We start from the raw sequence: 98,110 nt of genomic DNA, 5'->3' as shown, positions 1-98,110 counted from the left end.
GAGGTAGCGGGTCGCAAGCCGCTTTTCGATCGAGCTTTCCTGGACCTCGATCGCGATGCAGTGGGCGCCGGCCATGACCGCCGCAAGCGGCTGCGCACCGCCCATGCCGCCGAGGCCGGCGGTGAGGATCCACTTGCCAGTGAGGTCGCCGCCAAAATGCTGGCGGCCCATTTCCGCGAAGGTTTCGTAGGTGCCCTGAACGATGCCCTGGCTGCCGATGTAAATCCATGATCCGGCCGTCATCTGGCCGTACATCATGAGCCCCTTGCGATCGAGTTCGTTGAACTTGTCCCAAGTCGCCCACTTGGGCACGAGGTTGGAATTGGCGATCAGGACGCGCGGCGCATCCTTGTGCGTGCGAAAAACGCCGACCGGCTTGCCTGACTGGACCAGCAGCGTCTGGTCCTCGTCCAGCCGCTCGAGCGTCTCGACGATCTTGTCGTAGGCCGCCCAGTTGCGAGCCGCCCGGCCAATGCCGCCATAGACGACCAGGCTCTGTGGATCCTCGGCTACCTCGTCGTCGAGGTTGTTCATCAGCATCCGGACGGCCGCCTCGGTCGTCCAATGCTTCGCCTTGATCTCATTGCCCCGGCGGGCGCGAATCGAACTGGAATTGCGTACCTTATCTTCTCTCGCCACGCATAAGCTCCCTACAGCCAAAGAGTGGCTGTATAGACAGCTATGTACGATGCGTTCGAATCAGGCAAGCCGGTCTAAACCGTAAAACTATCCTCAAACTCGTACCGGCTGCTTGGATGGGTCAGGCGCGCGTAGGAAACCAAGCGCGATTGCGACCAGGTTTGCCTGATCAGAAGAAGACAGGGTTCGTCTGCTTTGATCTTCAACAATTCCATCGCGTCCGTGCTTGGCATCACTGCCCTGACGATGTGGTCAACGCGTTCGAGTGGTGCCGCTCTCGTGAGAAATTCATTCGGGGTCGTCCGGGTGAAGTCGACTTCGTCATATCCAGGAGCCGCAGACCCCAGGACGAACCGTTCTTCCAGTTGGATCGGAACGCCTGCTTCGGAGTGTACGATCATCGAGTGAAATATCGGTGTTCCGACAGCAACGCCTAGCAACGGGGCGGTCTTGCGGTTGGCTTTCTCCGCAACGTTCTTCACGACAAGCGAAGCGTGCTGGTGACCGCGAGCGCGGATTTCATCCGCGATGTTGCGGATTTCGATAATGTGACCCTTGGCCGACGGATCTGCGACAAAGGTCCCAACGCCGGGCAACCTTGTCAGCACGCCACTGTTCTGAAGTTCTCGAAGAGCGCGATGCGCAGTCATCCGAGACACGCCGAATTTCTTGATAAGCTCAGCTTCGGATTCGATCCGATCACCCGGCCGTCGGTCGCCACGCGCGATACCGTCCAGGACGTATTTTTTGATTGCAGCATAAAGCGGCTCGGGCGCTGCGTGTCCGTATCGATCGTTCACGCTCGCCATTTATTCCACCCCTATGCCTGACATTACTTGTCTAGGCGGGATGAGCAAAAATGAAAAGCAGCCTCGCAAGACGAATAATCCGGACAGATCTGACTCAGCGGTTTGGCTTGTCGAGCGCGAAGGCATGTCCTCAGCCAAGGGCGGCGCATCGATTGGGGTCTCAGCGCAACACTGATCGCTGGATCGGCCAGCTCGAATGCACCAGCACGTTTATATATTGACATGTATAGACAGTTGGCATCTGCTCTCGAATCATAGGAACTGAGGAGGGCAAAGCTATGTCGAAGTTGTACGTGCACCTGCTGGCGGGAACCGTGCTTGCAGGGGCTTCGGCACCAGCATTTTCCCAAGATGTGACACCACCGGATACTGCTACTTCTACGCCGGCCAAATCTGCCGAAGGCGCCACGGAAGAGGCGGGTGAGGCGATTGTTGTAACGGGTTCCCGCATCCGCCGCACCGACCTTGTCGGCGTTGGTCCCGCGACTGTCGTCACAGCTGAGAGCATCGAAAATACCGGCGTCGTTAACATTGAGACGGCGCTTCAGCGCCTGCCCGCGAACGCGGGCTTCGCAGGTAACCAGACGGCGTCCTATTGGACCAGCAATGGATATGGCACGGCGCAGGTTAACCTTCGCGGTTTGGGCATTAAGCGCACGCTCGTACTCCTAAACAATCGCCGCCTCGTTGCTGGCGGTACTGGCGCCAACTCCTCGCCAGACCTTAACATGATCCCGGTCTCGATCATCTCGCGCATCGATGTCCTGAAGGACGGTGCGTCGGCGATTTACGGTGCCGATGCCGTTGCCGGCGTCGTGAACATCGTGGCGAATACCGATTACGAAGGCCTCGGCATCGGCGCGCGGGCAGGCGTCACCGAAAAAGGCGACGGCGGGGACTACACCGTTGATCTTACTTGGGGGCTGCAGCGCGATCGCGGTGGCTTGGTTGCCGCCGTGACCTATCAAAAGACCAACCCCGTCAACATGGCGTCTCGTGCGCCTTGTGCACTGGCTGAGACTTCTCCTGGTACGCTTGGGTGCGTCAATAGTGCATCAACGGCGGGCGGCCGGGCTGTTCTGCCAAGTGGCGAGCAAATCAACTTCAACAATATTCCTGGTGGCGACGGCGATTTTTATGAGCCGTACAACCCCGCCAAGCACAACTTCAATTCGAACCCGTTCTTGAATGCGGTGAGCCCCATCGAGCGGGTCAGCACCGCAGCATTCGGGCATTACGACATCACCGATAATGTCACCGCCTTCGGTGAATTTCTGTACACGTTCCGCAAGAGCGATCAGATCGCAACGCCCGGCACGATCCGGAATCTTGCTATTTCCGCAAGCAATCCGACCAACCCGACAGGCGAAGACATCGTCCTGATCCAGCGCCGCCTGGGCGAGCCCGGACCGCGTGTCTTCTTCCAGGAAACCAACACCTACCAAGGTACCGTCGGCTTCCGTGGGGAGATTGGCGGCGGTTGGAACTGGGAGGTCGCGGGCGCTTACGGTCGCAATACGGCGATCGATGGGATGACGAACATCGCCAACCTCGCACACGTTCGCAACACCGTGGACACCTCGGTTTGCAGCTTTGCGCCTGGCGCCGCCATCCCCTGTGCTGATTATCTCGGCAATGGGGACCTTACTCCGGAGGTGCTTGATTACATTCTTGCCACTACCAAGGATCATGGCGGTAACGAACTGAAGACCGTCTATGCCGACGTGACGGGCGACTTATTCCGGTTGCCCGCTGGCCCGGTGTCTCTCGCTACAGGCGTAGTTTATCGCAAGGAGAAGGGCTGGCGTGACCCGGATCCTTTGATTGTTGCCGGTGTTGCGAACACCAATCAGCAACAGCCGATCTCAGGTACGGTAACCGCCAAGGAAGCCTATGCCGAGGTTTCCGTACCTGTCTTGAAGGACCGGCCGATTTTCAAGGCGCTGACGCTGAATGGCGCACTGCGTTATTCGGACTATGATCTCTTCGGCAGCACCTGGAACTACAAGGTTTCGGCAGACTGGCAGGTCGTCGATGCGCTTCGTCTGCGGGCGACCTACGGAACGGGTTTCCGTGTTCCGAACGTGCCGGAGCTTTATGGTGGCGTCTCTGAAGGCAACCTGACGACCACCGATCCGTGCAGCAACTACATGGCGAGCGGCAATGCTACGCTGATCGCAAACTGCCAGGCGGACGGCGTTCGACCGACCTATGTGCAGTTGGGGAACACGATCCTGACGACGGTCGGCGGCAATCCCGACCTCGAACCAGAAAAGTCGAAAAGCTGGACAGTTGGCGCGGTCTTGCAGCCTCGGAACATCATTCCGGGTCTATCGCTGACTGCCGATTGGTTCTCGATCGACATCGATCACGCGATCCGGGCAATCCCAGGCTCGACCAAGCTGTCCGTCTGCTACAATACGCCAGACCTCAATCATCCGTTCTGCGATGATTTCACCCGCAGTCCTCTGACTAACGAGATCACCTATCTTTCCGCTCAGCCGATCAACACCGGCCGCGAAAAGATGAGCGGACTTGATCTCGGGTTGGTCTACAATCGGGTTCTCGGTTCAGTGGGTCTGAAGGTCGACCTCAACGCCACTTATCTGAAGGAATATGTCGTGACGCCGTTCCCCGGCGGCGCTGACATTGATTTCGATGGCTATATCGGCGGCGGCAACGGCGGCTATCCGAAATGGCGGGGTTACGGCGTCGTCACCGCCGACTTCGGTGTTCCGGAACTGACTTGGTCGACCCAGTGGATCGGGAAGGCCACCGATTTTAACGCACAGCCCGGCGAATTGGGCTACCGCGCTCCGGGCGTCTTCTACCATAATGTCCAGCTGGCGTTCGACGTGAAGAAGAACTTCCGGTTCGCACTTGGTGTCGACAACCTCTTCGATAAGAAGCCGCCGTTCATCCAGAGCTGGACCGACGCGAACACCGATACCATGACCTATGACCTGCTCGGCCGGCGCTTCTACGCCACCGTACGGCGTCAGTTCTAAAGGCTAGGAAGACAGTGATGACAATCCGCTGGCCGCTTTTGGTTCGTCGTGTCCACAAGTGGCTGGCGCTTGTCCTCGGCTTACAGGTCGTACTGTGGACGGCGACCGGCATGTACATGGTGGCCGTTCACATCGACTACATCCATGGCGACCACCTGGTGAAAAAGCCGCCGGTCGCCAGCCGCAACCTCGCCGGGTTCGTCGAGCCGTCTGCAATCCTGGCATCTCACCCACTGGCCCGGGGCGCGAAATTCCAGTCGTTCCTGGACAAGCCGGTTTGGCGGATTGAGACCCAAGAAGGGCCGAGGCTCTTTGACGCTTCAACGGGTAAGCAACTCCCGCCGCTCAATCTGTCGCAGGTCGAGGCGGCTGCCCGAGGCGTCTACACGGGCGACCCTGCGATTGTATCGGCAAAGCTGCTCACTACGTCACCGTTGGAGATGCAGGCTCGTAAACCGCCCTACTGGCAGGTCGAGTTCAAAGGTTGGAATCGGCCAACGCTCTATATCGAACCGCACACGGGCGAACTGATAAGCCGGCGCCACAGCCTCTGGCGCGTGTTCGACTTCGCGTGGATGCTTCACATCATGGATTACTCTGAGCGGACTAACGTCAATAATCCGCTGCTGCGAGTTGCAACATGGAGCGCGGTCTTAATGGCCCTTTCGGGCGCATGGCTGCTGCTTTGGTCCTTTCCCAAGAAAAAAGCGAAGAAGAAGGTCGCATGAAGATGCAGCGCGTCGCACGGCCCTCGCGGTTCAAGATCCAGCCCATTCTTTGGCGGAAGATCCACAAGTGGGTTGGCCTGATCCTGGGTCTTCAGTTCGTCATCTGGACTATCAGCGGCGCCATCATGGCATTGCTTGATATGGACAAGGTGGGCGGGCACAGCACTGCCGCGCCGGTGGAGGCGGTGTCGCCATGGCCATCAAAAATGGTGCCAGTCGGGTCTCTTGGCCCTGTCGAGCAACTGAGCCTCCGCCGCGTCCTGGACCGTCCCGTCTACGAGCTGGTTCATGACGGAGACTTACGGTTGCTTGATGCGATCACCGGCCAACCCCTTGTCATTACGGGTCCCGTAGCAGGTGCGATCGCAAAACAGGCGTTTCACCATGACTCGCCAATCACGTCCATCGAGCGGCTCGAGAAACCAAACCTCGAGGCTCGTGAGCACGAGGGACCCATGTGGCGAATTAATTTCGCCGACGAGGAGAACAGCAGCAGCTACGTGTCCGCCGTAAGTGGGCAGGCGCTGGTTAATCGCGGTGATACGTGGCGCACTTGGGACTTCGTCTGGATGCTCCACAATATGGATTACGTGAACCGGTCAAGCTTCAACCACCCATTGATCATCTTCGTTGCCTTTGGCGCGTTGTGGTTATCGTTCACGGGCTTCTACTTGCTCTTCAAGAGCTTCCGGCGACGTGAATTCAACTGGGTGCTGGGCCGCGGGGCTCGAGAAGGTAAGGAAGGTGCCAAGCCAGCAAAGGCCAAAAATCAGGAACGCACCGATAGCGATCGTTAGAGCGAGCCGTCTGATTCCTATGCGCCTTAAAGGAGTATCAAACGGGATGAACTCTGAAGCCGCCATGGGGCCCGTCCTTTGCGATGCTTACAACAATGCATCTGGATCACTTATACGCCCATTCGAGGTCGATTTCGACGGCGGACACTTGGAATCGACCTCTCGACAACGAGGATCCGGAATGGGTCGATTGCAGCAATAGACGGTAGTGACCCAATTACGGCATGTTTTCAGACGTTGCTGGGAGCATTACTACAAAAAGCTCGTAGACTGGAACCGAGGCGAGACCCGCACGGTTCCACCCGGTGATGCACGAATTTCTCCTCTCGGCGGCGACGTTCTTCGAGAATGACGTCCTAGTCGGCCTGTTCTTTTTTGCAGGCACCGCGATCGTGATTTCCCTCTGGATTCCCGGCTTCCTCTTGCCCATCGCCGCGTCGTCGGGGGCGGTGCTGGACGCATGGGCGGGTTCGACAGCGGTTGCTTGTGGCGCACTCGTTGGGAGCATGGCGATTTTCGCAACGTCGCGGCGTATCGGTCGGGATCGATTGCCATCGAAGCTCGTCGATTTCATTCACAGATTCGAACACCAGTTTCGATCACACGGGGCCTGGTGCGTATTTTTGCTGCGATTAATCGGCGCGCCGCACTTTCTCGTTTCGGCAGGAAGCGCGCTAATGCTGATCCGCGCGCGCTACTTTGCGCTGGCGACCCTAGCGGGAATGGTTCCCGGCATCCTGCTCGCTGCCACTGCGGGTTCATCCTTGGCAGCCTAACGCTGCGTTGCCTTTTACTGTCGGCACTGGATTTTGAGTCCGCAGACGCAAAATGTGGGCGTCGGCGATTAGTGGGAGCCGACAGTGAGTCCGGGCGTTAGCGCTCCATGCGCCGTCCAAAACCAGCAGTAATCGGGCTCGTGATCGCCGGCCTTTTCATTCTTGTCCTTGGAATTTTGCTGATCCGGGAGCGCGGAAGCGCCTCTGAACAGCGTGCCGAAAAACCGACCGCGTCCGGCGCCGGTGGGGATGTCGAGCAGCGGTGCGCTTCACAGCAGACTTACGACAGGATCAAGCTGGAACTGTTCCGTCGGGCAGTTGAGACGCGGGGAAGCGGTCGAGAGCCATTCGACAGGCTATCGACCTATTCCGTGGCAAGAATGGAGCGGCCGCTACTAACGGACTACGATAAAGAGCTTGGCACGGTTCGTTGCTCTGGACGATTATCGCTCGACCTTCCGCCGGGCGTGGCCGTCGTAGGAGGGCGCCGTGCACTTTCGGCAGACATCGACTATCTGCTTCAGCCGGCCGCGGATGGCAGCGGCGACGTCGTAATGCTGGAAGGCGCAGATCCGATTATCATTCCACTTGCGACGCTGGCACCGACGTCTTCAGGGCCCGCATTGCCATCGTCTTCTGCGCCCGCTGCGATACCCGGCGAAAGTGTGACGCGCAGTTCGGAGGTCCTTGCGCCTCAAAGCAGTCAAACGCCTGCGCAAGAGCCAGCCCCACCGATCCCTGCGACGCGCGAAAATGCTCAGGCTGAGCGACCCGCGATGACGAGTCGGCCGAGCTTCAACTGTCGTTATGCACGGACACGTAGCGAAATTGCAGTTTGCAGCGATGGCAGACTGGCCGCGCTCGACCGAGAAATGGCGGCGCAATACCTTCGCGCAATTGCAAATGCTGATGCGCGCGAACGTCGTTTGCTAACGAGCACTCGAGATCAGTTCTTACGCCATCGTGATCGTTGTACTTCGGAGGCTTGCATCGCGCAGAGCTACCGGGGCCGCATGCGTCAGATTAGCGACATAGAGGCTAGCCGTTTACGTAACTGAGGCCAGCAGCGAAATGGTAACCCATAGGAGGCGCATCGGCCAAGGATTTCGGTTTGACGACCGCACGCGCCGCTGCAGCGACCTAACGAGCGTAGTCCTATACTTTACTAGGCCTCTCCACCGAGACCGGTGGGAGAAGTCGCGTCCATCTCGAGCCCAATTCGGATGACGTCGGGCGTCGTTCGAACACCTAAGCGACGCATAAGATTGGCCCGATGCATCTCCACGGTGCGGATGCTGATATTCAACGCGTGGGCGATCTGCTTATTGGTTTGACCGGTACTAAGGTAGCGCAAAACTTCTCGCTCACGCGGAGAAAGAGAGCGCAGTCGTTCAGCGCGGTTTCGCAGTTTCTCCTGGGCGCTCATCTGCTTTTTTAGCGTGAGCATGGCCTCGCTGATGGCCGCCAGAATTTGATTTTCACTGAAGGGCTTCTCGACAAACTCGATGGCTCCGCCTTGGATGCACCGGACAGCCAGCGGGATGTCTCCGTGCCCGGTCATCATCACAACCGGCCAATCGACATTCAACTCGCCAAGTTCGTCGAGCAGCGCAGGGCCATCCACACCCGGCATTTTTACGTCGAGCAGAATGGTACCAGGTACTAGGCTTCCGAGCTGGTCGAGGAACATCTTGGCCAGTGGGAAAGACCGCACCTCGAAGGCATTCGCTTGAAGGAGACCAACGAGGGAATGAGAGAAGTCGAAGTCGTCATCGATGACGTAGATGTTGCGATAAATAAACTCAGCCATTCGGCTTTAGGTCCTCATTGGCTAACGGGAGAGTGAATGCGAAGACGGCGCCCGTGGACCCGTTTTCAGCCCAAAGCCGACCGGAGTGGGCCTCGATAATTCGCTTGCTAATCGGCAGGCCAATTCCCGATCCTTGCGTCTTCGTCGTAACGAACCACTCAAACAGGTCCGCCATTCGTTCCTGGGGAATACCAGGGCCACGATCTTCGAACCGCACGGTCGCAAAAGCGTCGGTCTTGGTAATGGAAATCTCTACCTCGGGATGGGCGAACTCCGACATTGCCTCCTGCGCGTTCTTCAACAGGTTCACCACGACCTGCTGAATTTGGACGCCGTCGGCCATGACAATCGCGCTATGAAGGGACGTGGTAACGACGGACATGTTCGGATCGGCCATGCGGACCAATGTGATGGCTTCGAGGACCGTCCGCATTAAATCCGTTGGCTGCGGACTGGATGAGCCAGTCGAAGTGAGATTGCGCAGGCGGCGTAAAATGTCCCCAGCCCTCATGGTGGCGTCATAGGCACGACCGATGACTGCACTCAGCTCATCCGGGTCAGCTTTTCCCACCATTTTTCGCGCTAGGGCTAGATAATTCACCGTCGCAGCGAGAGGCTGATTGATCTCGTGGGCTACAGCACTTCCGAACGACTCCATCGCCGTCGAACGCGAAACACGAAGCAATTGCGCTTGCAGCTTGCTGGCAAGCGCCTGCGCCTTGACCTGCTCCGTCACGTCGTGCCCTTCGGCAAACAGGCCCACGATGTTTCCGTCGCCGTCACGGACCGGATGATAAATGGTGTCGATATAGTTTCTTACGGGTGGTTCCCCGGGTTGGTTTTGGAACTCGATGGGAAGGCCTCGCCCCACGAATGGGACGCCCGTCGTGAACACCCGGTCTAAGATATCGACGAATCCCTGCCGGACAATTTCCGGCATAACCTCAGCGACTGTTTTCCCAATTAGGTCCTGTCGACCGACCAACTGACGATATGCCGCATTTGCGAAGGTGAAGCGGTGTTCAGCGCCCTCGGCCATCGCAATGAAGCCGGGAGCATGCTCGTAGACTTCGTGAAGGGCGTCGAGTTCGCGCGCGAGGCGTTTTTTGTACGCCACCTTTGCCGTTCTATCGGTGAGGACGCAGATGGCACCGATGGGACCAGATTGCTGCTCGGGGTGGAAGAGGGGAGTATAGGTGAAGGAATAATAGCCTGTTTCGGTATAGCCGCTGCGCCACGTCGGAAGCTCCGTGTCGTCAACGACCCCCGACTTGCCCGAGAAAGCATCCTCAACGTACTCAGATAGGCGATGCCATACGGGAGCTGCCACCTCGGCAAAGGGCTTCCCGAGGATCTCATGATAGCGTGGGCCGAGGGACCTGGCATATGCGTCGTTGAACAGGAGTGTCCGTTCTGGACCCCACAGCAAGATCGTCGGCGATGCCGAGATCAGGATGAACCGTACCCAACAGCTAAGCGGAGTCGTCCATTCGCAGAAAGGACCGAGGGGAGTCTTTTCCCAAGGATGGAGGCCGAACGCCTCTAGGTCTAGGATCTGATAACGAGTGGTAGTCAACGCGGTACACCTTCGCGGCCTTCTATAGGTCGCAGTTAGATTCTGTCGACTTACCTTGAACAACCCTCGGCTCGACGGCGGGCTTCCATGGAGGCGGTTGGGAATCCACTACGGCATCAGGCAAATTGCGGATCACTCAATGCTTATACCGCTGATGGCCTAGCTCGGACGAAATGGCCGGAGATGTGGGCAGTCGACACCGCCCTCCCGCAGGGGTGCAGTTTTCGAAATGGAAGCTTCGACCGCCGAAAGCCTACTAGTGCGAAACCAGTCGTTTGTCGGTCCGTCGATCATGGGCTTGCTTGCTTTGAAACGTCCGCTACCCATCGTCTACAGACCGGGGGGCGCGTACATGTTGGAAATCCAGAATCTTTCGCACACATACGCCAATGGGACGGTGGCGTTGGAGAACGTGAGCCTGTCCATTCCGCGCGGGATGTTCGGGCTGCTCGGACCCAACGGCGCGGGCAAGTCGACCTTAATGCGTACGGTGGCGACGCTCCAGGAACCGACGGCTGGCAGCATCAAGTTCGGCGACATCGACGTGCTTGCCGATCCGGAGGCGCTGCGTAGGCGCCTTGGCTATCTGCCCCAGGATTTCGGCGTTTATCCGCGCGTGTCTGCATATGCGATGCTGGACCAGTTGGCGGTGCTGAAGGGCATCACCGGCAAGGGCGAGCGCAAGAGCGTCGTCGAGACCTTGCTCAACCAGACCAATTTGTGGGCCGTCCGCGACAAGGCAATCGCCGGATTTTCAGGCGGCATGCGGCAGCGTTTCGGCATTGCGCAGGCGCTGATCGGTAACCCCGAGCTGATCATCGTCGATGAACCGACAGCGGGCCTCGATCCCGAAGAGCGCAACCGCTTCCTCAACCTGCTGGCGGCGATCGGCGACAACGTCGTCGTGATCCTGTCGACGCACATCGTCGACGACGTCGCGGACCTTTGTCCACGCATGGCGGTGCTGGCCAATGGCCGGCTGCAACTCGAGGGCAAACCGGCCGAGCTGATCGCATCAACACGCGGGAAAGTCTGGAAGAAGACCATCGACCATAGCGAGCTGGAAGATCACCAAGCCAAGTATGAAGTGATCTCGACCCGGCTGTTTGCCGGCAACACCATCATTCACGTCCTGTCGGACACTCAGCCTGCCGGATTCGAACCGGTCGAGGGCGGCCTCGAGGACGTCTATTTCTCGACGCTGTCTAACCTCCGCCGCGCAGCCTGAGCGGGAGACACGCCATGCTAGCAGGCATCGTTGGATTCGAAATCCGCTACCAGCTGAAGAACCCGGTTTTCTGGGTTTCGATGGCCATCTTCTTCCTGCTCGGTTTCGGCCTGACGGCAAGCGAGAATGTCAGCATCGGCACCCCGGGAACGGTTCACGAGAATTCGCCCTTCGCAATCGCGGTCGCCACGGCTGCGTTCGTCCAATTCTACCTATTCGTCACGACAGCCTTCGTCGCCAATGCGCTGGTCCGGGACGACAATAGCGGTTTTGCGCCCATCGTCAGGGCAACCAGCGTCACCGACAAGCAGATCGTGCTGGGCCGTTTCCTCGGCGGACTGATCATCGCGACGGTTGGCTACCTCGCAATCCCGCTGGGAATGTTCGTTGGATCGATAATGCCTTGGGTGGATCCGGAGACGGTCGGACCGCAGCGGTTAGCGTTCTATGTCTGGAACTTCGCGATCTTCGGCGTGCCGAACATCTTCCTGACCAGCGCGCTGCTGTTCGCAATGGCGACGCTGACGCGATCGATGATGGCATCCTATGTCGCCGCCGTGGTGCTGGTGATGGGCTATCTGATCACCTCCAGCATCGTCGGCCAGAAAATCGAATATCGCGAGACGTTCGCCCTATGGGAGCCGCTCGGCAACGGCGCCATCGCCGAGGTTACTCGCTACTGGACACAGGCCGAGATGAACAACCGACTCATCGAGCTGGAAGGCGTCGTGTTCTACAACCGGTTGCTCGCCGTCGGTATTGGCGCCCTGTTCCTCGGCGTCACCCTGTGGCGGTTCAAAATGACGGAGCGCGCCCCGTCGAAGCGTAAGCTCCGTAAGCTGGCGAAGAAGCAAGTTCGCGAGGAGCGCGCGGCGGCGGCAATGCCGACGCTGGGCGGGGAATCGTTCAGCGCCCGCGACGCCCAGCCTTCGCGCTGGGTCCAGTTCCTGACCCGCCTGAGAACCGAAGTGAGGCAGGTGCTGACGAGCCCGGGATTGATCATCCTGTCGTTGCTGGCAATCGGCTTCACCGGTGCGTTCTTGTGGCTCGGACAGTCGACCTACGGCACTTCCGACTATCCGACGCTAGCCGCAACGATCGGCACGGTGCGCAATGGCTCAGGAATATTCCTGCTGATGATTGCCACCTTCTATGGCGGTGAGCTGGTGTGGCGCGAACGCGACCGCAAGCTCAACGAAATCCTCGATTCAACGCCCACTCCGAGCTGGGTGATGACGGTGCCGAAGATGATCGCGATTTTCGTCGTGCTGCTGGTCGTAAACCTGGCGACCATCCTGAGCGGATTGTCTTACCAGCTGGCGCAGGGTGCGCGTGAATTTGGCCTCATGGAATATGTCGGCTGGTTCATCATTCCGGCGGCAATCGACGGCCTGTTGATCGCCATACTGGCAGTGGCCGTCCAAGTGCTCAGCCCCAACAAATATATCGGCTGGGGCATCATGTTCGTCTGGTTCGTCGGGACGATCTTCCTCAACAACCTCGGCTACGCCAACCCGCTTTATACCTACGCGCGGACGCCGTCCGTGCCGCTCAGCGATTTCGTCGGCGCGGGCAGTTTCTGGGTCGCGGAGGCAGTATTCCAATTCTACTGGCTGTGCTTTGCGATCGTACTGGCGGTACTGGCCCACCTTATCTGGCCGCGTGGCACTGACTTGGGCGTGGGAGTGCGCCTTAAGCGGATGCGCCGACATGCCACGGCGACGCCGCTAGCAATTGCCGGCATTGCCGCTGTGGCGATGGCTGCGACGGGCGCCTACGCCTATCACAATATCAAGCAGCTCAATCGCTACGAAACTTCGGACGACGCCGAACTCTATTCCGCTCAATTGGAGCGCAAATATCTGAAGTTTGAGAACTTGCCGCGCCCGGTGGTCACCAAAGTGACGATGGACGTGCAGTTATTTCCATCAGAACGAAGGCTCGAAGCGAAGGGAAGCTATGAGCTTCGCAACGATACTGGCGCGCCGATCCGCGAGCTGCATGTGAGGCAGGGCAGCCGTGACGCCGAATATCTGAAAATGGAAATTCCGGGAGCCAAGCTGATCTCGGACGACAAGAAGTTCGGATATCGCATCTACCGGTTCGATCAGGCGCTAGCAGTGGGGGCAATCGCGCGCCTCAACTTCGCATCGCGCATTTGGCATCGCGGTTTTCGCGCCGGCTCGCCGGCGACCGACGTCATCGAGAACGGCACCTTCGTCAACAACTTTGGCTTCGCGCCGATTATCGGCATGAATCGGCAGGGCCTGCTCAGCGACCGTACGCAACGCCGACGCCAGGGGCTCCCGGCGGAGCTGCGTCCGGCTAAGCTCGAGGATCTTGAGGCAACCAAGGGCAACTACGTCAACGTCGACTGGGTGATGTCAGACATCACGCTGACCACCGACGCTGGTCAGACGCCGATTGCACCTGGAAACCTGGTATCCGACGTGACCAATGGCGGGCGCCGCACCGCGCACTTCGTCAGCCCGGCTCCAATCCTCAACTTCTTCTCGATCCAGTCGGCTGACTACAAGGTGGCGAGCCGCGACCACAACGGCGTCAAGCTATCGGTTTTCTATCATCCCGGTCATGACTGGAATGTGCCGAAGATGCTGAAGGCGATGGCATCGTCGCTCGACTATTACCGGGCAAACTTCGGGCCCTATCAATTCAACTATGCCCGGATCATTGAATTTCCAGGCTATGCCAGCTTCGCCCAGGCGTTCGCCGGCACCATGCCCTATTCGGAATCGATCGGCTTCGTCGCCAACACTAACGACCCAGAGAAGATCGACTTCACGACCTATGTCATCGCTCACGAAATCGCCCATCAATATTGGGCGCACCAGGTGATCGGAGCCGACATGCAGGGCGGCACGCTGACCAGCGAAACACTGGCCCAATATTCGGCGCTGATGGTGATGAAGCGGATGTACGGCGAGGACCAGATCCGCCGCTTCCTTAAATATGAGCTCGACAATTATCTGTCGGCCCGGAAGGGCGAGGCAGTCGAAGAGCAGCCGCTCTACCGGGTCGAGAACCAGCAATATGTTCACTATCGCAAGGGATCTGTGGCCATGTACCTGCTGCAGGAGCGGCTGGGCGAGGATGCGGTCAATCGGGCACTGGCCCGGTTCGTGGGGAAGTTCCGCTTCAAGGGCGCGCCCTATCTGCGTTCTGTCGACCTCATCAACGAGTTTCGTAGGGAGGCGAAATCTCCTGAACAGCAGCAGCTGATCACGGACCTGTTTGAGCGGATCACCATCTATGACCTCAAGGTTAAGGACTCCGAGGTCCGGCGCGATGGTGACGGCTGGGTCACGACAATGACCATCTCCGCTGGCAAATTTTATGCCGACGGCAAGGGAACGGAGGCGACGGCAAAACTCGCCGAGCCGATCGAGGTGGGCTTGTTCACCGCGCGCCCAGGACTGGGTGCCTTCTCCGCCAAGGACGTCATTGTGATCAAGCGCGAGCCGATGCGCGATGGCGAACAGAAAATCGTGGTCCGGAGCAATCGGAAGCCGGCCTTCGTTGGGGTCGATCCCTATAATTACTACATAGATCGCAACAGCGACGATAACGTGAAGACCGTTGGGGAAAGTTAGTCTGTGAATGGTCGAGTAGGTCGTTGGCCGTCGCTCGCCTACATCCGGAACGAACGGCTAATGGACCTGAGGAAGCTCGAACACGGTCCGTCCGCTATCAGGCCAAAGGAACGCAGCTGGCAGCGTGTTTAACCGCCATGGCGCTGACAAAGGTGGGAAGGGAAGTAGGCGTTCGCTGATCAGGAATGCTGAGGGAAACGAACGTTGCCGGCGATCTCCGCTACTTTTTCGGTACGTGCGCAACAACTGCAATTTCGACGAGTGCGCCTGGCTGCAGTAAACCCGAGGTGCCAATAGCGCTCCACGCGGGCGGTGGCGACTTCATATAGCGGTTCTTGACCTTGGCGAATGCCTCGATTTGTGCGTTTGGATCGGTGTGATAGGTACGAAGCTCAACGACATCGTCCCAGCTCACGCCCGCCCGCCGTAGAGTGTTGCCAATAGCGTCGAATGCCTTGGCGAACGCCGCCTCCATGTCGGTTTCACCTGGAGCCAGATAAGCAGGTACGCCCGAGACATAGACTATGCCGTTGCTGACAACAGCGTTCGCCCAGCCAATCTGCTCTTGTATCTGCCGCTGCCGCGCATTCTCGGGCATGATTACAACCGCCCGCTGACGAGCTCCTTCCGGCTGCTGCACGGCCACGGCGAGCGCTGCGATGGTCGTCAGTATCATTTTGCAAACTCCTTCTCAGCGTGGTCGAGCGTCGGTGCATCCCCATCACTCGAGGTCTAACGAAGGCGAAAGCTGATTCAAGAAGCCTTTAGCTCCACCGTCTGAAGCTTGGTCGCAGTCGGACGAAGGCAGAAATTAACCATGCCGGGAAACGGATGTCTCATTGGATGCCGGTAAACCAATTCCATGTTGCATCAATCTATAGCCGCCGGGGAAGTTGCCTACACCTCGCTCGCCGAGCTCCTTGGCTCGTTCAGCTACGCGCTGGATATCACGGAAGGGCAGCCTGCCGGGCACAGTTTGCGCAGCGCACTGATTGGAAGCCGGATAGGCCGAGCCATCGGCCTTTCAGCGTCCGAGCGACACAGCCTGTATTACACGATCCTGCTGAAGGATCTCGGTTGTAGCAGCAACGCGGCCCGGATCTGCGAGCTTTACCAAGCCGACGATCGGGCGTTCAAACACGGCTACAAGACCGTCGGGACGAGTTTGGCCGCGACCCTCGTCTTCATCTTCTCCAGGACAGCGGCGCGGGCGCCGTGGAGGGAGAGGGCATCCGCCATCGGCCACATCCTACGCAACGGCGACGACATTGCCCAAGACCTGATTGTGACGCGCTGTACGCGCGGAGCGGATATCGCTCGGACATTGCGCTTCGACGAAAGCGTTTGCGAAGGGATCTTTCACCTCGACGAGCATTGGGACGGATCCGGCCGTCCCTCGCATCTTCGGGGAGACGCCATTCCGCTCTTCTCGCGTATCGCGCTTCTCGCCCAGATCGCGGACGTCTTTCACGAACATGCCGGGGCGCAGGCGGCGATGGACGAACTACGCCGGCGCGCAGGCGTCTGGCTCGACCCCGAGTTGGTGGATGTCGCATGCCGGCTTGGGGCAGAGGAATCTTTCTGGAGTGAGCTGCAAGCTCCTGGCCTCGAGGCTCGCGCGGCCGTGTTCGCGCCGCCAACCGAGGCCGTGTTGGTGGACGATGACTATCTCGACGATATCGCGCGCGCCTTCGGAGAAGTCATCGATGCCAAAAGCCCGTTCACTGCGGGCCATTCGTCTCGGGTTGCAGATCTCTCTTCCAGCCTGTCCCTGTCCCTCGGTTTGGACCAAGGGGCATCACGGTCGGTTCGGCGGGCGGCTTACCTCCACGACGTCGGAAAGCTCGGCGTGTCGAACAACATTCTCGACAAGCCAGCCGGCCTGACGGATCCGGAGTGGCAGGAAATGCGCGCCCATGCCGACCACACGAGGGAGATTCTTGGCCGGATCGGGCCACTCGCGGCGCTGGCTGATACGGCCGCGGCGCATCATGAGCGCCTTGACGGCAGGGGATACCCGCTTGGGCTTTCAGGATCCAACGTCAGCCTTGAAACGCGCATCATTACCACCTGCGATTTTTTCGACGCGATAACTGCCGACAGGCCATACCGATCGGCGATGGGCCTCGACGCTGCACTGGGCGTGATGAAACAGGAAGTGGGGACAGCGCTCGATCCGCTTTGTTTCGACGCGCTCGAGGCGATTGCCAAACAGGGCTGATCCAGCGGACGGAGAGGGTGCGCAAGGCAACGCAGAGTTACGCAATGACATGAGCGTCGTAGTTGCGCGAGCTTGGCGATCCTCCGACTGCTGCACCGCAAACAGGCAAAGCAGGCCATCCGCTTCCGGCGAGGTGGGGAAACCGCCACTCAGTCGACGGGATCAAATCCGGGCGGGGTGTAGGATACTTCGAAACGAATTCCGTCCGGATCCTTCATAAACAGCGCAGTTATGGGGCCGATGGTTTGAACCTCAGGAGTGACGAAGCCTGCGTCCGCCATTGTCCGCTTCACCGAGTGCACAGTTTCTACGTCAGGCGCCGAAAAGCCCAGATGGTTCATGCCAGCACCATATCGCTCGTATCCAGGCAATCCTGGCTGGGATTCCCGGAACTGGAAGAAGAACCCTTGGCCGTCCGTCCAGACGTGATTGCGCTTCTTCGCAAAGCCCAGGAGTGGCAGCAGCGTTTCATAGTAGGGATTGCTGTTGGCAAATGAGCTCACCAGCAAGGTGAGGTGGTCAATTTTCAAGGCTCTCATCCATAATTTGGAGTGGCTTGCGCCAGGTGCGGTTCTCGCGCGGCTGAGCGGATAGAATGGGCCCGGACTCTGGCCAGAACTTTTTAGCTCCCGCCTGTCGTTTTCGACAGGAATAGACGCTTGCCAGGATGGTCGATGACGAACCGACGATCAGCAAGAATGTCAATTCCGAGAATTAGTGCCGGCTGCCCTTCGGCAAAACCCAGCGCGGTGAAAACAGGAAGATCGGCGATACGGAGAGTGACTTGGGGCCTGCTGGCCTGGCCTATGCGCAGCTCCCGGAAAGTGTTGGTCACACTCGCTGTCCCATGAGTTGTGACGCCTTTGACGGTGCTCGCCTTGATGACGCCAGGGCTATCGGGCGTGAGACCCAGTAGCCGGGCTGCCGCCCAGTTCATGATGGTGCCCTTGGCACCGGTATCGAGGATGGCGGGAATTTCCGTGCCATCCAAGTGAACCGTCAGCCTGGGCGTAAGTGCCTCATCGAGCGTGATCGGGACAGGCGGGAGCATTCCCTTCAGCATCGCCTCGGTCGGGGCGTCTGTCATGCGCCATACTCGGCCCGGCATATCCATTTCCACTGCGAAGCGCGCAATAACATCGGCGCCTAGCACACCGTCGACACCCAGCTCGTCCACCGGGCTAGGCGGAAGGGCGAATGCGGTCAGCCCGTCGAAGGTGCGACCATCGACTGTCAGGCGTTTCAGTGTCAGCGTTTCGATCTGCGTCTTGCCTGCGGCCCCATCCAGGTTTTGAGAACCACTAGCGAACATGGAGCTTGGCATCGCCGCGCGCAGGCAAGGCAGGATCGACGTGCTACTGGCGGCGGTATCAATGATGAAGCGCAGTGGTTTGGAGCCATCGAGCGCGACTTCAGCGATTGGGTGCCCCGACGGCAACACCTCCATGGGAGCGGCTGACAGCGGAGCAGCGACCAAAAGCGCACCTGTGGCGAAAATTGTTTTGAACAAAGCATGCCTCGATTTTGCTTGGAAGTGGTCCGGCGCTTCGACAACCAAAACGCGGTTACGAACCTAGATTGTTCGACAATCTGCGCACCTTTTCTTCGACAAATGGCTCGATTGTTTCTGCACATCGAATGACCGCGATCTCCAGAGCACCGCTGAATAAACGGCGGCATTGTCAGTTTGGTCGACTGGAGCGGTCTCTTTGCGGTCCATTCCATCCTGTTGATCGTCCATCGCTATTCCATACCGCCGCGGTGGCTTCCTTAATGGCTGACACTAGTGACCGTTGGTGCCAGGGACTCGACGGTCAGATCGCGAGTGGATAGGCTGAGGCACTGTCGGAGCCGGCGGAAGGGGGCATGAGCGTTTCGGGCAAGGTCGAACTTGCGCACGAGCCGGACTTCGTAATGGGGCGGCTGACCGTTTCACCCTCGCGGCGCGAGCTGGTTCGTGACGATGGTCAACGTGAAGTCCTCGAGCATCGCGTTATGCAGGTGCTTATCGCGCTCAGCAAAGCTGAAGGCAGCATCGTCACTCGACATGAGTTGACCATGCTTTGCTGGAACGGCCAGGTGGTCGGTGAAAATGCGATCCATCGGGTCATCTCCCGCCTGCGCAAAGTCGCGAATGGCATTGGCGCGGGATCCATCGAGATCGAAACCATCACAAAGATTGGCTACCGGCTCACCAAGCTCGACAGCCAATCCGACCGCGATGCAAATCTACCGGGACATGGAACGTTGGCCGGGCCAACAGAGCGGGTTACCCCCCGACTGTCGCGACGTAACCTTGTCCTAGCCGCTGGCTCAGCAGCGATCTTCGGTGGTGGCGCATATCTATACCGTCGGCAATCTGAGGCTTCAGTGCCCTCCAATGTGCAGGCTCTCGTCGCCCAGGCACGGCAGCTAAGAGACCAGAGCACACGCGAGGCGCAATACCAGGCCATCGGCCTGCTGCAACACGTAGTGACGATAGCGCCCGACTACGCCGACGGTTGGGGAATGCTGGGGTGCGCCTATGCCGTCCCGTCTCATTACAGGGAACAGGAGGAAGGTATCGCGTTGCGTGCCCGCGCAGAATCCGCGGCGCAGCGCGCGCTCGCGCTCGATCCAGGCAACGGATATGGCGAGTTGGCTTTGTCGGTGGCGCTTCCGTTCATTGGTCATTGGATGGAGCGGGATCGGCACCTTAATCGCGCCCTGTCTGACCGTCCCGACGAGGACGAAATACTAGCCTTTCGAGCTGCTGCCCTAATCTTCGTCGGTCGGGCCAAGGAGGCGTTGTCCTATTATGCAAAGGTCCGGCACAAGCCGTTCACCCCGGCCGTCTATAACGATTATATTCGTGCACTTTGGAGCGCCGGCATGGTTGAGGAAACCGACCGCGCCATGGACGATGCCGCTGCGCTTTATCCGACCCAGGGGACGATTTGGATAACCCGTTTTCACGTCAAGATGTTCAGCGGAAAGCCCGATGCTGCAATTGCACTGGCGGAGGACCCAAAGGGCCGCCCTTCCGATATCGATGGCCCGACCTTACCGGCGTGGATTGCTCAGGCCCGGGCTATAGGGAGTGGCAATCCTGAACAGCGTGAACTGGTCAGCGTGGCCCAGATGGAACGCGCCCGAGTTTCCAGCTTTGGCGCGGAATCTGCAATTCGTGTTCTAAGTGCGCTTGGACGGGTCGACCAAGCCTTTGAAGTCGCGGGCGCTTATTATTTTGGACGCGGCTTTATCGTGCCGGACTCTCCGGCGCCGGGGAGCAAATTCACCCCCGGCCAACGGCATACGCGCCTGCTATTCGAACCCGTCACGCGTTCGATGCGAGCTGATGCCCGGTTTGAGCCGCTGGTCGAGGAAATCGGTCTTGACCGCTACTGGCGTCAATCCGGGGTCCAACCAGACTATCGCCGACCCTGACCGCCGCTCCACGCTAAATATCAGCGGCGCATCAGCAAAAAATCAGGTCCGCAGTGTCCCATTAATTCCTGCGTTCATTCATTCCAATCGACGCAACGGAGTTCGCTCCGCGCGGAACAGGCACGTGACCAGAGGAGAGGCGGGATGGTCGGGAAGTCCTACTATTGGCCAGCGGGAATCGCGGTCAGTCTTTGCGTTTGTGCACCTACGGCAACCGCAAAGGACTTTGGAAATTGGGGTCCTCCGGTGAATGTGAAGACGTTGCCGGGCTCTAGCCCAGAAATCAGCACCGAATTCACTGAGGGCTGTCCCATCCAGTCACCGTATGACGATGCCCTCTACATCGCATCGAACCGACCTGGCGGTCTTGGTGGCCTTGATATCTGGGTAGCGCGTCGCAACGGTGAAGGTTGGGGAACGCCGGAGAACGCAGGTGCGCCAATCAACAGTAGCGCAGACGATTTCTGCCCGACTCCCGCACGGGGCAACCGGTTGTTTTTTGTCAGTAAGCGCACCGAGCCCAACGGCGATATCTATGTTTCCAAGAACGGCAAGGTCACGAGTGTGGGACCGAACATTAATAGCGCGGCCCAGGAATGGAGCCCATCGTTCTTCGAGACCGATGGCGGCAGCGAGGTCCTATACTTTTCAAGCACCCGCAATGGTGGCCAGGACATTTTCTACAGCGTCAATGGAGGGCCGGCGCAACTTGCCACGGGTGGGGTCAACAGCTCGGCAAATGACGCCAGGCCAAATGTGCGTCGCGATGGACTGGAGATGGTCTGGGATTCCGACAGATACACTACGCTTGGGGGACCCGACATCTTCGTGTCTACCCGCGCTTCGGTTGATGATCCGTGGGGTCCTGCAGTCCACCTCGACGCTCCTATTAACAGCAGCGCTGTCGAATCGCGGGCTTCCTTGTCCTGGGACGGGACCGAGTTGTTATTCGGATCGACTAGGCCGGGTGGAGAAGGCGGCTCGGACGTCTACCTTTCCAGGCGAAGCAAGATCACCGGAAAGTGATCGAATGATCGAATGAGTGGCGACCGCATTCTCCCCTGTCGGCAATCGACAAGAAGCGGGCGCCAGTCGGCTGGGCGCGAGGCACTGCGGGGGCAGCCTCGCGCCCATTTTCTCGTGATGACGCCAAATTTCGAGCTTCAGCCATTTACTCAATGGACCGATCGCGTCCGGGAATTCAGCCTTGCACAGGATCGGCTGCGTGACTTTCCTTACGGGTGTGGTCGAACGAATGTGGATACACCCCTTTCAGTACCCGGCCGAAGTGCCGTTCGACCGCCCGTTGGCAATCACATGCCAGTCCGTTCAGCGCTTCAGGCTTTCGCACTAGTAAGGATCCGCGGCGCGTCTCTACGAACTCGCGCTCTTTCAACGACCGAATGACCCTGCTGACGTACGAGCGGCCCACGCCAAGCATGCCCGCCAGTTGCTCCTGCGTAAGGGGAACGACATGGTCTCCAGTTCGCTGCATCGCTGAGATCACCCACTTCGCGGTTCGCTGTTCGATGGAGTGCGAGGCATTGCAAGCGATGGATTGGAACAGTTGGGCCATCACGCAGTCCGCGTAACGGGCGAACAGATGCGCCAACGTCGCCGACCTGCTTTTAGCAGCGTCCAATTGCTGGACATCCATCCTCAGAAACGGGCCGGAATACTGGACCTGTGCCCTTGCGTAAGCGGGCAGATCGCCTTGGCTGACGATGCCTGCTACCGCACCTTCCCGGCCGATCAGCGCAGTCTCAACCGCGTTGCCGTCTGCCAGGAGAACGCGGTAGGAAATGAGGCTTGGGCCCAACGGGAAATACACCAGACGAACCACGTCGCCCGGCTCATATAAAATCTCTCCCACCTTGGCGTCCCATGGCTTCAGATGCGGCTCGAGGAGCGCGAGGTCATCCGGACGCAACGCTCCTAGCAGATTGTTTTCCTTCAAAACTTTCATGCTAACTCCTTGCGCGTCTGCAAACGAGCAAATCGCCCATATGTTCACTAGTGAGCAGACCGAACCGTTATGTGTGTGTACTAGTTGACACAGCGCGCATCGTTCGCGTCGGTTGATCGTGCCCGCTCACGACAGACCCAGACGTTCCATGGCGGGCTGTTGGAGTTGAGATTGGGCGGACAGGAAATCGATACCGGCTCAGCGCCGCTCAACATGATCTTGGGCGGTGGCTATGAGGCCCAGCGCGCCCATCTGCTTGAAGGGCGTCCGGGGTCAGGCAAGACAACGCTCGCGCTTCAGTGCTTGCTGGCGGCCAAGGCGCGCGGTGAGCGCTCTTTATACATCACTCTATCGGAGGGACGTCTGGAGCTCATCCAGTCGGCGGAAACCCACGGCTGGGACCTCGATGGAATAGACGTCTTCGAACTCACGCCTCCCGAGTTGAGCCTCGACACTTCTCGTGAACAGACGGTTCTTCACACCTCGGATCTCGAACTCGGCGAAACCGTCGAAATAGTGATGGCTGAAGTCCGAAGGGTGAAGCCGCACTGCGTGGTATTTGACTCGCTGTCGGACATTCGGCTCCTCGCTGGGGGACCGCTCCGGTACCGTCGGCAGGTCCTCGCGCTGAAGAATTTCTTTACCGCGCAAGGGTGCACCGCACTCTTCATAGACGACTTAACGGAGGAAATGGACGACGCGAATTTGCACAGTCTCGTTCATGGGGTCATTCGACTGGAACAATGGACGATCGCCTATGGGACCGAGCGGCGACGCATTCGAGTCTATAAGATGCGTGGTCGCGATTTTCGCGGTGGGTTCCATGACTATGTGATCCGGACCGGCAAGGGAGTCTGCGTTTTCCCGCGCCTTGTTGCGGCCGAGCATAACGATGGTTTTGACGAGCAGGGGCCTGCAAACAGCGGAATTACCGCGCTGGATGAGATGCTCGGTGGAGGTCTGGACCGTGGAACCAGCTCATTGATAATCGGTCCGGCCGGGTCCGGAAAGTCGACGATGGCCGCCCAGTTCGTGCTGGAGGCGCTGAAGCGCGGCGAAAAAGCTCTTTTCGTCAGTTTCGACGAGACGCGGCGGAACTTCTTCAAACGCGCGGCCGGGCTATCATTCGATTTTCCTGCTTATGACGGCGAGCAATTCCACTTCAGACAGGTCGATCCTGCTGAGCTGTCGCCGGGCGAGCTAAGTGAAACTCTTCGTCAGTACGTCGAGGAGCTTGGGACGAGTGTCGTCGTGCTGGATAGCCTGTCAGGCTATCAGAATTCGATGCCCGCTGAGAAATTCATGATGCTTCAGATGCATGAATTGCTGACGTACCTGAATCAAAAAGGGGTCATGACGATCCTTATCCTGGCCCAGCACGGCATGGTTGGTCCCATGCATTCTCAGGTGGATCTGACCTATCTTTCCGACACCGTCCTGCTTTGTAGGTTCTTCGAAACCGGTGGTGAATTGAAGCGTGCGGTCTCCGTCATCAAGAAACGGACCGGAGGGCACCAGTCGTCGATCCGAGAATATCGGATCGATCGACAGGGTCTTCGCGTTGGTGAGCAACTCGACGAGTTCGAGGGCATTTTAACGGGGGTGCCAAAATTTAATCCCCGGGCCGGAAAGTTGCTCCAAAGTCGGGAATAGGTGTGCCTCAACGCGTTTCAATTACGGCTCCCTCGGGTCGCGATGCCGATGTGATTGCGAAAATCCTGGCTGGAGCCGGGTTGGCGACGTGCGTTGAAGCAAACATTGACTCGCTAGTCCAAGCTCTCGATCGAGAACGAGCCGGGGCGCTAATCATCGCCGAGGAAGCCTTTCGACACGGAGCGCTTGAGCGACTTGCACACCGATTGGCAAAGCAGGAGCCATGGTCGGATATTCCGATCATATTCCTCGCGCTGCCTAATTCGACCAGCCAGCTGCCGACACTAGTGATCGAAAAACTTGGTAACGTCACCATTCTGGAGCGGCCGCTTCGGCCTTTAGTGCTAGTGTCGGCCGCTCAGGCGGCCCTGCGAGACCGCGCTCGGCAGCATGTTGCTGCAGATTATATCCTGCAGATCGAGGCGCAAAGCGCCACCGTCCTAGCGAAGCAAGCTGAACTCGAGGCACTTAACCTAGAGTTGGAACGGCGCATTGCGGACGCTCTAGCCGAGCGTCGCGTGCTTGCTGACATTGTCGAAGGAACAGATTCTTTCGTCCAGGTAGCGGACCTAGAGTTTAGGTGGCTTGCAGTGAACCGGGCCGCGAGCGACGAGTTCGAGAGGATATTCGGCCATCGTCCGCAAGTGGGCGAGTCCATGCTGGATGTGCTGCGTCACCTTCCTGATGAACGCGAGCGATTGAAGGAAATCTGGAGCCGCGCCCTTGCCGGAGAAGAGTTCCTGGAGCTCGGAGAATATGGCGACGAAGGCCGAGATCGCCGGGTCTACGAGATGAAGTTCAATGCACTGCGCGACAATTCGGGCAGGCAGGTAGGCGCGTACCAGTTCGCTACTGACGTCACGGATCGCGTAGCCAAAGAGCGGCAGCTTGATGAGGCCAACGAGAAGATGAGCCAGATGGCGAAGCTCGAGACGCTGGGCCAATTAACAGGCGGCGTAGCGCACGACTTCAACAATCTTCTCACCCCGATCGTGGGCGGCCTTGACATACTTCGTCGCCTCCACGCCGATGACCCGCGATCGAGCCGTCTCATTGCTGGCGCGGCAGAAGCCGCGGATCGAGCGACAACGCTGGTGCAGCGTCTCCTGGCATTTGCACGTCGGCAAAATCTGCAAAGTCGGGTGGTGGATGTCCGGGCGCTGGTGCTGGGCCTGGAAGATCTTCTAGCAAGAACGTTAGGCCCCGGTGTCGACCTTGAATTTCGCGCGCCGCAGCAACCCGTTTTGGCGAAGGTAGATTCAAGTCAGCTCGAGCTCGCCATTCTCAACCTGGCCGTTAATTCGCGCGATGCGATGAAGGGCGATGGCAAGATCGAAATTGCACTTAGCCGAAGGTCAGTAACCCAGTCCGATGATCCTGACTTACCCTTGGGTTCATATGGCGTAATTTCGGTCACAGACGCGGGCGGCGGAATGGACCCGGACATCTTGGCCAAGGCAATCGAGCCCTTCTTTACGACCAAGGGGGTCGGGCAGGGGACAGGGCTCGGCTTATCGATGGTGCACGGACTCGCCGCACAGTTTGGCGGGGCGCTCAAGCTGCTCAACGCATCGGGATCCGGCCTGACTGCAGAAATCTGGCTCCCGGAAGCGGGCGATTACGGCCTCGAAGTCGATGAAGGCCAGAATGCCACTGGGCTGGGTGAATTGAGCAGCTTGCGCATCTTGTTGATTGACGATGACCTGCTCGCCCGAACAGCCATTGAAACGTTACTCCATGATATGGGCCACGAGGTGATCGCGATCTCATCCGCGACGGACGGTCTCTCGATGCTGGAAACAATGTCCTTCGATGCACTAATTGTTGATGTGTTGATGCCCGCAATGAGGGGCGACGAGCTGGCTGCGGTCGCTGCCGCTAGATGGCCCCATCTCCCGATACTCTTGCTTACAGGACACCCGGGCGAACTCCGCGAGGACGCTCAAGAGTTGGCTTTACTTTCAAAACCGGTGACGCGTGGCCAGCTGACGGAGGCTCTATCCAAATTGGTGGCGGTGGATTCGTCTCGGCGATCGGTTGAGATTGAACCATCGGCCTAGTGCTCGCCGCACAAGGCGGGGGCATCAGAGAAGTCGACGAGGTAACCGACAGCTTTAGCGCTTGCGGACGAACTCGGCGCGCAAGACGAGACCTTTGATCCCTTCGTATTTGCAATCTATCTCCTGTGGGTCGCCCGTTAACCGAATGGACTTGATCAGGGTTCCCCGCTTCAATGTCTGTCCGGCCCCTTTTACCTCTAAATCCTTGATGAGGGTGACCTGGTCTCCATCTGACAGAACATTGCCCACGGCATCGTGCACCTCCACCCGCTCAGTTTTTTCATGACGGGCTGCGAGTTCTGAGGCGGGCAGCCATTCACCACTAAGCTCGTCGTAGACATATTCTTCGTCTTGCATGGGGCTCACATCTTGTCTGAGACGTCGTGGCCATGAGGGTCAGGCTGGCCTTTGTCCAGCGGGGCGCTTCTTCTCAAGGACACTCAACCATTCGTCTATTATCGTTCCGCGCCGCGCGCCGAGCGTGCTGCCTCATGGTTCGCCCGAGAACGGTCCGTCCTGCAGCCCGCTGTCACTCGGCGATTTTCGTCCATGATGATCGCGCTAACCGCTCTGCCAGGAAATCAATCATCACTGAAACTGCCATCGGCCGAAAAATACCGGGCGGCATCACTAGATAAAGGCTGATCGGCCGTGGTCGCCAGCCCGGTAAGACCTCTTCCAGTTTTCCACTGTTGAGTTCGCGCCAGACGGCAAAGCTGGGCTGAATCGCTAGGCCCAATCCAGCAATCAGCGCGGGCATGATGGCGTCAGCGTTGTTCGCCTGGAGGCGTGCAGGAACGTTAACTACCCATTCGCCCTGTTGCTCATGGTGTAACCGCCAAACCGACGGCGTCGGCAAGTTCGAATAGAGAATGGCCTGGTGTAGTTCGAGATCGATGGGATGTTTTGGTCGTCCTACTCGGTCCAGATAGGCGGGTGCCGCCACAATCGGCGTATCGACCGCGCTAATCCTGCGAGCCCGCAAGGAAGAGTCGGCAAGCGCAGCTATTCGGACAGCGAGGTCGTAGCCTTTCGCGATCAGGTCTTCGTGTGCGTCGCTAAGGTTTAGATCAACTCGGACATCAGGGTAGGTCTCCAAAAATTCGGGAAGGAGCGGTGCTATCTCCGCTAAGCCGAATGACATGGGTGCTGTGAGGCGGACAGTGCCCGTGGGCGTCTCGGACTGAGCGGATGCTTCTGCCTCGGCTGCGGAACCTTCCTCCAGTATTCGTCGGGCCCGTTCGAGCACGGCTTTGCCATTGTCTGTCAACGCCAGCGTGCGCGACGTGCGATGCAGAAGCGGGACCTTCAGCCGGCTTTCAAGACGGGTAATTGCCTTGGACACGGTGGGTTTGGAGAGCTTCAGGTCGCCAGCCGCTTTTGCGAATGATCCAAGGTCCGCTACCCGGGCAAAGATTGCGAGTGCTTCGAGATCGGGCAGTCGGGCCATGTAAGTTTCGTCACCGATGCCTTTCCGGCATTTCTATATCTTGAATGAAAGGTCGTGCCTACATTCTTCTCAACGCCAAGACGCATTCGTGGAGAAGAACAAATGATCGAGGTTCGACCTTTCAATCAGCTCGGCGGCGCGAACCATGGATGGCTCGATGCCAAACATCACTTTTCCTTTGCCAGCTACTACGATCCCAGCCGCATGGGATGGGGCGCACTGCGCGTTTGGAACGACGACACCATCCAACCGCACACCGGCTTTCCGCCTCATCCGCATTCGGACATGGAAATCATCACTTACGTCCGCAAAGGTGCGATCAGTCACCGCGATAACCAGGGCAACGCTGGCCGTACCGAGGCGGGTGACGTTCAGGTCATGTCGGCTGGGAGCGGTATTGCCCACTCGGAATATAACAACGAGGACGAAGCCACTCAGATCTTTCAGATCTGGATTCAACCGACCGAGAAGGGCGGGGAGCCGTCCTGGGGCGCTCGCCCCTTCCCTAAGGGAGAGCGATCCGGCAAATTCGTGACGCTGGCTTCGGGACTGGATCGCGACGAGGACGCTCTCAAAATTCGTGCCAATGCCAGGGTGGCTGGAGCGACCCTGAAAGCTGGCGAGACGGTCGAATATCCGCTGGATAGCGGGCGCAATGCGTATCTGGTCCCCGCTCTCGGCGTTGTCGAGATCAATGGGCAACGCGTAAATGCCCGCGACGGCGCCGCGATCCGGGATGTCGCTTCCATCAAGATCACCGCGATTGAGGACAGCGAACTGGTCCTCGTCGACGCTGCCTGACGAACTCCCCCCGGCGCGCTGTCTCCTCCCTGGCGGCGCGCCACCCCATTTCAAGGAGACCTACATGACCCGCAAGTTTGCAATCATTGCCGCTCTTGGCCTCACGGCCCTCTCCGGCGTTGCCATCGCGCAAGCAGATCCGTTTGTTCGTAATCCCGTCCAGGTGAAGTCGGGAAGCTATGTGCTCGATCCGGCGCACGGGAAGATTACCTGGTCGGTCGACCACATGGGCTTTTCGACCTACGTTGGGCAGTTCACCGACGTCACCGCGAACCTTGATCTGGACGTCCGTAATCCGGCCGCCAGCAAGCTTGATGCTTCAGTTAAGACTGACAGCGTTGGAACTTTCCACGAGGGTCTCGACAAGCACCTGAAGACCGCTGACTTCCTAGACACTGCGAAATTCCCGACGGCGCAATTCAGGGCGACGGGTATCAGGCTGGTCGATCGAGACAGTGCGAAGATCTCCGGAAACCTCACTCTTCACGGCATCACAAAGCCGATCGTGATCGATGCCGATTTCAACCAGGCGGGGATCAATCCCGTAGACAAGCGATATTCGCTCGGGTTCGACGGCGAAGCCAAGATCAAGCGTTCCGAGTTCGGCATCAACTATGGCCTGCCGCTGCTTGGCAACGAGATCACGCTACACCTGGAAGCCGAATTCAAGCTGAAGACCCCGAAGGGAGGTGCGTAATGATGTCCACATCACTTCTCGGTCTTTCAGGCAGCCTACGCGCTAACTCTTATTCAACCGGTATCCTAACGTCGCTGCAGGAGAAGCTCTCCGGCGATCTCCACCTTGCGATCCACAGCCTAGCCGATGTGCCGCTGTATAATCAGGATCTGGATGGCCCGGATGCACCGAGGGCGGTTGCCGAATTGCGCGACGCGATCGCGGCAGCAGACGGTCTGGTACTTGTTACGCCTGAATTTAATTACGGCATGCCGGGCGTTCTTAAAAACGCCCTTGACTGGGCATCGCGACCCTACGGTTCATCGTCGCTCATTGGAAAGCCGGTAATTACCCTGAGCGCATCTCCTGCTTTCACAGGTGGCGTCCGCGCACAGGCGCAGCTGCACGAGACATTATTGGCTACTCAGTCAGTAATCGTACCAAGGCCGCAAACTGTCATTGGAGAAGTGCACACGAAGTTTCAGAATGGTCGGTTGGTCGACCAGCCTTCGCTCGACTTTGCTGTGGCGGCCGTTCGGGATTTGCAGAACTTTGCCCGTGGCCGAACGAGCAGACTTGCGGCGTAAGGTTACACCCCGAGGTCTCAGCAAAGATTGTCGTTTACCTGTTCGGCGAACTGGATCGTTCCAATTTCGAAAGTCCGTCTTCCACCGTCTTGAGCCGTTCCCCGAGATTGACGTGCTCAGGCCGAAGAGGCGCAAGAATGGTGGAAGACGCCAGCTAAAAACTCGCTCTTAAAGCCACGGCATCAAAGGGGGATGGCGCGAACTGCCCGAAGCTTCCAAGCGAGTCCTTCCCGAACGGCAATGGTAACGCTGCGAAACGTCCGAACGAGGACCCATGTGCCGTCAGGTTCCTCTCGCTCGACCCGGACCGCGGCATCGGCGAAGGCCATATCAGGCGAAATCAGCTCAATGTGATCGAGGTTCGTAATGTGCCGGTGAGTGCCCCTTCGCCGCGAAAATGCCTCGTTGAAGAAGCCTGTCACTGGTTGACGCCCCACGATCACCGGTGACTGCGGCGATACGCGAACACTGCCAGCGTCAGCATATTGGGAGGCAATCGTCGCAACGTCCTTTGCATTCCATGCAGCATCATTGTCGGCTGCAAGTTGTTCAAGTGCTCGGCGATCCGTCTCGCTGGGCGGGGCGGCCAAGACTGGTGTGTTGAGGCCTGACGCAAGCCAAAATGCACCAACGGCCAAGTAATATCGGAACATATCAAACTCCCTGGTCATGCGTCGCCAATTGCGTCGCGAACACATTTCGGTTTCCTTGCGGACGGTCTTCGAGCAAGCGACGTTTCGTGAAAGGCGGCAGAAATTCGTGAGTGACGCTGGCGAGCGAATGGAGGGCTGGACTGTGCGCCTTGCCGTCGTCATCGCGGCGGGCCTGCTTCTGGGGCGGTTGGGACCGTTCGGTACCTTTGCCGAGTTAGCCAGTTTCGAGCGCTATGCGTATTGGGTCGGCTTGACGCTGCTGATGTGGTTGCAGGGCGTCGCGATATTGTCGCTGCTCGTCACATCCATGGAAGAACGTCGCTGGCCCCGCTGGCCGATCGTGATCGCGGCGGCATTGCTCGCGTCAATTCCGACTTCGTTTGAGGTGGCTTGGGCCGAGATGCTCCTGAGGGTTGAACGGGATCTTGGAGCGAGAGACCTGTTGGCGATCGCAGGCGATGTTTCCTTGCTTTCGGTTCCGCTACTGCTGCTCACCCATGGGTGGACGGTGCGGCGGGAGGATGGGCTGCTCCGTGCGGAAGGTCATCCGCCGCGCGACAGACTGGTCAAGTTTGCCGAGGTCGGTGGCATCGGTGCATTGCTCGCCGTGAACTCCGAGGATCATTACGTAAGGCTCTACACAGATCGGACCGACCAGTTGGTAGCGATGCGGTTCGCCGATGCTTTGAGCGCGTTGACCTTGGAAGATGGTCTGCAGGTCCATCGGCGGTGGTGGGTTGCGACCCGAGCGGTCGAGACTATCTCCAAGGAAGGTGACGGGCTTCAGATCCGCCTGCGTAATGGACTAACAGTTCCGGTTAGCCGCAGCTTCGCGCAGCAGGTTCGCAAGGTATGGGTCGGCCGGATAGCCTGATTGCCTCGTTGGATCGGGACCTGAGCTGGGAGAGCCGACAGGGGTCATCGACGGCTCTTAACGAACGCGACAACCTGATCATCGCCCGGCAATCTTGCGGCTCACGAGTTTTCTGTAGATGAGCGCCGTCATGCATGAAACTGAGGTAATGTTGCTGGCTTTGTCCGAGATCGCTCGGGAGTGCTGGGCGGCCCACTCTTGCGCCCCATCGTTTGATGACAAGGGCAAGGACCTTTTCGATCCTGTGACCGATCTTGATCGGTCGATCGAGCGGGCGATGCGCTCCAAGATACTCAAGGTCTTTCCTGCTGATGGGGTATCGGGAGAAGAGGAAGGCTGGTCCAATGAAGGAGCGGCCCGCTACTGGAGCCTTGATCCCGTCGACGGTACCCGCGCGCTGATTTGCGGCCTGCCGAGCTGGAGTGTGCTCGTTGGGCTGATCGAAGGCGACGAACACGTCGCTGGCATGATCGATTGCCCAGCATTGGACGAGCGGCTGACGGCGGTGAACGGTGTGACACGGCGCAATGGCTCAAGTGTACGATCGAGCGGTTGCGTTAACGTCGCCAAGGCAAGGCTGTCGACGACCGACCCTTATTTGTTTTCAGGACCGGAGGCGGAAGCTTTTGAGCGGGTGAGGGTGAACTCGCTGGTGGTCCGATATGGCTTGGACGCGCTGGCCTATGCTCGCGTTGCAACTGGGGGCATCGATCTCGTGATTGAGAACAGTCTGCAGCGGCATGACATCGACGCGTTGGTACCGGTCGTGCGCGGCGCAGGCGGATATATCGGTGATTGGCACGGCGGACAGGATTGGAACGAGGGCCGGATTGTCGCTGCTGCTACGCGTGAACTTTACGACGAGGCAGTAGCGCTGCTTGCTTTGTGACGCTGTTCCAGAACTGAGGCTACGTCCGACCAGCTCTGGCCGGAGGCATGGAGCAAAACGGTAAGGTGATAAGCTAAGTCCGCGACCTCGGAGATTAACTCGTCACGCTCTCCGCCAATGGCCGCGATCGCTACCTCAACTCCTTCTTCGCCGACCTTCTGCGCAATGCGCTTCACGCCCTCGGCAACGAGGCCGGCCGTGTAACTGGAGGCGGGATCTGCGTCCGCGCGGTCCGAAATGGCCTGCTCCAATACTGAGGGAAAAAACGGAGAGCCTGCATCACCAAAACAACTGGCGCTGCCGGTGTGACAAGTAGGGCCTTCTGGATCGACGGTCGCCAGCAGTGCGTCGCAGTCGCAATCGAGCTGAGCCGTTAGCAGGCGAAGCCGGTTACCGCTCGTTTCGCCCTTGACCCAGAGCCGCCCTTTTGAGCGGCTGAAGAAGGTGACGTAGCCGGTATCGAGCGTCGCGGTCAGCGCGGCCTGATCCATATAACCAAGCATCCTGACCATTCCGTCGCGATCCTGGATGATCGCCGGAATTAACCCGCCGACCTTGTCCCATGCGATGCTGAGCATATCGATCATCTGCGTACCTCAAGTCCCTCACGCGCCAGGAAAGCCTTGAGCTCGGGGACAGCGATGCGCTGCTCATGGAATACCGACGCGGCCAACGCTCCGCTGGCTCCGGCACGAAATGCTGCGGCGAAATCAGCAGGTGCGCCAGCGCCGCCTGAGACCACGACCGGAACGTCGACGGCTGCAACCAGCGCCTTCAACTGTTCCAGATCATAGCCCTGCCTGACGCCATCACGGTCCATGCAGTTGAGCACAATTTCTCCTGCCCCAAGCGCCACGGCCTCACGTGCCCATTCCAGCGTGCCGCGGCCGCTGTCACGCGTCGCCTCGGGGCGTCCTGTGAGTTGTTTAACGGCCAAGCGCCCATCGCTTTCGCGAAGGCTGTCGATGCCGACCACTACGCATTGCCGGCCAAAGGCTGCAGCCAACTCAGCAATCAGCGGGGGCCGGGCGAGGGCCGGCGAATTGACGCTGATCTTGTCCGCCCCCGCCGACAGGGCACCGCGCGCGGTTGCGACGTTAGCGATGCCGCCCGCAACACTGAATGGAATGTCGATGACCTCTGCGACCCTCTCGACCCAGCGCGGATCGAGGCTGCGGCCGTCAGCGCTGGCTTCGATATCGTAGAAAACGAGTTCATCGGCGCCCTCATCGCGGTAGCGCAGCGCGTGGTCCACGATATCGCCCATGTCGCGGTGGTCGCGGAAGCGAACGCCTTTCACAACGCGTCCATTAGCGACGTCGAGGCAGGGAATGATCCTAGCCGCGGGCATGGGCTAGCCCTTCCGCAACCGTGAAGCGCCGCTCCCAGATTGCTTTTCCAACGATCGCGCGCGCCGCGCCAATCGCGCTAAGCGCTGCAAGGTCGCCAAGCACGGCAACTCCGCCCGATGCCTGCAGCTCAATTTCGGGATAAGAAGCAGCAACCGTCCGCATCAACGCCAGATTTGGCCCCTCCATCATGCCGTCGCGTGAGATGTCCGTTACCAATAGGTGGCGAACTGACCCAAACTGCTTGAGGACCTCATCGAGGGTCCGTCCCGTGGTGGTCAGCCAGCCGTGAGTTGCGACAATTGGAATGCCATCATCGAGGCGGACATCAAGGGCAAGCACGATGCGGTCATTTCCGTACTTGTCGATCAGCGCGGCAAAGGCATCCGGATCATCGAGGGCCAGGCTCCCGATCACGACACGCGCGATACCTGTTTCGAGCATTCGCCCAACGTGGTCTGGAGTGCGGAAACCCCCGGCAACCTGGAGAGCTAGCGGTGCCGTTCTTGCCAAGACGGCGAAAAGTTCGTGCTGGCGGGGTTCTCTCGCTCGCGCGCCATCAAGGTCCACAAGATGTGCTTCGCTCGCTCCTGCGGCGGCGAAGCCAGCTAATGCGTCGGCGGGGTCGGCGTCATAAACCGTCTCGCGGGCGAAATCGCCCTGCGCCAGTCGCACGCAGCGTCCACCAACTAAGTCGATCGCGGGCACCAGGATCATGACGCGAGGAACGCTGACAGAAACCGCGCGCCCGCCGCGGACGAGCGTTCGGGATGAAATTGCGCGCCCCACAGCGGTCCCGCGCGTACTAGCGCCGGGAAGGCGGTGTTTCCATGTATCGCTCTTGCTGCGGTGTAGGGGCCATCAGGACAAGCGAAGCTATGCGCGAAGCAGAAATGCTCGTCTTCCGCTACGCCGAGCCCCGGCTGGACGTCGGACAAGGCGCACCAGCCCATGTTTGGAACGGGAGCGGACGGAACTGGTTCAAGCGCGGCAACGGTTCCAGGAAGTAGGGCCAGCAGGGAGGTACCGCCGTCCTCCTCGCTCTCCTCGAACAGCAACTGCATGCCGAGGCAAATGCCCAGCGTTGGCGCTGTGCGGTGGCGGAGGATTTCATCCAGTCCGGTCTCCCGGAATCGCGTCATGGCGCTGCTCGCCGCGCCGACCCCCGGCATCACGAGGTGCTCGGCCGACGCTGCGACGGCCGGGTCGGAAGTCAGTATGGGCTGGCGGCCAAGCCTCTCGAACGCCAGCGCGACCGAACGCGTGTTTCCGTAGCCCAGATCGAGGATGACGAGGCTGGTCAAAGCACACCTTTGGTGGACGGAAGCCCCGCGCTACTGCCCTTCGCGACAGCTTGCCGCAGCGCCCGACCGAACGCCTTGAAGGCCGCCTCAACCTTGTGATGGTCATTATCGCCGCTGACCTCGACGTGGATTGCCGCGCCGAGGGACTCTGCCAAGCTGCGGAAAACGTGCGGGACCATCTGGGTGGGCAGGTCTCCAACGGCAGGAGTTTCGAATTGTCCCTCGAACTTGGCGAATGGCCGGCCCGAAAGATCCAGCAGCACCTGGCCCGCCGCCTCGTCCATTGGGAGGGCAAAGCCGAAACGGCCGATACCGCGCTTGTCGCCCAGCGCCTGACGCACGGCGCCGCCGAGCGCAATGGACACATCTTCAACGGTGTGATGCGCGTCGACATCGGTGTCTCCGCGACATGTGAGCGTGAGCGCAAAGCCGGCATGGGCCGCAACCTGGTCCAGCATATGGTCAAAGAAAGCGACGCCTGTATCGATGACGCGCGGTTCGTCGCGATCGAGGTCGATCGCCACAGCAATCCGTGTCTCCTTGGTGTCCCGTACCAGCTCGGCGCGCCGATTGCTGGTGTTGTTTGTCATTCCGAAAATGGCAAGCAGCGCAGCGTTTTCTGCAGCTGTGCCGATGCTGACGCGGACTCCGCCGGGCAAGGCATTGGGGCGGAACCGAACTCGCACGCCGGCCGCCGCCAACCGCCGCGCCAAGCCCTGCGGATCGACGACGTCCAGGAACAGGAAATTGCCGCCGGAGCGGATGGACCGGATCTCTCCGACACCATCAAGCAGTCCCGCCAGCCTTTCCCGTTCGGCAATAAGGTCGCCGATGCGCTTGCGGTGCAGCGGCATTCTCTCGGGACCCAGTGCGTCCAGTGCGGCAGCAATGCTTGGACCGGGAAGTGGGTAGGGGGGCGACACGCGTGCCAGGAGTTCGATCAACTCAGGTGAGCCGATCGCGCAACCGATCCTTGCGCCTGCCAATCCAAAGGCCTTGGACAGGGTACGAAGTACGACAAGATTTCCGGAAGCCTCTGCGGCAAGGCCAGGATCGTCGGAAAACTCGATATAGGCCTCATCGACGACCACGATCGTGTCAGGAAGCGCTGAAGCGATACGTCGAACGTCTTCGGGCGCTACGCGGGTCCCCGTTGGATTATTGGGGGTGCATAGAAACAGAAGCTTTGGCCGTTGAGCAGTCATTGCCTCAATGACCTTGTCGGCATTGAAAGCGAACTGGTCGTCGAGGCGAGCCCTAATCACTCCGGCACCCTGCACGCTCGCAAACTGGGCATAGGCAGAGAAGGTGGGCTCGACGATTCCAATCGAATCTTTGCCGGCCTCGCAAAAGGTGCGGATCAACAGGTCGATCGCATCATCGCTGCCCCGGGTGACCCACAGGCGCTCCGGTTGCACCGCATAAAGGTCCGCCAGTCGGCGGCGCAGGACATCCGGCTGTGGTTCTGGATATCGGTTGAGGTCTCCACCCGTGGCCACGAGCGCCGGATAGGGGTTTTCGTTGGCGTCCAGCCTCACCGTGCCGGGCAGGGGTGGGCCGGCGATATCGGAGGGAGGAAGCGCAAGAATTGCGGGGCGAGCCAGCCGCGTAATGAGGGTCATGATGCGGCCCTTGCCTGGGCAGCGAGGGCGTGTGCCTCCAGTCCTTCGAGCCGAGCAAGCGCCGCGGCGGGCGCCGCGAGGGATGCCGCTGCTTGCGAGCTCAGCTGCTGGACTGTCATCGACTTCATAAAGGTGAGCGTCGAAACCCCGCCGGTGAAGCGGGCGGCACCGTCGGTCGGCAGGACATGGCTCGAACCCGCCAGGTAGTCGCCAAAGCTCTCTGCTGCAGAGCCGCCGACAAACACGGCCCCGGCATTGCGAATGGAAGGCAGCAGCGTCGGGGCGTCAGATACGGCAAGGCAGAGATGCTCCGGTGCGTAGGTGTTGGCGATCGCAACTGCTTCCTCAATGTCGGCGCAGGCAATTGATCGGAACGGAGCGAGCGTCGTCCCCAGTCTTCCCGACTGTATCGCGAACGCCGCTTCGACCGCATCGAGGACTTCTGAACATGGCGAAACGAGAAGTACCTGCGCATCTGGATCATGCTCGGCTTGGCTGAGAAGATCTGCGGCGACGGTTGCAGGATCAGCGCTGCGATCGGCAAGAACCAGCAACTCGCTCGGTCCAGCCGGGAGGTCTATCCCGGGCCCGCCGCGCATCGCGGCGACTTGAGCCTTGGCCGCAGCAACCCACGAATTTCCGGGGCCGCAAATCCTGTCGACGGCCGGGATGTCCCCGGCTCCGAAAGCGAGCGCGGCGATGGCCTGCGCTCCTCCAACTGTCCAGATCGCTTCAACACCGCACAGTTCAGCGGCAAGCGCGATGGCCGGGTGCAGCGTACAGTCCGGCCGGGGCGGCGTGACGACTACCAGTTCCTGAACGCCAGCTACCTTCGCTGGAATGGCAAGCATCATCAAGGTCGAGAAGAGGGGCGCGCGTCCACCGGGAACGTAGAGCCCGGCCCGGTCGAGCGGACGCCATAGCTTGGAAACCGCGAGGCCGGGGTAGGTAAGCACCTGCACGTCCTTCGGGAGCGTCTGGCGGTGAAAGCTCTCGATGTTCTGCGCTGCGAACTGCATCGCGGCCTGCGTGGCGGCGGGGATCATCTCACGGCCAACGCGCGCGAATGGAGCGACGGGTAGGCGGCGTGGGGCGAAGCCATCGATCCGCCGGCTCTGTTCCACCAACGCGGCCCATCCGCCTGTTCGAACTTCCTCGACTATATTGCGCACGTCCGCGAGGAGGGCGTCGTTTTCCCGAGCTTGCGGCCGGGCGAGCGCAGCGGCACGGCTGCCGCGATCGGACCAGTCGAACCTTTTCACATCATCATCTTTTCGATGGGCATCACTAGGATTGCCGATGCGCCTGCGCCTTTGAGGCGCTCAAGCGTCTCCCAAAAAACCGACTCTTGGCAGACGGCTTGGACGGCAACCTGTCCGGGACGGCCGACCAGCGGCACTACCGTCGGCGCCTCGGCGCCAGGCAGAATTTTGCTGATCGCAGGCAGTGCGCTTTCGGGCGCATTCAGAACGATATATTTGCTTTCCTGGGTCGCAATAACGCCGCCGATGCGGGTCAGAAGCCCGTCCATTTTCGCCCGGTGCGGCGCGTCGACCGGCTTGAGCGTACGGATCATCACCGCTTCGCTGTCGAAAACGTCGGCAACCGGGGCGAGCCCGTTCGCGTCAAGGGTCGCGCCGGTTGAAACCAGGTCGCAGATGAACCGGGCAATCCCCAGTCTAGGCGCAAGCTCGACGGCGCCGCGCATCGTGACGATGTCGGCACTGATCCCTTGGGTGTCCAAGAAACGGCGAAGAATGTTCGGATAGCTGGTCGCGATGCGCTGCCCTTCCAACATTTTCAGCTTGAAGAAGTTGAGGCTATCGGGCGCGGCGATCTTGAGACTGCAGCGTCCAAATCCAAGCCGCGCGACTTCCTCGATCCGGCGGTCAGGCTGGCCCAGCGCATATTCCTCGAGGACGTTCTGCCCGACAATACCGAGCTCGCATACGCCGTCCGCGACGAACGTGGGTATGTCGTCATCCCGCACCAGCATCAGGTCGAGAGGGTAGTTGTCCGCTCGTGCCGACAGCGAAGACTTTCCACCGCGCGACAGCCGCAGGCCCGCGCCCTTCAGAAGCGACAGCGATTCTTCACTCAGCCGACCCGATTTCTGAACGGCAAGGTGAATCCGGTTGCGATCGGGGCTCATTTTGTGGGCCTCAGCCGATCGAGGAGGCGGCGGTAGCCGCCATTCGGTTCCTGCCTGAGAAATCTCGCAACGCGGACGACCGTTGTCGTGCTGACCCCGGTCGCATCGTGAATTTCCCGGTAGGTCATCGCGCCCTCGTCGAGCAGCTTTGCGACGTGCCATCGCTCGGCGAGCGCATGCACTTCCGCCGGCGTGCAAAGGTCCGTCAGGAAGGCACGTGCGTCCTCGGCGTTTTCGAGGGCAACAAGCGCGTCGGCGAGGTCGTCGGCAAGTGCGGAGCGTGCGTCTGAGAGCGGAGTGTTCGGCATGACCTTGTTACAGCGTGATGAAACAGTGAAACACGCCTCTACCGACCTCAGCCGCTGGTGGCAACCCCCCGTAGCTCGGGCTGCCGCGTCCCAGCTTTAAGATCGGCAACAAAGGCAGCCACCTCATCGGGGCCCTCGCCCCGTGCGATCCTCTCGACGATTGCCGAGCCGCTAATCACGCCCGCTACGCCCTCTGCCAAAGCAGCCGTTACCTGCTCTGCAGAACCGATACCGAAGCCAAGTATCGGGGGCGGCGCGCCTACCGCTGCAAGCCCGTCAAGCAGGGGTCGGTGATCAAACCGAGGCGCTTCGCCGTGCCCGGTTACTCCCACGCGAGCGACGCAATAGGTGTAGCCGCCGGATAGGGAGGCAATCCTCGCCAATGTCGCTTGGGGGGTATTGGGCGCGGCGATCATCACGAGGTCGATGCCCGCCGCTTTGGCCGCTCGAGAATAAGGCGCTGCCTCTAAGGTGGGCACATCGGCGACGAGAAGGCTGTCCGCACCGGCAGCGGCTAGCTCCTGGCAGAACGCATCGATCCCGCGAGCAGCAACGATATTGGCGTAGGTAAGGATGCCAATTGGCACGTTGGCATGGCGGCTGCGAAAGTCGGCCACCAATGCCAGGGCGTCCGCGGTGCGAACGCCGGCGGCCAGTGCACGAGCCGCTGCAGACTGGATCACGGGGCCGTCGGCAACCGGATCGCTAAACGGAATGCCAAGCTCGATCATGTCCGCTCCGCCTGCAACCAGCGCGTCGAGGTAATCAGCGCAGGCTACCGGATTTGGATCGCCGAGCATTAGGAACGCGCCGAACGCGGCCTGATTGCTGGCCGCGCAACGGGCGAACATTGCAGCATATCGCGTCATGCCGCGGCCCTCAGCGAATGCGCCGCTAACAACCTTTGCGCCTGGGCCATGTCCTTGTCGCCACGACCGGACAGGTTCACGAGCAGGATTTGATCATTTCCGCTCTCCGCCAACTTCAAAGCATGAGCAAGGGCATGGCAGCTCTCGAACGCTGCGACGATGCCTTCGGCCCGGGCGAGTGCGACGAAGGCGTCCAGTGCATCCTCGTCGGTTATTCCGGCATAAGTTGCACGTCCGATATCCTGAAGGTGGGCATGCTCGGGGCCAACGGCGGGATAGTCGAGCCCAGCTGAGACCGACCAGGTATCGGCAACCTGGCCGTCGCTGTCCTGCAACAGCAACGTCTCGGCGCCGTGAAGGATACCGGTTCGGCCGCGAAGCAAAGTCGCGCCATGTTCCGAACCATCCAGCCCTTTGCCGGCTGCCTCGATCCCGATCAGCGCCACGTCTGGATCGTCCACAAAATCGGAAAAGATGCCGATCGCGTTGGACCCTCCGCCAACGCACGCGATCACCATGTCGGGCAGGCGCCCTTCCAAGGCCAAGATTTGTTCGCGTGCCTCCTTGCCGATGACACGCTGAAACTCACGAACCATGAGCGGGAAAGGGTGGGGACCGGCAACCGTTCCGAGGAGGTAATGCGTGTTCTCGAAGCTCGCGGTCCAGTCACGTAATGCTTCGTTGACGGCGTCCTTGAGTGTTCGCCCGCCGGCCGTAACCGGTACTACCGTCGCGCCCATCAGCTCCATTCGGAAGACGTTGAGTTGCTGGCGGGCGACATCGTCCGCGCCCATGTAGACAACGGTTTTGAGGCCAAAGAGGGCGCCGGCCAGTGCGGTCGCAACACCGTGCTGCCCGGCCCCGGTCTCGGCAATGAGCCTGGTCTTGCCCATCCTCCGGGCGAGAAGCGCCTGGGCGAGGACCTGGTTGGTTTTGTGCGCGCCGCCGTGGAGCAAATCTTCCCGTTTGAGATAAATCCGCGTGGCGCCACCACCCAGATTACGACAGCGCGTCAGTGGTGTCGGCCGGCCGGCATAAGTCGACAAAAGGGTGGCAAGTTCTGCCTGAAATGCCTCATCCGTCTGAGCATCGAGAAAGGCGGATTCCAGTTGCTCGAGAGCTGGGACCAGAATCTCCGGTACATATGCCCCGCCGAAGCGGCCAAAACGTCCATCCAATTTCATGTGTCGCTCCTTGCGGCGGGGCGCAACGCCGCAAATAGCGCCGCCATCTTGTCATGATCCTTGATACCCGGCGCTGTCTCGATCCCGCTGGAGAGGTCGATTCCTGCTGCGCCGACCTGGGCAGCCGCGGCTACATTTGCCGGGTTGATGCCTCCCGCGAGAAAAGCGGTTGCCAGGGCCGGATGACCATCAATTACGCCCCAGTCGAAGCTTTGTCCCGTGCCGCCGTCGCCGCTGTCGAACAGCAATCTGTCTGAACATGCCGGGGGCGGATCGGTGATGCCGTCACGAATTGCGCAGACCCCGATCAGATCTCGGCCGGCCAGCGACGTGGTCAAAGTCGGGTCTACGGAGCCATGCACCTGCACTGCATCCAGCCCGAGAAGCCTAGCGGTGTCAGCAATGTGCGGGTCGTCCCCGGAAAAGACGCCGACGCTCCGCAGCCCGGCATTTCGCGCCGCGCCGATGAGAATTCGCGCTTGTTCCGCTGTGGTGCGGCGGGGGCTGGCAGCATGAAAGATGAAGCCGACATCAGTCGCGCCCAGGCGCGCCGCTTCCGCAATATCTTCGACCCGCGTCAGCCCGCAAATCTTCACTTGGCCGTGGACCAAGCTCCGCGTGGCTCGTCCGATATCATCGGCGGCCATTAGAGCCGAGCCCACCAGGAAAGCATCGACATAAGGCGCCAGCCGGGTGACATCCGATCGTCCGGAGATCCCACTTTCGGCGATGACTAACACGTTGTCTGGCACCTTTGGGGCAAGGCCTTCCGTCACCGAAAGGTCGATCGAGAGCGATGTTAGGTCACGATTATTGATGCCGACGATGTCAGCGCCCAGCGCCAGTGCGCGAGCCAATTCGTCCTCGTCGTGTACTTCGACGATGATATCCATGCCGAGTTCGCGGGCTTCGTGCATGACAGCCGCGGCCTCGTGGTCATCGAGCACGGACATCATGGCGAGAACGGCATCGGCTCCCGCCGCTCGCGCTTCGCGAACCTGGCTCGGATGGACAACGAAGTCCTTTGCGAGGATCGGCCCATCGAAACGTGCACGGACCGCGCGCAGGTCTTCGAGAGAACCACCGAAGTCCGCCTCGTCAGTGAGAACGCTGATTGCGTCTGCCACGGGCGCATAGGCGCGGACCGCATTCTCCAGCGAGTGACGGGCTGCGTGGCCAGAAGGACTGCGCCGCTTGACCTCCATGATGAAACGCGCGCCAGGTTTGGCGAGTGCTGCGCGCAGCGAGCGGCGTGTTGGTTCAGCTGCAATGGGTTCAGCAATGCGCGCAGCAACTTCGGTCCGCTTGCGCGCAACAATGCGGGCAAGGACGTCAGCCATTTGTCGCCTCCACGTAAGCTGCAAGAACCCGAGAAGCAGCGCCGCTCCTGATTGCTTCCAGCGCCATTCCTGCACCGTCTCGCAAGTCGCTGGCGACGCCAGCGGTTACCAGCAGAGCGGCCGCGTTGAGCCTGACGATGTCACGCTCGGCATCGTTGCCGCGGCCGTTGAGGAGGTTCTTGAGACGCTTGGCATTTTCTTCAGGCGCGCCGCCGGTAATTGTATCTGGTTCGGCACGGGATATGCCGGCGTCTTCCGGTGTGATTTCGATTTGCTCGAAGGTGCCGTTAGTTAGGCGGATGGCAGTTGTCGGGCCATGCAAGGCGACCTCGTCGAGGCCGCTTCCGTGCACTACCAAAGCTCGTTCGGTGCCCATTGCCTCAAGCGTGCGGGCAATGGGCATCAAGCGCTCGGGATCCGCTACTCCAAGTAACTGCACCTTCGGCCGCGCGGGGTTCACACAGGGACCGAGTAGGTTCATCACCGTGCGCACCTGCAGCTGCTGCCTTACCGGAGCGGCGTGCTTCATGCCTGGGTGGTAGGAAGGCGCGTTGAGGAAGCAAAACCCGGTCTGGTCTAGTGCTCGCCGTGCAACCGCTGCATCAACATCAAGTCGGACGCCAAGGGCTTGCAGCACATCGGCCGAGCCGCAACGGCTGGAGACGGAGCGATTGCCATGCTTGGCTACGGGAAGGCCGCAGGCGGCCGCAACCAGTGCCGTTGCCGTTGATACGTTAATTGAACCGGATCCGTCTCCACCAGTGCCGCAGCAGTCAGCGTAGAGATAAGCAGGCCGCTCGAACGGCTGGGCAGTGCCGATTAATGCCCGAGCGGCACCGATCATTTCCTGGTCGGTCTCGCCTTTCATTCGAAGGGCAATCAGCAAGGCCGCGATTTCAGCGGGCTGCAGCCGGCCAAGCACAAGCCGCTCAAATAAGTGCATGGCTTCGTCGGCAGTCAGGTCGTGCCCGGATAGGAGGCGCGGCAATGGATTTGGGACCGGGCCGAGGTCCTCTAGTGGTGTAGCGTTAGTGTCGAAGGGTGCTGAGGTCGTCTCAGGCAAACAGAAGGCGGTAGCGGTCATAAGTTGAATCCTTGGGGAGTGGCGTGCGCGCAAAAGAAAAGGCCCGCTGCGATGGCGGGCCTTCAGTCAGATGATCCGGGAAACCACGGATTATCGGCTGCGCGCGCGCCATCGCTCGGGCCCACGCCACCACCAACGCAGCGACAGGGTCGCAGCGGTCGGATTGGTCGTCAGGGCGGATGATTCACGCATGCACGTAGGGGACCTCAACTTTGGCGGGATGTCAATCGATCGCGTTGAAAGCCACAAGTCCGGTGCATTCTTCGCAGAAAACAGCTGTTCTGCCGCGCCCTTTTGAGCGTTATTTCGTCCCCGATCGTCATTTGCCACCGCTGGACGGGCCCCGAAGGTGCGCTCGAAAGAAGCTCACAACATTGCGATTGAAGGTTTGGTGAAAGGCGGACCGATCGAAGCCTGGATTATCTTTGCAAATGAAGGGCGGGCTCTCTGGGGTGCAGGGCGCAAGAAAGGAGAGATGCACCGCATTCTCAACGGAATGAAACTCGACCTGGCCTTTGAGAAGTTTTCGAATAACCCCGGAATTCGTCGCATAGGGGACGGTCTCGTCTGAGGATCCCGACCAGAGCTGAACGGGAATCTTTACGTCGCTAAGACCGTTGGGCTCAAACGCAAAGCTGAGGCCAGGTGCAACGATCACTTCAGCAACAATCCGCGGCTCCCGAACGAACGGGGGTGGTGTGGTTTCGGGCGCTGCAGGCGTCATGATCTTGCAGACGAATTCCGGCTGCTTCTTGCAGTGCTCATCCACGCTCGCGAGGTCCAGCTTTCCGCCGGCCGAGATAAGAGCGGTGGTGGCTCCGGCGGACATGCCGAACATGCCGACCCGGGACGGGGCAAGACGCATGCGTCCGTCCCACTGGCCCAGCATATAGTCTAGGACTTTGGAGACGTGCCTCGATCGGTCCACGAACCACTGGTGTTTACCGACTGAGACATCCTCCTGGAAATTGTCTCCGGGATGCATTGGAGCAACCACGACAAATCCAGCGTCAGCCAGAGCTTGCGCCGTGTCGACGTGTGCTAATGGACCGGCCCCCGTGCCATGCGACATGACGATGAGCGGTAGTTTTTCTCCAGTAGCGGGTGCCCAGATGACGACGGGAATGCGGGCGTGACCGGCGTCTTCCACGACGGCTTGGGAAACGGAGATCGACGATGCAGTGGCGTCAGGCGTCCACGCGAAGGAAGGGGCGATAGCCAGGGCACCGAGGAATAGACCCGCAAGTATTGATGTTATCGTATTCATAGGGGAGCTCCCATTCGTGGAGATTACGCCTACGCGTGATGGCGCTGCACGAAGCGCGGTAAATTCGAAAAGCTGACCATCGAGGCTACCAATGCACTGAGTCCGCCCAGGCCCACTGCCAGACTGACTGCGTCGGTAGTTGGGTAATAGCCGAGGAGCAGACCAACGAGTAGAGTTCCAAACGTTTGGCCGGACAGCCGAGCGCTCCCCTGCATCCCGCCCGCTGCCGCTGCGCGATCGGGGGGTGCCGATAGGAACATCGTTCGATTGTTGGGCACTTGGAATAGTCCAAACCCGGCTCCGCTTACGACCGCTGCGGCGACATACGGGGATAGGCCAGCACTCGCGGGGGAGAAACAGGCAATCAGGAGGCCTGCGCCGAGAAGCATGCCTCCTATCGAACATAGAATAGACGGATCGGCGCGTTCCGAGAGCCGCCCAGCGATCGGAGCAGTAACTGCTACTGCAACGGGCCAGAACATCATCACAATAGCAGTATCGATGACACTCGTGCCCAAGCCTAACTGTAGCAGTAAGGGCAAGGCTACCAAACCAGCCGACTGCGCCGTGAAACAGGCTACCGATGCATAGACGGCAGTCCGTAGCGGTCGGTTCGCCAGCAAGTCCACTGGCCAGAGCGGAACTTGGCGCATCTTCTCACGCGCAATCATCCATCTGGCGAGGCCCGCTACGCCAACCAATGCGACCGTCGCCATGGCGGGCTGGCTATTCAGACGCTCGAACGCGAAAAGTATGAGCACTGCCGACGCCGCATGGATGACGATTGCGACGCCATCGATAGAGCTTCGCGTGCTGTTGCTCGGCGGAAAGCCAATGCTGGCGGCCAATGCGACGATTCCGATTGGGAGCTTCGCCAGGAAAAGCCACTGCCAAGATCCCGCAGCCAGGATGGCAGCGGCTAGGGCAGGGGCAGCCGCGGAACTCAGCGCCACAACCAGCGCGTTCCAACCTATCGCTTTCCCAAGCCGGTCTGGGCCCAGCACGACACGCAAGATCGCAATGCCTAATGCCATGATCACGGCGCCGCCGAGGCCCTGGAATACTCTCCCAACTAAGAGCGCCAAGAGATTGGGAGACACTGAACACAGCACCGAGGCCGCGAGGTAAATCATGAGGCCGGCCACGAACATCCTGCGGTGACCAAAGCGCTCCGCCAGTTGCGCCGATGGGAGCAGTCCCACCAGCAGCGCCATCTGGTAAGCGCTCACTGACCAGATGATGTCTGCTGGTCCAACAGCCAGCGCGTTGGATAAGGTAGGCAGTGCAACGTTGAGCATGCCAGCATCCAGCACCACCATTGCCATCGAACAAAGGACGGCAAGAAGGCTCAGGTGTTCGCGGATCTTCATGCGACGACTGGCGGGGAAACCCAATGGCCATCCTGCTCGATGAACCGGGTCAGCTTGTTTTCCACTTGATCCTCATGCCGCAGATCACGCTCGGTAAAGCGGAAGACCAGAGCCTGTTCAGTCAGGCAGCGCGTGTCGTGGATGTCCCCGGGAAAATAGAGACGTGCGTGCCCGGGGCGAAGAATGTGTGTTTCGCGCCGAACCAGTCGCGATCCATCGCCCCATGGAACGCGCACGTAGGTGCTGATTTCTAGCTCGCCGGACTGGACGGCGTAGCAGACCCATGCGCGGCCATGATCGTGGGGCGCGCGGTAAAGGCCGGCCTGCTCACCATGGGCGAGGAGCATGAAGCCATGGGACGGATCTCGGTGAAGCTCGCGCGTGGCCGGTCGCTCGCTGAGAAGCGAGGCTAGCCAATCTTCTTTCTCATTCGCCGAAGTGAGGCGGTTCATCCATTCTTGAGTTTGGCGCACCAGGTCAGAGTTGATCGGACCCCATACGCTGCGCACATCCGCAACAAATGCTTCCAACGCAGTCTTCGCCATCGCGGGTCTCCAATGTGTTCGCCGACCTCGGATAATCCCGCGACCTACATTGCAGAAGGCGCATCAATTGCATTCCATTGTTGCGTAAAACGCCTTATCAAAATGCAATGTTCAGGCCTGATTTGAACCTGCTGGAAACCCTCGACGTCCTCCTCGACGAGGGCAACGTCACCCGCGCGGCAAAACGGTTGGCATTAAGTCCATCTGCGATGAGCCGGGCCTTGGCCCGACTCCGTAATGTTACCGGGGACCAGATCCTGGTTCGAGCGGGGAGAGGTCTAGTTCCCACGCCGCGTGCTGAGGAAATGAGGGCCAAGGTACGAGAGCTCGTGGAAGAGGCTCAAGTGCTCCTTCGACCGTCCGACGGACTGGAATTGGCGACCTTGCACCGAACGTTCACCATCAGGGCAAGCGATGGGTTCGCTGAAACTTTCGGCCCGCGCCTGATCCAGAAAGTGAGTGAGGAGGCGCCCAGTGTTCAGCTTCGCTTCGTTCGTAAGCTCGATAAGAGCAGCCAAGGACTTCGCGACGGTACGGTCGATCTGGAGACCGGGGTTGTTGCTGCCTCGATAGGGCCCGAGGTTCGGGCTCAAGCGCTGTTTTCCGACAGGTATGTTGCTGTCACTCGCGCAGGCCATGCGCTTGTGCGCCAAGGACTAACGATCGAGGGCTACGCAGAGGCGAGGCACGTAATCGCCTGGAGGGAGGGGATCGACCTCGGCGGTGTCGACGATCGGCTTGCAGAGGCGGGATACGCTCGTGACGTCGCTGTCACCGTCGACGGTTTTTCCGCCGCATTGGCGTTGGCACGTGGTTCAGATTTGATCGCAACCGTACCGGAACGACATACCGAGCAAATGCGGGCGGATATGCAGACGTTCGCGCTACCCGTCCTCGCACCGGAATTCACGATTTCGCTGCTTTGGCATCCTCGACTCGAGGGCGACCCGGCCCATCGCTGGCTAAGGAATAGCGTTCGCGAAATTTGCCAGGTGGGGTAACGAACTCGAGTTGATGGGCCAGTTGCGAGAGGGCAGCTCGTCGCGAAGCATAAATGCCGCATCGCCAGATCATCGGTTCTTCATCAGGACATCTTCATCGCCTTTGGACCTTCGTTGAGCAAAATCCGGCATGGATTTTGCGAACGGAGATTCCGATGCCTGGTTTATCGCGATTGAAGCTGGTCGGCCTGTTCGGAGCAGCAATTGCGCTCACGGCCTGCGGAGGTGGGGGAAGCGGCGCAGGAGTCGCCACTGTGCCACCGCCACCGCCACCGCCGCCGCCACCTCCGCCGCCGCCACCGGGTCCGCCGCCTATTCCGGATGGGAGCATCGGCTTGCAGAGCAATCTGCCGTTTGTTGTGGTCAGTGCGGGAGGGCAGTCGGACTATTCTCCGGAGCGTTGGCCGGTTGGACCCACCAAGCTCAGCGCCGACGACGTCCAATTCGCTTATTCGGCTGCCGATGGGCTCTATACGATTTCTATACCGGACTTCGAAACCGGCCGCCTCGTCACATTAGGAGGAAATGGCTCATACGACGAGTCCGGTTGGATCAATTTCACCGGCACGTACAACACGGTCACAAAGGGAGACAGCGGCGAGCTTCAAGATCTGAGGGTGACGCTTACCTGGCCTGAATTCGACGACAACTTGACTTACTCGAGCTTGGGCAGCTGGTCCGGTTACACGAAGGATGCCGAAGGCAATGACATAATGTCCCGGGGCGTCTTCGCGTACGGGATTCCGACACTCGCTGGCGAAATACCAGTTACGGGCTCGGCTGGGTACGCAGGCCAGGTTCGTGGGGTGAGCAGCGACCACTACGACATTTACGGGACAGTGGATCTAAGCTTCAACTTTGCTAGTGGGGCGCTGAGCGGTGTGATGAATCCTTCCGTGAGCGACGGCTGGGATTTGCATCCGCTGGGCGAATATCGGTTCCGCGACACGGTTTACTCGGCAGGAAGCACCACCTTCACCGGCAAGTTCGATGTGCCGGGGTCGACGGACGACAGCTGGTTTGGAGGCTATTTTACTGGGCCGCAGGCGAGCGAACTAATTGCCTCGTTCAAAGCGCCGTACATCAACCCGTTCAGTCAGCTTTGGGGGACGATCACGGGAGTCTGGGCGGCGGACAAGAAGTGAACGACCGAGAACGAGTAATCGCTCGGCATCGATGGCGAGGATGAGTTTCAGGGTCTCAACTTCCGGATGACCTGAACCATTTCGCTACTCTGGCATCAGTTCACGTTGTATGATTGCGCGTGCCGCAACGCCCAGAAAGGCAGCGTTGGCCTCGCAAATGCGGGGGCCGTGACGGTTTGAGCGATATGTCATCAGTCTTAGCTCGGGATGATTAGGCACGACGCAAACGCTAGGGTATCGGAGAAAACAGATGGCAGTCGCCAAGACTATCGAGATTGTAGCGAGCTCAACGAGCGGGATCGAAGACGCCGTTCGGAGCGGCATCGCTAAAGTAGGCGAAACACTTGATAATATTGAGGGCGCTTGGGTCAAAGACACCAAAGCAGTAGTCCGCGACAATTCGGTTACCGAATGGCGTGTCACGCTCGCAGTGACGTTTATCGTCGATTGAAGTGCGCCTGATTTCGGTCGCGCTCTGAACTATTGCTGGCCCCAAACGTATGTCCTGAGCGAACTTATTTCGCGACAGGAGCGGGGCCATGAACATCGAACAAATGCTGCAGCAAACGAACGCCATAGAGGCGGTTTCGCGCGAGTTAGGCGTCGACCCTGCAACAGCGCAAGCCGGTGCTACAGCTTTATTGCCATCCATCTTGTCCGGATTTCAAAACCCGGTCGGTGCGCCTGAAGCTCAGGCCGCGGGCGCGTTCCCTGGTCTCGGCGGCCTGGGTGGACTGCTGGGCAGTATTGGCGGACTGGGCGGTGGAAACCTGCTCGACAATGTCACTTCCAGCGAGCCCACCGAGGTTGAAAAGGGCAACCAGATTCTCGGACAGGTCTTCGGCTCCAAAGACGGGAGTCGAGCCGTTGCCGCCAGCGCGGCGGCCCAATCCGGCGTGGAGCCATCGCTCCTCAAGAAAATGCTGCCAATCCTTGCCATGATCGCGGCTGGCTACGTCATGAAACAGGCGGGCCAGGGTCAAGGCGGGCTTGGCGGGGCGCTTGGCGGCATTCTTGGCGGGCAACCAGCGTCCGACAGTGGCTTGGCAAGCGCGCCGCGATCGCCTGCCGGGTCTGGAAGCATTCTCGACGACCTGATCGGCGCCGCCGGCAAGTATCTGGGCCGATAAGATAAATTTGAATTTGTGGGAGAGAGACCATGAGTATTTTCGGCAAGATCAAAGACGCAATTTTCGGCAAGAAGGCTGAGGCCGCGCCCGTCCCAACCGGCTCTTCGGTTCCGAGCGGATCGCCGACGACTACCGCCGCACCTGCACCTGCGTCTACGATGGAGGCGCCGGAACAGGTAGATGTCGAGCAGGTTTTGACGAGCATCTCAGCGTCAAAAGGCAATCCCGACCTCAACTGGCGGACGTCTATTGTCGATCTCATGAAGCTCCTCGACATGGACTCAAGCTTAGCCAATCGCAAGGAACTGGCGACCGAGCTTGGCTACACCGGCGAGAAAGACGGCAGTGCCGAGATGAACATGTGGCTGCAGAAGGAAGTGATGCGGCAATTGGCCGCTAATGGCGGAAAGGTTCCCGCCGGCCTGACCGATTAGATGGTTGGGGGCGAGGCGTCGGTCATCCCCCCGATGCCTCGCCCGGGCTGCCACGTTGCTTTCCAATAAACGGAGAAGTTCTCATGCGACTGCTGATCATCGCCGCCGCCACCAGCCTCGCCATCGTGAGTTCCGGCTGCAAGAAAGAGCCGTCGACATCCGAGCTGAATGCGTCAAACCAGCTCAATGAGACGGGTAGCGCCGCAACGGGCGGCGCAGGTGCAGCGCTGGGCAACGCCGACTTCGCGAATGCCATTGCGGGCGGTGGAAGGTTTGAAGTCGAGAGCGCAGACTTGGCCGCGAGCAAGGCTACCTCGGCTGATCTGAAAGCACTGGCTGCGATGATCTCTGCGGATCACAAGGAGGCCGGTGAAGACCTCAAGGTAGCCGCGGGCGCATCGACCCCGTCATTTACTCCGCTGGCTTCATTGAGCGCGAAGCAAAAGGCCGACCTTGAAGCGCTGAACGCGGCAGGAAGCAATTTCGACAGCTTATATGTCAGCCAGCAGATTGCCGCTCACCAAGAGGCTGTCCAAGTCCTGAGCAACTACGTAGCCGGCGGTACTTCGCCCCAGTTAAAAGAGTTCGCAAGCAACGTCCTGCCTACGGTACAGGGCCACCTAGATAAGCTCAACGCATTGCCAAAATGACCTACGCGCTGGCGGCCGACAGCTACACGACTCAAGTTGGCCGCCATCGTCTTTCCGGCTGTCATGAACCCGCGACGGGATAGCCGGTAAAAATCTTGGGCTTTCGCATTAGCACGTGGGTCGTAATGCGGCGGACACCCAGCTCCCCGCTGACAAGTTCTTCTTTAAGCCTGGTCCACTCGGGCATATCGGCAACAACCACTTTGAGAATGTAGTCGACGTCACCGCTGACGTCCGACACTTCAACCACATTGGGGAGCGTCGCTACGGCAGCCTCAAATCGTGCCTGCTCGTCCGGCTGACGGCCTTCCAGCTGAACCTCCGCGAACAACACCAGTCCTATTCCCAACCGATAAGGATCTAATCGCGCGTGATAACCTTGTATTACGCCCGCGTGCTCGAGACGCTTCAGACGAGCGAGGCACGCGCTGGGAGACAAGTGCACTCGGTCCGCCAACGCTTGATTGGTAATGCGACCGTTGCCTTGAAGCACTCGGAGAATGTTCCGATCGATGGTGTCGAGCGATTCCTGCGGGTCCATGCGCCATAGACCGCAGAATCTGCGGAATCCGTCAATGGCTTTGGTGCCACCTGCAGCGGCACGATGCGTATCATGGCTCCCGCGAGCATCCGTGCTTTTGGAAGCTCTGCTGAAGGAGAATAGCCGTGACACAGTCTCAAAACTCCCAGGCCTATATCTTCGGAGCGTTTTTCGCCGCTTCGCTGCTGGCGGTAATCGTCTCCAGCATACTCATCGCCAACTAAGCGCTCGCCAGCCGACTAGTATCGAAGGGGGCGATGTGAAGAACTGGAACGTTCGGAAGGAACTTGGGGAGCACTCGGCGGGACAAACGAACCGGTTGGCTCGTACAATGAGTTGGCCGCACCTTGTGTTTCTCGGTGTTGGAGCGATCGTCGGCACCGGCATCCTAACGCTAATTGGGGTCGGCGCAGATAAGGCTGGCCCCGCCGTGCTCGTCTCCTTTGCGATCGCGGGCTTCGTATGCGCGTGCGCAGCGCTCGCATACGCTGAGACGGCATCGATGATTCCAGCCTCCGGGAGCGCCTACACCTACAGCTATGTCGTCATGGGGCAGGCTGTTGCGTGGGTTATCGGGTGGAGCCTGATCCTCGAGTATAGTCTGGTCGTAAGCGCCGTGGCGGTGGGCTGGTCGGGTTATGCCGCGCCGTTGCTTCACGCGTGGACCGGAATGCCAATGGCCCTGATGCAGGGCCCACACGCGGGCGGCCTGGTCAATATCCCGGCGGTCTTCATCATTGCGGTGGTCGCTGCGATGCTGCTCGCGGGAACGCGCAAGAGCGCAACGCTTAATGCCGTGCTGGTACTGCTAAAGATTGCCGCGCTCGTCATGTTCGTTGTGGTTGCTGTTCCACATTTCGACGGGGCAAACCTGCAACCATTCAACCCATACGGTTTTTCGAAAACCGTGAGCCCAGATGGCGTTGAGCGGGGCATCATGGCCGCAGCCGCCATCATCTTTTCGGCGTTTTATGGTTTCGACGCCATCGCCACGGCGGCTGAGGAAACCCGAAATCCAAGGCGCGACCTCGCCATTGGCATTGTAGGCTCGATGCTGGCTTGCGCAGCGATCTATACGGTGATTGCAGCGGTAGCCTTAGGCGCCACTTCCTTCACCCACTTCGCCAATAGCCCTGAGCCGCTCGCGCTCATCCTGAGAGAAATCGGGCAGTCTGCCGCGGCGCACTTCCTCGCCCTTTCCGCGGTAATCGCTTTGCCCACGGTGATCCTCGCTTTCTTTTACGGCCAAAGCCGCATCTTCTTCGTAATGGCGCGCGACGGGTTATTGCCTAAAGCATTGGCCCGAGTTTCCCGTTCGGGCGCGCCAGCCCGTACCACGGCTTTTACCTTCGTGATTGTGAGCATAATCGCCGCTTTCTTCCCGCTTGACGAGATTGTGGCCTTGGCAAATGCGGGCACCCTCGTGGCGTTCGCTGCTGTGGCTGCGTGTATGTTAATCCTGCGCCGCCGTTCGCCGGATGCTGAGAGGGGGTTTCGGACGCCAGCCGCCTGGCTCGTTGGACCGATTGCCATCGGAGGCTGCGTCTATCTTTTCTTCAGCCTGCCGGAGCAGACGAAGTTCTGGTTCCTGATCTGGAACTTGGCGGGGCTTGCTATTTATGCGCTGATCCGCCGCGTAAGGGCTTCCAAGGATCGCTCAGCGGCGTTTGAGCGAGCCTAGCTGGCCAACTGATGCACTGCGCTTCAGTCGCGGCTTCATGCATTCTTCAATGGCGTAGCCTCCCTTAAGCAGGTACCCAATGACGCGTGGGCGTCTCCTGAGGCGCCGCCGAGATGCATTCAACCTGGATGTCCTAGCCAGAAACCGCCCAGAAGCCGGGCGCAGATCAAGGCAGTAATCGAACGATGCGTAGCAACCAGTCCGCTGCAATGGTGGGGATCGATCTTGGAACTGCGAACACGCGCGCGGTGTCTTCGCGAACGGGGATCGTATTCGATCAGCCTTCGGTCTGCTGCTTCCAAGGCTATGACGCCGTTCCGCGCTTTATCACAGCAGGCGACGAAGCAAGCAATTACGAGGGCAGGGTTGCTCGGCCCCTAAAGATTGTTCATCCTCTAAAGAACGGCGTGTTGAGCGACATGACCGCAGCGCGAGACTACCTGCGGTTCGTGCGTCGCTCTTTAGGAGGGCGTCGTCGCTTTGGACGGATCAAACCGTTCATTGGCATCCCCGCCGATGCCACCCAAGCCGAGCAGCGCGCCTTAAAGACCGCTGCGATTGATGCTGGGTTCGGAACTCCGAGATTGATCCCGGAGCCCTATTTGGCGGCACTAGGCTTGGGTTTGGATTTAGAACAACCGAGCGCTCGTATGATCGTCGAGTGCGGCGCAGGAACCACCGAAATTGCAGTCATTGCTTTGGGAGGGTTCTGCCTGCTTAATTCTGTTCGTGGCGGCGGGAACGCCTTGAACAAGGCGCTGTCGGAGAGACTGCATTCTCGGCATCAGTTCCAGATCGGAGCGATGGAAGCTGAGAAGCTGAAGCTGCAGCTCTCCGAAATTTACGCGGGCCAGCTCACCGACACCAGCGTGAGTGTAAAAGGGCTAGACATTGTTACGGGACTCCCGCGTGTGCGCACCATCCCGGTTGCAAGCCTGCACTCGGTCTGGACGAAGCACATCATGCAAATCGTCGAAGGGATCAGGGCTCAATTGCACGAGGCTCCGCCGGAGATTGCGCAGGACATCCTTGAGAACGGCATCACATTGACCGGAGGAGGAAGTTTGGTTGCGCAGCTAGCTGAAGAGATTTCTCAGCATACGCAGGTTCGAACGTTTGTCGCCGAGCACCCTAAGGACTGTGTCGCGCTCGGTTTAAGGCGGCTACTGAGCGGCGAAGTTCGCGCGCCGGAGTTCCACTGACCAAAGTCCTGGCGGTGTTTCCCTCCGGTGCTTGCGATCCGTCGTCGTCTTGATGCCAGGCGTACGGCCGTCAAAGCCCCTCTCAGAGGAGGGCAAGTTTCAAGGTCAGCGCTTTGGGTAAGTAGTCCGGATCCGCACCCTCACGCGGCGAGACTGAAGCTGTCGGCGCGGGCCAACTTCCACGCGTTGCTATAAAAATCTCGTGTCTGATTGCCAAATAGCAGTTCGCCGTCGTCCAGAAAGATGTGGAGCTGCGAAAATAGCCTGATCTCCGTCAGGCTCACGCGCCGGACAAGGTGATGCGGGCCGATCTGGCTGGGATGCTCAAGGCCCGCCGCGGCAATCATGTCTGCAAGTGCCCGAAGGGTGTTACGATGAAAATTGTAAACCCGTTCGGCTTTGTCGGGTACGACGAGCGCTCGTTGACGGATGGGGTCTTGCGTCGCGACGCCGACCGGACAGCGATTGGTGTGGCAGGAAAGCGATTGGATACAGCCGAGCGCAAACATGAATCCCCGGCCTGCGTTGGTCCAGTCCGCACCCAAGGCCATCACTGCGGCGATATCGAATGCGCTGACAATTTTCCCCGCAGCGCCGACCTTTACTTTGCCGCGGATTCCGGCGCCCACGAGCGTGTTATGCACGAACAGCAGGCTCTCGCGCATCGGCATACCGAGATGGTCCGCGAACTCGAGCGGGGTCGCGCCCGTTCCGCCTTCGGCGCCATCGACCACGATGAAGTCCGGGAAAATTCCCGTTTCTCTCATCGCCTTCACGATGCCCATGAATTCCCAAGGCTGGCCAACGCAAAGCTTGAAACCAATGGGCTTGCCCTTCGACAATTCACGAAGCCGCTGGATAAATTGAACGAACTCTAGTGGCGTTGAAAACGCTCGATGCCGCGCCGGTGAAATGCAGTCCTCACCCATTGGCACGCCGCGAGTTACGGAGATTTCTTCAGAAATTTTCTCAGCCGGAAGAATGCCCCCGTGGCCGGGCTTGGCGCCTTGGCTGAGCTTTATCTCGATCATCTTAACTTGGGGATCAGAGGCTTGCTCTGCAAAGCGGATGGGATCGAAATTGCCGTCTGCCGTGCGACAACCAAAATAGCCGCTCCCGATCTCCCAAATGAGATCCCCGCCGTTTTCGCGGTGATAAGGACTGATGCTGCCTTCGCCCGTATCGTGAGCAAAGCCGCCCATCTTTGCGCCCTTATTCAACGCAAGTATTGCATTGGCGCTAAGCGCGCCGAAGCTCATTGCGGAGATATTGAAGATGGACGCTGAATAAGGGTGCCTGCAGTCGTTGCCACCAACCAGCAGTTTAAACGTCTGGGGGTCGGCGACAGGAGCAGGCCTCGTCGAGTGGGCGATGAACTCATAGCCATTCTCGTAAACGTCGAGCAGCGTCCCAAATGCCCGTTCGCTGCTTTCATTTTTTGAACGTGCGTAGACTAGTGATCGCTGGCTGCGGGAGAACGGGGTTTTCTCCTGATCGCCTTCGATCAGATACTGCCGAATTTCGGGCCGGATCTCTTCGAAAAACCATCGCAAGTGTCCCAGGATTGGGTAGTTGCGACGCACCGAGTGCACCGGTTGGAACAGGTCATAGATGCCGATTGCGGTCAAAGAGGCGCTCAGGGCAAAGATGGGCACTGCCCACAGGTCTGGAAGATAGTAGCCCGCAACGATTGCTGTTACCGCGCTGAGGATCAGCGTGGTGTATCTGGTGAAAACCACTTCAGATGTTCTTTCACGCATAGCAGTCCTCGGCCGGTCTGAGGCCGAGCATGACTGGAATCTGACGAATGTAAATTCGGGGTGGGCCCGACGCCCAACGTAGCGTCAGGACGCGCTGTCAGCTCGCTTGGGCTGAACCACCTTCAGAATGCGCAGTCGCCGCGAATTCCCAGCTACGTCGGGCCAGTCGATAACGCTGCCTGCGCGTAGCCCGTAAAGGGCGGCGCCGATCGGCGTCACGATGGAAACGCGGCCATCAGATATGTTGGCATGCGCGGGAAGAACTAACTCGACCTTGTGAATTCGGCCACTTCGCTCGTCGACATATTCGACGTTGGAGCCGAGGCTCACGGCATCGTCCGGCAGAGCCTTTTCTTGGTACAGCTCGGCGCGATCGATTTCCTCCAGCAGCATTTTGGCGATGATGGGCGATCGGTGTTCGGCCTGCATCGCTAACCGCGCGACGAGGTCGGATTCTGACTCTGTGAGATGGACAGGCGGGCGCTCTGCGCCCCGGGCCGTTGCCATGTGTTTTGCTTCCACAACAGTAAAATAAGGGAAATGACTAGAACCCCGAGACGCGCTTGCGTTCGGGGCTAGGCTCGCGCGGCGATCTGGCCTGCGTGCAATAGGAAGCGTTTGGCGGCGAAGTCTGTCACAGCTCTACCAAGGTGGGTGCTGGAGACGGAAAAGTCAAAGCGTCCGTTGCGCGGCCGTCGGGGGAGACCCAGCATAATTGAAAAGCGCCGCCCACGGCCTCCTGACTTCGGTTCGCTAGCGGGCCTCAGGCCCTCTGCGTCAGGTATTTCGCTGAGCGAATTCCCGGTTAATGGCGAGGGCGCCCAGCGTGCAGATCACGCCCGACAGCAGGTAGAGCCCGACCGACCAGAGGCCCACGTGGCTCGCCAGGAAGAGGGCGACCAGCGGGGCGAAGCCGGCACCAATGAACCATGCGGAATTCTGGACGATGGCGGCGCCCGTGTAGCGGTAGTGCGGGTCAAAGCTGCTGTTCACGATGCCGGACGACTGGCCGAAAGCGAGGCCGAGGAGAATGAAGCCGCTGATCATGTAGAGAGATTCGCCCAGTTGCCCTGCACCAAGCAGTTGCGGTGCAAAGCCACTATAGGCACCGATGAGCGCCGCCGAGACGCCCATTACGGCCCGGCGACCAACGCGATCGGCAATCAGGCCGGAGGCGAGCATCGAAACGACGCAGAATACAGCGCCAACGCCCTGGATCGTCAGGAATCGGACTGGACTCTCGTCGCTATTCAACAGGACGTAGGACAGCGGAAAAACGGTGACGAGGTGGAATAGTGCGAAGCTGGCGAGCGGTGCGAAGGAGCCCAGCGCAATGACGCGCCATTGCTTGCGCAGCGTTTCGAATGGCGGCGAGGGCTGGAGCTCGCGGTTCTCGAAAAGACGTGTAAATTCCGGGGTCGCGACGAGGCGAAGTCGAGCGAATAGCGCAACGACGTTGATTGCTAGAGCGACGAAGAACGGATAGCGCCAGCCCCAGCTGAGGAAGTCCTCCGTCGAGAGGATCGCCAGGAAATAGGCGAACAGCGCGGTTGCGACGGTGAGGCCCAGCGGGGCCCCCAGCTGTGGGATCATCGCGTACCAGCCACGCCGGTTTTGTGGCGCGTTCAGCGACAGAAGTGACGGCAGGCCATCCCATGCGCCGCCGAGCGCAATGCCTTGGCAAAGGCGGAAAAAGCCCAGTAGCCAGATGCTGACCGCGCCGACCCTCGCGTAACCCGGGAGGAGCGCGATCGCCATGGTCGCGCCTCCAAGTAGGAAGAGGGCGATCGTGAGCTTCACGCCGCGACCATATTTTTGATCGAGGAAGGTAAAGATTAGCGTCCCAATGGGGCGGCCAACAAAGGCGAGCGAGAACAGCGCAAAGGAATAAAGCGTACCCGTCAGCGGGTCGACGAACGGGAAGACCAGCGACGGAAACACCAGGACCGAAGCGATCGCGTAAACGAAGAAGTCAAAGAACTCGCTCGTCCGTCCGATGATGACGCCTATCGCGATCTCGCCCGGCTCGATCTTGTCGTGGGCGCTGATCAATTGAGCGTCGCGTTCCAGCGGAGTGGAGTTGGCTGCCGAAGCAATGACCGTCATCTGGCTCTCGTTCCCATGCTCTTTTCCAGGGTCATGCCTTAGCGCCGGGCACGACGACATCGGTGAAATCCCCTATATGATGCGAAACGCAGATGGACAAAAAAATTCCATGTCGAATCCGCTCCTGGGGCGGTAAGGGAGCTTTGATGTCGAAGAGCAGTCTTTCCTTGCCCGCCCGAACCAAACATCTCCTGCTTGTACCGCTGCTGCTGCTTTGCGCGGCCTGCCAGGGCGAGGTGCTGAATCCGGCCGGCGACATCGCGCGCCAGCAACGCGACATCATTTATATTTCAACGGGCTTGATGCTGCTGATCATCATTCCCGTGATGATCCTGATCGTGGTCTTCGCCTGGCGATACCGGAAGGGGAAGGGGGGTACCTATGATCCCAACTTCGACCATTCGACCGCTCTGGAGCTCGTGATCTGGTCGGCTCCGCTGCTTATTATCATCATGCTGGGCGCGCTGACCTGGTCGAGCACCCACCTGCTCGATCCGTTCCGCCCGCTTGATCGGATTTCCGGGGGCAAGGATGCCCAGAAACCCGTCGGAGAGCCGCTGCGCGTGCAGGTCGTGTCGATGGATTGGAAGTGGCTGTTCATCTATCCTGAGCAAGGCGTCGCGACGGTAAATGAACTCGTGCTGCCGGTGGACCGGCAGGTTCGGTTCGACATCACGTCGACCAACATGATGAACACCTTCTACGCGCCAACGCTGGCGGGCATGATTTATGCTATGCCCGGGATGCGGAGCACGCTTCACGCGGTTCTGAACAAGCCCGGGACTTATGAGGGCCTTTCTGCCAATTACAGCGGCGCCGGGTTTAGCGACATGCGTTTCAAGCTGCATGGGGTCGACCAGGCAGGGTTCGATCGCTGGGTCGCCGGCGCGCGCGGATCGGGCAAGGCGCTTGATCTTGCGACGTATCGCCAGCTGGAAAAGCCGAGTGAGAAGGTGCCGGCAATGCGCTTCGCTGCGACCGACGGCGACCTTTTCCGCCGCATCCTCGAGCGCTGCGTCGAGCCGGGCACCAAGTGCATGTCCGAGATCATGGCCCACGACCGCCGCGGCGGTGGTGACCCTCACGATATGCGCCCGGGTGCCGGAATGCCGGGCCGTGCCTCTCAGCCGCCGCACGGCCACAAGCCCGAAGGCGCGATATTCAAGTCGCCGTCGGAAAAAGGTTCGGGCCCGAACGTGACGAAGCCTGCCGATCCCAACAAGGCGTCCGGGACTACCCGGCCGGGCGCTCCTGAAAACCGCAACATGACCGCCATTCATCCCGTGCTCGCGCCGCTTGCCGGCCGCGATGCAGCAGCCTGAATTTCTGGAGCTGACCTCAGTGTTCGACCAGCCGCTCTCCAAGATCATCTTCGGTCGCCTGACCTGGGAATCTTTCCCGATCCACGAGCCGATCCTGCTCGTCACCTTCGCGGTGGTGGTGCTGCTCGGTGCAGGGATGCTTGCCGCCGTCACCAAGTACCGGTTGTGGGGCTGGCTATGGCGCGAGTGGCTGACAAGTGTCGATCACAAGAAGATCGGCATCATGTACATCATTCTTGGCATCATCATGCTGCTTCGCGGCTTTGCCGATGCGCTGATGATGCGCCTCCAGCAGGCGATGGCGTTCGGCGGGAGCGAGGGCTACCTCAACGCCCACCACTACGACCAGATTTTTACCGCCCACGGCACGATCATGATCTTCTTCGTGGCGATCCCGCTGATCGTGGGCATCGTCAACCTGGTCATGCCGCTCCAGATCGGGGCACGCGACGTAGCGTTCCCCTTCCTCAACAGCCTGAGCTTGTGGCTCACCGTTGCTGGTGCGCTGCTGGTCATGGTGTCGCTATTCGTCGGTGAATTTTCCACTGCCGGTTGGCTCAACTACGTGCCGGTCGCCAATGCGGAGAATAGTCCAGGCGTCGGTCCTGATTATTATCTCTGGGCGCTACAGATAGCTGGGGTGGGCACGACATTGTCGGCCATCAACATGGTCACGACCATCCTCAAAATGCGTGCGCCCGGCATGACCATGATGAAGATGCCGGTCTTCACCTGGACCGCGCTTTGCAGCAACGTCCTTGCGATCGCGATCTTCCCCATTTTGACCGGCGCCTTCGCTCTGCTGATGCTCGACCGTTACGTTGGCACGAACTTCTTCACCAACGATCTCGGCGGTAACCCGATGATGTACTGGAACCTAGTGTGGATCTGGGGTCACCCAGAAGTCTACGTTCTGGTCCTGCCGGTGTTCGGCATCTATTCGGAAATCACCTCGACCTTCTCGGGCAAGCGGCTGTTCGGCTATTCGTCGATGGTCTACGCAACAGTCGTCATCACGATCCTGAGCTACCTCGTTTGGCTGCACCACTTCTTCACGATGGGGTCAGGCGCCAGCGTCAACAGTTTCTTCGGCATCGCGACGATGGTCATTTCCATTCCGACGGGTGCGAAGATCTTCAACTGGCTCTTCACCATGTACCGTGGTGAGATCCGGATGGAATTGCCGATGATGTGGGTGGTCGCGTTCATGCTGACCTTCGTGGTTGGCGGCATGACCGGCGTCCTGCTTGCAGTTCCGCCGGCGGACTTCGTTCTGCACAACTCGCTGTTCCTGGTGGCGCACTTCCATAACGTCATCATCGGCGGCATCGTCTTCGGGCTGTTCGCTGGGATGTACTACTGGTTCCCGAAAGCCTTCGGCTTCAAGATGGATGTCTTCTGGGGCAAGATCGTCTTCTGGGGCTGGGTCATCGGCTACTGGGTGGCCTGGACGCCCATCTACATCGTTGGCCTGATGGGTACGACGCGCCGGGTACGGTATTTCGACGATCCGACGCTGCAGCCCTATTTTATCATCGCCGGCATTGGCGCTCTGATTATCCTGGTGGGCATCCTGGCGTTCGTCGTGCAGATCGCGGTCAGCATCAAGAACCGCGAGAAGCTGCGGGATACGACCGGTGACCCATGGGATGGTCGCACACTGGAATGGGCGACCGCGTCGCCGCCGCCCTCCTACAACTTCGCGTTCACGCCGGTCGTCCACGATATCGACGCTTGGTACGACATGAAGAAGCGTGGGGCAGCAAGGCCGCAGGGTGGGTATCAGCCCATCCACATGCCCAAGAACACGGGGGCGGGCGTCATCCTATCCGCCATCGCAATGGTGCTCGGCTTCGCGATGATCTGGTACATGTGGTGGCTCGCGGCTTTGTCCCTTGCGGCACTGTTCATCGTCGCGATCGCTCATACCTTCAACTACGACCGCGACTTCTACGTTAGCGTTGACGAAGTCGAGCGGACCGAAGGCGAGCATCATCGCCTGGCGACGGCGGGGGCCTGAACATGACGACGAAGGCCACTTCCAAGCCCAAGGCAGCGCCGCGCAAGAAGAAGATAGCCGCGGCTGCCGCGACCGTATCGGCTGATCCGACCTTCTACTTGATCGAAGCCGACGATCACCACCACCCGACCGGGGGTGCCACGCTGCTGGGCTTCTGGATCTACCTGATGAGCGATGCGCTGCTGTTCGCAGCGATCTTCGCGACCTTCGGCGTGCTGGGTACCAGCTATGCCGGAGGGCCGACGCCTCGGGAGATTTTCGAGCTTCCGCTGGTCGCGCTCAACACGGCTATCCTGCTGGTGTCGTCCATTACCTACGGCTTCGGCATGCTGGCGATGGAGCAGGGGAAGGCCAAGCTGACGCAGACATGGCTGCTCATCACCGGTTTGCTCGGCGCAAGCTTTGTGGGGATCGAGCTTTACGAGTTCGGTAAGCTGATCGCTGAAGGCGCGACCCCGCAAACAAGCGGTTTCCTGTCGGCCTTCTTCACGCTGGTTGGTACGCACGGGCTGCACGTGACGTTCGGGATCATCTGGATCGTCGTCATGCTGGTGCAGGTCCAGAAGCGCGGCCTGATCCCTGAAAACAAGCGCCGCCTGCTGTGCCTCAGCATGTTCTGGCACTTCCTCGACGTCGTGTGGATCGGCGTCTTCACCTTTGTCTATCTGCTTGGAATGCTGCGATGAGCCCGAACCACGCGACTACCGAACGCGCCGCCGGTACCCACGGCGAAATGGAAGGCCATGGCTCCAAGCGGAGCTACCTGATTGGATTTGGCCTGTCGGCAATTCTGACGGCCATCCCGTTCTGGCTGGTGATGGCCAATCCCCTCGGCAACGACGGTGCTACGGCTGCGCTGGTGATCGTATTCGCTGTCGTTCAGATCCTCGTCCACACGGTCTGCTTCTTGCACGTGAATACGCAGTCGGAAGGCGGTTGGACAATGGTCGCCTACATCTTCACGGGCGTGATCCTGCTGATCACGATCGCCGGCTCGTTGTGGATCATGTATCATCTGAATACCAACATGATGCCCGGCATGATGACGGAGCAGGTGAGCCAGACCCCGTGAAAAAAGGGGAGGCGAAGCGGTTCGGTCTGATCGGGCTTTGCGCCGTCTTTGCACTACTTTTTGCGGGCCTTGGAATATGGCAGCTTCAGCGGCTGCAATGGAAACTCGGCCTCATCGCGAAGGTCGAGCAAAGGATCCATGCTCCTGCCGTACCTGTCCCGAACTCGCGCAGCTGGAAAGATCTGGAGCCTGACTCGATCGAGTATCGGCGCGTCTACGCGGTCGGTACTTTCATTCACGAGAAGGAAGCGCTCGTTGATGCGCTGACGGAGCGGGGACCTGGCTACTGGGTGCTGACGCCACTTCAGACCGCCGATGGCAATATCATAGTCAATCGAGGGTTTGTCCCGCAGGATCGGGCAACACCCAACGCACGGCCCGAAGGGCACCAGGCGCGCATTCAAAAGGTTGAAGGGCTCCTGAGAATCACCGAGCCACACGGCCGTTACCTGCGGCCCAATCGCCCCAATGAGGACAAGTGGTATTCGCGAGACATTGCGGCCATTGCGAAGGCGCGTACCATAGCTGTTGCACCGTTTTTTATCGACGCTGACGCCAAGCCAAATCCGGGAGGATATCCGGTGGGCGGAATGACCGTAGTCCGCTTCCGCAATACCCACCTGATCTATGCAGTTACGTGGTTCGGGCTTGCAGCTCTTGCTGTTGTGGGTCTTTGGCTACTTCGAAAGCCGTCTCGCCGTTAAGCTAAAACGCGGTGCGCGAGGCGACAGAGCGGGGAGAAAAGACGCGAAAAAGGAGCGAGCGGTGCCGAAACCTGGCTGCTCTTCGCATGTCCAAGCGGGAACGACGATGACGCCGCCGCCCCCAGCGTTTGTTGGGGCAAATCAACGACCAGGTACGCCGATCGTCATTACTCGTTTGCCCCCGCAAACGTCCGCGCTAATGAATGCCCCATCGCCTCGCGGCCTTGCCCTACTCGCATTTGATTTACGCTACGGATACCCGGGCTTTTTCCGGGTGGACGGTAACAGCACCTAGGTAAAAATCCGTAGCTTGGCGGAACCTGGAAAATCGTCTCATAGTCCCATGATGCGCGCTGTTCAGTATCGCCGTTCGCCGCGGCTTCCATTCAACGTGACTGCTACTCCGGTTGGGAGAAGCGTTCGGCTCGTAGCCATTCTGCTGGCTTACGCGGCAGTTTTTACTGCCTTGCGAAGCCTTTCCAACCTGTGGGCGATGGGCCAATTCAGCCTTTGGTTTCCTGCCGCAGGATTGCGTTTTGCCTTCCTATGGTTGTTTGGCGCGAAGCTGGCGCCAGCGGCGGCGGTTGCTGAATTGCTGGTGCAACTCTTCACGGGCCAAAATGACCTAGAAACCTCGCCCGTCCTGTCCATCTTGGGAATCATGGGACCGTGCCTCGTATATGGCGCCGTCATCCACCTGGTTCGGTCCGGCGCAGGGCGACGGTCGCCGATATTGCGGTTTGCGCCGCTGCCGTTTGCCCTTGCTGCTATCATCGGGCCGATTGCAGCTTGTGCGGCGGCTCTTCCTTGGGCGGTTCCCCGCGCGCTCGAGAGCGGAACCTTTGAGCTTTCGAGCCTGCTGAAGTCGCTCCTCGTATTCTCACTTGGCGACATGTTGGGAGTGCTGTTCGTGGCTCCGCCTCTGGTCTGGCTTGCCGGGCGCTTAAGCGGGAAGCGCGCGATGCCGATGGCACCCCCGCGCTACGACGTCATTGCCGAGGTGACTGCTATCACCGTGGCCTCTTGGCTACTCGTCTGGGCGATCCTCACTGCGGGGCTCGGACTTCTTCTTGGCCCAATTCTACTCTCTACTTGTTGGACTGGCTTGCGAACGGGGCGGGCTGGAGCCTGGTTCTCAATCCTCCTGGCTGCAGCGTTAGTGCTGCCCGCGACGGAGGACATCGATAGCGAAGCTGTCTTGCTGAGGCTGCACATGCTCCTCGCCTGCATCGCGTCCATCGGGTACCTCGCCGGGAGCTTTGCTGAAGCCGAAGCTCTTTCCAGCGCTGAAATCGCCCGACGGGACCGCATGCTGTACCAGGCCGATCGACTACGAACGTTACGCGCGATGTCGGTCGCCGTGATCCATGAAATCAGCCAGCCTTTGTCCACGATCGCCATCGAGGCGAAAAATCTCGCGACGCAGGATCCGATAGCTGAAGGCGCGGACATGCAAAGGTCCGCTGGCTTGATCGCCCGCAAAGCCCAGGACTTGTCGCAGCTGGTGCGCCGGCTCCGCGGATTTGGCAGCCGTGAAGCTGATGAGCCGTCGCCGATCTGCGTGGGATTTTTTTGTAATGAAATCCTGTCGATTGCTCAACCTGAGGCGAAGCCCAAGCAGGTCTCGATCATCTGTCATGAGGGTCCTGAAGTCGCAGTGCTGGGTCAGGATATCGAGTTGCGGCAAGCGCTCCTCAACCTTGTCAGAAACGCAATCGCGGCGGCACCGGCCGGGTCCACTGTTGACATCTCGCATGAGGTGACGGGCGGCCGTGTTCAAATCCATGTCGACAACGATCCCCCCCAACAACCGCCGGAAGGCGGGATGGGCATCGGTCTGATCGTGGCGCGATCAATCGTGCAGGCGCACGGCGGGACAATCGAAAGAACAAAGATCGGGGAAGATCGTGTTCGTTATACGACCGATCTGCCCACAGTTGGAGATGATGATGAGTAATCAGGGAGAGCAGGCGGTAGTGTATGTCGTGGACGATGATGCCGACCTTGGAGCGTCATTGTCGCGGATGCTAAAGCGCAAAGGCTACGCGGCCGAGCCGTTTGTAAATCCCCAGCAGCTCATCGCTGCATATTCGGAAGCTCCGGCTGCCTGCATCGTGACTGACGTGATGATGGGCGAAATGGATGGCTTTGCGTTTGCCGACGAAGTCCGTCGCATTGATCCAGCCGCGGCCATCATTTTCATGACAGCTTGGCCAACTACGGCCAACGCCGTGGACTCCATCCGCCGCTTCGGTGGCCTCGATTATCTGGAAAAGCCGATTGACGACCAGCGATTGCTAGCCGCGATCGAAGAGGGAGTCGCATGGAGCCGGAAGCGGCGATGCCAGATCGAGCGGACTGCGAAGCTCACACCGCGAGAGCGGGAAGTGTTCGGGCTGCTGGTGAAGGGCCTCTCGAGCAAGGCGATCGCTGCTGAGCTTAAGCTCAGTCCCAAGACGGTCGAAGATCACCGCGCTCAGATATCGGCTAAAACCGGAACGAGCGGTCTTGCCCAGTTGATTGCGCTTGCAACGGAGTAGCTCTTCGAGCGGCGCCTAGCTGATCGTTCGGGAAATCAGTTCTTTCATGATTTCCGACGTGCCACCGTAGATGCGGGCAACCCGGGCATCGCGCCACAAGCGGGCGATGGGATACTCATTCATATAGCCGGCACCACCGTGCAATTGCAGGGCCGTATCGCAGCAGTCCCATTGCATCTCGGTGTGCCAAAGTTTCGCCGCGCTCGCTTCAGCCGGCGTCAGCTTGCCGGCGACGTGCCGCTGGATGGCCCAGTCGAGGTGCGCCCAGCCGACCTGCAAGCGGGCCTTGAGGTCAGCCAACGTGAAGCGCGTGTTCTGAAAGTCTGCAATTCGACGACCGAACGCCTTTCGATCCGAGGTGAACTTGACTGCCTCATCGAACGCCCGCTGCGCGCTGGCCTGGGCCTGCACTGCAATGGAAAGTCGTTCCTGGGGCAATTGCTGCATGAGCATGATGAAGCCGCCATTCTCGGCGCCGAGCAGCCGGTCAGCGGGAAGTTTCACTTCGTCAAAGAAGAGCTCGGACGTATCGTTTCCATGAAGGCCGATCTTGTCGAGGTTGCGGCCCCGGCTGAAGCCTTCATCGCCGGTCTCGACGAGGAACAGTGAGATTCCCTTGGCACCACCTTCTTCGGTCGTGCGAGCGGCAACGATGACGAGGTCGGCACTCTGGCCATTGGTGATGTAGGTCTTGCTGCCGCTGAGCTTCCATCCATTGCCGTCAGCCTTGGCCAACGTCTTCATGCCCTGGAGGTCGCTGCCGGCGCCAGGCTCGGTCATCGCGATGGCGCTGATCGTGCTTCCGGCCACCATTCCTGGAAGGTAACGCTTCTTCTGATCCTCGCTGCCGTAGTGGACGAGGTAGTCTGCGACGATGTCGGATTGAAGCGTGAAGCCGGCAGCGGACCCCATGTAGCTTATCTCTTCGCCAACGATCGCGTTGAAGGCGAAGTCCAGGCCCGGGCCGCCGTAAGCTTCTGGAACCTGCGGGCATAGAAGCCCAGCCGCTCCGACTTTCTCCCAGGCCTCGCGCTCGACGATACCATCACGTTCATGGGCATCGAGCCGAGGTTCGATCACGTCCGCGAGGACACGGCGAACGGTTTCGCGAAAGGCACGGTGGTCTTCGTTGAATAGCGAGCGGTCTTCGGCGTCGAGCATGTGCGGGATGCTAGCGCGATCAGAACAGCCTAGCTAGCGTGACGCCATGACAGGGCCATTAGCCGGACTGAAGATCATCGAGATGGCGGGACTTGGGCCTGGCCCATTCGCGGCGATGATGCTTGCCGATCATGGAGCGGAAGTTGTTCGCGTTGAGCGGGCAGGGATGATCGGCGTTCCTAACGATCCACTGCTCCGCAATCGCAAGTCGATCTCACTGAATCTCAAGCGCGAGGAATGTCGCGAAGTCGTACGGCGCTTGGCGGGGACCGCCAACGGATTGGTTGAAGGCTATCGACCTGGCGTGATGGAGAGGCTGGGCCTCGGGCCGGAGGACCTGCTCAAGGCCAATGACAAGCTGGTCTATGGCCGGGTGACCGGTTGGGGCCAGTCGGGGCCGCTGGCCAAGGAGGCCGGGCACGACATCAATTATATCGCGATAAGCGGACTGCTTCACGGCATCGGACCGAAGGAGCGACCCATCGCGCCCGTTAATTACCTTGGCGACTATGCGGGCGGCGGAATGATGCTGGCCTTCGGAATGGTGTCGGCGCTCCTCGCCGTTCAGCGAGGCGGAGAGGGGCAGGTGATCGATGCCGCAATGAGCGACGGCGCGGCACTGACCGGTGCACTAACCTACGGAATGCGCGCAGCTGGACTGTGGCGGGACGAGCGAGAGGCGAACCTCCTCGACGGCGGCGAGCCAATCTACGGCATTTATCGCTGCCTCGACGGAAAGTTCGTCGCAGTGGGAGCAATTGAGCCGCAATTCCAGGCGGCGCTCTATAAGGGACTGGCGCTTGCACCCGGCGCCGACCGGGAACAGATCGCCACGGTATTCAAGTCGCGCACCCGTGACGCATGGGCCGCTCACTTCATCGGCACCGATGCCTGTGTTGCCCCCGTGCTGGACTTGGGCGAGGCGCCGGTTCATCCGCACAACATTGCGCGTCGGACGTTCGTCGACATCGAGGGCGTGTTCCAGCCGTCACCGGCGCCGCGCTATTCCGACAGTCCGCTCGCCCGGCCCGAGCCTCCCCGGCGCGAAGGCGCGGACGGCGAGACAATCCTTGAAGGGCTTGGCTATGGACCGGAAGAGATTCGGGCGATCCTGAAAGGCGACTAGTGCATCCGCTTTACGAACAGATGGAAACGAGCGTGTTCGAGCGCATGTCGCTCGCGGCCGCGAAACATGGCGCGGTGAACCTTGGCCAGGGCTTTCCTGATTTTGGCTGGCCGGACGAGATCCTGAAGGCTGCAGCGAATGCAGTGGTCGTAGGCTCCAATCAATATGCGCCGTCGCGAGGTCTGCCAGCGCTCCGCGCTGCGGTGGCAGAGCATTACGGACGCCACCACGGACTGGATCTTGCTGCCGACCATGTCTGCGTTACGAGCGGAGCGACCGAAGCGCTGGCGGCGGCGATCCTGGCGACCGTTGAACCCGGCGACGAGGTGATCCTGCTCACCCCGGCCTATGATGCCTATGCGCCGCTAATCCGAAGGGCAGGGGGGATTGCTCGCGAAGTAGCACTCCAGCCACCGGACTGGCGCATTGAGCGGGCGGCTCTCGAAGCTGCCGTGACGCAAAAGACGCGCGCGCTGGTCTTCAACAACCCCCATAATCCGACAGGTCGATTGTTCGATGCAGAGGAGCTCTCGGCGATTGCTGAAATCGCAGTAGCGCATGATCTGGTCGTCATCGCCGACGAGGTTTGGGAGCATGTCCTCCTCGATGGGAAGAGTTTCGTGCCCATCGCGTCACTGCCGGGAATGGAACAGCGGACGTTGAAGTGCGGGTCGGCCGGCAAGATCTTCTCGCTGACGGGCTGGAAGATCGGTTGGGTGGTGTCCTCTCCAGAGATGGCCAGCCTGGCAGCTCGTGCTCACCAGTTTCTGACATTCGCAAGCGCCCCGAATTTGCAGGCGGCAGTGGCGTTCGGGATGGCGGAAGGTGATGCATGGCTGCAGCCTATGCGGGACCGTTTTGCCAGTGCCCGCAACCGGATGATGGAGGGGCTCGAGGCGGTAGGTTACGCGGTGCTACCGAGTGCATCGACCTATTTCCTGTGCGTCGACCTCGCGGCATCCGGCATTGAACTGGATGACGAGGCGTTCGCGAAATTGGCCGTCGAACAGGCCGGTGTTGCGGCCGTTCCCCTGTCCCCATTCGCCGATCAGGATAAACCAAGACATATGATCAGGCTCTGTTTTGCCAAGCGAGATGACACGATCGATGCGGGCGTAGCTGCATTGGCAAAGGCAAGGGAGTTGGCGCGATGAGCCCCGCTGAGGAAACGGCCAAACTTTTGGCATCGCTGGGAGTGAGGACCGAGGGATCGCTTGTGAGCCAGTCGCCGATCGACGGCGCGGCCATTGGCAGTGTTGCTGAAGCTACCAATGGTGAGGTCGAGCAGGCCTGTTTGGTCGCAGCAGAGGCGTTTGTTCAGTGGCGGACAGTACCCGCTCCCCGACGCGGCGAACTGATCCGCCTGCTGGGTGAGGAGCTACGCAACGCAAAGGAGTCCTTGGCCCGCCTGGTCACGCTTGAAGCTGGAAAGATTGTTCAGGAGGGCCTGGGCGAAGTCCAGGAGATGATCGACATCTGCGACTATGCCGTGGGTCTGTCGCGTCAGCTTTACGGCCTGACGATCGCAAGTGAACGCGCAGATCACCGCATGATGGAGCAATGGCATCCACTCGGTGTCGTTGGCGTGATCACGGCGTTCAACTTTCCCGTGGCCGTCTGGGCATGGAACGCGGCTCTTGCAGTCGTGTGCGGGAATCCAGTGATCTGGAAGCCGAGCGAAAAGACACCGCTGGTCGCGGCGGCCGTGATGGCGCTTGCGAAGCGCGCCCTCGATCGGTTTGGCCATGCGCCGCAAGGGTTGCTGCAATGTCTCCAAGGTGGGCGCGAGGTTGGCGAGGCTCTGGTTGATGACACGCGCGTCGCCTTGGTGTCGGCTACCGGGTCAACGGCAATGGGCCGGGTGGTTGGCCCTCGAGTAGCTCAGCGATTTGGACGCTCGCTGCTCGAGCTTGGCGGCAATAACGCGATGATCGTTGGCCCGTCGGCCGACCTCAAACTCGCCGAACGTGCGGTTCTATTCTCTGCAGCCGGAACAGCCGGCCAGCGTTGCACGACGTTGCGGCGGCTGATTGTGCATGAATCGATCGCCGACGAGTTTGTCGCTCGATTGAAGACCTTGTTTGCCGGCATTCGCGTCGGCGATCCCAGGGAAGAAACCACGCTGGTGGGTCCCCTGATCGACGAAGCCGCCTTCCGTGCCATGAACGAGGCAATGGACGGCAAGGCGGAGCGCATCGAGGTTGAGGGCGACGGGTATTACGTACGTCCGGCCATCGTCGAAGTGGATGCTCAACGGGGCATGGTGCTCAAAGAGACGTTCGCGCCCATCCTCTATGTCCTTCGTTATTGGGAGTTGGACGAGGCGATCGCGCTCAATAATGGCGTGGTCCAGGGCTTAAGTTCCTCCATCTTCACGAACGATCTTCGAGAAGCCGAGCGTTTTCTTTCGGCTGCCGGCTCCGATTGCGGCATCGCCAACGTCAATATCGGTCCGTCTGGAGCAGAGATCGGCGGAGCGTTCGGAGGCGAAAAAGAGACCGGCGGTGGGCGTGAGAGCGGCTCTGACAGCTGGCGAGCCTATATGCGAAGAGCTACCAATACGATCAATTACGGTACCGAGCTGCCGTTAGCGCAGGGAATCAAATTCGACGTCGCGCCCTGACAAGGAGTTCGGGCTCCTCGTCGACCAGCGTTTCCCAGCGTTCCCGCCATTCCACGCGCCAATCTTGGAGTGCGTCGGCCTCAAGGGGGCGGGCGACGAAGAACCCTTGGGCAGTGTCGCAGCCGAGGTCCCGCAAAAGCCGAAGCTGCTCGACAGTTTCAACGCCTTCTGCCGTAACCGTCAGGCCGAGGCCATGCGCCAGGTCGATGATGCTTTTCACGATCAGCGCACTGTCCTTGGAGCTGGGCGCATCTTCGATGAAGAACCGATCGATCTTGAGCTCGGTAAACGGAAGCTGGCGAAGCTGCATTAGCGTTGAATAGCCGACACCGAAGTCGTCGATTGCGAGGCCGATACCCTTGATCCGGAACCGGGTGAGCGTGTCCATCAGCTTAACCAGCGGCTGGGTCGCGCCTTCAGTCAGCTCCAGAACGAGCCGGTCTGTCGGCACGTTGAGCGCGCGGCACATGCGTTCGACAAGGTCCGGAAAGTCGAGATGATCGAGGCTGAGCGCGGAAATGTTGAACGCGAGGCAGGTGTCGAGCCCTTGCTCTTGCCACTTAAGCCATTGGCGCAACGTCGTCCGCAGTCCCCAGTTGGTCAACTGATCGATGAGACCATGCTCTTCGGCCAGCGGCACGAATTTCGACGGGGATATGGCTCCCAATTTCGGATCGTCCCAGCGAACCAGGGCTTCCACGCGCCGTAGCCGTCCGTCGGTGAGCGAGACCTTTGGTTGGTACACCATCCGCAAGCGGCCGTTGATCAGCGCCCGCTCGAAGCCGTCCAGCAGCCCGAGGTCGGATTGTGCGATCATTGCACCAGCGTGGGCCTCAGGTTGTTGAGAATGGCCTCAATGTCCTCCAGTCGCGTGGGTTTTTCAAGCGGACCCACCATTTGAAGGCCGAGCGTCAAGCCCAGACGAAAGGCGCTTTCCAAAATGCGGCGGTCGAAGCCCGAGATAATGAGGACAGGCTCTTTGAAGGCTTCGTCGGCAAGGAAACGCAGCAATTCGACCCCGTCCATGCCTGGCATGCCTAGGTCGATCGTCACCATCTGAGGCCGACTTTCGCGGAATTTATCCCGGAATTCCTGGTCGGTTCGGGTCACGGCGGGCAGGAAGCCGCACATCTTGGCGGCTTGGGCCACGAAGTCCGCTAGTGCCGGCTCGTCATCAATCAAAAGCAACTTGGGCAACGGCATTCGCGATTTGTCTCCTGCGCCCATTACCCGAGCTTTGTATGAGTTCTCATCAGCTTTCCGGGCGGGCGTCAAACGGGTGAAACGGCTTTTTAACCCAAATGAGCCTAACGTCCCGGATTGAAGCGTTTTTCATTGGATCTGGAGAGGGAGCGCACGCATGTTCGGGACGCTCATCCGGCGTAAGCAGAACCTTAGGCCGCTTGGCGACGATAATGTCGCCTTCGAGTCGACGACTTTTTCGCTGTCCACCGCCGTGCCCAAGCCCGCAGAGCGCCGCGATGACGACCGGCTGATGGCAATGCTCCGGGTTGCTAAACTCATTGACCAGACCGGTCGCGAGCAACTGATCCGGGTCCGCAATGTCTCCGCCGGAGGACTGATGGCCGAGCTAGGCCATCCCATCGAGGTAGGCACCAGCGTGAGTATTGAACTCTCGTCGCAAAAGATTGCCTCGACCGTTGTCTGGACACGTGAAGGCACGGCAGGCTTCAAGTTCGATCAGACCATCGACCTTGGCGAACTGCTGGCTGGCCGCAAGCAACGGCACGGCTTTCGCCCGCGTCCGCCGCGGCTCGAAGTCAATTGCAAGGCCAACATCAAACTTGGCGATCGCTACTACACCGTCGATGTCCATGACATTTCGCTTGGTGGCCTGAAGGTTGAGCCGATCGAAGAATATTGTCTGGGTAAGAAGGTCGTGGTCGTAGTGGAGAGTCTGCGGCCGGTGCGCGGTGAGGTTCGCTGGTTTGCGGACCGCAAGGCAGGCATCGTGTTCGACCAGCCACTTACCTTCGAAGAGCTGGCAGAGTGGGTGGGCAAGCGCCTGGAAATGGCGACGTTGAAGGCGAGCCGGAAGAATTAGGGCCTTCTAGTCCTGAGCTGTCGTTCCTATCTCCCGTTCGATACGGAGGAGATTGACGATGGCGGATGAAGTCGCGGTTCTGGCGGGCGGATGCTTCTGGTGCACGGAGGCCGTGTTCCTCGACGTCGTCGGCGTGAAGACCGTGGAGAGCGGCTATACCGGCGGCCAGACTGTCAATCCGACCTATAAGCAGGTCTGCGGCGGCGATACCGGTCATGCTGAAGCAATCCGGATCACGTTCGACAACGAGCAACTGAGCTTCGATGACCTGCTGGACATCTTCTTTGCCATTCATGACCCGACCCAGCTAAACCGGCAGGGCAACGACGTCGGCACCCAGTACCGCAGCGCTATCTTTCCGCAGGACGAAGGCCAGGAGGCGACAGCTCACGCCGCCATTGAGCGCGCGAACTCGGAGCATGACGGCAAGGTTGTGACGACTATTGAGCCGAAGGCGGAGTGGTACCCGGCCGAAGATTATCACCAGGACTATTGGGCGGGCGAAGGGCAGAGCAATCCCTATTGCATCGCAGTTATCCCGCCCAAGCTTGCCAAGCTCAGGAAGAGTTTCCAGGCAAAGGTAAAGGCGCAGGAAACCGTCAAAATATAATGGCCGGTTAAGCTTTGCTGCTACCTCAAGCTCGCCAAATCATGGCGAGTTTGGGGGGTATTTTCATGAAATCCATATTGTTTGGCGCGGCAGTTGCCGCGCTGTTTGCTGTGCCTGCGACCGCACAGACGGTGCACGCGGCGCCAATCGCTGCACCAGTGTCGAGCAATGCGATGCTTCGGGTCGGAACGGAGGTTCCTCTCCGACTGCTCGAAGAGCTCACCACCAAGGGCAAGAAGCTGCGGGTGGGGCAGCGTTTCAGGCTAGAGACCACGGAAGCCGTGATGGTGCAGGGCGTCCAAGTCATTCCAGCAGGCAGCCCGGCCGTCGGCGAAATTACCGACGTGCGCAACAAGGGGATGTGGGGCAAGTCGGGTCACCTTGGCGCCCGTCTGTTGTACGTGACCGTTAATGGACGTCAGATCCGACTGAGCGGAGCATTCGACGACAAGGGCGTTGCCGGCGGCGTGGGGGCGGTTGCTGTGTCGGCCATTGTTTTCCTGCCGGCCGGCTTCTTCATGACCGGCACGAGCGCTCGTGTGCCGGTCGGTGCAATGGTCAAGGGCTTCATCGATGAAGACGTCCAGCTGTCGATCCAGGCCAGTGCGCCGGCACCGTTGACCGTGCAAGCGCCGGCTCCGGTCGTCGTGACGCCTGCTGCGGCAGGCATCGGCAAGTAAGTCCGATTTGTAAGTAGCTGCGTGTCGCGTCCTTGCGACGCGCAGCTATTGCGGCGCAGCGGCTCTTTTCAATCGGTCTCTGATCGCTGCAGCAATGCCGTCGCCCGGCACTGGTGCCACCGCGATGCGCGCCTGGGAGGCGTCGTCTGCCAGGTGCAGGAGCTCGAACAGCCGTGCAGCCGCCTCTACCGCGTCGCCGGTCTCGCTGAGACTTGCATCTCCACGAACAGGACCGAAGCCGATGAGGTATTCATCATCCTCGGCTTCGATCGCATCGAGCCTCAGCGGCTTGTGCGGTGCATAGTGGCTGGCGAGCTGGCCGGGCGCCTCGATCGACCCGCCAACACCTTCGTCGGCCGCGATATTGATTGGGCCTCGGCGCAACAGGCGTAGCGGACCGCCGGTCGCCGCGACGATGGTGGACTCGATCCCGCGCTGCGTCGCCCCGCTGTCAATGATCAACGGGATCCGGCCGTCGAGCGATGCCAGGACATGGCTGGCGCGGGTAGGGCTGATCCGGCCGCTGGCGTTGGCCGAGGGTGCGGCCAGAGGCTTACCGGTCTCCTTTAGCAGGGCCTGCATTGCCGGGTGGGCAGGAACGCGAAGCGCGATGGATGGAAGGCCGGCGGTCACGATGCTGGCGATCGATGACCCTTCGCGCAGAGGCACAACGATCGTCAGTGGCCCGGGCCAATGCTCCGTGGCGAGCGCCTTCGCATGCTCGTCGAACACGCCAATTTGCTCCGCAGTCGCCAAGTCGGGGACATGGACGATCAACGGATTGAAGCTGGGACGACCCTTTGCTGCGTAGATGCGCGCCACTGCCTCGCCGTTGGTGGCATCGGCCGCAAGCCCGTAAACGGTCTCGGTCGGAACAGCGACAGGCTGGCCATCGAGGATCAGGCGCGCGGCCTCGGAAATTGCCTCGGCGTTATACGGCAATACGCGTGTCTCGGGTGGAAGAGCCATGAAGCGCCCGCTATAGCCCAACGGCTTCAGCATCAAGGGATCGCCAATGAGCTTCACAGCCCCCGTCCGTGACCAGCGACTGACGCTGGATAGTGTCGTGAAGATCAGCGAGCTCGCGAATGGGCCGGACAGCGAGATGGTTGATGCCGTGCTGGAAGGCGCCGCGGCCCTAGCTGAGGGCGAGTTCGCGCCCTTGTCCCGGTCGGGCGATACGCAAGGCGCGCGCTGGGACAATGGGGCCGTGACAACGCCGCGCGGGTTCAAACAGGCCTGGAATGCTTTCGTTGAGGGTGGGTGGATGACGCTCGCCGCGCCGGAGCACCACGGCGGGCAGGGATTGCCGTTCGCCTTGTCGGCTGCCCTGATGGATAATCTCAATGCCGCGAATGTCGGCTTTGCTCTTTGCCCGATGCTTTCGATGGGAGCGATTGAGGCGCTTGAGCAGCACGGCTCCGAAGAACTGAAGCGTGATTACCTGCCGAAGATTGTTTCGGGCGAATGGCCCGCCACCATGAATCTCACCGAGCCTCAGGCGGGCAGCGATGTAGGTGCGCTAAAAACGCGGGCAGAACCGAATCCCGACGGCAGCTGGCGGATCACCGGCACCAAGATTTTCATCACTTATGGCGAGCATGACCTGAGTGAGCAGATTCTGCACCTCGTACTCGCTCGCACCCACGGATCGCCCGAAGGTACACGGGGGATTTCATTGTTCCTCGTCCCGAAGATCTTGCCCGATGGCAGCCGCAACGACCTCAGGTGCGTATCGATCGAACATAAGATGGGCATTCATGCCTCGCCGACCTGCGTGATGAGTTATGGCGATCATGGCGGTGCGACCGGCTGGCTGGTCGGACCGGAAAATGGCGGCATGGCCGCCATGTTCACCATGATGAATAATGCCCGTTTGAATGTCGGCCTGCAGGGCGTCGGCATTGCGGAAGCTGCAACTCAGCGCGCCGTGGCCTATGCGCTCGACCGAAAGCAGGGGGTTCGCAACCGCCTGCCTGTCGCCATTGCCGAGCATCCGGATGTTCGGCGGATGTTGCTTCGCATGAGGGCTCTGACGATGGGGGCTAGGGCACTGGCTTATTACGCGTTCGGGCAGGTTGATCGCGGCGTGCGAGGGGATCCGCAAGCGGTGCTTCGTGCCGACGTTCTGACACCGCTCGTCAAGGCGTGGTGCACCGATGTCGGCTGTGAAGTGGCGAGCCTTGGCGTACAGGTCCACGGTGGCATGGGCTATATCGAGGAGACCGGCGCGGCTCAGCACCTACGCGACGCAAGAATCGCCCCAATCTACGAAGGTACGAACGGAATTCAGGCCGCCGACCTGGTCGGCCGCAAGCTGGGTCTCGACGGTGGATTGGCGTTCGACGAACTGATCGCTGACATTGAAGCTGAAACCCAGCATCCCGGGCTGATTGCCCTTACAGATGCAGTGGAAATCGCAGCCGCCAGCTTGCGCGAAGCCGCGCCCGACGACCGGCTGGCAGGGAGCTATCCCTTCCTGACCATGTGTTCGGTCATGACAGCGGGCTGGCTCATTGAGCGGATGGCGCTGAGCGAGCAGGCGGATGGAAGGACCAAGGCCGCTGCCGATTATTTCCTGTCGGTAGTCGTGCCCGAAGCGCTCGGACTTGGCGCTGCAGCCGAAGTCGGCGCGGCGCTACTTTACACGGTGCCGGCGGAAGAATTGGCCTAGGCGCGCTGCAGCAACTCGGCTGGATCGATACCGAGCCGGGCCATCCGGTCGCGAATGGCTGGCCATTCGGTGCTGATGAAAGCGTTGCGCTCTGAATTTCGGAGCCGCGCCTGTGCGCCGGGAGCGACGAACATGCCGACACCCCGCTTCACGATGATCAGTCCTTCGTCCTGAAAGCCCTGGTAGGCCTTGGCGACGGTGAGTGGGTTAGCGCCCTCTTCGGCGGCGAGCGCCCGGACCGACGGAAGAGGATCGCCGTCCTTGTAACGACCGACGAGAATCGCGTCGGCAATGACCTCGCGGAGGCGGACGTAAACGGGCTTTTCGTGTGATGAGCTAAGCGTCATGCTGTGACAATACAGCAAGGCGGATAAAGTTCAATCATATTCAGGTGGTTGCCATTCGCGGACCAGATCCGACAGGGCGGGGCGAGGCCGTTCCTCGAGCGGGATGCGGGGGCTTCCAAGAAAAAGAAAACCTGCGATGCGCTCGTCTGGCCTGCAAAAGGCGTTACGCACCCGGGGCGAATAGGCGGCCCAGCCCGTGATCCAACCGCCGACGTAGCCGAGCGCGTGCGTTGCATGGAGCAGGTTCATGGCGACGGCTCCGCAGCTCAGTTCCTGCTCCCAAACCGGAATCTTGTGCTCTTTTACAGGTGCTGAGATGGCAACGACCAGCGTCGGCGCTTGGTGCGCGAACTCGAGCGCTTTTGCATAATGAGCGGCGTTGGCCTCCGGATCATGCTCGGGAAGCGCACGGGCGAGGAGGTCAGCAAGTGCCTGTCGTTGCCGCGGTCCGACGATGACAAAGCGCCAGGGAGCGAGCTTCCCATGGTCGGGAGTGCGGGTGGCGATGGTCAGGATTTGCTGAAGTTCTGTCTCTGAGGGACCCGGCGCGACCATGTCACGAGGTCGTCCCGAACGTCGGGTTTGCAGGAGCGCTAGGGCGGAAGAGCGGTCATTCAGGGTCATGCCGTTCGCATAGCCATGCAAGCCATTGGCAACAATCGGCTTCACAACCGCAAATTCCCCGTTAGGTTGCGCGCCAACTATAACAGGCGTGCCCGCGCGAGGCGCGCCGATCAACCGGAGGAGAACGCCTCGTGGCGCCCGAAACCGTCATTCCCGCGATTGCCGCGGCATTTCTGATCTTATTGCTCGGCGGAGGCGCGGTTATTGCCGCCTCCGGCAAACAGGAAGTCTTTGGTCACCCCAAGGGCCTCTACATGCTCTTCTTTGCCGAAATGTGGGAGCGCTTCTCCTACTACGGCATGCGGGCACTGCTGATTTTCTACCTGACTAAGCACTGGCTGTTCGACGACGGTAAGTCGAACCTCATCTACGGTGCCTACACCAGCCTCGTGTACATCACGCCAGTGCTGGGCGGCTATCTGGCGGACCGCTATCTTGGTCAGCGGAAAGCCGTGCTGTTCGGCGCGATCCTGCTGACCTGCGGTCACTTCCTGATGGCGTTCGAGGGCACAGGTGGCCAGTCGGACCCGACGATCAACATCTTCTGGGCGGCCCTGTCGTTCATCATCGTTGGTTCGGGCTTCCTCAAGGCGAACATCTCGGTGATGGTCGGCCAGCTTTACGGCCTGACCGACACGCGCCGCGACGGCGCTTACACCATCTTCTACATGGGCATTAACGTCGGCGCCGCGATCGGCACCATTCTCGCCGGTTACCTCGGCGAGACCTATGGCTGGCGTTACGGCTTCGGGGCGGCGGGTCTCGGCATGTTGCTGGGCCTGGTCGTGTTCGTGTTCGGCAAGGGCGTCCTGCGCGGCGCCGGTGAAGCACCGGCCCGCGTCGAAGGCTCGAAGCCGGTCAGCGACACGCTGCTCTATGCGATCGGCCTTGGCGCCGTCGCTGTCTGCTGGGCGCTGATCCAGTACCAGGATGTCATCGAAGGCCTGCTGTGGGTCTCCGGTATCCTGCTGCTCGGCTACGTCCTGTGGCAGGCGTTTAAGCTTGACAAGGAGCCTCGCGAACGCATCTTCGCCATCCTGTTCCTTATTGCTCTAAACCCCCTGTTCTGGGGTCTCTTCGAACAGGCCGGCGGCAGCCTCAACCTCTACACGGACCGCTTCGTCGACCGTGCGGGTGTCCCGGCTTCGCTGTTCCAGTCGATCAACCCGATCTACATCATCCTTCTCGCTCCGCTCTTTGCGGGCCTGTGGGTGTGGCTAGGCAAGCGTAACCTGGAGCCTTCCGCTCCTGCCAAGTTCGGCCTCGCCCTGCTTCAGGTCGGCGCTGGCTTCCTCGTCTTCGTGATCGGCGCCAACACGGTCGGTCCGGCGGCGATGACGCCGGTCATCTTCGTGTTCCTGATCTACCTGCTGCACACTACTGGCGAACTCTGCCTCAGCCCGGTCGGTCTCAGCGCGATGAACCGGCTTGCGCCAAAGTTCATGGCGTCGCTGATCATGGGTGCGTGGTTCTACATGACCGCAGTCGGCAACTTTGTCGCCGGCAAGATCGGTGAAGCCACCGGCGGCCATGACGGCGAGATGACCAAGGAAGCGACGCTCGCGGTGTACAACCAGATCGGCTGGATTACTGTCGGCGCGGCTGTTGTTGTCCTGGCGCTGTCTCCGATCGTGAAGAAGTGGATGCACCTCGACACGCTGAAGGATGACCGCAATCTGGCCGGCGATCGTGAGCTTGGCGAACCGCAGGCCGCGGGAACCAACCTCAGCGGAGAGGCCAAGGCCTGATGCGCGTAAATGGGGGAATGAAGAGCCTCGCGGCAGCGATTATCGCTGTCGCGGGGCTCACCGCCTGCTCGACGCAGGAGAAGCAGAAGCCAGGCGCGATCCGCATCAACAAGGATCCGTTCCCCTCAACTTACCAGCCTTACGGGGGAGTACCGACCCTCATTCGCGGCGCCACGATCCTCGACGGTGAGGGCGGCCGGATCGATAACGGCTCAATCCTTATCGCGGATGGAAAAGTCCAAGCCGTAGGCGGCCCGGAAATTGCGGCGCCTGCTGGTGCACAAGTCATTGACGCAGGCGCTCGCTACGTGACGCCCGGCATTATCGATGTCCACAGTCACCTCGGAAATTATCCCTCGCCGGGTGTTCAGGCATTGAGCGATGGCAACGAGGCAACGGGTCCGGCGCGTCCTGAGGTCTGGGCCGAGCATAGCGTTTGGCCGCAGGATCCGGGCTTCTCACGGGCCCTGGCGAATGGCGGCGTGACCGCCCTCCAGATCCTTCCGGGATCGGCCAATCTGTTTGGCGGGCGTTCGGTCACGCTCAAGAATGTCCCTGCGCGCACTGTTCAGGGCATGAAGTTCCCCGGCGCCCCGTATGGTCTCAAAATGGCGTGCGGTGAGAATCCGAAGCGCGTGTACGGGTCCAAGGGGCAGATGCCGCAGACCCGTATGGGTAATATCGCTTCGGTTCGGCAGACTTGGGCCAAGGCCCGGGAATATGACCGCAAGTGGGACAAGTATGAGCGGGCCGGTGGCGAAATCCCCGTCCGCGATCTTGGCATGGATACGCTGCGCGGTGTGCTGGATGGCGAGATCGCAATCCACAACCACTGCTATCGTGCCGACGAAATGGCGATCATGATCGATGTCGCCAAGGAATTTGGCTACAAGATCGCCAGTTTCCAGCACGGCGTCGAGGCGTACAAGATCGCCGACCTGATGCGTCAGAACGGCATTTGCGGGGCGCTTTGGGCCGACTGGTACGGCTTCAAGATGGAAAGCTACGACGCCATCAACGAGAATATCGCGTACGTCCACAATGCCGGGGCCTGCGCGATCGTTCACTCCGACGACCCTAACGGCATCCAACGTCTGAACCAGGAAGCCGCGAAGGCGATTGCCGCCGGTCGCCGGGCAGGGATCGATATCAGCGAGGCTACAGCCTGGACCTGGCTTAGCGCCAATCCGGCCCGCTCGCTTGGCATTTTTAATCAGACCGGAAGCCTTAAGCCCGGCAAGATGGCCGACGTGGTGCTTTGGAACGGCAACCCGTTCAGTGCTTACACTCGGCCCGCTCGTGTCTGGATTGACGGCGCGCTTATGTATGACGCCAGCAATCCGAAGCTTCGACCGGTTAGCGATTTCGAGCTCGGTCAGCCGGGCGAGGGAGACGTGAAATGAAACGTCTCATTCTCACCGCTTCAGCATTGCTGGCCAGCGCTGCGCCGCTTCAGCCGCAAACCGTCGCAATCACGAACGGCATCGTTGCCCTAGGCGACGGCTCCGATCCCATGCCCGGCGGTACTGTCGTTATTCGCAACGGCCGAGTGGTCGCCGCGGGTAGCGGGGTATCCGTTCCAGCAAATGCCGAGGTGATCGACGCCAACGGTAAATGGGTAACTCCTGGTATCGTTGCGGGCTTTTCTCGCCTCGGACTGTCTGAAGTGGACCTTGGCGCGGATGGCTCGGACGACACCGAAACCCGCAATAGTCCCTTCAGCGCTGCGATCGACGTAGCTCCGGCAATCAATCCCAAGGCTTCGACGATCGCGGTCAGCCGCGCCGACGGCGTAACTCGCGCGGTCGTCGCTCCCGTGGCGGGGCGAAGCATCTTCGCCGGCCAAGGCGCGGTGATCGATACTGCCGATGACATGGATGCGGTGCTCCGCGCCCGAGCATTCCAGTTCGTTGAGCTGGGCGAGGGCGGGGCAGATCGTGCCGGTGGGTCGCGGTCGGCAGCGTTCGTGTTGTTCCGGAACGCGCTCCGCGAAGCAAGAGACCTTGGCGGACTGCGTTACCCCATCGCTGGGCGATCATCGGCCGCACGTCAGGCGGACGAAGTCCCCTACGAAGAGCGGCAGGACCCGCAACTACTGAGCAGGGATGCGCGCCGGACCGATGACGTGATGCTGACGCGTTTCGACGCGGCGGCGCTTGTCCCTGTGGTTCGTGGGAGGCAATTGCTGATCGTCCATGTCGAACGCGCCAAGGATATCCTGAACGTGCTCGACCTCCGGCGCGAGTTTCCGAGCCTGCGTATTGCGCTCGTCGGTGCAACCGAGGGCTGGACCGTAGCGGATCGCATCGCAGAGAGCGGTGTCTGGGTCATTGCCTCGGCACTCAATGACCTGCCTGCAAGCTTTGAGATGCTGGCCGCGACCCAGTCGAATGTCGGTCGCATGCGCGCAGCAGGCGTCAAGGTTGCGATTGGCATGATTGATGACAACGACACTCGCTACGTCCGCAATCAGCGCCAATATGCCGGCAACCTCGTCGCGCTTGGCAAGATCCCTGGCGCTGCCGGTGTAAGCTGGGCCGAAGCCTTTGCGATGATCACCTCGAAGCCCGCAGAGGCAGTTGGTCTCGGCGGCGAAATCGGTAGCTTGGCGCGTGGGCGACGCGGCGATGTCGTTATCTGGTCCGGCGATCCGCTGGAGCTTGCGTCAGCGCCGGAAGCTGTGTGGATCGACGGCGTCAGGCAGCCCCTTGATAATCACCAGACGAAGCTAAGGGATCGCTATCGCACGCTGGAACGCGGCGCACTGCCGGAGGCTTACAGGCATTGACGGCGCTGGCGATCCTTGCGCTGGCATCGATCGCCTTCGTCGGCACGCACTTCCTCATGTCGCATCCCTTACGTGCGCCAATAGTCGCCCGGTTAGGAGAGCGAGGCTTTACGCTAGCGTACACCGTGGTGTCGTTCGGCACGCTCGGCTGGATGATCTGGGCCTATCCTGAAGCGTCTGCCGAGGCTCCTCAGCCGCTGTGGAATGCTGGCCGTGCAGGTTTCGGGGCTGCGACGGTCTTGATGTGGCTGGGGTCCGTGTTGTTTGTAGGTTCGCTTCGGCGCAACCCCGCGTTTCCCCGACCCGGTAAGCCCGTCAGATCATTTGACGATCCGAACGGCGTTTACGCCATTACACGACATCCGATGATGTGGGGCTTCGCGCTCTGGGCCTTGGTTCACGCCATCGTTAATCCGACTCCTGCCAGTCTGGTCCTCTCAGCTGCCATCGCCATTCTGGCGTTGGTCGGTGCCCGGCTGCAGGATGCCAAGAAAGAACGGCTAGTCGGCCAAATCTGGCATGACTACCGCGCTCGTACGAGCTTCGTACCTTATGGGAAGGGGCTGCACTCAGCAGACGCCTTTGCACTCATTGGCGGAACGCTGCTGTGGTTGGCGGCGACATGGGCTCACGGCGCGTTGGGCTATCGACCGGCTGGAATCTGGGTCCTTTTCGGCTAGAGGCGTCGCCATGGGACGTAAACTATTTGGAACCGACGGGATTCGGGGGCGCACCAACGTCACCCCAATGACCGCTGACACGGCCATGCGCGTAGGGCAGGCCGCAGGCGCTTTTTTCATGCGGGGCGACCACCGTCACCGCGTCGTGATCGGCAAGGACACTCGCCTGTCGGGCTACATGATGGAGTCGGCAATGGTCGCCGGCTTTACGTCCGTTGGCATGGACGTCATCCAGGTTGGGCCCATGCCAACCCCTGCGGTTGCCATGCTGACCAAGGAACTTCGTGCCGACCTCGGCGTGATGATTTCGGCCAGCCACAACAAGTTTGCTGATAACGGCATCAAGTTGTTCGGCCCCGACGGCTACAAGCTGTCCGACGCTGCCGAGATGGAAATCGAGAAGATGATCGGCGAGCCGGCGGTGCTGATCGACGCGCCCAAGATCGGCCGCGCCAAGCGGATCGAGGATGCACGCGGCCGGTACATCCACTTCGCCAAGTCGACGTTTCCCGATCATCTCAGGCTCGATGGCCTCAAAGTGGTTGTCGATTGCGCGAATGGCGCTGCCTATCACGTCGCGCCCGAAGCGCTCTGGGAATTGGGCGCTGAAGTTGTCGCGCTCGGCACCAAGCCTAATGGCCTGAACATCAACGAGGGTTGCGGCTCAACGGCTCCTGATGTCCTGCGCGAAACGGTCGTTGCTTCGGGTGCCCATCTTGGGCTTGCCCTGGACGGTGACGCGGACCGATTGATCGTGGTCGACGAACATGGCGAACTGGTCGACGGCGACCAGCTCATGGCGCTCATCGCCTTGTCGCAGAAGGGACGGGGGTCGCTTCGCGGCGACGGCATCGTCGCAACGGTCATGTCGAACCTGGGGCTGGAACGGAAGCTGACGGGCGAGGGATTGGCACTTCATCGGACCGCAGTGGGTGACCGCTATGTGCTCGAGGGGATGCGGAAGACCGGATGCAACGTTGGGGGTGAACAGTCGGGCCATATCATCTTGAGCGACTATGCGACGACCGGAGACGGCTTGGTTGCGGGGCTCCAGGTGCTGGCGGCAATCGTTGAGAGCGGCAAGCCTGCGAGTGAGGTGCTGCACATCTTCGAGCGGGTTCCCCAGCTCTTAAAGAATGTGCGGTTCAGCGGCGGCGCGCCGTTGGAAGATGATGGCGTCAAAGCCGTGATTTCGGGCGCTGAAAGTGAATTGGGTGACCGTGGAAGGCTGGTAATCCGTAAGTCTGGAACGGAGCCGCTAATTCGCGTCATGGCCGAAGGTGACGATCCGGATCTGGTCGAACGGGTGGTGGACCGAATTTGTGAGGCAGTTGCGGCTGCTTAAGCATTTGCCGCTATAGCCGTTGCTCATGACAGCGACGACGCCTCGTATCCTGATTATCGCCGGCTCCGATTCGGGCGGAGGGGCAGGCATCCAGGCCGATATCAAGACGGTCACCATGCTTGGTGGGCATGCCATGACGGCGATCACGGCGGTGACGGCCCAGAATACGCAAGGTGTGACCGCCGTTCACACGGTGCCGACCGAAACGGTGCTCGCGCAGATCGACGCGGTCATCGCCGATATCGGCGTGGACGCGGTGAAAATCGGCATGATTGGCTCGCCCTTCACGGCACGACACATCGCCGAACGGCTCGCTGGCCTTGAAAATGTGCCGATCGTGTTCGATCCCGTCATGGTTGCGACCAGCGGGGCGACGCTCGCCGACGATGAAACGATCGCGGCGTTCGGAAAGCTGATGGACGTCGCGACGATCACAACGCCCAACTTGCCGGAACTTCGCAGGCTCACCGGTGAAGAGGACGAGGTCGCCGGCGCCCTGAAGCTTGTCTCGGACCATCGCTCGGCCGTGTTGATCAAGGGCGGCCATGAAGAGGGCGACGCTCTCGCAGACGCGCTCATCGAAGAAGATAATATGACCAGCTGGCAAGGCCAGCGCATCGAGACCAGTTCGACACATGGGACGGGCTGTACGCTAGCCAGCGCGATCGCCTTTTATCTTGGTGCGGGATTTTCTCTCTCGCAAGCCGTGGAGCGGGCGAGGCTCTTTGTGCGCATGGCGCTGCACGAAGCTCCGGGGCTGGGAAAGGGGCATGGCCCCCTCGGTCAGCAGGCCGTCCGGCTCGATACCGGATTGGGGTTGCGCCTCAACCAGGTCACCGTGACCGGCAAAGATTATCCCAAGATGGTCGACTTTTATTCCCGGCTCGGCCTCAAGCAGATCGTCGACAGCCCGGAAAATCAGTATGCCCGATTTGAAGCTGGCGCTGCCACTTTCTCGGTCCAGTGCGATCCGGAAGCCGAGATCGGCGAAACGGTCGCAATCTATTTCGAATGTGATGATCTCGATGAACGAGTGGAGCGGCTCGCCCGCTCAGGGATTCCATTCGAGCACGGACCCCGCAATCAGCCTTGGATGTGGCGCGAGGCGCGGCTGCGCGATCCGTCGGGCAACACGATTTTCATGTATCGCGCGGGCGAAGCGCGGCGCTTCCCGCCGTGGCGGCTCACCGACTAATCCACAAAATTTTCAACGTGCTACTGGCCGCCGCGCCAAGCGCTCGATAATCATCACGATCGATGAAGCGGCCCTGTTTCAAGCTTGAGCTACCATATCCCATGCCGTTGGCGGGGGTGGACGAGGCAGGGTGCGCACCTCTGGCAGGCCCAGTTGTCGCGGCAGCAGTCGTCCTCGACCGCGAAAAATTTCCGCGCCGGATCGACGACAGCAAGAAGCTCGACCTTGAAACCCGTGAAGCCATCTACGGCCGGCTGCAGAAGGTCGCCCGGATCGGGGTTGGCATGGCCTCGGTCGAAGAGATCGACCAGATCAACATCTATTGGGCCCGAATGCTGGCCATGACCCGCGCCGTCGAGGCTCTTGGTTTCGAGCCGGCCTGGGTGCTGGTCGATGGCAACGCCACCCCGCGCTGGCAGCGTCCTTCGAAGGCGATCGTTGCCGGGGATGCCAAGTGCCGATCGATTGCAGCCGCGTCTATCGTCGCCAAGGTCACACGCGACCGGATCATGGCGGACCACGCCCAGTCCTATCCAGGCTATGGCTGGGAGACGAACCGGGGCTATCCGACACCGGCGCACATTCGCGCAATTGATGCGCTCGGAGTTACGCCGCTTCATCGGCGCAGCTTCGGGCGTGTGCGAGAGCGGCTCGAGGGAACGATAACCCTTTCGATTGAATAAATTTGGCCCAGAGTCTTCTGAGTCACACCACTAGGGGTTGAGTCCGGAGTTTCTGCTTGGACTCAACATATTGTGGTCTGGGCGTCGCCGGATTCCTTTTGTTCTCCCGGGCGACGGGAGCGTCATGGTTGACGCCTTCTTGACCGCGAGTCCGCGCTGACTCATCGAGGATGGGAGCAAAGGGGACAAGATAGTCATGAACATGATCGCGCCGGTCACGGAGAGCCTTGGGCGTTCGCGCCCGCGCACCAGTCCCAAGAAGGTAAAGGAACTTCCCGTCGATACCATCCTCGAAGGCGACTGCATCGCAGAGATGGCTCGCCTGCCGGACAAGTCGGTGGACATGATTTTCGCCGATCCGCCCTACAACCTGCAGTTGCAAGGCGACCTTTTCCGTCCTGAGGGAGGGCGCGTCGACGCAGTCGATGACGACTGGGACAAGTTCGAGAGTCTCCAGACTTACGACGACTTTACCCGCGAATGGCTGGCCGAGGCGCGCCGCATCCTAAAGGATGACGGGACGATCTGGGTGATCGGCAGCTATCATAACATTTATCGCGTCGGCTCGATTCTGCAGGACGCGGACTTCTGGATCCTGAACGACATTGTCTGGCGCAAAGCCAATCCCATGCCCAACTTCCGCGGCACCCGTTTCACCAATGCGCACGAGACGCTCATCTGGTGCGCGAAGGATGGCCAGGCCAAGTACACCTTCAACTACCGGGCGATGAAGGCGCTCAACGACGACCTTCAAATGCGCTCTGACTGGCTTTTGCCAATTTGCGGCGGAGGCGAGCGGGCCAAGGACGAGAATGGCGAGAAGGCCCATCCGACCCAGAAGCCTGAATCGCTCCTCTACCGAATTCTCCTGGCGTGCACGAAGCCCGGGGATGTCGTGCTCGATCCATTCTTCGGCACGGGGACTACCGGTGCGGTGGCCCGTCGCCTTGGACGCAAGTGGATCGGCATCGAGCGCGAGCGCAAATATGTGAAGGTGGCACGCAACCGGATCGACGCCACCCTGCCGCTCGATGAAAGCGCAATGACCGTCATGGCCGACAAACGCTCCGCTCCGCGCGTAGCCTTCGGACTGCTGGTGGAGAGCGGCATGGTTCCGGCGGGCAGCAAGCTAACGGATTCAAAGCGTCGCTGGACTGCGAACGTGAATGCCGACGGCTCGATCAGCTGCGATGGACAGGCTGGGTCAATTCACAAGATCGGTGCAGCGTTGCAGGGAGCTCCCTCGTGCAATGGCTGGACCTTCTGGCATGTCGAGGAAGCCGGCAAATTGCAGCCGATCGATGCGTTGCGGCAAAAGCATCTCGCCGCGCTATAGCAACCTATGCGCACGCTTATCCGGCCTACGGGCTTCGTCGATTCCCCGTTCGGCCACGATGGAAAGGTCGCCCGGCTCGCTGGGGGGCTGAACTGGTTTGCTCAAGTTGAACTGATCCATGCGGACGGTTCGCGCGAATTGGTGCCGGTGGAGGGCATCGAAAGTCGCTTCGATGATGCGCTGAACACGGATTGGCAGCGCATCACGGCCAATCGTACTCCGCTGCAATTGGGTGAGCGGACGGTGAGGCTCGATCAGCCGCAGGTCATGGGCATCATCAATGCCACTCCTGACAGCTTCTCGGACGGCGGATCGTATGTCGATGCTTCCGCTGCGGCTGAGGCTGGCGCCGTCATGGCGTCACAAGGCGCCGCGATTATCGACGTCGGCGGAGAATCCACGCGTCCAGGTGCAAGTGAACTCTGGGAGGGCGACGAAATAGAGCGCGTCCTGCCGGTAATTCAGCAACTGGCGGCCGGCGGAAACGCTGTTTCCATCGATACTCGCAAGTCCGGCGTCATGTCCGCGGCCGTTGGAGCAGGTGCTCACATCATCAACGACGTGTCAGCATTGCTCTGGGATCCGCAGTCAGCTGACGTTGCCGCAAAGTCCGGTGTCCCGGTTGTCCTTATGCATCATCAGGGCGATCCCACGACAATGCAGGATGCGCCCCGATATGACGACGTACTGGTCGAGGTATTCAAGTGGCTCGAAGAGCGCATCACTGTAGCTGAAAATGCCGGGATCTCGCGGACCAAAATCCTCGTGGATCCGGGCATTGGCTTTGGGAAGACCGTCGCTCACAATCTCGAACTTATGAACGGCCTGGCTCTTTTTCATGGCCTCGGCTGTCCAATCGTCCTTGGCGCAAGCCGCAAGCGGATGATTGGTGCACTTTCAGGAGAGGCTCCAGCCGATCAGCGCCTGGCGGGCAGTATCGCGCTCGCCTTGAAGGCGGTCGAGCAGGGGGCGCAGATTGTCCGGGTGCACGACGTACCGGAGACGGTGCAGGCACTGAAGGTCTGGAGAGGTCTTAGGGACGCCGCGCTGACGCCCCGCCGTTAGGCCGCGGTGTCGATGCCGAGTTCGCCCAGTTTGCGGTAAAGGGTCGAGCGCCCAATCCCGAGACGACGCGCGACTTCGGTCATGCGGCCGCGATAGTGGCCGATCGCCAACCGGATGATATCGGCTTCAATCTCTTCAAGCGTGCGCAGATGCCCGTCCTGGCGATAGAGCGTCACGCCCTGCCCACCGGAGACCGCCGCTTCTGTTGAAGTCTTGCCGATGTCCGGAGAAACGTCGCTTCGCCGACCAGAGAAACGCGACTGGATCGCGATGTGCGGGAAGTCCTCGGCGGTGAGCGAGTTGCCGCTCGCCTGCAAGGCCGCCCGGAACAGCACGCCGGCGAGTTGCCGGACGTTTCCAGGCCAGCCGTAGCGCATTAGGACTGCTAGCGCGTCATTGCTGATCGAGAGCGAGCCCATGCCGGGTTCCTCGGCAAAGCGCGTGAGCAAGTGTCGAACAAGACCCGGGATATCTCCGCTTCGATCGCGAAGCGGGGGAAGAGTCACCGTCGTCGCTCCAATCCGCTCTGCAAGGTTTGCATCGAAGTCGTCGGGAAGCGGCCGACTGGAGGTGGCAATCAATCGAATGTCGACGGAGTGCGAACCATTGCAGCCTACTGGCCGGACTTCGCCTGTCGCGAGGACGCGGTCGAGACGAGCCTGGGTTTCTCTAGGAAGCGCTCCGATCTCGTCAAGGAGCAGGGTTCCGCCGTCTGCCTCCACGATGCGCCCGACGCGCTCGGCAAATGCGCCCGGGAATGCTCCGGGTACGTGCCCCATAAGCTCGCTGTCGATGATGTTCGCGGGGACTGACTTACAGTCGATTTGCACTACGGGCCCCCGCGAGCGAAGGCTGGCGTGATGGATGGCGCGGGCCATTGTTTCCTTGCCAGTACCCGCTTCGCCAATGATCAAGATAGGAAGACGGTTGCGGGCGGCTTTAGCGGCCACTGCCAGCGCAGCACGGAATTCCGGGGCAGATCCGATCAGCTGATCGAGCGGGATGTCCGGTGCGATTTTTTCAGAGATAGGCGCCAGTTCGCCGACCGCGCGGCGGCGATCGGCGTGCGACGAGAGAGCGTCAAGCAGCCGGTCCGGCGCAATGGGCTTGGCAAGGTAGTCGGACGCACCAGCGCGCATGGCATCGACGGCGAGTGCAATTGACCCGCCTTCGGCAAGGACGATAACGGGAAGGCCAGGACGGCACTGTCGCAAGGCTGCGATCAGCGCAGGGCCTTGTTGATCGTTCCAGCTTGATAGCAACGCTGCGCGCACTTCGCGGCCGTGAGGACCTTGCAGGAGCCCGACAGCGGTCTCGGCGCAAGCGGCGCCGACGATCGTCCAGCCGGCCCGGGACGCAAATGCAGAGAGTTGCCGGCGCTCATTGGCATCGGCATCAACCAGCAACAGCGAACGGAGAACTTCCTCGCGCATGGCAAGGGTTTAGCCCAAAGGTGTAAAGCTGATGTTAAGCGCGAAGAAAAAAGGCGCTTGGGCCTCGGCGGCGGTCTTGTTAAGACCCGGCCAACAATTCTTACCAAGGGGATTCCAGTATGGCCGCTGATCAAGGCCACCCGACCGCAACCGAGATGGACTATCCGGCCCACAACCGTAACTATGCTGGCTTTATCAAGCTGCTGAAATACGGAACGATTGCGACTGTGATCGTCACCGCGATCGTCATCTACGTCATCGCGAACTAGGGTTCCCGGTTGAAGATCGCGTTCCTCAAGGAAGGCAGCGCGGAAACCCGCGTTGCCGCCATCCCGGAGACGGTGAAGAAATTCACCGCACTGGGAATCGAGGTCGCGATCGAACAAGGCGCCGGTGAGGGCGCCTCAATCGCCGACAGCGATTATGATACCGCAGGTGCCACCGTTGGCGCCCGCGATGCCGTGCTTAAAGATGCGGATGCGATCCTGTGCATCATGGGGCCCGAGCCGGGATCGCTTCAGGGCGCCAAGCAGGGAGCAATCCTGCTCGGTGCACTCGATCCCACGCGGCGGACAGACGACGTTAAAGCCTATGCGGCCGCCGGTTTGCAGGCGCTAGCGATGGAGTGGATGCCCCGCATCACTCGCGCGCAGTCCATGGATATCCTTTCGTCCCAGTCCAACCTTGCGGGGTACAAGGCCGTCGTGGACGCAGCGTCGCTTTACGGCCGGGCTTTCCCGATGATGATGACGGCAGCTGGGACGGTCAGTCCGGCAAAGCTGTTCGTAATGGGTGTTGGCGTTGCGGGCTTGCAGGCCATTGCGACCGGACGCCGTCTTGGCGCGCAGGTTAGTGCGACAGACGTGAGGTCGGCGACCAAGGAGCAGATCCAGTCACTTGGAGCCAAGCCGATCTTCGTTGAAGGCGTGGCAGGCATCGAGGGTGAAGGGCAGGGCGGCTATGCCGGTGAAACCAGCCCTGAGTATCAGGCGGCCCAAGCCGAACTGGTTTCTGGCCATATCGCCAAGCAGGACATTGTGATCACGACGGCCCTGATCCCGGGCCGGGCAGCGCCGCGGCTAATCAGCGATGCGCAGATTGCGTCGATGCGGCCCGGCAGCATCATTGTAGACCTTGCGGCCGAAGCGGGCGGCAATGTCGAAGGGTGCGTTGCAGGCGAGGTCGTGGACCGTCACGGCGTCAAGATTGTGGGCGCGGTGCAATTGGCGCGCACGCTTGCGGCCGATGCGTCTGCATTGTTCGCCCGAAATCTGGCGAACTTCCTCCTAGCATTCTGGGACAAGGAAGCGTCCGCGCTTAAACTGCCCGATGACGACGAGTTGGTTAAGGCGATCCGCCTCACGAACGGCGGACAGGTCGTTCACGACCGAATCAAACCTTAGCAGTAACGATTACGCTGCGCGATGATTGATGGCCTCCTGGATAGCAGGGGGCATGCGCTATTCCAGCAGCGCCAAACTCAAACTTAGTACACGCTAAAAGACGATCCGCGCCAGAGTCGCAGATCGTCTAAAGAGCTGAAAAATACCGCTTTTCAGCGAAAATTATTAGCCGCCGCTGCCGGCGCCGCCCCAGCCAGAACCGAAAAGCCAGCTCCAGAGCCCACGGGTCGGGCGCGCTTTCTTGTACTTCATGGTCGTCCCCTGTCGTTACACGGCGACTCGCACCGATGACGGGGACGTTAACCTTAATCGAAATGGTTAGCAACGCATTTACCAAATCATGCAGCGCGTCGCTTTCGCTCAGCAAGTAGCCGTTTAATCAAATCGTTAAGACTGCTTGGGCGGCCAATGATAAAGCCTTGACCCACTTCGCATTTCATCGCGATGAGCATGTCGAGTATTTCACGGGTCTCGATGCCTTCCGCGACCACGGTGCGGCCCAGGGAGTGAGCGAGCACAATCGTGGACTGAACCATTACCAGATCGCTCCGGTGGTCGCGCATCGACTTCACGAAGGTCTGATCGATTTTGATCTCGTCGGCCGGAATCTTCTTGAGATACTCTAGTGTTGAGAGGCCGGTGCCGTAATCGTCGATCGAGATCCGCACGCCCAGGTCGCGAAGGCCGAAAAGGGAAGCAAGATCTCCAGCACTTGCGAGTGTAGCGGTTTCCGTGAGCTCTAGGGTCAGCCGCTTCGGATCGAGTTTGTGCCGGTCCAGAATTGCCTTCACCTTCGATGGGAGGGTCTTGTCGGTCAGCATTCGCGCAGAAAGATTGACCGCCATGTCGAATGTCGAATGTTCTTGGTTGAGCCGCGCGGCCGCAGCCACTGCGGTGTCCAGCACAAAAAGAGTTAGCTTTTCGATCCGGTCATTTTGTTCAGCAGCTGCAATGAACTCGGTCGGGCTGATTGGGCCTTTCTCGGGGTGTGTCCAGCGAGCCAGTGCTTCAGCACCGCGTATTGTGTTGGTGCGAAGATCAAGTTGCGGTTGGTACGCGACCCAAACCTGACCGTCGTCGATCGCCTGGTCGAGCTGGCTGAGAAGTGAGAGGCGCCATTCGGCGTCCTTGAGGCGCTCTGGATCATGATATTTCCAACGCAGCCCCTCGGCCGTCGCTTCGTCTGCCGCGACGAGTGCGCTGCCCAAGCGATTAGCGATCGATCGGCCGCTTCCAATTTCGACGCCAAAGCTAACGGCGACATCAATTGGCTTCCCGGCGATTTTTGCTGGGCTTCGAAATAGAGCGTGAAGTGCCTCGATGTGATGACCGATTGCTGTCCCTGCAGGCACGGTCCATGCGAAGATTCCTTCGTCGCCTTGGTACACCCGGTCAACTTCGGACCCGACGTTAAGCCTCGAGACGATCTGTTGAGCCAGATGCCGCTCGTTAGCGAGCGACAGCGTCGAGACAATCTGCGGATAGTTTACGACGCGAGCGACAATAATGGCGCGGTCGCGTTCGTGCTTTGCGCGCCTCAGTGCAACGAGATTGGGCAGGCCGCTAACGGGGTTGGTCAATCCGCGGCTTCGCACGTAACGCAGCCCCAATCCGGCGGCGGTCCAAATCGCGACAAACAAGCCAGCGGTCACGTCGACGAATATAAGCTGCGGCTCAACAATAAGCGGCAGAGCCAAGAGCAGCAGCACCCCGGTCGCAAGGCAAGCTGCGCCTCGGCGGCCTTTAAGGAAAACGGCGGCACCGCTGAGAAGAGCGGCGAGGATGAATCCGGGCAGCCACCCGAGGTCGATCGGCGATCCACGGAGCAATGTTTCCGCGGCAAAAATGTGGACGTAGACCCCGCCGTATTTTCCGCGGCCTGGTATTAGATATTGATCGCCGATCCGCTCTGCGTCGGTACCGACGACGACCTTCTTTCCTCTAAAGAATGAAGCAGGCACGCGGCCTGCGAGAACATCACTGGCACTTACGACCGGTATCGATTTTACGTCGAACGTGTAGTCGATCCGAAAGAATTCGTCGCTCGGCTTTTCTTTGCCCGCCAGGATGGCCGCGAAAGAGGGCACTGACTTATCGCTGAGCGCTGTGCGATACGGAATGCGCCAGATTTCGTTAGCGTAGTTGTAGTTGATCAGGATCGAACCGACCCTGGAAACGGCTTCCAGTTCGGGAAACGGCCGGATGTCTGCAATTGTGCCTTCGCGCGCCCCCGCCCGGTTGAGCGCGGCAAAGTAAACATGGTTGCTTTCTGCTGCCGCCGCAACAAGGACCCGGTCTCGCTTGAGCTCGGTTCGGTCCGGAAGGATGATGTCGTGCAGCTGCATAGCGGGCTGGGCAGCGTCAATGCGCGTGATCAGCTGGGCATATTGGTCGCGCGGCCAGGGCCAGCGATGTACCTCTCGAAGCGACTTGTCGTTGATGCTGACAAGGACAATCTCGCCGCTTGCCGGCCGTTCATTGATGTGATTGCGCACCACCCGCAGGCGATCTTCCACATATTCGCCCGCTCCGATGACGCCAAAGAGCAAGCCAAGGCCAATGGTCCAGGCGAGCAGCTTCGCCGGGCTCTCAGGTCCGGTCTTGCCTTCGCGTCGGCGCAGCCATGCCATGGTCTGACGATTCCCTTCGTAGCTAGCCATGGGGAATGCGCACCAAAAGGTTATCAAATCGGAAACCTCAAAGCGTTTAACGCCCCAGCTTGGAAGGATTCCCGGCCGCCCTCGACAATGGCGCTGCCCCTTGCCACAACATCCGCAACTGAACGGGGAGGGGCGCCTTGGACTTCATCTCGATCCTGTCGATCTTCGTACTCGCCTGCTTTGTGGGCTACTACGTCGTCTGGTCGGTCACGCCGGCGTTGCACACGCCCTTGATGGCCGTCACCAACGCGATTTCATCCGTTATCATCGTCGGCGCCCTGATAGCGGCAGCAGCAGGCGGGAGCCTTGGTGCAAAGTGGCTTGGGCTCATCGCCGTGGCGCTGGCGTCGGTGAACATCTTTGGCGGCTTTGCCGTCACTCATCGCATGCTGGCCATGTACAAGAAGAAGGAGCGCCGCGATGCATGAGGCCGCGGCCGTCCCGTCTTGGGTCCTCCTCGCATACCTGATTTCCGGTGTTTGCTTCATCCTAGCGCTCAGGGGGCTATCCAGCCCGGTAAGTAGTCAGCGCGGTAATCGTTTCGGCATGCTTGGCATGGCCATCGCCGTCGCGACCACGCTTGCGACGCATGAGATAGCCTCGCTGTGGGAGATCGGTGCGGCAATTCTCGTCGGCGGCGGGATCGGGTTACTAATTGCCCGACGCATCCAGATGACAGCCATGCCGCAGCTCGTGGCCGCGTTTCACTCGCTGGTGGGCATGGCAGCTGTATTGGTTGGCGCGGCAGCTTTCCTGAACCCGGAGGCATTCGGCATCGTCGATGCAACCGGCGCGATCTTGCAGGTAAGCCGCGTCGAGATGGGGCTTGGCGTCGCCATCGGCGCAATCACTTTTTCCGGATCCGTGATCGCCTACCTCAAGCTCAACGGGAACATGAGCGGTGCGCCCATCCTTCTGCCGCTGCGGCACGTCATTAACCTTGGCACCCTCATCGCGATCCTGGGGCTAATTGCCTACTTCACGCAGGACCAGGCACCGTGGATATTCTGGACGGTCGTTGCGCTCAGCTTCCTGATCGGTTTCCTGCTGATCATCCCGATCGGCGGCGCGGACATGCCTGTCGTGATCTCGATGCTGAACAGCTATTCGGGCTGGGCAGCCGCTGCGATGGGTTTCACGCTTCATAACAGCGCGATGATCATCACCGGCGCGCTCGTCGGTAGCTCGGGCGCCATCCTCAGCTACATCATGTGCCGCGCAATGAACCGGAGTTTCATCAGCGTTATCGCCGGTGGGTTCGGAGCTGTGGCTTCATCTGGAACGGCAGAAGCTATTGATCGGCCCTACAAGCGGGGCTCGGCTGAAGACGCGGCATTCCTGATGAAGCAGGCCGATAAGGTCATCATCGTTCCAGGCTACGGAATGGCCGTCGCCCAAGCCCAGCATGCCCTGCGGGAAATGGCCGACCTGCTCAAGAAAGAGGGAGTGGAGGTCGACTATGCGATCCACCCCGTGGCGGGGCGGATGCCCGGGCATATGAACGTCCTGCTTGCCGAAGCCAATGTTCCTTACGACGAGGTGCATGAGCTCGAGGACATCAACAGCGAGTTCGCGCAGGCCGACGTCGCCTTCGTCATCGGCGCCAATGACGTCACCAACCCAGCTGCGAAAACTGACAAGGGATCGCCGATCTACGGGATGCCCGTGCTCGACGTTGAAAAGGCGCGGACCGTCCTTTTTGTGAAGCGATCAATGGGTGGTGTGGGCTATGCCGGCGTCGACAATGAACTCTTCTATCGCGACAACACCATGATGCTGCTCGCCGACGCGAAAAAGATGGTCGAAGAGATCGTTAAAGCCTTGGGTTAACCACGCTTTCCTTTTACTTTGCAGGCCTGAATCGTTTCTGGGTTGAAGCCCCCAGCCCGTCGGCGGCAGGGGTGCGCCCGGGGAAGGGGCCTGAACATTGAAGAAACTGGGGATCATCGGCGGCACGAGCTGGACCTCAACCGCTCTCTATTATGAGCAGATCAATCGCGGCGTTGCCCAGAGGTTGGGTGGCCTCCACAGTGCTGTTCTGGCGATCGAAAGCCTCGATTTAGCCCCCTTCGCGGCCATGCAGCAGGCAGAGGACTGGGAGGGCGTCGCCCGGACGGCCGTTGAAGCGGGCCAACGTCTAAAAGCGAGCGGAGCTCAAGGGCTACTGCTGGCATCCAACACGCTTCACAAGGTTTCGCAAGAAATCGGAGAAGCAACCGGACTTCCCATTCTTCATATCGGCGACGCGACGGCGGACCGGGTCAGCGCGGACGGGCGGACGCGTGTTGCCTTGCTCGGCACCCGGTTCGTGATGACCCAGCCCTTCATCCGGGAGCGTTACGAGGCGAAGGGTATCCAGCTTGTCGAGCTGCAGCCCATGTGGCGCACCGAAGTCGACCGCATCATCTATGATGAACTCGCAGCAGGCCGAGTGGTGAGGGAAAGCCAGCGCAAGCTGAAGACGCTGATCACCGAGCTTGGCAAGCAGAAAGTGCAGGCCGTTGTACTGGGCTGCACCGAGCTCGGCCTGGCCGTGGACGTTCGCGCAAACGTGCTGCCGGTTTACGATACTACCGCAATTCATAGCCGAATGGCCGTTGAGTGGATGCTGGGCGACAGCGAGGAGGCGCGCGCCGCGGCCTAGCGCGTAGCGGATCGACGCCTTAAGTCGGCTTTCGTGAGTAAGGCCGATCGTCCAGACCATCCCCGCTCCCAAGAGCGGTTCAATGAAGACGCCGCAACCGTTGCCGTGCGCGGCTCCGACGTGCCTGATCTGGAAGCTGGCGTCAAAGCGATCAGAAACGTCCTCAAAACGCTGCCGGTTCGTCCGGGCGTATATCGGATGCAGGATGCCAAGGGTGACGTGCTCTACGTTGGCAAGGCGAGGGCACTTAAGAACCGGGTGACCAACTATACCCAGGTCACCAAGCTGCCGAAGCGCCTGCAGAGAATGGTCAGTCAGACGCGATCGATGACCATCGTTACGACGAGGACTGAAGCAGAAGCGCTGCTGCTAGAAGCGCAGCTCATCAAAAGGTTTCGCCCGCCGTACAATGTGCTGCTTCGCGATGATAAGAGCTTTCCGTTCATTCTCCTGCGTGAGGATCATGCTTTCCCGCAGGTGCGAAAGCATCGTGGCGCGAGACGGACGAAGGGGCAATATTACGGGCCGTTTGCCAGTGCAGGTTCGGTCACCAGCACTCTAAATGCCCTGCAAAAGTTGTTCTTGCTGAGAAGTTGCTCTGACAGCTTTTTCGCAAACCGGGACCGGCCTTGTCTGCTTTATCAAATTCGCCGCTGCTCGGCGCCCTGCGTCGGGCGCATCAACGAAGAAGATTATGGTGAGCTCGTGGAGGACGCCAAGCTGTTCCTCGCGGGGAAGTCTACCGGAGTGCAGGCGCGCCTCGGAAAGCAGATGGCCGAGGCTGCCGAAAAGCAGGATTTCGAGTTAGCCGCTGTGTATCGGGATCGCCTGCGAGCGCTTACGTACATCCAAGGAAGCCAGACGGTTCACGCCGAAGGTTTGGGGGACGGCGACATATTCGCGCTGGCCTGCAAGGCCGGCCAGATGTGCATACAGGCCTTTTTCATTCGAGGCGGCCAGAATTGGGGACACCGCAGCTTCTTCCCGGCGCATACGACTGATGTCCCGGAAGCCGAAGTGCTGACTGGCTTTCTCATGCAGTTTTACGAAGACGTGCCGCCGCCAAGACGGATCCTGCTAGACCGCGAACTACCTGAAGCCGAGTTGGTATCTGAGGCGCTTTCGGAGCGAGCCGAGCGCAGAGTTGAGCTCCAGCGCCCGCAGCGCGGCGACCGGCGGAAGCTGGTCGAGCAGGCGCGTCGCAACGCCGAGGAAGCGCTCGATCGACGGCTGGCGGAGTCAACGACGCAGGCAAAGCTGCTTCGGGAACTGGCCGAAGT

91 protein-coding genes and 1 pseudogene (1 of these 92 only partly in view) are annotated in these 98,110 nt (G+C 60.1%); 54 read left to right on the top strand and 38 right to left on the bottom strand.

Features of this window, described 5'->3' with window-relative positions; translation table 11 throughout:
• Positions 1 to 603 (bottom strand): annotated as a pseudogene (locus D3M59_RS11365) (urocanate hydratase); the annotation flags it as partial.
• A gap of 110 nt (positions 604 to 713) precedes the next feature.
• Entirely contained in the window at positions 714 to 1,448 is a 735-nt protein-coding gene (gene hutC, locus D3M59_RS11360; RefSeq protein WP_119533792.1) for a histidine utilization repressor, read from the bottom strand.
• A 278-nt stretch (positions 1,449 to 1,726) separates the two neighbouring features.
• On the opposite strand from hutC, the gene D3M59_RS11355 reads away from it, so the two are divergent.
• The 5 genes from D3M59_RS11355 (at position 1,727) to D3M59_RS11335 (ending at position 7,815) form a co-directional block, all read left to right on the top strand.
• Positions 1,727 to 4,456 (top strand): TonB-dependent receptor, encoded by a 2,730-nt coding sequence (locus D3M59_RS11355; RefSeq protein WP_119533791.1) that lies wholly within the window; start codon positions 1,727 to 1,729, stop codon positions 4,454 to 4,456.
• A gap of 17 nt (positions 4,457 to 4,473) precedes the next feature.
• Positions 4,474 to 5,184 (top strand): PepSY domain-containing protein, encoded by a 711-nt coding sequence (locus D3M59_RS11350; protein WP_119533790.1) that lies wholly within the window; start codon positions 4,474 to 4,476, stop codon positions 5,182 to 5,184.
• On the top strand, positions 5,181 to 5,981 hold the full coding sequence (locus tag D3M59_RS11345) for a PepSY domain-containing protein (RefSeq protein WP_233543239.1): 801 nt from the start codon (positions 5,181 to 5,183) through the stop codon (positions 5,979 to 5,981). Before D3M59_RS11350 ends, D3M59_RS11345 begins: the two co-directional genes overlap by 4 nt.
• 308 nt (positions 5,982 to 6,289) lie before the next feature.
• Positions 6,290 to 6,757: a TVP38/TMEM64 family protein gene (locus D3M59_RS11340; RefSeq protein WP_119533789.1), complete on the top strand. Its 468-nt coding sequence runs from the start codon at positions 6,290 to 6,292 to the stop codon at positions 6,755 to 6,757.
• Positions 6,758 to 6,864: 107 nt separating this feature from the next.
• Positions 6,865 to 7,815 carry a lysozyme inhibitor LprI family protein gene (locus D3M59_RS11335; RefSeq protein ID WP_147416762.1) on the top strand — a complete coding sequence of 317 codons (951 nt, stop codon included), beginning with the start codon at positions 6,865 to 6,867 and terminating at the stop codon, positions 7,813 to 7,815.
• A 107-nt stretch (positions 7,816 to 7,922) separates the two neighbouring features.
• Here D3M59_RS11335 and D3M59_RS11330 read toward each other — a convergent pair whose 3' ends face one another.
• Positions 7,923 to 8,567 carry a response regulator transcription factor gene (locus D3M59_RS11330; protein ID WP_119533787.1) on the bottom strand — a complete coding sequence of 215 codons (645 nt, stop codon included), beginning with the start codon at positions 8,565 to 8,567 and terminating at the stop codon, positions 7,923 to 7,925.
• Positions 8,560 to 10,143, bottom strand: coding sequence for a PAS domain-containing sensor histidine kinase (locus D3M59_RS11325; RefSeq protein WP_147416761.1), 1,584 nt, complete (start codon positions 10,141 to 10,143; stop codon positions 8,560 to 8,562). The genes D3M59_RS11330 and D3M59_RS11325 overlap by 8 nt, the downstream gene beginning before the upstream one ends.
• Positions 10,144 to 10,372: 229 nt before the next feature.
• Here D3M59_RS11325 and D3M59_RS11320 point away from each other — a divergent pair, with 229 nt between their 5' ends.
• Both D3M59_RS11320 and D3M59_RS11315 read left to right on the top strand, forming a co-directional pair.
• Entirely contained in the window at positions 10,373 to 11,371 is a 999-nt protein-coding gene (locus tag D3M59_RS11320; protein WP_233543238.1) for an ABC transporter ATP-binding protein, read from the top strand.
• A 14-nt stretch (positions 11,372 to 11,385) separates the two neighbouring features.
• Positions 11,386 to 14,982 carry an ABC transporter permease/M1 family aminopeptidase gene (locus D3M59_RS11315; protein WP_119533785.1) on the top strand — a complete coding sequence of 1,199 codons (3,597 nt, stop codon included), beginning with the start codon at positions 11,386 to 11,388 and terminating at the stop codon, positions 14,980 to 14,982.
• Between the two features lie 220 nt (positions 14,983 to 15,202).
• On the opposite strand, the gene D3M59_RS11310 is transcribed toward D3M59_RS11315, so the two are convergent.
• Positions 15,203 to 15,658, bottom strand: coding sequence for a Rid family hydrolase (locus tag D3M59_RS11310; RefSeq protein WP_119533784.1), 456 nt, complete (start codon positions 15,656 to 15,658; stop codon positions 15,203 to 15,205).
• Positions 15,659 to 15,844: 186 nt separating this feature from the next.
• Here D3M59_RS11310 and D3M59_RS11305 point away from each other — a divergent pair, with 186 nt between their 5' ends.
• A complete protein-coding gene (locus tag D3M59_RS11305; protein WP_119533783.1) occupies positions 15,845 to 17,203 on the top strand; it encodes an HD-GYP domain-containing protein in 1,359 nt (452 codons plus the stop codon).
• 149 nt (positions 17,204 to 17,352) lie between these two features.
• On the opposite strand, the gene D3M59_RS11300 is transcribed toward D3M59_RS11305, so the two are convergent.
• Both D3M59_RS11300 and D3M59_RS11295 read right to left on the bottom strand, forming a co-directional pair.
• On the bottom strand, positions 17,353 to 17,733 hold the full coding sequence (locus D3M59_RS11300; protein ID WP_119533782.1) for a VOC family protein: 381 nt from the start codon (positions 17,731 to 17,733) through the stop codon (positions 17,353 to 17,355).
• 92 nt (positions 17,734 to 17,825) lie between these two features.
• Positions 17,826 to 18,650 (bottom strand): aspartyl protease family protein, encoded by an 825-nt coding sequence (locus D3M59_RS11295; RefSeq protein ID WP_158582018.1) that lies wholly within the window; start codon positions 18,648 to 18,650, stop codon positions 17,826 to 17,828.
• Between the two features lie 419 nt (positions 18,651 to 19,069).
• Here D3M59_RS11295 and D3M59_RS11290 point away from each other — a divergent pair, with 419 nt between their 5' ends.
• Positions 19,070 to 20,629: a winged helix-turn-helix domain-containing protein gene (locus tag D3M59_RS11290; protein WP_119533780.1), complete on the top strand. Its 1,560-nt coding sequence runs from the start codon at positions 19,070 to 19,072 to the stop codon at positions 20,627 to 20,629.
• A gap of 144 nt (positions 20,630 to 20,773) precedes the next feature.
• Complete coding sequence (locus tag D3M59_RS11285) at positions 20,774 to 21,655, top strand: TolB family protein (RefSeq protein WP_119533779.1); 882 nt, start codon at positions 20,774 to 20,776, stop codon at positions 21,653 to 21,655.
• Positions 21,656 to 21,830: 175 nt separating this feature from the next.
• Here D3M59_RS11285 and D3M59_RS11280 read toward each other — a convergent pair whose 3' ends face one another.
• Positions 21,831 to 22,595, bottom strand: a complete 765-nt coding sequence (locus D3M59_RS11280) for a Crp/Fnr family transcriptional regulator (RefSeq protein WP_119533778.1) — start codon at positions 22,593 to 22,595, stop codon at positions 21,831 to 21,833.
• A 171-nt stretch (positions 22,596 to 22,766) separates the two neighbouring features.
• Here D3M59_RS11280 and D3M59_RS11275 point away from each other — a divergent pair, with 171 nt between their 5' ends.
• The gene (locus D3M59_RS11275; protein ID WP_267896964.1) at positions 22,767 to 24,248 is read left to right on the top strand and encodes an ATPase domain-containing protein; all 1,482 of its coding nucleotides are present in this window, start codon (positions 22,767 to 22,769) and stop codon (positions 24,246 to 24,248) included.
• 206 nt (positions 24,249 to 24,454) lie between these two features.
• Complete coding sequence (locus tag D3M59_RS11270; protein WP_147416759.1) at positions 24,455 to 26,308, top strand: PAS domain-containing sensor histidine kinase; 1,854 nt, start codon at positions 24,455 to 24,457, stop codon at positions 26,306 to 26,308.
• 54 nt (positions 26,309 to 26,362) lie between these two features.
• Here the strand turns inward: D3M59_RS11270 and D3M59_RS11265 are convergent, their stop codons facing one another.
• Together D3M59_RS11265 and D3M59_RS11260 are read right to left on the bottom strand one after the other, a co-directional pair.
• Positions 26,363 to 26,665, bottom strand: a complete 303-nt coding sequence (locus tag D3M59_RS11265) for an alkylphosphonate utilization protein (protein WP_119533776.1) — start codon at positions 26,663 to 26,665, stop codon at positions 26,363 to 26,365.
• Between the two features lie 172 nt (positions 26,666 to 26,837).
• Entirely contained in the window at positions 26,838 to 27,758 is a 921-nt protein-coding gene (locus tag D3M59_RS11260; protein ID WP_119533775.1) for a LysR family transcriptional regulator, read from the bottom strand.
• Positions 27,759 to 27,860: 102 nt separating this feature from the next.
• Between D3M59_RS11260 and D3M59_RS11255 the strand changes: the two genes are divergently transcribed.
• From D3M59_RS11255 to D3M59_RS11245, 3 genes are all read left to right on the top strand, one after another.
• On the top strand, positions 27,861 to 28,559 hold the full coding sequence (locus D3M59_RS11255) for a pirin family protein (protein WP_119533774.1): 699 nt from the start codon (positions 27,861 to 27,863) through the stop codon (positions 28,557 to 28,559).
• Between the two features lie 64 nt (positions 28,560 to 28,623).
• Positions 28,624 to 29,256 carry a YceI family protein gene (locus D3M59_RS11250; protein ID WP_119533773.1) on the top strand — a complete coding sequence of 211 codons (633 nt, stop codon included), beginning with the start codon at positions 28,624 to 28,626 and terminating at the stop codon, positions 29,254 to 29,256.
• Positions 29,256 to 29,822, top strand: a complete 567-nt coding sequence (locus D3M59_RS11245) for an NADPH-dependent FMN reductase (RefSeq protein WP_119533772.1) — start codon at positions 29,256 to 29,258, stop codon at positions 29,820 to 29,822. Before D3M59_RS11250 ends, D3M59_RS11245 begins: the two co-directional genes overlap by 1 nt.
• A gap of 182 nt (positions 29,823 to 30,004) precedes the next feature.
• On the opposite strand, the gene D3M59_RS11240 is transcribed toward D3M59_RS11245, so the two are convergent.
• On the bottom strand, positions 30,005 to 30,493 hold the full coding sequence (locus D3M59_RS11240; protein WP_147416758.1) for a DUF4440 domain-containing protein: 489 nt from the start codon (positions 30,491 to 30,493) through the stop codon (positions 30,005 to 30,007).
• An 88-nt stretch (positions 30,494 to 30,581) separates the two neighbouring features.
• Here D3M59_RS11240 and D3M59_RS11235 point away from each other — a divergent pair, with 88 nt between their 5' ends.
• Together D3M59_RS11235 and D3M59_RS11230 are read left to right on the top strand one after the other, a co-directional pair.
• Entirely contained in the window at positions 30,582 to 31,349 is a 768-nt protein-coding gene (locus D3M59_RS11235) for a LytTR family DNA-binding domain-containing protein (RefSeq protein ID WP_158582017.1), read from the top strand.
• A gap of 118 nt (positions 31,350 to 31,467) precedes the next feature.
• A complete protein-coding gene (locus D3M59_RS11230) occupies positions 31,468 to 32,238 on the top strand; it encodes an inositol monophosphatase family protein (RefSeq protein WP_119533769.1) in 771 nt (256 codons plus the stop codon).
• Here D3M59_RS11230 and hisIE read toward each other — a convergent pair.
• From hisIE to D3M59_RS11150, 15 genes are all read right to left on the bottom strand, one after another.
• Positions 32,205 to 32,825 carry a bifunctional phosphoribosyl-AMP cyclohydrolase/phosphoribosyl-ATP diphosphatase HisIE gene (hisIE, locus tag D3M59_RS11225; RefSeq protein WP_119533768.1) on the bottom strand — a complete coding sequence of 207 codons (621 nt, stop codon included), beginning with the start codon at positions 32,823 to 32,825 and terminating at the stop codon, positions 32,205 to 32,207. The genes D3M59_RS11230 and hisIE overlap by 34 nt on opposite strands.
• On the bottom strand, positions 32,822 to 33,589 hold the full coding sequence (gene hisF, locus D3M59_RS11220; protein WP_119533767.1) for an imidazole glycerol phosphate synthase subunit HisF: 768 nt from the start codon (positions 33,587 to 33,589) through the stop codon (positions 32,822 to 32,824). The genes hisIE and hisF overlap by 4 nt, the downstream gene beginning before the upstream one ends.
• Positions 33,576 to 34,304 carry a 1-(5-phosphoribosyl)-5-[(5-phosphoribosylamino)methylideneamino]imidazole-4-carboxamide isomerase gene (locus tag D3M59_RS11215; RefSeq protein ID WP_119533766.1) on the bottom strand — a complete coding sequence of 243 codons (729 nt, stop codon included), beginning with the start codon at positions 34,302 to 34,304 and terminating at the stop codon, positions 33,576 to 33,578. The genes hisF and D3M59_RS11215 overlap by 14 nt, the downstream gene beginning before the upstream one ends.
• Positions 34,301 to 34,891, bottom strand: coding sequence for an imidazole glycerol phosphate synthase subunit HisH (gene hisH / locus D3M59_RS11210; protein WP_119533765.1), 591 nt, complete (start codon positions 34,889 to 34,891; stop codon positions 34,301 to 34,303). The genes D3M59_RS11215 and hisH overlap by 4 nt, the downstream gene beginning before the upstream one ends.
• Entirely contained in the window at positions 34,888 to 36,513 is a 1,626-nt protein-coding gene (gene hisC / locus D3M59_RS11205; RefSeq protein ID WP_119533764.1) for a histidinol-phosphate transaminase, read from the bottom strand. Before hisC ends, hisH begins: the two co-directional genes overlap by 4 nt.
• Entirely contained in the window at positions 36,510 to 37,775 is a 1,266-nt protein-coding gene (gene hisD / locus D3M59_RS11200) for a histidinol dehydrogenase (RefSeq protein WP_119533763.1), read from the bottom strand. Before hisD ends, hisC begins: the two co-directional genes overlap by 4 nt.
• Positions 37,772 to 38,665 carry an ATP phosphoribosyltransferase gene (gene hisG / locus D3M59_RS11195; RefSeq protein WP_119533762.1) on the bottom strand — a complete coding sequence of 298 codons (894 nt, stop codon included), beginning with the start codon at positions 38,663 to 38,665 and terminating at the stop codon, positions 37,772 to 37,774. The genes hisD and hisG overlap by 4 nt, the downstream gene beginning before the upstream one ends.
• The gene (locus tag D3M59_RS11190) at positions 38,662 to 38,973 is read right to left on the bottom strand and encodes a YerC/YecD family TrpR-related protein (RefSeq protein ID WP_119533761.1); all 312 of its coding nucleotides are present in this window, start codon (positions 38,971 to 38,973) and stop codon (positions 38,662 to 38,664) included. The genes hisG and D3M59_RS11190 overlap by 4 nt, the downstream gene beginning before the upstream one ends.
• Before the next feature lie 47 nt (positions 38,974 to 39,020).
• Entirely contained in the window at positions 39,021 to 39,842 is an 822-nt protein-coding gene (trpA, locus tag D3M59_RS11185; RefSeq protein ID WP_119533760.1) for a tryptophan synthase subunit alpha, read from the bottom strand.
• A complete protein-coding gene (trpB, locus tag D3M59_RS11180) occupies positions 39,839 to 41,026 on the bottom strand; it encodes a tryptophan synthase subunit beta (RefSeq protein WP_119533759.1) in 1,188 nt (395 codons plus the stop codon). Before trpB ends, trpA begins: the two co-directional genes overlap by 4 nt.
• The gene (trpCF, locus tag D3M59_RS11175; RefSeq protein WP_119533758.1) at positions 41,023 to 42,366 is read right to left on the bottom strand and encodes a bifunctional indole-3-glycerol-phosphate synthase TrpC/phosphoribosylanthranilate isomerase TrpF; all 1,344 of its coding nucleotides are present in this window, start codon (positions 42,364 to 42,366) and stop codon (positions 41,023 to 41,025) included. Before trpCF ends, trpB begins: the two co-directional genes overlap by 4 nt.
• On the bottom strand, positions 42,359 to 43,450 hold the full coding sequence (gene trpD / locus D3M59_RS11170; RefSeq protein WP_119533757.1) for an anthranilate phosphoribosyltransferase: 1,092 nt from the start codon (positions 43,448 to 43,450) through the stop codon (positions 42,359 to 42,361). Before trpD ends, trpCF begins: the two co-directional genes overlap by 8 nt.
• A 319-nt stretch (positions 43,451 to 43,769) precedes the next feature.
• Positions 43,770 to 44,717, bottom strand: a complete 948-nt coding sequence (locus D3M59_RS11160; RefSeq protein WP_119533755.1) for an alpha/beta hydrolase family protein — start codon at positions 44,715 to 44,717, stop codon at positions 43,770 to 43,772.
• 29 nt (positions 44,718 to 44,746) lie between these two features.
• On the bottom strand, positions 44,747 to 46,087 hold the full coding sequence (locus D3M59_RS11155) for an MFS transporter (RefSeq protein ID WP_119533754.1): 1,341 nt from the start codon (positions 46,085 to 46,087) through the stop codon (positions 44,747 to 44,749).
• Complete coding sequence (locus tag D3M59_RS11150) at positions 46,084 to 46,632, bottom strand: cupin domain-containing protein (protein WP_119533753.1); 549 nt, start codon at positions 46,630 to 46,632, stop codon at positions 46,084 to 46,086. Before D3M59_RS11150 ends, D3M59_RS11155 begins: the two co-directional genes overlap by 4 nt.
• A 107-nt stretch (positions 46,633 to 46,739) precedes the next feature.
• On the opposite strand from D3M59_RS11150, the gene D3M59_RS11145 reads away from it, so the two are divergent.
• The 6 genes from D3M59_RS11145 to D3M59_RS11120 all read left to right on the top strand — a co-directional run bounded on the left by D3M59_RS11145 (position 46,740) and on the right by D3M59_RS11120 (position 50,992).
• The gene (locus tag D3M59_RS11145; protein WP_119533752.1) at positions 46,740 to 47,633 is read left to right on the top strand and encodes a LysR family transcriptional regulator; all 894 of its coding nucleotides are present in this window, start codon (positions 46,740 to 46,742) and stop codon (positions 47,631 to 47,633) included.
• A 155-nt stretch (positions 47,634 to 47,788) separates the two neighbouring features.
• Entirely contained in the window at positions 47,789 to 48,778 is a 990-nt protein-coding gene (locus D3M59_RS11140) for a HupA family protein (RefSeq protein ID WP_147416757.1), read from the top strand.
• A gap of 250 nt (positions 48,779 to 49,028) precedes the next feature.
• Complete coding sequence (locus D3M59_RS11135) at positions 49,029 to 49,229, top strand: dodecin family protein (protein WP_119533750.1); 201 nt, start codon at positions 49,029 to 49,031, stop codon at positions 49,227 to 49,229.
• An 88-nt stretch (positions 49,230 to 49,317) separates the two neighbouring features.
• Positions 49,318 to 49,908 (top strand): DUF937 domain-containing protein, encoded by a 591-nt coding sequence (locus D3M59_RS11130; protein ID WP_119533749.1) that lies wholly within the window; start codon positions 49,318 to 49,320, stop codon positions 49,906 to 49,908.
• A 29-nt stretch (positions 49,909 to 49,937) separates the two neighbouring features.
• A complete protein-coding gene (locus D3M59_RS11125) occupies positions 49,938 to 50,342 on the top strand; it encodes a DUF3597 domain-containing protein (RefSeq protein WP_119533748.1) in 405 nt (134 codons plus the stop codon).
• A gap of 83 nt (positions 50,343 to 50,425) precedes the next feature.
• Entirely contained in the window at positions 50,426 to 50,992 is a 567-nt protein-coding gene (locus tag D3M59_RS11120) for a DUF4142 domain-containing protein (protein ID WP_119533747.1), read from the top strand.
• Between the two features lie 61 nt (positions 50,993 to 51,053).
• Here the strand turns inward: D3M59_RS11120 and D3M59_RS11115 are convergent, their stop codons facing one another.
• The gene (locus tag D3M59_RS11115) at positions 51,054 to 51,533 is read right to left on the bottom strand and encodes an Lrp/AsnC family transcriptional regulator (protein WP_119533746.1); all 480 of its coding nucleotides are present in this window, start codon (positions 51,531 to 51,533) and stop codon (positions 51,054 to 51,056) included.
• 331 nt (positions 51,534 to 51,864) lie between these two features.
• Between D3M59_RS11115 and D3M59_RS11110 the strand changes: the two genes are divergently transcribed.
• Together D3M59_RS11110 and D3M59_RS11105 are read left to right on the top strand one after the other, a co-directional pair.
• Positions 51,865 to 53,214 (top strand): amino acid permease, encoded by a 1,350-nt coding sequence (locus D3M59_RS11110; RefSeq protein WP_119533745.1) that lies wholly within the window; start codon positions 51,865 to 51,867, stop codon positions 53,212 to 53,214.
• A gap of 185 nt (positions 53,215 to 53,399) precedes the next feature.
• The gene (locus D3M59_RS11105; RefSeq protein WP_119533744.1) at positions 53,400 to 54,416 is read left to right on the top strand and encodes a rod shape-determining protein; all 1,017 of its coding nucleotides are present in this window, start codon (positions 53,400 to 53,402) and stop codon (positions 54,414 to 54,416) included.
• A gap of 140 nt (positions 54,417 to 54,556) precedes the next feature.
• Here D3M59_RS11105 and D3M59_RS11100 read toward each other — a convergent pair whose 3' ends face one another.
• From D3M59_RS11100 to D3M59_RS11090, 3 genes are all read right to left on the bottom strand, one after another.
• The gene (locus tag D3M59_RS11100; protein WP_119533743.1) at positions 54,557 to 56,155 is read right to left on the bottom strand and encodes an FMN-binding glutamate synthase family protein; all 1,599 of its coding nucleotides are present in this window, start codon (positions 56,153 to 56,155) and stop codon (positions 54,557 to 54,559) included.
• 105 nt (positions 56,156 to 56,260) lie between these two features.
• Positions 56,261 to 56,683: a nucleoside diphosphate kinase regulator gene (rnk, locus tag D3M59_RS11095; RefSeq protein ID WP_119533742.1), complete on the bottom strand. Its 423-nt coding sequence runs from the start codon at positions 56,681 to 56,683 to the stop codon at positions 56,261 to 56,263.
• 270 nt (positions 56,684 to 56,953) lie between these two features.
• Positions 56,954 to 58,282, bottom strand: a complete 1,329-nt coding sequence (locus D3M59_RS11090) for an MFS transporter (RefSeq protein ID WP_119533741.1) — start codon at positions 58,280 to 58,282, stop codon at positions 56,954 to 56,956.
• Positions 58,283 to 58,428: 146 nt separating this feature from the next.
• Here D3M59_RS11090 and cyoA point away from each other — a divergent pair, with 146 nt between their 5' ends.
• The 7 genes from cyoA to D3M59_RS12395 all read left to right on the top strand — a co-directional run bounded on the left by cyoA (position 58,429) and on the right by D3M59_RS12395 (position 65,940).
• Complete coding sequence (gene cyoA, locus D3M59_RS11085; RefSeq protein WP_119533740.1) at positions 58,429 to 59,604, top strand: ubiquinol oxidase subunit II; 1,176 nt, start codon at positions 58,429 to 58,431, stop codon at positions 59,602 to 59,604.
• Positions 59,591 to 61,624, top strand: coding sequence for a cytochrome o ubiquinol oxidase subunit I (gene cyoB, locus D3M59_RS11080; protein WP_119533739.1), 2,034 nt, complete (start codon positions 59,591 to 59,593; stop codon positions 61,622 to 61,624). The genes cyoA and cyoB overlap by 14 nt, the downstream gene beginning before the upstream one ends.
• Before the next feature lie 2 nt (positions 61,625 to 61,626).
• A complete protein-coding gene (gene cyoC, locus D3M59_RS11075) occupies positions 61,627 to 62,310 on the top strand; it encodes a cytochrome o ubiquinol oxidase subunit III (protein ID WP_119533738.1) in 684 nt (227 codons plus the stop codon).
• Entirely contained in the window at positions 62,307 to 62,696 is a 390-nt protein-coding gene (gene cyoD / locus D3M59_RS11070; RefSeq protein WP_119533737.1) for a cytochrome o ubiquinol oxidase subunit IV, read from the top strand. The genes cyoC and cyoD overlap by 4 nt, the downstream gene beginning before the upstream one ends.
• Positions 62,693 to 63,400, top strand: a complete 708-nt coding sequence (locus D3M59_RS11065) for an SURF1 family protein (protein ID WP_199662512.1) — start codon at positions 62,693 to 62,695, stop codon at positions 63,398 to 63,400. Before cyoD ends, D3M59_RS11065 begins: the two co-directional genes overlap by 4 nt.
• Positions 63,401 to 63,743: 343 nt before the next feature.
• Complete coding sequence (locus tag D3M59_RS11060) at positions 63,744 to 65,357, top strand: ATP-binding protein (protein ID WP_119533736.1); 1,614 nt, start codon at positions 63,744 to 63,746, stop codon at positions 65,355 to 65,357.
• Entirely contained in the window at positions 65,350 to 65,940 is a 591-nt protein-coding gene (locus D3M59_RS12395) for a response regulator transcription factor (protein ID WP_119533798.1), read from the top strand. Before D3M59_RS11060 ends, D3M59_RS12395 begins: the two co-directional genes overlap by 8 nt.
• Positions 65,941 to 65,955: 15 nt before the next feature.
• Here D3M59_RS12395 and D3M59_RS11050 read toward each other — a convergent pair whose 3' ends face one another.
• Positions 65,956 to 67,101, bottom strand: coding sequence for an acyl-CoA dehydrogenase family protein (locus tag D3M59_RS11050; RefSeq protein WP_119533735.1), 1,146 nt, complete (start codon positions 67,099 to 67,101; stop codon positions 65,956 to 65,958).
• 46 nt (positions 67,102 to 67,147) lie between these two features.
• Between D3M59_RS11050 and D3M59_RS11045 the strand changes: the two genes are divergently transcribed.
• From D3M59_RS11045 to amaB, 3 genes are read left to right on the top strand one after another with little or no spacing between them, the layout of a single operon-like run.
• Positions 67,148 to 68,227 carry a CaiB/BaiF CoA transferase family protein gene (locus D3M59_RS11045; RefSeq protein ID WP_119533734.1) on the top strand — a complete coding sequence of 360 codons (1,080 nt, stop codon included), beginning with the start codon at positions 67,148 to 67,150 and terminating at the stop codon, positions 68,225 to 68,227.
• Positions 68,227 to 69,381: an aminotransferase gene (locus D3M59_RS11040; RefSeq protein WP_119533733.1), complete on the top strand. Its 1,155-nt coding sequence runs from the start codon at positions 68,227 to 68,229 to the stop codon at positions 69,379 to 69,381. Before D3M59_RS11045 ends, D3M59_RS11040 begins: the two co-directional genes overlap by 1 nt.
• A complete protein-coding gene (gene amaB, locus D3M59_RS11035) occupies positions 69,378 to 70,850 on the top strand; it encodes an L-piperidine-6-carboxylate dehydrogenase (RefSeq protein WP_119533732.1) in 1,473 nt (490 codons plus the stop codon). The genes D3M59_RS11040 and amaB overlap by 4 nt, the downstream gene beginning before the upstream one ends.
• Here the strand turns inward: amaB and D3M59_RS11030 are convergent.
• Together D3M59_RS11030 and D3M59_RS11025 are read right to left on the bottom strand one after the other, a co-directional pair.
• Positions 70,828 to 71,667, bottom strand: a complete 840-nt coding sequence (locus D3M59_RS11030) for an EAL domain-containing protein (RefSeq protein ID WP_119533731.1) — start codon at positions 71,665 to 71,667, stop codon at positions 70,828 to 70,830. The two genes, amaB and D3M59_RS11030, sit on opposite strands and share 23 nt — an antisense overlap.
• A complete protein-coding gene (locus tag D3M59_RS11025; RefSeq protein ID WP_158582016.1) occupies positions 71,664 to 72,047 on the bottom strand; it encodes a response regulator in 384 nt (127 codons plus the stop codon). The genes D3M59_RS11030 and D3M59_RS11025 overlap by 4 nt, the downstream gene beginning before the upstream one ends.
• A gap of 163 nt (positions 72,048 to 72,210) precedes the next feature.
• On the opposite strand from D3M59_RS11025, the gene D3M59_RS11020 reads away from it, so the two are divergent.
• Genes D3M59_RS11020 through D3M59_RS11010 form a run of 3 tightly spaced genes read left to right on the top strand, consistent with a single transcriptional unit; the run spans position 72,211 to position 74,205 of the window.
• Positions 72,211 to 72,915: a PilZ domain-containing protein gene (locus tag D3M59_RS11020; protein ID WP_119533729.1), complete on the top strand. Its 705-nt coding sequence runs from the start codon at positions 72,211 to 72,213 to the stop codon at positions 72,913 to 72,915.
• Between the two features lie 58 nt (positions 72,916 to 72,973).
• Positions 72,974 to 73,525, top strand: a complete 552-nt coding sequence (gene msrA / locus D3M59_RS11015) for a peptide-methionine (S)-S-oxide reductase MsrA (protein WP_119533728.1) — start codon at positions 72,974 to 72,976, stop codon at positions 73,523 to 73,525.
• A 41-nt stretch (positions 73,526 to 73,566) separates the two neighbouring features.
• A complete protein-coding gene (locus tag D3M59_RS11010; protein WP_199662510.1) occupies positions 73,567 to 74,205 on the top strand; it encodes a hypothetical protein in 639 nt (212 codons plus the stop codon).
• A gap of 45 nt (positions 74,206 to 74,250) precedes the next feature.
• Here the strand turns inward: D3M59_RS11010 and D3M59_RS11005 are convergent, their stop codons facing one another.
• Complete coding sequence (locus D3M59_RS11005) at positions 74,251 to 75,174, bottom strand: L-threonylcarbamoyladenylate synthase (protein WP_119533797.1); 924 nt, start codon at positions 75,172 to 75,174, stop codon at positions 74,251 to 74,253.
• Between the two features lie 46 nt (positions 75,175 to 75,220).
• Between D3M59_RS11005 and D3M59_RS11000 the strand changes: the two genes are divergently transcribed.
• Positions 75,221 to 76,879, top strand: coding sequence for an acyl-CoA dehydrogenase (locus tag D3M59_RS11000; protein ID WP_119533727.1), 1,659 nt, complete (start codon positions 75,221 to 75,223; stop codon positions 76,877 to 76,879).
• On the opposite strand, the gene D3M59_RS10995 is transcribed toward D3M59_RS11000, so the two are convergent.
• A complete protein-coding gene (locus D3M59_RS10995) occupies positions 76,876 to 77,226 on the bottom strand; it encodes a GntR family transcriptional regulator (RefSeq protein ID WP_119533726.1) in 351 nt (116 codons plus the stop codon). The two genes, D3M59_RS11000 and D3M59_RS10995, sit on opposite strands and share 4 nt — an antisense overlap.
• Positions 77,227 to 77,256: 30 nt before the next feature.
• Positions 77,257 to 77,850: a nitroreductase family protein gene (locus D3M59_RS10990; RefSeq protein ID WP_119533796.1), complete on the bottom strand. Its 594-nt coding sequence runs from the start codon at positions 77,848 to 77,850 to the stop codon at positions 77,257 to 77,259.
• 131 nt (positions 77,851 to 77,981) lie between these two features.
• Between D3M59_RS10990 and D3M59_RS10985 the strand changes: the two genes are divergently transcribed.
• The 9 genes from D3M59_RS10985 (at position 77,982) to folP (ending at position 88,690) form a co-directional block, all read left to right on the top strand.
• Positions 77,982 to 79,598 carry a peptide MFS transporter gene (locus D3M59_RS10985; RefSeq protein WP_119533725.1) on the top strand — a complete coding sequence of 539 codons (1,617 nt, stop codon included), beginning with the start codon at positions 77,982 to 77,984 and terminating at the stop codon, positions 79,596 to 79,598.
• A gap of 17 nt (positions 79,599 to 79,615) precedes the next feature.
• Positions 79,616 to 81,001 (top strand): amidohydrolase, encoded by a 1,386-nt coding sequence (locus D3M59_RS10980; protein ID WP_119533724.1) that lies wholly within the window; start codon positions 79,616 to 79,618, stop codon positions 80,999 to 81,001.
• Entirely contained in the window at positions 80,998 to 82,386 is a 1,389-nt protein-coding gene (locus D3M59_RS10975; RefSeq protein WP_119533723.1) for an amidohydrolase family protein, read from the top strand. Before D3M59_RS10980 ends, D3M59_RS10975 begins: the two co-directional genes overlap by 4 nt.
• Complete coding sequence (locus D3M59_RS10970) at positions 82,383 to 83,066, top strand: NnrU family protein (protein ID WP_119533722.1); 684 nt, start codon at positions 82,383 to 82,385, stop codon at positions 83,064 to 83,066. Before D3M59_RS10975 ends, D3M59_RS10970 begins: the two co-directional genes overlap by 4 nt.
• 10 nt (positions 83,067 to 83,076) lie before the next feature.
• Complete coding sequence (glmM, locus tag D3M59_RS10965) at positions 83,077 to 84,411, top strand: phosphoglucosamine mutase (protein WP_119533721.1); 1,335 nt, start codon at positions 83,077 to 83,079, stop codon at positions 84,409 to 84,411.
• A 25-nt stretch (positions 84,412 to 84,436) separates the two neighbouring features.
• Complete coding sequence (gene thiD, locus D3M59_RS10960) at positions 84,437 to 85,606, top strand: bifunctional hydroxymethylpyrimidine kinase/phosphomethylpyrimidine kinase (protein ID WP_119533720.1); 1,170 nt, start codon at positions 84,437 to 84,439, stop codon at positions 85,604 to 85,606.
• 62 nt (positions 85,607 to 85,668) lie between these two features.
• Positions 85,669 to 86,289 carry a ribonuclease HII gene (locus D3M59_RS10955; protein ID WP_119533719.1) on the top strand — a complete coding sequence of 207 codons (621 nt, stop codon included), beginning with the start codon at positions 85,669 to 85,671 and terminating at the stop codon, positions 86,287 to 86,289.
• A gap of 196 nt (positions 86,290 to 86,485) precedes the next feature.
• Positions 86,486 to 87,625: a site-specific DNA-methyltransferase gene (locus tag D3M59_RS10950; protein WP_119533718.1), complete on the top strand. Its 1,140-nt coding sequence runs from the start codon at positions 86,486 to 86,488 to the stop codon at positions 87,623 to 87,625.
• A 6-nt stretch (positions 87,626 to 87,631) separates the two neighbouring features.
• Positions 87,632 to 88,690 (top strand): dihydropteroate synthase, encoded by a 1,059-nt coding sequence (gene folP, locus D3M59_RS10945; protein WP_119533717.1) that lies wholly within the window; start codon positions 87,632 to 87,634, stop codon positions 88,688 to 88,690.
• On the opposite strand, the gene D3M59_RS10940 is transcribed toward folP, so the two are convergent.
• Positions 88,687 to 90,123, bottom strand: a complete 1,437-nt coding sequence (locus tag D3M59_RS10940) for a sigma-54-dependent transcriptional regulator (RefSeq protein WP_119533716.1) — start codon at positions 90,121 to 90,123, stop codon at positions 88,687 to 88,689. The two genes, folP and D3M59_RS10940, sit on opposite strands and share 4 nt — an antisense overlap.
• 119 nt (positions 90,124 to 90,242) lie before the next feature.
• Here D3M59_RS10940 and D3M59_RS10935 point away from each other — a divergent pair, with 119 nt between their 5' ends.
• Complete coding sequence (locus D3M59_RS10935) at positions 90,243 to 90,392, top strand: aa3-type cytochrome c oxidase subunit IV (protein WP_233543237.1); 150 nt, start codon at positions 90,243 to 90,245, stop codon at positions 90,390 to 90,392.
• A gap of 9 nt (positions 90,393 to 90,401) precedes the next feature.
• Positions 90,402 to 91,526, top strand: coding sequence for an NAD(P) transhydrogenase subunit alpha (locus D3M59_RS10930; protein WP_119533715.1), 1,125 nt, complete (start codon positions 90,402 to 90,404; stop codon positions 91,524 to 91,526).
• Between the two features lie 338 nt (positions 91,527 to 91,864).
• Here D3M59_RS10930 and D3M59_RS10925 read toward each other — a convergent pair whose 3' ends face one another.
• The gene (locus tag D3M59_RS10925; RefSeq protein ID WP_119533714.1) at positions 91,865 to 94,186 is read right to left on the bottom strand and encodes an EAL domain-containing protein; all 2,322 of its coding nucleotides are present in this window, start codon (positions 94,184 to 94,186) and stop codon (positions 91,865 to 91,867) included.
• A 137-nt stretch (positions 94,187 to 94,323) separates the two neighbouring features.
• On the opposite strand from D3M59_RS10925, the gene D3M59_RS10920 reads away from it, so the two are divergent.
• The 4 genes from D3M59_RS10920 to uvrC all read left to right on the top strand — a co-directional run.
• Positions 94,324 to 94,614, top strand: coding sequence for an NAD(P) transhydrogenase subunit alpha (locus tag D3M59_RS10920; RefSeq protein WP_119533713.1), 291 nt, complete (start codon positions 94,324 to 94,326; stop codon positions 94,612 to 94,614).
• Entirely contained in the window at positions 94,607 to 96,016 is a 1,410-nt protein-coding gene (locus D3M59_RS10915; RefSeq protein ID WP_119533712.1) for an NAD(P)(+) transhydrogenase (Re/Si-specific) subunit beta, read from the top strand. The genes D3M59_RS10920 and D3M59_RS10915 overlap by 8 nt, the downstream gene beginning before the upstream one ends.
• Before the next feature lie 97 nt (positions 96,017 to 96,113).
• A complete protein-coding gene (locus tag D3M59_RS10910; RefSeq protein WP_119533711.1) occupies positions 96,114 to 96,830 on the top strand; it encodes an aspartate/glutamate racemase family protein in 717 nt (238 codons plus the stop codon).
• 33 nt (positions 96,831 to 96,863) lie between these two features.
• Positions 96,864 to 98,110, top strand: the 5' portion of a protein-coding gene (gene uvrC / locus D3M59_RS10905; protein ID WP_119533710.1) for an excinuclease ABC subunit UvrC. The gene runs 691 nt beyond the window's last position; the window shows 1,247 of its 1,938 coding nt (coding positions 1-1,247); its start codon is at positions 96,864 to 96,866; its stop codon lies beyond the right edge, outside the window.

Origin of the sequence: Sphingomonas edaphi (assembly GCF_003583725.1) — a bacterium.
GTDB lineage: Bacteria > Pseudomonadota > Alphaproteobacteria > Sphingomonadales > Sphingomonadaceae > Sphingomicrobium > Sphingomicrobium edaphi.
This window is presented reverse-complemented; position numbering and strand designations above follow the sequence as displayed.

What these genes read in the sequence shown, in the direction of transcription:
- hisF (WP_119533767.1), bottom strand. Translation starts at nt 33,589, where the DNA reads ATGCCCGCGGCTAGGATCATTCCCTGCCTCGACGTCGCTAATGGACGC.
- D3M59_RS11320 (WP_233543238.1), top strand. Translation starts at nt 10,373, where the DNA reads ATGGAAGCTTCGACCGCCGAAAGCCTACTAGTGCGAAACCAGTCGTTT.
- D3M59_RS11110 (WP_119533745.1), top strand. Translation starts at nt 51,865, where the DNA reads ATGAGTTGGCCGCACCTTGTGTTTCTCGGTGTTGGAGCGATCGTCGGC.
- D3M59_RS11005 (WP_119533797.1), bottom strand. Translation starts at nt 75,174, where the DNA reads ATGGCTCTTCCACCCGAGACACGCGTATTGCCGTATAACGCCGAGGCA.
- D3M59_RS10915 (WP_119533712.1), top strand. Translation starts at nt 94,607, where the DNA reads ATGCATGAGGCCGCGGCCGTCCCGTCTTGGGTCCTCCTCGCATACCTG.
- D3M59_RS11260 (WP_119533775.1), bottom strand. Translation starts at nt 27,758, where the DNA reads ATGGCCCGACTGCCCGATCTCGAAGCACTCGCAATCTTTGCCCGGGTA.
- cyoC (WP_119533738.1), top strand. Translation starts at nt 61,627, where the DNA reads ATGACGACGAAGGCCACTTCCAAGCCCAAGGCAGCGCCGCGCAAGAAG.
- hisG (WP_119533762.1), bottom strand. Translation starts at nt 38,665, where the DNA reads ATGAGCCCCGATCGCAACCGGATTCACCTTGCCGTTCAGAAATCGGGT.
- D3M59_RS10955 (WP_119533719.1), top strand. Translation starts at nt 85,669, where the DNA reads ATGAAGCGGCCCTGTTTCAAGCTTGAGCTACCATATCCCATGCCGTTG.
- trpB (WP_119533759.1), bottom strand. Translation starts at nt 41,026, where the DNA reads ATGAAATTGGATGGACGTTTTGGCCGCTTCGGCGGGGCATATGTACCG.
- D3M59_RS11315 (WP_119533785.1), top strand. Translation starts at nt 11,386, where the DNA reads ATGCTAGCAGGCATCGTTGGATTCGAAATCCGCTACCAGCTGAAGAAC.
- cyoB (WP_119533739.1), top strand. Translation starts at nt 59,591, where the DNA reads ATGCAGCAGCCTGAATTTCTGGAGCTGACCTCAGTGTTCGACCAGCCG.
- D3M59_RS10980 (WP_119533724.1), top strand. Translation starts at nt 79,616, where the DNA reads ATGAAGAGCCTCGCGGCAGCGATTATCGCTGTCGCGGGGCTCACCGCC.
- D3M59_RS11060 (WP_119533736.1), top strand. Translation starts at nt 63,744, where the DNA reads ATGATGCGCGCTGTTCAGTATCGCCGTTCGCCGCGGCTTCCATTCAAC.
- D3M59_RS10975 (WP_119533723.1), top strand. Translation starts at nt 80,998, where the DNA reads ATGAAACGTCTCATTCTCACCGCTTCAGCATTGCTGGCCAGCGCTGCG.
- D3M59_RS11145 (WP_119533752.1), top strand. Translation starts at nt 46,740, where the DNA reads ATGTTCAGGCCTGATTTGAACCTGCTGGAAACCCTCGACGTCCTCCTC.
- msrA (WP_119533728.1), top strand. Translation starts at nt 72,974, where the DNA reads ATGGCGGATGAAGTCGCGGTTCTGGCGGGCGGATGCTTCTGGTGCACG.
- amaB (WP_119533732.1), top strand. Translation starts at nt 69,378, where the DNA reads ATGAGCCCCGCTGAGGAAACGGCCAAACTTTTGGCATCGCTGGGAGTG.
- D3M59_RS11115 (WP_119533746.1), bottom strand. Translation starts at nt 51,533, where the DNA reads ATGGACCCGCAGGAATCGCTCGACACCATCGATCGGAACATTCTCCGA.
- D3M59_RS11350 (WP_119533790.1), top strand. Translation starts at nt 4,474, where the DNA reads ATGACAATCCGCTGGCCGCTTTTGGTTCGTCGTGTCCACAAGTGGCTG.
- D3M59_RS11045 (WP_119533734.1), top strand. Translation starts at nt 67,148, where the DNA reads ATGACAGGGCCATTAGCCGGACTGAAGATCATCGAGATGGCGGGACTT.
- thiD (WP_119533720.1), top strand. Translation starts at nt 84,437, where the DNA reads ATGACAGCGACGACGCCTCGTATCCTGATTATCGCCGGCTCCGATTCG.
- D3M59_RS11255 (WP_119533774.1), top strand. Translation starts at nt 27,861, where the DNA reads ATGATCGAGGTTCGACCTTTCAATCAGCTCGGCGGCGCGAACCATGGA.
- D3M59_RS11240 (WP_147416758.1), bottom strand. Translation starts at nt 30,493, where the DNA reads ATGACCAGGGAGTTTGATATGTTCCGATATTACTTGGCCGTTGGTGCA.
- D3M59_RS11250 (WP_119533773.1), top strand. Translation starts at nt 28,624, where the DNA reads ATGACCCGCAAGTTTGCAATCATTGCCGCTCTTGGCCTCACGGCCCTC.
- D3M59_RS11215 (WP_119533766.1), bottom strand. Translation starts at nt 34,304, where the DNA reads ATGATCCTGGTGCCCGCGATCGACTTAGTTGGTGGACGCTGCGTGCGA.
- D3M59_RS10935 (WP_233543237.1), top strand. Translation starts at nt 90,243, where the DNA reads ATGGCCGCTGATCAAGGCCACCCGACCGCAACCGAGATGGACTATCCG.
- cyoD (WP_119533737.1), top strand. Translation starts at nt 62,307, where the DNA reads ATGAGCCCGAACCACGCGACTACCGAACGCGCCGCCGGTACCCACGGC.
- D3M59_RS11120 (WP_119533747.1), top strand. Translation starts at nt 50,426, where the DNA reads ATGCGACTGCTGATCATCGCCGCCGCCACCAGCCTCGCCATCGTGAGT.
- D3M59_RS11135 (WP_119533750.1), top strand. Translation starts at nt 49,029, where the DNA reads ATGGCAGTCGCCAAGACTATCGAGATTGTAGCGAGCTCAACGAGCGGG.
- D3M59_RS11285 (WP_119533779.1), top strand. Translation starts at nt 20,774, where the DNA reads ATGGTCGGGAAGTCCTACTATTGGCCAGCGGGAATCGCGGTCAGTCTT.
- D3M59_RS11330 (WP_119533787.1), bottom strand. Translation starts at nt 8,567, where the DNA reads ATGGCTGAGTTTATTTATCGCAACATCTACGTCATCGATGACGACTTC.
- D3M59_RS11150 (WP_119533753.1), bottom strand. Translation starts at nt 46,632, where the DNA reads ATGGCGAAGACTGCGTTGGAAGCATTTGTTGCGGATGTGCGCAGCGTA.
- D3M59_RS11020 (WP_119533729.1), top strand. Translation starts at nt 72,211, where the DNA reads ATGTTCGGGACGCTCATCCGGCGTAAGCAGAACCTTAGGCCGCTTGGC.
- D3M59_RS11160 (WP_119533755.1), bottom strand. Translation starts at nt 44,717, where the DNA reads ATGAATACGATAACATCAATACTTGCGGGTCTATTCCTCGGTGCCCTG.
- folP (WP_119533717.1), top strand. Translation starts at nt 87,632, where the DNA reads ATGCGCACGCTTATCCGGCCTACGGGCTTCGTCGATTCCCCGTTCGGC.
- D3M59_RS11030 (WP_119533731.1), bottom strand. Translation starts at nt 71,667, where the DNA reads ATGATCGCACAATCCGACCTCGGGCTGCTGGACGGCTTCGAGCGGGCG.
- glmM (WP_119533721.1), top strand. Translation starts at nt 83,077, where the DNA reads ATGGGACGTAAACTATTTGGAACCGACGGGATTCGGGGGCGCACCAAC.
- D3M59_RS11155 (WP_119533754.1), bottom strand. Translation starts at nt 46,087, where the DNA reads ATGAAGATCCGCGAACACCTGAGCCTTCTTGCCGTCCTTTGTTCGATG.
- D3M59_RS10950 (WP_119533718.1), top strand. Translation starts at nt 86,486, where the DNA reads ATGAACATGATCGCGCCGGTCACGGAGAGCCTTGGGCGTTCGCGCCCG.
- rnk (WP_119533742.1), bottom strand. Translation starts at nt 56,683, where the DNA reads ATGGCAACGGCCCGGGGCGCAGAGCGCCCGCCTGTCCATCTCACAGAG.
- D3M59_RS11265 (WP_119533776.1), bottom strand. Translation starts at nt 26,665, where the DNA reads ATGCAAGACGAAGAATATGTCTACGACGAGCTTAGTGGTGAATGGCTG.
- D3M59_RS11355 (WP_119533791.1), top strand. Translation starts at nt 1,727, where the DNA reads ATGTCGAAGTTGTACGTGCACCTGCTGGCGGGAACCGTGCTTGCAGGG.
- D3M59_RS12395 (WP_119533798.1), top strand. Translation starts at nt 65,350, where the DNA reads ATGAGTAATCAGGGAGAGCAGGCGGTAGTGTATGTCGTGGACGATGAT.
- D3M59_RS11345 (WP_233543239.1), top strand. Translation starts at nt 5,181, where the DNA reads ATGAAGATGCAGCGCGTCGCACGGCCCTCGCGGTTCAAGATCCAGCCC.
- hisIE (WP_119533768.1), bottom strand. Translation starts at nt 32,825, where the DNA reads ATGATCGATATGCTCAGCATCGCATGGGACAAGGTCGGCGGGTTAATT.
- D3M59_RS11125 (WP_119533748.1), top strand. Translation starts at nt 49,938, where the DNA reads ATGAGTATTTTCGGCAAGATCAAAGACGCAATTTTCGGCAAGAAGGCT.
- D3M59_RS10990 (WP_119533796.1), bottom strand. Translation starts at nt 77,850, where the DNA reads ATGACCCTGAATGACCGCTCTTCCGCCCTAGCGCTCCTGCAAACCCGA.
- D3M59_RS11190 (WP_119533761.1), bottom strand. Translation starts at nt 38,973, where the DNA reads ATGCCGAACACTCCGCTCTCAGACGCACGCTCCGCACTTGCCGACGAC.
- D3M59_RS11140 (WP_147416757.1), top strand. Translation starts at nt 47,789, where the DNA reads ATGCCTGGTTTATCGCGATTGAAGCTGGTCGGCCTGTTCGGAGCAGCA.
- trpD (WP_119533757.1), bottom strand. Translation starts at nt 43,450, where the DNA reads ATGACCGCTACCGCCTTCTGTTTGCCTGAGACGACCTCAGCACCCTTC.
- trpA (WP_119533760.1), bottom strand. Translation starts at nt 39,842, where the DNA reads ATGACGCGATATGCTGCAATGTTCGCCCGTTGCGCGGCCAGCAATCAG.
- D3M59_RS11000 (WP_119533727.1), top strand. Translation starts at nt 75,221, where the DNA reads ATGAGCTTCACAGCCCCCGTCCGTGACCAGCGACTGACGCTGGATAGT.
- D3M59_RS11305 (WP_119533783.1), top strand. Translation starts at nt 15,845, where the DNA reads ATGTTGCATCAATCTATAGCCGCCGGGGAAGTTGCCTACACCTCGCTC.
- D3M59_RS11010 (WP_199662510.1), top strand. Translation starts at nt 73,567, where the DNA reads ATGGCGAGTTTGGGGGGTATTTTCATGAAATCCATATTGTTTGGCGCG.
- D3M59_RS11280 (WP_119533778.1), bottom strand. Translation starts at nt 22,595, where the DNA reads ATGAAAGTTTTGAAGGAAAACAATCTGCTAGGAGCGTTGCGTCCGGAT.
- D3M59_RS11245 (WP_119533772.1), top strand. Translation starts at nt 29,256, where the DNA reads ATGATGTCCACATCACTTCTCGGTCTTTCAGGCAGCCTACGCGCTAAC.
- trpCF (WP_119533758.1), bottom strand. Translation starts at nt 42,366, where the DNA reads ATGGCTGACGTCCTTGCCCGCATTGTTGCGCGCAAGCGGACCGAAGTT.
- D3M59_RS10995 (WP_119533726.1), bottom strand. Translation starts at nt 77,226, where the DNA reads ATGACGCTTAGCTCATCACACGAAAAGCCCGTTTACGTCCGCCTCCGC.
- D3M59_RS11090 (WP_119533741.1), bottom strand. Translation starts at nt 58,282, where the DNA reads ATGACGGTCATTGCTTCGGCAGCCAACTCCACTCCGCTGGAACGCGAC.
- D3M59_RS11295 (WP_158582018.1), bottom strand. Translation starts at nt 18,650, where the DNA reads ATGGAGGTGTTGCCGTCGGGGCACCCAATCGCTGAAGTCGCGCTCGAT.
- hisC (WP_119533764.1), bottom strand. Translation starts at nt 36,513, where the DNA reads ATGACCCTCATTACGCGGCTGGCTCGCCCCGCAATTCTTGCGCTTCCT.
- D3M59_RS11230 (WP_119533769.1), top strand. Translation starts at nt 31,468, where the DNA reads ATGAGCGCCGTCATGCATGAAACTGAGGTAATGTTGCTGGCTTTGTCC.
- hutC (WP_119533792.1), bottom strand. Translation starts at nt 1,448, where the DNA reads ATGGCGAGCGTGAACGATCGATACGGACACGCAGCGCCCGAGCCGCTT.
- D3M59_RS11310 (WP_119533784.1), bottom strand. Translation starts at nt 15,658, where the DNA reads ATGATACTGACGACCATCGCAGCGCTCGCCGTGGCCGTGCAGCAGCCG.
- D3M59_RS11340 (WP_119533789.1), top strand. Translation starts at nt 6,290, where the DNA reads ATGCACGAATTTCTCCTCTCGGCGGCGACGTTCTTCGAGAATGACGTC.
- D3M59_RS11050 (WP_119533735.1), bottom strand. Translation starts at nt 67,101, where the DNA reads ATGCTCGACGCCGAAGACCGCTCGCTATTCAACGAAGACCACCGTGCC.
- cyoA (WP_119533740.1), top strand. Translation starts at nt 58,429, where the DNA reads ATGTCGAAGAGCAGTCTTTCCTTGCCCGCCCGAACCAAACATCTCCTG.
- D3M59_RS11290 (WP_119533780.1), top strand. Translation starts at nt 19,070, where the DNA reads ATGAGCGTTTCGGGCAAGGTCGAACTTGCGCACGAGCCGGACTTCGTA.
- D3M59_RS11130 (WP_119533749.1), top strand. Translation starts at nt 49,318, where the DNA reads ATGAACATCGAACAAATGCTGCAGCAAACGAACGCCATAGAGGCGGTT.
- D3M59_RS11335 (WP_147416762.1), top strand. Translation starts at nt 6,865, where the DNA reads ATGCGCCGTCCAAAACCAGCAGTAATCGGGCTCGTGATCGCCGGCCTT.
- D3M59_RS10925 (WP_119533714.1), bottom strand. Translation starts at nt 94,186, where the DNA reads ATGGCTAGCTACGAAGGGAATCGTCAGACCATGGCATGGCTGCGCCGA.
- D3M59_RS11105 (WP_119533744.1), top strand. Translation starts at nt 53,400, where the DNA reads ATGCGTAGCAACCAGTCCGCTGCAATGGTGGGGATCGATCTTGGAACT.
- D3M59_RS10940 (WP_119533716.1), bottom strand. Translation starts at nt 90,123, where the DNA reads ATGCGCGAGGAAGTTCTCCGTTCGCTGTTGCTGGTTGATGCCGATGCC.